The sequence below is a fragment of the Hungatella effluvii genome (assembly GCF_003201875.1).
GTDB lineage: Bacteria > Bacillota > Clostridia > Lachnospirales > Lachnospiraceae > Hungatella > Hungatella effluvii.
The window spans coordinates 679,305-768,078 of record NZ_QJKD01000001.1 but is presented as its reverse complement, the minus strand read 5'-3'; the positions used below and the strand labels follow the sequence as shown (position 1 = coordinate 768,078).

Sequence of the window (88,774 nt, the reverse complement as noted above, 5' to 3'; positions counted from 1 at the left end):
CATTCGTATAGGATTTGGTAATGTAAAAGGATTCTGAGTTTTTTGATCTGGATGTAGTAACCCGCATAAATAATCACCTCAACACCATTATAGCACATATCACTAAATATTACTATATTTTAAAGCAAAAAAGTTGACAAAAAAATAAGCCTGCAATAAGGCTTTGCAGCACTTTTTGATTGATTGATGTGTCAAACGCCCGGAAAGCGTTATGGTTTTCCGTATCCTCTTTTTTTGTATGGAGTCTGTTCCTTTACAGCATCTAAAAAATATGGTATACTAAAAAACGCAGGCTGATAATAATTACCCTGCAGCAGCCGTTTTATCATTGTTCAGAAGGAACGGCCTGCCACGGAGGTCCTTTATGAAAACCCATTCTTTTTTTAATCCATACAATCCCACGTAGAAAATAACAATTTCAGAATTACCATGCGTTTTGGCACTGTAGATCACAGGGCTTATTTTGCGTACCGTAAAACGGGCGCCGGGTTATGAAATTTGTGAAATCGATGAAAATGGAGCAGAAAGTATGAAAACAAAAAGAAATATCTATCTGATGTATGGGATTTCCCTCCTGCAGGGAATGGTGTTTTACGGACCGATCGCCACGCTCTACCGGCAGGCGGCGGGAGTTACCGTGTTTGAAATAACTTTAATTGAGAGCATATCGCTTGCCCTGTGCATCGCCCTGGAGATGCCGTGGGGCGTAGTGGCCGACAGGATCGGATATAAGAACACTCTGGTGATCAGTTCCCTGATCTATGTGGTATCCAAGGTGGTGTTCTGGAAGGCCGACGGTTTCGGCGGATTTCTTCTGGAACGGGTGATGCTGAGCGTTGTGATGGCGGGCATGTCGGGCTGTGACGTGAGCCTGCTGTACCTGTCATGCCGCGAGGGGGAGAGCCACCAGGTGTTCGGCGTGTATAACCTTTTAAATACCGCAGGCCTGCTGGCTGCGGCTCTGATCTTTTCTGTCGCTATCGGCGATGATTACCGGATGGCCGGATTTTTGACCGTACTGACGTATGCGGCCGCGGCGGTGCTGGCCTTCGGGCTAAAGGAAGTAAAGGAAAAAGAGGACAGAAAGCCGGTGAAAGGCCGGTTCCTGACGTGTTTGAAGGAAGTGGTGAGTGATAAACGCTTCCTGCTCCTTCTGGTGGGCATGGCATTTCTGGCGGAGACGAATCAGACCATCACAGTGTTTTTAAACCAGTTGAAATATGAGGCGTGCGGGATAGCTCCAGCTAATATGGGATATATCTATATCCTTGTAACCGTAAGCGGAATGGCCGGAGTCTGTTCAGCTGGATTTACGAGGAAAATTGGGATGAAACGGTTTGCCCTGCTTTTATTTGGCGCCGCCTCCGTCTCCTGTGTGATTCTGGCCCTGACCGGAAACGGTGTGCTTGCGGTGGGAGGCGTTGTGCTGCTTCGCCTGTCAGCCAGCCTTTTCGTGCCGCTTCAGACGGAGATACAGAACCGCCACGTAAAGGCGGCAGACCGCGCCACCGTTTTAAGCATTTACGCAGTTTTGTCGGAGGGAACGGGAATCGCCACCAATCTGCTGTTCGGCGCGGCGGCTCAGGCCGCCCTTCCGGCCGCTATGTTCTGCGGGGCAGGAATGTGCGCGCTTGGCGCCGTATTTTTCTTAATCTGGCATCGTGCTGCAAAATAAGGTGAAATATAAGATGCAAAATAAGATGCAGAATAAGATGGCCCGCCGGATGTTGCACACCGTCGGCCGGGATGATATACTGAGAGCATCTGGTATTGAACCAGGATGAATGAGCACTCCCGGAAACTCCCCTGCACCCCTCTTTGTGGCTGAGTTTCGGAGAGTACTCTGAAAATCAGGCGGAGGTGACCGACATGAAAAAGTATCCGGGAATTATCCTGGCAATGACAACGGCTGTGATGATCACATCCTGCTCGTCTGTCTTGAACGGAGGAGACACAAAGAGTACAGAGGAAGGCGCGGCCAGTGAGAGCGTGACGACGGAAGCGCAGACCGATGCGATAAAGATAGAGAATGAGACGGATCCCGAACCGTCCTCCGAAACGGAGACATCGCCCGAGGCGGAAACATCTGCTCCGTCTCAGGAGTCGGTGACCAGGGAGACAGAGGCTATGCCGGTCTACACCGTAACCGCGGTTCAGAAGACCATGTATGTGACTCAGCCCGTCCATGTACGGGCCAGCTATACGACGAAGTCCGACGTTCTCACCAGCTTTGGAACGGGCCAGAAGGTCAGTGTTACGGGCCAGTCCGCCAACGGCTGGATGCGTATCTCCTATAAGGGCGGGGACGCATATATATATAAGAAGTATTTAAGCAGCTCAAAGACCGAGAGCCAGACTAAGGAGGCGGCATCGGTGCCGTCACCTGAAAACACGCCCACGGGACAGAACGGCTCGAATTCCTCGAATACTCAGAACCCATCTGCGCCCTCCGGCCCTTCGGTGCCAGGCGGAAATGATAATATTCCGATCGTGGAGCCGTCGCCGCTGACGCCCTCCGCGGGAACGCAGAACACGAATTCCACGGCAGGGCCAGGCTCATCGACCGCACCGGGAAGCAGCAGTGGCGCCGGAACCGGGATGATTACGTCGATTGGCCCGGGAATGTGAGAGCGTGGGAAGATCAAAAAGAGGCGGTTACTCCAGGAGATGGAATACTCATGGAAGTAACCGCCTTTTTTGTTTCACAGGAAAGTTCATCCTATGAAACAAAAACCCTCCGGGGGATGCGCACTCCGCGCTTAGGAAATATGGCCGCTGAAGCGACCGCGCTCCGGCGCGAGAGTCCGGCGGGCCGGACTCTTTAGTTATACTCTGTTTACTCTGCCTGAATTTCCCTCTTAAAGAAATGGGCTCCGGCCAGTAGCAGAAGATAGCAGAGAGACAGAATCAGGATGTGGAAGCCGGTTTTGATAAACAGCGGAAGCGCCGCGAACGGATCGCAGACGGAGCTTGCCGCATAGTAGATTCCGATCGCCATCACCATCAGAAGGGCTGGTTTCACAATCATATCCCATGCATTCCAGGAGAAGGAGACCTGCTTTTTCAGGGAGAAGATGTGCATCAGGGCCAGAAGCAGCTCGCTGGCCAGCATACCGATCAGATACGCCATGATTCCGAATTTCGGGATGCCAAACAGCACGAAGGCCAGGCGGACGAATAGAGCCGTCACGTTCTGAATAAACGTGGTGGAGGTCTTTCCAAGGCCGTTTAAGATGCTTCCCATGGTGGTGACCAGATAGAGGAAGGGACAGAGCCATGCCAGGGTCATGATAAAGGAGCCGGCATTTTCATCCTTAAAGACACTGACGCCCAGATCGTTGCCAAACAGGGTGAAGATTCCGATGCACAGGATTCCCACGTACAGGCAGTAGCGCAGGGACATGGAGATGGTGCCTGCGATCCGCCGTTCGTTTCCTTCTGACTGGGCCTCGGCTACCGTGGGAAGCAGCAGGACGGCCAGCGAATTGAAGATCGTGGAGGGAAACAGGATAAATGGCAGAGCCATTCCCGTAAGGACACCGTAAATACTGAAGGCCTCGGAGCTTGATAAGCCGAAGCGGTTTAAGGAACCGGGAATCCAGATTGCCTCCGCGCTGGAAAGAATATTCAGGATGAGGCGGTTGCCCATGAGCGGCAGAGCCAGCGTCATGAGTGCGGGCGCGGTTCGGCGGAAGGAATCGGCTGCGGCCGAAAAACGGCGGCCGTCGGAATCCGTATTCTTTGCGTAGGTGCCATCCGGCAGTTTCGGCGGGAAAAACTGACAGGCCGCGACGGTATAGAGGGTGGAGGCGATCTCGCCGATCAGATGGCCGGCCACAGCCAGCTGGACGGTGATCTCGATCCCGGCTTCCAGCATTATATCCGCAATCAGAAACACGGCGCCGATGCGGACAGACTGTTCAATCACCTGAGCGAATGCCGGAACCCGGGTACGCTGCATACCATAATAGTAACCGTTGATGCAGGCATGGATGGCGGCGCAGGGTACGGAGACGGCTATGTAGGTGAGGAGCGGTGCGCAGCGCGGTTCCATCAGGATGCTGCCGGCCAGAAAATCCTGGAAACGGATGATGAGCCAGGCCAGGACAAAAGAGGTTGACATGGAAATGACGAGGCCGGTCCGGAAGATGGAACGGCCTTTCCTTACATTGGCGGCAACGGACTGGGAGATGGCCGTCTGGATGGACCCTGCGCACAGGGCAAAGCAGATGCCGAATACCGGATGGACCATGTTGTAGAGCCCCAGTCCTTCCGCACCGATGGTTCTGGAAAGAAAGATTCGGTAAAAGAACCCCAGCACGCGGGTAATGAGCCCTGTAGAAGTAAGGAGGAGAGTGCCCGTAAACAGGGCATATTTTCTTGGCGAAAGTTTTTGGGAAATCTTTAAAGAATCCTTCATGAAAACTCCATGATATGGGAATTATTATAATATATTTCTAATGAGTCCCCTTCATGACATTTTTCACTTAGCTTTCAGAAAGATGGAAGACCAAACTGTAACAAAAACGATAACTATTCCTATTGAAATTATAGGAAATCTGTGTATAATAGAAAATGTAGATGAAGCTTTTAACTTTAGGACTACAGAAAGGCGGAACTAACAATTATGAAACGATTTATTTATCTTGACAATGCAGCTACGACAAAGACACGGCCGGAGGTTGTGGACGCGATGCTGCCGTATTTTACGGAATTTTATGGCAATCCATCTTCCGTGTACGAGTTTTCCAACGAATCCAAGAAGGCGATCAACCGTTCCAGAGAGACGATTGCAGACGCCATTGGAGCAAAAACCAATGAGATTTACTTTACAGCGGGAGGCACCGAGTCCGATAACTGGGCACTGGCCGCGACGGCTGAGGCTTACCAGGCGAAGGGAAATCATATTATTACCAGTAAAATTGAACACCATGCGGTTCTTCACACATGCGAATATCTGGAGAAGCGCGGTTTCGAGGTGACTTATTTAGACGTAGATGAGAATGGTGTCATCAAAATTGATGAACTGAAGAAGGCAATCCGCCCCACCACTATCCTGATTTCCATTATGTTTGCCAACAACGAAATCGGAACGATCGAACCGGTGAAGGAGATCGGTGAGATCGCGAAAGAGCACGGAATTATCTTCCACACAGACGCGGTTCAGGCCTTCGGCCACGTTCCGATCAATGTAGATGAGTATCATATTGATATGATGAGCGCCAGCGGCCACAAGTTAAACGGCCCTAAGGGAATCGGATTTTTATATATCCGTACCGGAATCAAGACGCGTTCCTTTATGCATGGAGGCGCCCAGGAGCGGAAGCGCCGCGGCGGCACCGAGAACGTTCCGGGGATCGTTGGCTTTGGAAAGGCCGTAGAGATCGCCATGAACACATTGGAAGAACGCACGAGGAAAGAGTCTGAGCTGCGCGATTATTTGATGAAACGCGTGATGGCGGAGGTTCCCTATGTGAGAATCAACGGTCACAGAACCAGCCGGCTGTCCAACAATGTGAACTTTGCCTTCCAGTTTATCGAGGGAGAGTCCTTACTCATCATGCTGGATATGGATGGAATCTGCGGTTCCAGCGGTTCTGCCTGTACGTCGGGATCTTTGGACCCATCCCATGTGCTGCTGGCCATCGGCCTGCCTCATGAGATTGCTCACGGATCCTTAAGACTGACGCTGAATTCCGATAATACTATGGAAGAGATGGATTATGTGGTCGAATCCATCAAAAAAATCGTAGAGAAGCTGCGCAGCATGTCACCGTTATATGAGGACTTTGTAAAGCGGCAGAATCGGTAATAAGCTTACGTAAATTGTCGATATATTACTAAATATAGGAGAAAAATTAAAATGTATACAGAAAAAGTTATGGATCATTTCGAGCATCCAAGAAATGTAGGAGAAATAGAGAATGCCAGCGGCATGGGTACGGTAGGAAATGCGAAATGCGGCGATATCATGAGAATTTATCTCGATATTGATGAGAACGGAATCATCAACGATGTAAAGTTTAAGACATTTGGCTGCGGCGCAGCGGTGGCTACCAGCAGCATGGCAACCGAGATGGTGAAAGGCAAATCAATCCAGGAAGCGATGGAAGTAACGAACAAGGCGGTGTGTGAGGCGCTTGACGGACTGCCGCCAGTTAAGGTACACTGTTCCTTACTGGCAGAAGAAGCCATTCACGCGGCCTTATGGGATTACGCCCAGAAGAACGGAATCGAGATTCAGGGGCTGAAAAAACCGAAGTCAGATATCGGTGAGGAAGAAGTGGAAGAAGAATATTAAAGCCGGCGGTGAACCGGATGCCGGCAGAAGAAACGGAATGTGAAACGATGAATAAACCAAAAGTAGTAGTAGGAATGTCAGGCGGCGTGGATTCCTCCGTGGCAGCATGGCTGCTGAAGGAGCAGGGCTATGATGTCATCGGCGTCACGATGCAGATCTGGCAGGACGAAGAGAAAGAGGCCGTGGAGGAGAGCGGAGGCTGCTGCGGCTTAAGCGCGGTGGACGACGCCCGACGCGTGGCCTGGGATTTGGGGATTCCATATTATGTGATGAATTTCAAAGAGGAATTCAGAGAAAATGTAATAGACTATTTTGTGGATGAATACAGGAACGGCCGCACCCCAAATCCATGTATCGCCTGCAACCGGTATGTCAAATGGGAATCGCTGTTAAAACGGAGCCTGGATATTGGAGCGGACTATATTGCCACAGGCCACTATGCCAGAATCGAGCAGCTGGAAAACGGGCGGTACGCGCTGAGGATGTCCGTTACGGCGGCGAAAGACCAGACGTACGCGCTCTATAATCTGACGCAGTACCAGCTGGCTCATACGCTGATGCCGGTTGGCGCCTATTCCAAGGATCAGATCCGCGAAATCGCGGACCGGATCAATTTAAAGGTCGCCCATAAGCCGGACAGCCAGGAAATCTGTTTTATCCCCGATCACGATTATGCCAAATTTATTGAAGAAAACACGGGGAAAGAACTGCCGAGAGGCAACTTTGTGGACCTGGATGGCAATGTACTGGGACAGCATGAAGGAATCACCCACTACACGGTTGGCCAGCGGAAGGGATTAAACCTGTCCATGGGCCATCCCGTCTTTGTCACGGAAATCAGGCCGGAGACGAACGAAGTCGTCATTGGAAATTCGGATGATGTCTTTTCCGATACGCTCCGCTGTAACCGCCTGAACTGGATGGCGGTCGACGGACTTCACGGCGGTGAGATGCGGGTAAACGCAAAGATCCGCTATAGCCACAAAGGCGCCCCCTGCACCATCCGGGAAGTGGGCGAGGATTTGGTGGAATGCCGGTTTGATGAGCCTCAGAGGGCGATTACACCGGGGCAGGCCGTCGTGTTTTATACAGATACTTACGTTGCCGGAGGAGGTACGATACTGTGAATAAGAAGAGAAGAACCGGAATTTATATCGTTACCGCGCTTGTGTGCCTCCTGACACTGGCCGGATGCGGCAGGAAGTATGAACCGGTCGAGGTGCCGACACTGGAAGAGGCTTCTGGTGATATCACACTGGAAAATGGAGAAGAGACGGCAGCGGTTTCTATTGAGAATGAGACCGGGAATGGAAAAAACGAGACAGAGAAGCCGGGGGGACAGGCGGGGACAAGCGCCCACGAGGCCGCTGTGACTACGGAGACGGCTCCCGCTTTTACGGCGGTGGATGAAACCGTATACGTGACCGGCAGTCAGGTTAATATCAGAAAGAGCGCGGGAACGGGCGGTGCGGTGATCACCACGGTTTCCAGGGGAACGGCTTTAAAACGGACCGGATACAGCGACAGCTGGAGCCGTATCATCTATCAGGATCAGGAGTGTTACATATCCTCCAGCTTTGTGTCAAAGGAACAGCCGGCTCCGGAACCGGAGACAACGGCTCCTGCAGTCACAGGCTCCGGTTCCGGCAAGATCATTGCCATCGATCCGGGACATCAGGCGAAGGGCAATTCAGAAAAAGAACCGATAGGACCGGGTGCATCGGAGAAGAAGGCCAAGGTTGCCTCCGGAACGCAGGGAAATGCGACGGGGATCCCCGAATATAAGCTGACGCTTGCGGTCTCCTTAAAGCTCAAGGAAGAACTGCTTGGCCGGGGATATCAGGTTTATATGATCCGGGAAACGGATGACGTGAATATCAGCAACGCAGAGCGGGCCGAGATGGCCAACAAGAGCGGTGCGGATATTTTCGTGCGCGTTCATGCCAACTCTTTAAACGATACCAGTGTTCACGGCGCGCTGACCATGTGCCAGACATCGAAGAACCCCTATAATGGAAACTTATACAGCAAGAGTTCCGCTCTGTCCAAGGCCGTGGTAAAGGGCATCTGTGACACCACAGACTTTAAAAACCGCGGAGTCCAGGAGAACGATACCATGAGTGGAATCAACTGGTGCAAAACCCCGGTTACCATTGTGGAGATGGGATTTATGAGCAATGCAGAGGAAGATAAAAAGATGGCCACCGATGAGTATCGCGCGAAGATCGCAAAGGGAATCGCGGATGGGATTGATGCTTATTATGCGGCTGGAAATTAAAGATTTTGGGAAATGCTCTATAAGATGCAGACAGTTATACAAACAAAAAGAAACGGCAGGTGCCTGCCGTTTCTTTTTGTTTATAAATCATGTTTCAGTATACGTTTTTGTGCGAGCTCATAGACTTCGTCATCTTCACGGACACCGATTACAACAACCAGCATATGATCGCTGCAACGAATGAGCTGATATACGATACGCAGACCGGCACCACGGAGTTTGATTTTTAAAAAACCGGAAAGATTGTTGTTGTTTTTGTTTCCCAGAATTTTTCCATAGCCGCCTTCGCTTTCAGGTAATGGATTTTTGCAGGCTTTCTGAATTGCTTTCCGAATCAGTATTTTCTGGCTGCCATCCAGTTTGCGGAGGTCCTCAAGGGCTTCAGGAAGGTATTTGACACTCCAACTCATTCAAATTCAATGCTATCCGTATCTTCATAGTCGGGAGGAGTGAATCCCAATTCCTGATCCACTTGTTCCTGGGAGATAACAGTGGAAGGATTAAATTGGGACATCCGTTGTGCTGCAATGGCTAAGAGCCGTGCATCATTTGTTTCATCCAAAAGTCGGATATATTCTTCAGGAGAAAGGAGAACGCATTCAGGAACATTGTTTTTCATGACAACTTTGGCGCCATAACGTTTTACTTCTTCAAAGATTTTTCCAGCCAATCCACGGTTGAATTGGGAAATAGGAATTGTGTTTTCAAGTGCACTTCTGATATTCATAATCATCACCTCTTTTAAATAGTGTATACGATATCAGCATAAAAGTCAATAAATATACTGCTAAAACAACTGATATAAATAGTATATGCAGTTTTGCATATTTTATCAGCTAATACTGGAACTTTTTAAGGATTCCATGTAGGCCTTTGGGGTAACTCCGGTGTATTTTCCAAACACGCGGATGAAACTGTTTGCGCTGTTGAAACCGACCATCAGGCTTAATTCTGCGATTTTAATACCATGTTCTTTCTGGAGGAGTTCTTTGGCTTTTTCGATTCGGTAGCGGTTTAAGTAGTCTTTGAAGTTCTGACCGCTCAGCTGTTTGAACAGGATTCCGCAGTACTTGGGGGAGATGTTGAACTGGTCTGCCATGTCATTTAACATGATATCATCGGTGTAATTCGTGTGGATATAACGGATCATCTCATTTAGAAGCTTCTCATCGTTGTTTTCGCCCCGGCAGCTTACCGCGGTCAGAATGTCCTGAATTGCGTGTCTTAAGGTGGTGATGGTGACCGAATCACTCCAGTGTTCATACAGATACATAAAATTGATATCTTCTTTTAAAAGTGCTTCCGGTGATGTCTTCAGTTCCTGGAAGACACGGCCCAGTGTGCCGATCAGGACATAGACGAAGCTCTGAATCGACTCGATCGACAGCGTTTTGTCTACCAGGTTCGTGCGGATCAGCTGATCGAAGATCTGGAGCGCCTCCTCTTTGCCTTCTACGATACAGTGGACCATCCGGTTCTCCATGGAGAGCGGGTAGGAATATGTGACCGCGTCCACGGAACGGATCTGTTCAAAGGTCAGGATATTGGTATGGCCGTATACGTGCTTGTATTCCAGGATTCGCAGCGTCTCCTGATAGGCCAGCCAGATTCGGTTTAAGCCGTTTCTGGGATTGCTTAAGGCAATCCACTGATTGATCGTCTCATCCTCGGGCTTCTGTGTCAGATAGCGGAGGAGTTCGTAGAGCTGCAGGAGAATCTCGTCTGTGTTACCGCTTTTAACGATCATGGCGCACCGTGTGGAATCCAGGTCCACGAATGTCATGTCAGGCACGTTCATGGTAAACTCATGGACATACTGCTTTAAAATAACGATACAGCTGGGGGAGGAGCCTTCATTTACAGGCTGGAACTCCACTACCACCACGCTGTAATCCTCTTCCGGCTCTTCTCCGCATTCTGCCAGGCCTCCCGGCTGGGGGGCGAAGAGCAGACGGCGGTATTGCTGCTGAGAGGCGAGGCGTTCATTCTCGTCCATGGCCTCCATCAGTGTCTTGCTTAAGGATTTTATTTTTTCTGAATTCTGCCGTAAAATCTTAAATTCATCGATGGGTTTTCCAGCCTCAGGGGAATCCATGGAATCCTCCACGACTTCCCGGATTGGCTTATAGAGCGCCTCCACCAGCAGCGCGATTAAAAAGGTGAAAATGCAGGCTGCCGTGACCAGAATCAGAAGAAAGAATACAATCTGGCCGGAACCCAGCATGTAGCTGTCATAGACATAGGCAATTTCCCAGCCAATGGCAGGCAGGCTTGTAGGAAATACGTACTCCTTTCCAAGCTTGAAGAATTCCTGCTGTCCGATTCCGGAATCGGCTGCCTCCATACCCATATTCATTATATTTGAAAAAAGCTCATACATATCGGCTTCCCGATGGCTGACCGCCAGCAGCTGGTCGTCACTGTAAAGCAGAAACTGACCTGGCCTGGCAGAGCCTGTAAGCGTTTCGATCGGAATCGTGACAAAACACAGAAGGCTGGAAGAATATCGGTAATCCTTTACGATATAGTAAACGGATTTTAGACGGTCATTCTCATAATGAGGCAGGCTGAAGGGGCGGTTGGAAGCGGAAAAATGCTGTTCCATGGCCTCCATTTCTTCTTTTGTCAGCCCCTTTACATGCCTTAAAAATTTATCCCTGTCCACGGTCCCCGACTGGTCCAGGACCATGCCGTATGACTTTCCATCAAATTCCAGCGGACCTACCGTCGTCACAGCCAGCTCATAATTGAGCATGGAAGAGTCAGTGGTGATGATTCGCAGCTGCTTTAAGGCGGTGATGGAATTGAAATAGAAATCGTTGGCGGAGGATGAATTGACCCATTTCGTAATGCTCTTATCACGGCTGACGTCATTGACTGCCCGCGAGATCAGATTCATGGCGATGTTGGAATTGGCCTCCAGCGCTGCCGTGGAATTTGATAAGTTGTGGATATAGCTGCTTTTCTGCTGCAGGTGAAGGTAGCTGCCCGACAGCACCGCAAGCAGGACTATCACTATGGTACCGGTAGAAATCAGGATTTTATACAAACGGTTTTTATAGATACCAGATGAAAACATAACGTCAGACCATCTACTTTCGTTTAATCTCTAGTATGACCTGCACGAGATGCCTTGCTGGTTCGGTGAGGATGATTTTTCGAGAGCGCAGATGCAAAAACGCAGGCGTAGTGGGGCTACGCTGAGGCTTTTGTGTCTGTGCTCCCGGAAAATCAGACCAGCGAAACAGTAAGGTATTTCGTGCAGGTCATGCTAGGGCGTATTTCTCCACGGCGCTGAGACCCTGATGATGCTCAAATCCCAGCGGATGGCGGCGGTAGCCCCCGGTGCCTGCCGTCTTCAGTGTGAAGAAAGGATCATCGCTCTTTTCCAGATGATGTTTAAGCAGGGAACGGTACTTTTCCAGAATCGGGGAGTACTCCGGTTTACCTGCCAGGTTGGCTTTTTCATATCTGTCATTTCTCATGTCATAAAGCTCCTCGCTGTCCGGCTCCAGATAACAGATATACTTATAATCCTCGTCGCAGATCATGCGCCCGGGAACGGTATAATCGCGGAATTCATCATACCATTCCGCCACTGCGGCGGTTCGGTCGGAATGTGGTTTTACTCCCGTGATTTGAGGCATAAGGGATATTCCCTCCAGTCCGTCAGGACAGGGGAGTTCCGCATAGTCCAAAAGCGTGGGAACCAGATCCAGAAGAGAGGTTACGCCGCCGATTCTAGACTCTTTATCCCCATCCGGAAGCGCGAAAAAGAGAGGTACCCGGTTCGTCTCCTCGTAAAAAGCGCCGTACTTTGTCACAAGGTGGTGAGACGCCATCCCTTCACCGTGATCGGCCAGGAATACGACCATCGTCTGATCCGCGGCACCGCTTTTTGAAAGTGCTTCGAGAATCTGACCAATCTGTTTGTCCACCATGGACAGGTAGTAATAATAGGCGTAAAGATAGTGGCGGAAATCATCTTCCTTCCAGCCGCTGGCCTGGCGCTGCCTTCTGTGGGCGCAGCAGAGATACTGGATGAATTCCGGCCGGTTGGCAATATCGTCGAAATCAAAGTTTTCCGGCAGAGGAGGAAGCTCCCGCTCCAGAGGGAAATCACCGTACCCTTCGCTGTGTTCGCCGATGTAGGCGCAGATGTTGTGTGGATTCTGCAGGTCCGAGACCATGAGAAATGGCCCTTCCGGCCGGGAAGACAGGTACTGGACGGACTTTTCCGTTGTGTCGATGTCCAGATACGTCTCATAATCGAATTTTATGGCCGGATTCGTCCGCGGGACATGGATTTCCTCGGATTCGATGACCTTAAAGCCTCTCAATGCCCCATAATCATGAGTCTTGCCAAAATGCACACAATCATAACCGGCATGGGAAAACAGTTCTCCCAGCGTTGGAATATCGTCGGAGACCGCTGGAAAGCCTTGATCGGGCAGGTTGGAGAGCACGCCGGTCTGGTGGGGATAGCGCGAGGTCCAGAACGAGGCCCGGGCCGGCTGACAGAGCGGACAGGAAGTATAGGCATACTCCATGACGGCGCTTCTGGCCGCCAGACTGTCGAGATTCGGCGTGGAAGAATATGTATTGCCGTAGGCACTTAATGCCGTGGCGGAAAGTTGATCGCAGATGATGATTAAAATATTTTTTTGCTGCATTGTGTATACCCCCATTTGTTTACTTACTTAAAAGCATGTAATCCGAGTATAAGGGAATGAGCTGTAAAAATCAATCATATGGCGCGAATCGGGTGAATTGGTGATGAGTTGAAAAATGAATATAAAAAAGCAATCCTATTGCAGATGACCTGAAAAACAGTGATTTACTTTTCCGGATGAACGGGTTTAAAGTGGATTTCAGAAGCGGGAATGAGCTCTGTAAAACCAGAGCGTGTCAGAAAATTTATTCCTGCACTAATTGAATATGAGAGGGGAGTTACAAATGTTTAAGCAACAGGGCGGCAACAAAAATAAACAATCCTGCCTGCACTCAGTCAGAAAGAACTGGGATTTATATCTTCTTCTGCTCCCGGGTGTGCTGTGGTTCCTGGCGTTTGCCTACAAGCCTATGGCCGGTCTGGCGATTGCCTTTTACGATTACAACATCTTTAAAGGAATCTCGGGAAGCACCTTTGTGGGACTGGACAATTTCATTACCTTTTTAACAGGAAGAGATTTTCTGAGGGTTTTGAAAAATACACTGATGATCTCCTTCTGGCAGCTGGTCGTCTGTTTCCCGATACCGATTATCCTGGCGGTCGCAGTTACGGAGATGAAGAACAAGTTTGTCAGCAAGATGACGCAGATGACAACACTCCTTCCGCACTTCGTATCGGTCGTCGTTGTCTGTGGTATCGTGGTCAACTTCCTGTCTCCCAGTACCGGTATCGTCAACATGATTCTGGAAAAGCTGGGAATGGAGCCGGTCTACTTTATGGTACAGCCTCAGTATTTCAGAGGAATCTACACGATCATGACCCTGTGGCAGAACGCAGGCTTCAATGCGCTCGTCTTTATTGCGGCCATCATGGGAATCGATCCGCAGTTATATGAAGCGGCCACCGTGGACGGAGCCGGAAAATGGCAGAAGATCAAGAATATTACCGTTCCGGCGATTCTTCCGACGATTGTCACCATGTTGGTGTTAAATATCGGAAAGATGGTAAAAGTAGGATATGAGGCCATCCTCCTTCTGTATCAGCCATCTACATTTGCCAAAGCGGATATTATTGCTACCTATTCCTACCGCCTGGGATTTGAAAATGGGAACTACGGTCTCGCTACGGCGGTCGGTATGTTTGAGGCAATTGTCGCCCTGGTACTTGTCACGTTGGCCAACCGGTTAAGCCGTAAGCTTTCCGATACGGCACTTTGGTAAGGAGGCGCGAGATGAAAAATAAAAAAATCCATCAGGGACAGGTAATTGGAACAGGCGAAAAGGTATTTAATGCAGGCATGGCGATCCTTGGAATTGTAATCAGCCTGGTTGTGCTCTATCCGATCTATTACGTGCTGATCGCATCGCTCAGTCAGCCGTATTACGTGGAGAACGGCGATGTCATGTTTGCCATCAGGCATTTTACATTGGCAAGCTATAAGGAAGCCATCAAGAAGAGCGGCATCTGGCTGGCCTACGGAAACACTATTTTTTACACGGTTGCCGGCGTTGTGGTAAATATGCTCTTTACGACGACCATGGCCTACGCCCTCAGTAAAAAGAAGCTGGTCTTCCGCAAGTTCTTCACCTTATTTACCATATTCACCATGTGGTTTAACGCGGGAATTATCCCCATGTACTTAACCTTCAAGGATTTCAGCCTGTTAAATACCAGAACGGCCATTATCCTTGGGTTTGCGATCAACACATACAACTTGATTATTATGAAGAGTTTCTTCGAACAGCTTCCCGAGGCACTGGAGGAAGCGGCGTTTATCGATGGAGCCAACCATATTATTACATTTTTCAAGATTTATTTACCGCTCTCCAAGCCCGCGCTGGCTACGGTGGGACTGTTTTACGCGATCAACCGCTGGAACAGTTACTTCTGGGCCATGCAGCTGTTAAATGACGACAGGAAGGCGCCCCTTCAGGTATTGTTAAAGAAGATGATCGTAGACCGGGTGGCCAACGCTTCGGAGGCGGCAATCGTAACACAGAATTCATTAAGTTCTCCAACCACGGTAATTTATGCTATGATAATCATAGCCATTGTACCGATGCTGATCGTATTTCCGTTTGTACAGAAATACTTTAAGACCGGCGTCACCGTTGGAGGAGTGAAGGGTTAACTTATCATAGCAGTTACAACAAAAAGGAGGTATTTCAAAAATGAAAAAGAGAAGACTTATGGCGGCGGCAATGGCGGCAGTAATGCTTACCGGCACACTGGCGGGCTGTTCCGCAAAGAGCGAGACAAGCGGCACAGAGGCGGCAAAAGGGGAGTCTGGCGCCAGCCAGGCCCAGACAGAGGAAACGCTGGAAGACAGCCTCGTGAGCAAGGAACCAAAAGAATTTACCGTATTTTTAAATTTCAATAACATGCCGTTCGACTCGAACTGGCAGGTATGGCAGGAAGCTGCGAAGAGAACGAATATCAGTCTGAAGGGAACCATTTCCCTTTCCAATTCCAACGAAGAAGAGGCGTTTAACCTGATGATGAGCTCCGGCAATCTGGCCGATATCATCGGCTACGTAGACGCTTCCTCCCTGGAGAAGCTGGGACGCGACGGCGGAATGATTCCGTTAAACGATCTGATCAAGGAACATGCGCCGAATATCCAGAAGGTGCTGGACGAGGACGCCAGATTCCGCCAGACGGCATACTCTCTGGACGGCAATATCTACCAGATTCCGAAAAATCAGGAGCTCAAGGCTGCCGAGTTCTGGTGGATCAGACAGGACTGGCTGGATAAATTAAACTTAAAGGCGCCGACCACCGTCGATGAACTCCACGATGTGCTGTATGCGTTCCGCAACGAGGATCCCAACGGAAACGGATTAAAGGACGAGATTCCGCTGTTCGACCGCGCCGGCTGGAAGCAGCCGGATGAGTATCTGTATCTTTGGGATACCAGCCTTGAATTCTATCCGAGAGACGGAAAGATGAAATACGAACCGCTGGAAGAGAACTTCAAGACAGGCGTTTCCAACATGATCAAATGGTACCAGGAAGGACTGATTGATCCTGAAATCTTCACAAGAGGCGCTTCCTCCAGAGATACCCTGCTGGGCGGCGATCTCGGCGGCTGTACCCATGACTGGGTGAGTACGGCAAACTATAACTCCACGCTTCAGGAGACCATTCCAGGCTTCCAGATGGCAGCCATCGCACCGCCTGCGGATCAGAACGGTGTTGTAAAGGAACGTGTATCCAGATATCCGGGTGTGGGCTGGGGAATTTCCTCCCAGTGCAAGGATCCTGTAACCGTGATTAAATTTATGGATTACTTCTTCACAGAAGAAGGAAGCGACTTAATGAACTGGGGAATCGAGGGAGATACCTTTACAAGAGATGCGGATGGCAGCAAACACTTTACCGACACGGTACTTCAGTCCGAACTGACACCAATTGGATATCTTCGTTCCATCGGCGCCCAGTACCGGATCGGCATGTGCCAGGATGGAGACTACGAGTATGCGACCATGAAGGAAGACGGAATCGAGGCGAATAAGCTGTACAATGGCCATGATGAGTGGTTTGACGATTCTCTTCCGCCTTACCTGGATGGAAAAATGGCGTTAAAGTATACCTCTGATGATGAGACCGAGTATAAGAACATTATGGCAAGCATCAAGCCTTATGTCGATGAAAAGTTCCAGTCCTGGATTCTCGGTGTCAATGATTTCGATTCTGAGTATGATACCTTTATCAAAGAATTGAAGGCCAGAGGCATCGACCGCGCGCTGGAAATCAATCAGAAAGCATATGATACTTTCCTGGGAGAAGACCGTTAGATGAAAAAGAAAAACCTGTTATACATCTTCGCCGACCAATGGCGCGCCCAGGCCATTGGGGCGGCGGGAGAGGACCATGTGAGTACGCCTCATATGGACCGTTTTGCCGGGGAGAGCATAGCGTTTGACCACGCAGTCAGCACGTACCCGCTGTGCTCGCCCCACCGGGCGTCTCTGCTGACGGGAAAATATCCGTACTGCTGCGGAATGTGGACCAACTGTAAGATTGGCCTGGATGAGACCGTCATGTTAAAGCCGCAGGAGGTAACCATTTCCGATGTCCTTCATGAAAATGGTTACGAGACTGCCTATGTGGGCAAATACCATCTCGACGCGAGCGAGATGAACTTTCACGAGAATCCGGAATCCGGTGCGGTGAACTGGGATGCCTTCACTCCTCCGGGAGAACGGCGTCATCACTTTGATTACTGGTATTCCTACGGAGCGATGGATAAACATCTGTCGCCCCATTACTGGAAGGATGAACCGAAAAAGGAAGAGGGCGCCAAATGGTCTCCGGAGCATGAGACGGATATTGCGCTGGATTATCTGGACGGCCGGAATAAGGAAAAGCCATTCTGCCTGTTCCTTTCCTGGAATCCGCCCCATCCTCCCTATGATCTGCTTCCGGAAAAATATGCGGACCGTTACCGGGGAAAAGAACTTGTATTCCGTGGAAACGTCCCGGAAGAACTGAGAACCGATGAGGCGTTCCGGAAGAAGTTCGGAGAGTACTACGGAGCCATAGAAGGACTGGATGATAATTTTGGCCGGATCATGGAGTATCTGGACCGGGAAGGCCTGACAGAGGACACGATCGTAGTGCTGTCGGCCGATCACGGGGACTGTATGGGTTCTCATGGCCTGATGGGAAAGAACATCTGGTACGACGAGTCCATCAGGATTCCTCTCTATATCAGGGGGCCACAGGTTGTAAAGGGGCACAGCGACGCCCTGATCGCCAGCCAGGACCACATGCCAACACTTCTGGAACTGCTGGAGGTGGCCGTTCCAGATACGGTTCAGGGAAAAAGCTTTGCGTCCCTGGCCCGTGGGGCCTCCATGAAAGAGGAACCGGAACACGCTTTTCTCTGTATGATACCGGGCATGCCTGAACTGGTGGAAGAGTACCGGAAGCTGGGATTAAACAACAAGGCGTTCGGCTGGCGCGGAATCAGAACGAAGGATATCACCTATGTCGTTGATAACGGGACATCTCCGTCTGAAACGCAGAGACGGCTGTTTTACGATAATAAGAAAGATCCCCTGCAGTTAAATCCTGTCGAACTGGATCAGCAGGACGCCATAGCGGAAACTTATGACGCGGTAATAAGATCCTATTTAAGGAAAACGAGAGACCCGTTTCTTCTGTAAAAGAGGAGCGGTGAGAGAGGAGACAGAATATGGCGCAGACGATGAAACGAATCCGTCAGTATCCGGGAACGGATGCGGAGAAAAGAAAGAAGTACATGGACGCAGCCACGGAGATCGTCCGGTCCAACCTGCCGGAATTCACGGAATTTTTTGAGAGTTCCAACAGCGAGGGCGGCTTTTATCTGCTGACAGAAAACGTAGAATGGACAACCGGATTCTGGACCGGCGTGATCTGGCTGGCTTATGAATATACAGGGGAGGCCTGCTTTAAGGAGGCGGCGGAATCTCAGGTCGAAAGCTTCCTGAAACGAATCCGGGAGAAAATCGATGTAAATCACCATGATATGGGATTTCTCTACAGCCTTTCCTGTGTGGCAGCTTATAAGCTGACCGGCAGCAGCCATGCCAGAGAAGCAGCACTTTTAGCTGCGGATCATCTGGCCGGCCGCTACCGGGAGAATGGCCGCTTTATCCAGGCCTGGGGCAACGTCAACGAACCGTCGGAATACCGTCTGATCATTGACTGTCTGCTGAACCTGCCGCTGCTTTACTGGGCCAGCGAGGTTACCGGAAATCCCGATTACGCCAATAAAGCTGAAAACCATATCCGGACGGCGATGAAGTGTGTGATGAGACCGGACTGCTCCACCTACCACACGTATTTTATCAATACCGTGACCGGAAAACCGGACCACGGCGTTACCCATCAGGGAAACCGTGACGGCTCCGCCTGGGCCAGGGGCCAGGCTTGGGGAGTATACGGCATTGCCTTGAGCTATCGGTACTTAAAAATACCCGAATACCTGGATCTGTTCTGCCAGGTCACCGATTATTTTATCGCCCATCTGCCGGAAGATCTGGTTCCATACTGGGATTTTGATTTCGATACGGGAAGCACGGAACCACGTGATTCCTCGGCTTCCGCCATCGCCATCTGCGGAATTCTGGAGATGAGCAGCTATCTGGATAAAGCGAAAGCGGAGAAGTATTTAACAGCCGCAGACAAGATGCTCTGTGCCCTGATGGATCACTGTGCCAACACGGATAAGACCCGTTCCAACGGCCTTTTACTCCACGGAACGTACGCGCGCGATTCCGCGTACAATACGTGTATAAACAGGGGAGTGGACGAATGCAGCACCTGGGGCGACTACTTTTATATGGAGGCGCTGACCAGGAGAATGAAAGACTGGAAGCCTTACTGGTAGGGGCAGCTGCGCGGCTGAAGCATCGAAGCGTGAAAATGGCTCCGATATGCCGAATGGATTTTTATAGATTTGATACTGGAAGAGGGGGGACGGCAGCATGATGCTATTGTTTCCCCTTTTTTTATTCCCGCGGGCAACGAGTCAAATGAACACGCTGGCGCGTCCATTTGGCGACTGCCGCGAGGGTCAAAAACCCCGCCGCTCGCGGTGATGCAAATTCGTTGCCCCGTTGCTAGCGGCGTTTTTTTACTGGTGATGATCCTGTTAGAGGATGTTAAATTGCTTATATAATTGTTCCCGATAGGTAGTATCCCTGACGGCGCGTTTTAAATCGTCAGTACGTTTTTGATCTAAGAGAAGTTCGGTGAGAGCGGCCATTTTACGTTCGCCCTGTTCAATATTCTCCCTGTCTCTCTGCAGCAATGTCATATATTCCGCCTCCATTTCTTTACTCTGCTTAACTTTAAGGACTCTCTGATGTATCTTTTTAACCAGTGAACTTTTAGCCTGCTGGGCGAAGACGTCGGTGGTGTTTTCTATGTAGGTCAGAAATTCTTTCATCTCTTCGTCTATGTCGTCAATGGTCCCCTTTGTATTAAGAAACAGTTTTGTTGTCTCATCTCCCAGAAGCAGTCCGGGACTCTCGAGGCAGGTGTTCTGAAAGGTGTAGATGTGTCGGCCTTCTGTAAATGGATCAAAGGTACAGATGAAAATAATGTAGCTCCGTCGCAGGCTGGTATAGGGCTCGCCCTTAGAAATCGCATCCAGGTCGATATTTCCCTGGTAATAACGGCTGCGTTTGGGAAGCTGTCCGCGTTTTCCTCGCTGCATCTCACAATTATAGATGGTGCCGGCATCATCATTGACATAAATGTCAAGCCTCACGCCCTTACTGTCCAGCAGTAATTCGATGGTTTTCTGCTGTTCCGGAAGGACGATCTTTTTAATGGAGATGTTCAGGAGCTTCTCCAGTACAATGCGGCAGATCTCTTCATCGCTCATGACTCTGGAAAACAGGAAATCATCTTCCAGATTCAGGTACTCAATTCGTTTTTCCATTTGTACGTCTCCTTTTATTTTATCATAAACACAGAGATCATGAAAGACTAAACTATCAGTCTGTTCGCTGCGGAGTTTTTGACTGTAACAGTTCACTCCCCACCAGGGGCACCGCAGTCCAGTTCGGCCGGGCAGGCGTCCTCAGCCTTTCCAGTTCCAGTTTCGGGCATAAGAAGTTCTAAACGTGCAGAATTTTTCTAAAAACCAGGTAAAATTCCCAAACTCGCTGCGCTCAGACAAGTGGGAATTTCACCTGAACGAAAAATTTTGCGCGTTAAGAACTTCTAATACCCTGCAAAGTCACAGGAAAGGCTGAGGACGCCTGCCCGGCCGAACTGGACTGCGGTGCCCCTGATGGGGAGTGAACTGTTACTTTTGACTTACAAGTTCGCTTAAAGGGAGGAAGCGGGAAAAAAGCCGGTGTGGCCTGCGGAATTGGAGGTTTCACGGATTAGATTATTGTCCTTTAAATAGGTGATGATGCGGCTGGCGGCACGGGATGAGATCTGAAGTTTCTCACACAAAAGCCTGTTCAGCCATTTACCGCCCAGCATCATGTCGCTGTTCTTTCTGACGGAATACCAGGCAGAAATCTCGGTCAGAGCACGGTCTGTCCAGAATTCCGGGTTCTTTCGCTGGGGATCAATTTCAAAGAGGGTAAGCAGATCGCATTTGAAATGGCAGAATCGGGAAATATCCTGATAATGGGAGGTGTGATCATCGATGCAGAATAGGTGGATGTGCTTTCCTTTATAAGTGAGGCGGCTCATGATGGGAATCATATCGCTGTCGGAAGTGAGGAAGACGAAGGTATCGATTTCGGGAGAACGGTAGTAGATTTCAAGGGCATCCACGGAAAGTTCAATGTCGGAGGCGTTCTTCCGGTACTCTTCTTCCAGACCATTGCCATAGACGTTCTTAATCTGTACCCGCATTTCCTGGAGATGTTTTAAGGATACGCCTACCTGGTCATAATCGGCATAGGCCCGCAGGGTTCTGATCTTGTTAATGGAATAGATTCGCTCCATCAGCGAAAAGACGCAGTATTCAGGCGCTTCGGGATTGACACCGTATTCCTTCAGACTGTAATAGATGTTGTCAAAGTCGACAAAAATGCCTACATTTTCAGACGTAGAATTGCATTGCTCCATACATGTTTTCAACATAGCTTCGTTCATAGGGATTCTCCTTCAGATGTGGTATTAGACCGTTTAAGAAAACGGAAGATGAATAGATATGCCAGAATATGGCTGATAGAATTAGAATACCAGAGGACGGGGACAATTGCAAGGATATTCTTCAGGAAATCATAAAGCTAAGCGGTGAACCCTGACTCATGAAACATCCCATTCCCGCATACATTATCTTGAAAACCTGGACAGATAGCAAAGAGGAAAAGACATGCCGGATTATGGGATAGCGTTTGCCGGAGGGGGAACCAGAGGGGCGGCCCATGTGGGAGTCCTGCTGGCGCTGGAGGAGGAAGGACTGCTGCCGGACATCGCAGCCGGAACCAGCGCAGGCGGAATTGTGGCTGGAATCTATGGGGCGGGAGTGGACCTTGGGATGATGAAGGAAGTGGTGCAGTGGATGTCACGGCACGGAAAGAGATTTCTTGATCCGGACATTATCGGAATTATCAAACTTTTACCGCAGTTTTTTACCGGACAGGAGGTATCGCTTACAGGACTGCTTAAGGGAAACAGACTGATGCACTTTCTGTGTCAGCTGACAGAGGGGGCCGCTATCGAAGAGTTAACACGCAAGGTACTGATCCCGGCCGTAGACTTGAAAAGCGGAGATACCATTGCATTTACGAACCTGATGGAAGGCGGAATTACCGATGCCGCCCGGCGCCAGGAGAACGTGAGATGGGAGAGAAAAGGACAGCTCTGTGAAATTATGATGGCCAGCGCTTCCGTGCCTGCCGTTTTTCAGCCCCGGAGAATAAACGGTTACTGTATGGTAGACGGGGGAGTTACGAATAATCTTCCTGTTGACCTGCTGATGGCCGCCGGTGTGAAGCGGGTGCTCGCAGTGGACATCGGCGCAGACTATAAGACTCCCCATGATACGTCCATTCTGGAAATTGCCTCCCATTCTTTTTCTATTATGAGCAGAGAGTTAAAGGAATGCAGGTCCAGCGGAGAAATCTTTCTGCTGAAGCCAGAGCTAAAAACGGGGGCCGGCCTTCTGACCTTTGAATATATGGAAAGCTGTATGGAGGAAGGATACCACTATACGAAAAGGTGGATGAAGCTGATTAAACATGCACTGGAGAGCCGATAGATCATCCGTTATAAAAACAGTGCAACAGCACAGTAAACAAGTAAGAGCGCCATAACCAGATTGACAGCCTTTGTATGTCTGGAGAAAAAATTACAGAAGACAGCCCCGAACAATGCCCATACGAAGGAACCGGAGGCACCGATAAGCGACAACAGTACGGCGAATCCTGCCAGTGCTCCTATTGAGTGAAAGACAGGAAGAATATAGAGTGACATCGTGGTAATTGCATAAATATATATTTTAGGATTGACAAACTGCAGGATCATGCCCGAGAAGAAACCGGTTTCGTCTTTTCTGTCGGTATCTAAATCGGCAGTACTTCGAAAAACCTTCCATGCAAGATACAGCATATAGGCTCCTCCTGCAATCTGCATGACAAGCTTTACTTTGGGCAGCAGGGAGTAAAGCGCAGCACTGAAAATGGTACAGACAGCCATGACGACCGAGAAGCCTGCAAGGATGCCGAAATTAAAACGGAGGCTCCTTCGAAAACCGAGCCGTACGGCGTTGCTCATAGACAATAGATTATTAGCCCCAGGCGTATAAGCGGTAATGAAACAGTAAATCAGAAAATCATATAAACGGAACATATGAAACCTCCTTATTCTTTGAACATTCATTTTCTCTTTACAAATCGCGGAATGAACTATATAATAATATAAGATGAAAAATATATTGCACATGTACGATATAATAATATAATAAGTGCGATATAATGTCAATGGAAAGGAGGAGTTTTTATGGACCCAATGAACACGATTGTTGCTAAAAATATTAAACGGCTTCGTGAAGAGAATAAGCTTAGTATGGAAGAACTTTCTAAACTGAGCGGTGTGAGCAAGAGTATGCTTGCCCAGATTGAACGGGAGGAAGGTAATCCCACGCTGTCTACATTATGGAAGATTTCAAATGGCATGAAGGTTCCGTTTGACGCCCTTACCGTGCGCCCCGAACGTGCATATGAGATAGTCAGGACTTCAGAAGTACAGCCTCTTTTGGAAGATAGTGGAAAGGTTAAAAACTATTCCATTTTTCCGGATGATGAGAATCGCAGATTTGCAGTTTATTATCTGGAACTGGATGAAGACAGCTATTGGGAATCAGATCCGCATCTGAAGGGGACAACAGAGTTTATTACTGTATTTGAAGGAAGGATTGCCATTTATGTGGAGGGGCAGACTTTTTCGGTCGTAAAAGGAGAAAGCATACGGTTTCAGGCAGACAATCCGCATTCATACAGAAATACAGGGACTGAGAAAGCGGTTTTGCATATGATTCTTTATAATCCTTAAGCAGTTTGATCGCTGTGCGGGAAATAAATGGATAAAAACGGAGCAGACATGGATGCCTGCTCCGTTTGACTGTATTAATATTCTGCTGTTTTTGGGAAATAAACTGATATTTCCATTCCGTTTTATTTCCCGTTCTTTTTCTCCAGCTCCTGCATCTTCATGGCACGGACCTTTAATGGGAGGCCAAATAAGGTGATGAAGCCGTCGGCGTCGTGATGATCATATAAGTCGCCGGTAGTAAAGGACGCGAGAGACTCACTGTATAAGGAGTATGGGCTTGTGGTGCCGGCCTTAATAATGTTGCCCTTGTAAAGCTTGAATTTCACTTCGCCGGTTACGTACTGCTGCGTGGATTCCACGAAAGCCTGCACTGCCTCACGGAGAGGAGTGAACCATTTTCCTTCATATACGATCTGAGCAAATTTGTTGCCCATGTCTTTTTTGACTTCCATGGTGGCGCGGTCTAACACCAGCTCTTCCAGCTGCTGATGAGCTTCCATCAGGATTGTTCCGCCGGGAGTCTCATAGACGCCGCGGGACTTCATGCCTACTACACGGTTTTCTACGATATCAACGATGCCGATGCCGTGCTTGCCGCCCAGTTCATTTAATTTCCGGATGATATCGGAAACCTTCATTGCTTCGCCGTTTACGCTGACCGGTACCCCTTTTTCAAAGGTCATGGTAACGTATTCGCCTTCATTCGGAGCCTTCTCGGGAGAAACGCCGAGAACCAGTAAATGATCGTAATTCGGTTCATTGGCCGGGTCTTCCAGTTCCAGACCTTCATGGCTGATATGCCATAAGTTCCTGTCACGGCTGTAGCTGTTGTCTGCGGAGAACGGAAGGTCGATACCGTGCTGCCTGCAGTATTCAATCTCGTCTTCACGGGACTGCATGGTCCATACATCGGTCATACGCCATGGAGCGATAATCTTTAAATCAGGAGCCAGAGCCTTGATGCCCAGTTCGAAACGGATCTGGTCGTTTCCTTTTCCGGTAGCGCCGTGGCAGATGGCGGTAGCGCCTTCCTTGCGGGCGATTTCAACCAGCCTCTTGGCGATGGCCGGACGAGCCATGGAGGTGCCCAGTAAATATTTATTCTCATATATGGAATTGGCCTGAACGCATGGAACGATGTAGTTGTCGCAGAAATCATCAACTAAATCTTCTATGTATAATTTGGAAGCGCCGGATAATTTGGCTCTTTCCTCAAGGCCCTCCAGCTCGTTGCCCTGACCGCAGTCGATGCAGCAGCAGACAACTTCATAATCAAAATTTTCCTTTAACCACGGAATAATAGCAGTCGTGTCGAGTCCGCCTGAATAGGCTAAAATAACTTTCTCTTTCATATTAAGATTCCTCCTTGTTATGAGCACTTAGCGCCTGTCTTGTAGACGCTTACGTGCGATACATGTCACTGGCACTTAGCGAGGTATTTTCGAGCTTAGTGCAGTGACAAATATAGATCGTGAACATTTCCTGAAAGCCTTACGGATCTGTTTCCTGGCTTCCTGAACTTTCATAAATATACACCATTATTATGGAAAATGCAAGCATAAAATAAAAAATATCAAAAAAAACTTGCATAATATGCATTTACAATGTATAATTATGAACTATCATCACCGGAGAAAACAGATCATCGGGTGAGGCTGTATAAAAAAGAATGCAGAAAACAGAAAAAGGTACTTTTATTTCGAGAGGAAAGTTACTATAATCAAGGCAGGGCAAATCAGGGCAGGGTAATATAGAAAGCCGGCAAATCAATACGGTAATACCGATAAAAGAGGAGAATAATTATGATTAAAGCAGGAATCATGGGAGCAACCGGATACGCAGGCGGTGAGCTTGCAAGGCTGCTTTTGCAGAGAGACGATGTGGAAATTACATGGTATGGATCCAAAAGCTATGTGGACCAGAAATACGCGTCGGTATTTAAAAATATGGTGCAGTTTGTAGATGACGCGTGTATGGATGATAATATGGAAGCGCTGGCAGAACAGGCCGATGTCATTTTCACGGCCACGCCCCAGGGATTCTGTGCGTCTCTCATGAATGAAGCGGTATTATCAAAAGCTAAGGTGATTGATTTAAGCGCCGACTACCGGATCAAGGATGTGGCGGTGTATGAGAAATGGTATAATATAGAACATAAGACACCGGAATATATTCAGGAAGCGGTATACGGACTTCCGGAAATCAACAGGGAAAAGATCAAAGGCGCCCGTCTGATTGCCAATCCGGGCTGTTATCCCACCTGCTCCTTCCTGTCGGTCTATCCGCTGGTGAAGGAGGGACTGATCGATCCGAATACGGTGATTATCGATGCAAAGTCGGGAACCTCCGGCGCGGGGCGCGGGGCCAAGGTCGATAACCTGTACTGCGAGGTTAATGAGAGCATTAAGGCCTACGGTGTCGGCGTTCACCGCCACACGCCGGAGATCGAGGAACAGCTTTCGCTTGCGGCAGGAAAGCCTGTGACCATCAGCTTTACACCGCATCTCGTTCCCATGAACCGGGGCATTCTCGTGACGGCTTACGGGACGCTGCTTAAGAGCGTTACATATGAAGAGGTAAAGGCCATTTACGATAAATATTACGAGAACGAGTATTTCGTGAGAGTGCTCAGCCGCGACGAGGCGCCTCAGACGAAATGGGTGGAAGGAAGCAACTTTGTGGATGTGAACTTCAAGATTGATCCGAGAACAAACCGCGTGGTCATGATGGGAGCCATGGATAATCTGGTGAAGGGAGCCGCAGGACAGGCGATTCAGAATATGAACATCATGTTTGGCCTTCCGGAGAATCAGGGGCTTAAGCTGGTTCCCATGTTTCCGTAACGGTTGTGGGAGTACTCGCTGCGAATATGGGAGGAAAGAGTAAGGGAAGAGCGTATGACAATCAGGACAATGACGATAGACGACTACGACCAGGTCTGGCATTTATGGTCTGAAATCAAAGGCTTTGGAATCAGGACGTTAGATGACTCCAGAGAAGGCGTGGAGAAGTTTTTAAAGAGAAATCCATCTACCAGCGTGGTGGCGGAAGATGGCGGAATGGTGATTGGAGCGATCCTCTGCGGCCATGACGGGCGGAGAGGCTGTATGTACCATGTCTGTGTAGCTGAAAAATACAGAAAACACGGAATCGGCCATCAGATGGCGCTGGCGGCCATGGAGGCGCTGAAGGCGGAAGGAATCAACAAGGTGAGCCTGATTGCATTTAAATCCAATACAATCGGAAACAAATTCTGGAGAAAAGTCGGATGGACGTTCCGGGAAGACTTGAATTACTATGATTTCACATTGAATGAAGAAAATATTACCAGATTCATTGAGTAACAGGAGTGCTCATGAGACGTTGCCATTCACGGCCCCGCCTGCCCTGCACTGTCCGGTCTGGCCCTGCCGGCTGACGCGGCCTTTCCGGTTCCGGTTTCGGGGATAAGCACTTCTAAACGTGCAGAATTTTTCTAAAAACCAGGGGAAATCCCCAAACTCGCTGGCGCTCAAACAGGTGGGGATTTCCCCTGAACGAAAAACTCTGCGCGTTAAGAATTGCTAATCCCCTGCAAAGTCACCGGAAAGGCCGCGTCAGCCGGCAGGGCCAGACCGGACAGTGCAGGGCAGGCGGGGCCGTGAATGGCAACCATAAGATGAAGGAGAGGAGAATTTAAGGGATGAAGAAGATAGACGGCGGCGTAACTGCTGCAAAGGGATTTTCGGCCGCATCGACGGCTGCGGGAATCAAGTATAAAGACCGCATGGATATGGCAATGATATACAGTGAGAAGCCGTGTAAGGCGGCGGGAACATTTACGACGAACATCGTAAAGGCGGCGCCTGTAAAATGGGATCAGGAGGTCGTAGCCGGTTCTCCGTATGCGCAGGCCATCGTGGTAAATGCAGGAATCGCCAATGCGTGTACTGGAGCAGAAGGGTACGGGTACTGTATGGAGACGGCGAAGGCGGCCGCGGAGACTTTACAAATACCGGAAAATGCAGTTCTCGTGGCTTCTACCGGTGTGATCGGCATGCAGCTTCCCATGGATCGTATTACGGCTGGAATCAGAGCCATGGCTCCGAAGCTTTCCGACACCCTGGAGGGCGGAACCGCCGCATCGAAGGCGATTATGACCACCGATACGGTGAATAAAGAGGTGGCTGTGGAGTTTTCGGTGGGAGGAAAGACGGTGACCATCGGCGGTATGTGTAAAGGTTCCGGTATGATCCACCCGAATATGTGCACCATGCTGAGCTTTGTGACCACGGATCTGGCCATATCGAAGGAGCTTCTGACGGAAGCGCTCCGTGAGGATATCAAGGACACGTACAACATGATCTCCGTTGACGGAGATACCTCCACCAACGATACCGTGCTTCTGCTGGCCAACGGAATGGCGGAGAATCCGGAGATTACAGAGAAAAATGAAGACTATGAGGCATTTGTAAAGGCATTAAACATCATCAATGAGACGCTCGCCAAAAAGATGGCTGGCGACGGAGAAGGATGTACGGCCCTGTTCGAAGTGAAAATTGTGGGGGCGGAGACGAAGGAACAGGCGGTGACGCTGGCTAAATCGGTTATCACCTCCAGCCTGACAAAGGCCGCTATCTTTGGCCATGATGCAAACTGGGGCAGGATCCTCTGCGCCATGGGCTACTCCGGAGCCCAGTTCGACCCGGAGTCAGTAGATTTATATTTCGAGAGCGCGGCGGGAAAACTCCAGATTATTGAAAATGGAGTGGCACTTCCCTACAGCGAGGAGGAGGCCACAAAGATCCTCTCCGAACCGGAAGTGACAGCCACGGCCGATATCAAGATGGGACCGTGTTCGGCTACGGCGTGGGGCTGTGACCTGACCTTTGACTATGTGAAAATAAACGCGGATTACCGTTCCTGACAGAAAACGCAGTGCTGATATTTTGTGAGAAAAGAGAATGAACGATGGCTGTAAAAGATGATTACGTAATGCGGATGATAAAGGATATGGCGAGAGTTCTGGCCCGCCTTATTCTCGGAAAAGACGATATCAATTACGTTTTGCCGGAAGATGAGGAATTTACAGTAATTGACAATCTGTACAAGAAGCTGATCACCATGGCGGATGCAGGTCAGATCAACGAGGCGGAGAATATCCTGCTCGATGAACTGGAGGACAGGAGTTCCGAGTATTTCGAAATGGCGGCGTCATTTTATCTGCATTTAAATGAATACGATGATGAATTTCTCGATTCGCATCAGTATTCCAGGGAAGAGATTAATGAGGGAATCGAGCATTTGGGTAAAGAATTTGGAGTCGATTTGGGAGGAGCAGAAAAATGGATTTAGATCAAAGCATCATGCAGAAGGCGGAAGTCCTGATAGAGGCGCTTCCATATATTCAGCGTTTTAACAGGAAAATTATCGTCGTAAAATACGGCGGCAGCGCCATGGTGGATGAAGAACTGAAGAAGCATGTGATTCAGGACGTCGTTCTGTTAAAGCTGGTAGGTTTTAAACCGATTATCGTCCATGGCGGCGGCAAGGAAATCAGCAAATGGGTCGGCAAAGTGGGAATGGAGCCGCAGTTCATTAACGGTCTGCGTGTGACGGACGAACCGACCATGGAAATCGCCGAGATGGTGCTTAACCGGGTGAACAAGAGCCTGGTGCAGCTGGTGAATGAACTGGGCGTGAAGGCGGTCGGTATCAGCGGCAAGGACGGCATGATGCTGCAGTGTAAAAAGAGATACGCGGACGGCGAGGATATCGGTTATGTGGGCGATATCACCGGAGTGGATCCGCAGATTATCTATGACCTTCTGGAAAAGGATTTCCTTCCGATCATCTGTCCTGTGGGATTTGACGAAGAATTTAAGACGTACAATATCAATGCGGACGACGCGGCCTGCGCCATTGCGACGGCCATGAAGGCGGAGAAGCTGGCATTTTTAACGGATGTCGAAGGTGTTTACAGAGATTTTGAGGACAAAGAATCTCTAATTTCGGAAATGACTATTGATGAGGCGCTGAATTTTGTGAGCAGCGGAACACTCGGAGGAGGAATGCTTCCAAAGCTTCAGAACTGTATCGATGCCATGAAGCAGGGCGTTTCCAGAGTACATATTATGGATGGACGGATTCCGCACTGTCTTCTGCTGGAGATCTTTACAAATAAAGGTATTGGAACTGCGATTATCAATTCGGGAGATGAGAGGTATTACCATGCCGAATAAACAGGAATATATTCAAAAGGCGGAACAGGAATTTTATAAGACGTATAACCGGTATCCGGTCATTTTTGACCATGGGGACGGTGTGTCTCTTTACGATACGGAAGGGGAAGAATATCTCGATTTCGGAGCGGGCATCGCGGTTATGGGACTGGGATATAACGATAAACAGTACAATGAGGCGGTGAAGGCCCAGGTAGATAAGCTTCTGCACACCTCTAATTTATTTTATAATGTGCCTTCCATCGAAGCGGGAGAAAAGCTCCTGACGGCTTCCGGCATGGATAAGGTGTTCTTTACCAACAGCGGGACCGAAGCCATTGAGGGCGCTCTGAAAATTGCCAGAAGGTACGCCTACAATAAGGCGGCCGAAGAGAAGCGGGGAGAGGGCTGTGTCCACGAGATCATTGCCATGCGCCATTCCTTCCACGGAAGAAGCCTGGGGGCCTTGTCTGTCACAGGAAATGACCATTACCAGGAGCCGTTTAAGCCGCTGATCCCGGGGATCAAATTCGCTGATTTCAACGATCTGGACAGCGTGAAGGCGCTGATTCATGAGAATACGTGCGCGGTTATTATGGAGACCGTTCAGGGTGAGGGAGGCATTTATCCCGCGGAAGAGGAATTCTTAAAGGGAGTCCGTGCGCTGTGTGATGAACACGACATGCTGCTGATCCTCGACGAGATCCAGTGCGGTATGGGTCGTACCGGTTCCATGTTTGCATGGCAGCAGTACGGTGTGAAGCCGGATGTCATGACTGTGGCCAAGGCGCTTGGAAACGGCGTTCCGGTGGGCGCATTTCTGGCTTCCGGAAAAGCGGCTTCGGCTATGGTCCCGGGAGACCACGGCACCACCTATGGAGGAAATCCGCTGGTAACGGCGGCGGCCAGCGCGGTGTTAAGTATTTTCGAAGAACGCGGGATTGTAGATCACGTGAATTCAGTGGGCGGCTATCTGTGGGAGAAGCTGGAAGAACTGGCTGCACAGTTTGACTGCATTACCGGCCACCGAGGCAGGGGGCTGATGCAGGGGCTGGAGTTCCAAATGCCTGTCGGTCCCATCGTACAGAAGGCGCTTCTCGAAGAAAAACTGGTGTTAATCAGCGCGGGAAGCAATATTATTCGATTTGTACCGCCGCTTATTATAGAGAGAGAGCATGTGGATGAGATGGTCAGGCGGCTGACGGCTGTGTTGGAATAGAAGAAAATGAAACGTGATTGCCGGACACAAAAAATATGTGTTCGCCAATCACGTTTCATTTTTATGGTAAGCATCCATTCCACTGTTTTTGGTATTAAAATCTTATAAAGATGACTGTAAAAAGTGTGACTATATTCAAAAATACATAGATATAAATGTTAAAAGTATCTTTGTTACGTTGCATTTTTTGTAAAAACGGGTATACTTATTAAGTAGATATCGAATTTTTCATAGGAGGAACTTATGTACCGTGAGGCAATAGAAAGTCTTTATCAATGGAAAAAAAATAAATACCGGAAGCCGTTAGTGATCGAGGGGGCGCGCCAGGTTGGAAAAACATGGCTGATGAAAGAATTTGGAAAAGAGGCTTATCAGGATACCGTCTACATTAACTTTGACTCTAACTCCAGAATGGCGGCGTTATTTGCAGAAGATTTAAATACTGACCGTCTGATACTGGGGCTGGAACTTTATGCCGGAAGGAAGATAGAACCATCTAATACATTGCTTATCTTTGATGAAATACAGGAAGTTCCGAAGGCCCTCGCCAGCCTCAAATATTTCTGTGAAAACGCACCACAGTACCACATTATCTGCGCAGGCTCTTTGCTGGGAATAGCATTACACGGCGGAACATCATTTCCGGTAGGTAAAGTGGATTTTTTAAAACTGTATCCGCTGTCATTTAAAGAATTTTTAATGGCAGAGGGCAGCGGCCGTTTTGCCGAATTGCTGTCCTCTCATGATTTTTCTATGATTACAGCATTTAAGCAGACTTTTATCGATGCCCTGAAGTATTATTATTTTGTGGGCGGAATGCCTGAGGCCGTTTTACATTTTTCCGAAAATAAGGATTTTAGTGAGGTGAGAAGGGTGCAGCAGCTTATTCTGACTGCTTATGAACAGGACTTTTCCAAACACGCGCCCAATGAAATTGTGCCAAAAATCCGTATGATCTGGAACAGCATACCGTCTCAGCTGGCAAAGGAAAATAAAAAATTTGTTTATGGACTTGTCCGGGAAGGAGGGCGGGCAAAAGATTATGAAACTGCGATTATGTGGCTTTCTGACTGCGGCCTTATTCATAAAGTGAGCCGTGTCACAAAGCCCGGTCTTCCACTGAAGGCCTATGAGGATTTGAAGGCATTTAAGCTTTTTATGTTAGATGTAGGTCTGCTGGGCTGTATGACTGGCCTGGGGCAGAGAACCCTGCTTGACGGAAATGAGTTGTTTGCAGAGTTTAAAGGTGCTTTGACCGAACAGTATGTAATGCAGCAGCTTGCAGCGATTCCGAATTTGAATATTTACTACTATACAAATGATCGTGGTTCCTGTGAAATCGATTTTCTCGTCGATAATGGAGAAACCGTTGTGCCGTTGGAAGTGAAAGCAGAAGTTAATTTAAGGGCAAAGAGTCTGAAAACATACAGGGAGAAATTTTTGCCGGAACTGGCCCTGCGTGTGTCCATGGCAGATTACCGCGCAGAAGAAAGGCTGCTTAACCTCCCATTATTTGCGGTAGGAGAAATGGAAGGAGTAATCAGAGAGAACAGAAAGCATAAAGGCAAAGAAGCATAAAGATAAGGAAGGCTCAATGTAAGCCTTCCCTATGTAAAATCGCTTTTTCCACGCTCCAGTAAAAGTTCTCTTCACCAATCATATCATAGATATCAGAGCGTTTCAGCATCGCCATTGTGCTGCCTGGAACGCCGCATAAAAGAATGCGTTTTCCCTTTGCCTGTAAATCTGACAGGACGTGCATAAATGCAATCGCTCCTGAGATATCCATATAGGAAACGCCGCGCATGGACAGCAGCACTGTGTCATAGTCTTTCGTACAGGCATCTATTTCTTCGATTGCCTGAGTATTGGCAAAGATGACAGCGCCGGTCAGATAGGCGACGACTGCGTTGTCGTATTCCTTTGCAAGAGCCGCATCTGTGCTGCGGACCCGGTCCATATCCACCTTTTCATAATTTATCTCGATGTTTGCCAGCCGGCTGACGAGGAGAACCAATGCGGTGACGACGCCGATCAGGATTGCGGTTGTCAAGTCAAATACGATTGTGGCAGCCATGGTGATGATGTATTTGGCGGCGGCTCCCTTGAAATGATGGGAGAAAATATACCTGATTTCCTGCCAGTCGTTCATGCGAAAAGCGGTGACCATCAGCACGCCGGCGAGGGCGGACAGCGGGATTTTTGCCATCACGGGTCCGAGGATAAACATGAAGGCCAGGAGCCCCAGCGCATGGAAGATACCGGTAAGCCTTGTGCGGGCGCCGGATTTCCATGCGACGCTGGTACGAGCGATGGCCGCTGTGGCGGGGATTCCACCGAAAAATGGAAGGATGATATTGCCGATTCCCTGTGCTACCAGCTCCTGGTCACTGTTCAGCCTGACATTTGCCATTTTACCGGCACTGGCTCCGCACAAAAGACTTTCGATCATTCCCAGCATGGCGATACTGACGGCTGGTCCGATTAATCCGCTGAGATTTGCAGGCGTAATGGCAGCTAAATCTAACCGGGTGTCCAGAAAGAGTGTTTTCGGGATGGCGCCGACAGTCTGGATGTCAAGCTTCAGGCTTACGGACAGAATGGTCGCAAGAATAATGCTCAAAAAAGAGGCGGGAACCACCGCGTTCCATTTCTTAGGAAAGAAAACCATAAACAGGACAACGAAGAATCCCAGGCCCGCCGCCTGTATATTGACAGGGAAGCCCAGATGTCCATAGCTTAGGAGTTTCACGACGGCGCTGGAGCCCTCGGAGGTAACTCCAAAGAAGTTGTCGATCTGTCCCAGTGCGATGATGACGGCAATACCGGATGTAAAGCCAGTGATAACAGGTGCAGGAATGAAGCTTGTCAGCCTGCCGATATGAAAGATCCCGCACAGAACCAGCAGAATCCCGGCGATCAGTGTCGCAGTGAAAACGCCCTGCATTCCATACTGGGCGATTATGGAAATTAAAATGGCGGCCATGGCGCCCGTAGGACCGGATATCTGGTAATATCCGCCGGAAAGTGCGCCGATGACGAGACCTGCAATAATGGCGGTAACGAGGCCGGCCGCGGCTGTGGATCCGCTGCTTACGCCAAAGGCAAGCGCCAGAGGCAGTGCAACCGCCGCGACCGTAAGCCCGGCCATCAGATCTTTCATGCAGTCAGCGCCATTGTAGTTTTGAAATTCAGATTTTAGTTGTGATACGTAATTCTTAATCATTGTTATCGTGTCCCATTCTCTTTGTTTTGTAGTTTTCAGGCAGAGCTTCCTGAAACCGAGATGAGTATATCAGAAGAAGAACAGGAAATCAATGGAATAGGAACAGGGACTAAAAAAAATACAGGAATCGCATGATGCGATAAAGATTTCAGCAATCGCGGAACAGCGCCGGCCGGATCGATCGGGTATAATAAAGCTACCACGTGGGACACGAGAAAAGGAAGTGAGAGTGTTGGGACAGAAAGATATCCTTATGGAGTGCGCATTATATATCCGGTCGCATGCGAAGGAGCCGCTGTCGGTACAGGGGCTGGCAGAACAGTTCGGGTATTCGGCCTTCCATTTTTCCCGGATGTTCCGGGAGGAGATGGGGGTTACCCTGATGGACTACGTAAAACAGCAGCGCCTGTTCGGAGCGGCCAGGGAAATACGGGAAGGGCGAAAAATCCTGGATACCGCGCTGGATTACGGTTATGAGACGCACAGCGGCTTCACCAGGGCCTTTCGTGCACAATTTGGGTATTCTCCCGCACTCCTCCGTGCATTTCATGTCGGAGAGGCTTTAGAGAAAGGAGACTGGGAGAATATGGGACTTTATCTGAGAGAAACGCCGGTTCACGCACTGCCAAACGAAATTTATGCACTGCTTTTTGAGGTGCTGTACGAAGCCGGAACGGAGTATGAGAAAAAACATCTGGAGGCCGTTTACGAGCTGGCCGAACGGGTTTACGAAGGGAAAAAACGCCGTTCGGGGGACGACTATGTGACGCATCCCCTTAATACCGCACTGATTCTGGCGGATATGGGGGCCGATGAGGACACGGTCTGTGCCGGTCTGCTTCATGATATCTGGGAAATGGCAGATGAGCCGGAAACGTATCTGTCTGACCCGGCTGTCACACCGGCCATGAATGAGATTCTGAAGGAATACAGAGCATTTGATAAATACGTAAGCTGTGATGAGCGGGTGGTCTTAATCGCGCTGGCCGACCGGCTTCACAATATGAGAACCATTGATTTCGTCGATCCGGCCACATGGAAGGAGCGTGCGAAAATGACTCTGGAAGTATTCGGCCCCATGGCTGCGGAGTGCGGAAAGGTAAAATGCCGTATGGAGTTTGACGATCTGGCAGAAAGATATTTGAAAAAGTAGTGTTGTGATGCACACGGAGTCATGGTACCGGGCTGGCTGCCCGCGGGAATAAATCCATGGGGCAGTGCAGGACGGGAAAATTGAAGCAGGCAGAATGCCGGTGGCGCCAGAATCGAATCGTTCTATGGCTTCCCGGCATTCTGCTCTGCGTGTAGATACAAAAGCTAAGGCCTTGCTCTGTTCAGTTCCCTGTGGAGCCGCACCGCCATAAACACGGTGATTATGGCAGAGATAATATCTGCAGCCGGCTGGGCGTAGAGAATGCCGTTTATTCCCCAGAGGAATGGGAGAAGCAGTATGACAGGCACAAAGCAGATTCCCTGTCTGCAGGCACCGAGTATAAAGCCTTCTTTCGCTTTTCCCAGAGAGAGGAACAGGGAAGAATAGACGGTATAGAAACCGAAGAGCAGAAAAGAAATACCGTTTGCCGCCAGCGAACGCCGGCCGATCTCGATCATCTGCACATCGCCTTTCGTGAACTGGGAGACGACGGCCGTGGAACAGAGCGCCATCCCCAACCCGAAGACCGCGCAGAAGATGGTTGACCATATTATAGAAGTTTTGATCGCCTCATGGAGGCGGTCATATTTTTTCGCCCCATAGCTGTATCCGGCAATCGGCTGAAAGCCTTTCAGAAAGCCGAATACCATCAGGCTTCCCATGGAAATAATTCTCGTTACGGCTCCCATACCGGCAATCACGGAATCGCCGTATGGTCTTGCCTTTAAGTTGATCAGGGTGACAGAGAGGCTGGTCAGCAGCTGGAAAACCAGTGTAGGAATTCCGATTTTAAGGATTTCTGACATAATTTCTGATGAGAAGCAGCATTTTTTTATGCTGAAGCTGAAGACACTCTTTTTTCTGAACACATAGCAGAGATAAACTGCCGTGGAAACGATCTGGGAGATGGCTGTGGCAATTGCGGCGCCGGCGACTCCCAGGTGTAAGACGTAGATGAAAACAGGATCCAGAACCATATTTAACACAGCGCCTGTCAGAAGCGCACACATCGTGGTCTTTGCGGCCCCCTCGCTGGTTACGATATTGTTCATGGTGACATTGAAAATATTGAAGATGGACGAGACGACGTAAATGCCTGCGTAGATTTCCGCATAGGGAAGAATGCTTTCCGTAGCGCCCAGGAGCCGCAGGATCGGTCTTAGAAAGAGGATCGTGCAGATAATTATAGCTGCGCCGACGGAGATGCTGCTGAAAAGCGCCGTGCTGGCAACCCGGTCCGCAGTCTCCGTTTCCCCGTGACCAAGCAATCGGGAGATATAGGAGGCGGCACCATTTCCAAATAGCAGGCCCAGTCCCACGACAACCTGTCCCAGGGGAAATGCGACAGAGATCGCCCCCATCTGGCTGGTTCCCAGCCCTCCGACAAAGTAGGCGTCCACCAGATTGTAAAGCGCATTGATCATCATGCCGATCATAGTGGGAAGCCCCATTGCTAAAAGCGCTTTTGGTATTGGAGCGCTGCCTAGCAGTTCCATTTTACTGTTACGTTCATTCATGATTCATTCTCCCTTCTATTGACACAAAATGTAAAATATAGTACTATAAAGTATAGTAAATGCGGCCGTGAAGACATAGTACTATAATTTATAGTATATGTCAAGCGGAAATAAGGAGGACATGATGGCGACCATAGATCTGATCGTATTGGGAATTCTGAAGAAGGAATCCTTAAGTGCCTATGATATTCAGAAGCTGGTGGAATACCGCAATATCTCGCGGTGGGTGAAAATCAGTACGCCTTCCATCTATAAAAAAGTAATTCAGCTGGAAGAGAAGGGCTATATCCAGAGCAGCATGGTGAAAGAGGGGAAAATGGCGGAGAAGGCGGTCTATACCCTGACCGAAGCCGGAGAGCAGGAATTCGAAAAGCTTATGCTGGAGATCGCGTCCGGCCCGATCCATATATTTTTGGATTTCAATGCGGTAATCGTAAATTTAACCAGCCTGTCTCAGGAAAAACAGCAGGAATGCTTAAGCAGGATCGAGAGCAATGTGAAGATCCTGAAGGCGTATCTGGAAGAGAATATTGACCGAAAGGGAAATACACCGGGGATACCGGAAACGGGCATGGCTGTTTTGCAGCAGCAGTATATCCTGGCGGAGGCGATCGAAGCATGGATTACGTCTCTGAATGAGAGCATGGAAAAATAGCCTTTCACGAATTTCCTGATTATGGTATACTGGAAACACTTGGTGAAGCACACAGGAATGGAGGAAATTATGATAAAGGAAATGGTGACAGAAGAATTTCTGGCGGAATTATCATCGAAGAAACCGACTCCCGGCGGCGGCGGTGCGGCTGCGCTGGGCGGTGCAGCAGGGGTATCTTTGGGGCAGATGGTGATTAATCTGACTCTCGGCAAGAAAAAATATGCGGACGTGGAGGAGGAGATGAAGGAGCTTTTAGAGCAGCTGGAAACTCTGAAAGCAGAGTTTCTTCATCTGGCCGACGAGGATGCGCGGGTGTTCGCACCTCTGGCTGCAGCCTACGGTCTGCCAGGTACTACGGATGAGGAGAAAAAACGAAAGGCCGAAGTGCTGGAGGGCCATCTCCTGACGGCGAGTCTCGTTCCGCTTCACGTGATGGAAGATGCGCGGAAGGCTCTGGATATCATGGATATTCTGGCGGAAAAGGGGAGCCGGATGGCGGTCAGCGACGTGGGCGTGGGCGTGCAGTTTATCAGAACGGCCTTAACCGGCGCTGTCATGAACGTATGGATCAATACGAAATCCATGAAAGACAGGGAGAAGGCAGAGGAACTGAACCGGCATGCAGACGAGATGATGCGGTCCGGGACAGCAGCGGCAGATGCGGTCTATCATAAGGTGGAAAACGCGCTGCGCTGAGACGTGCCGCCAGAAAAGGAAGATACAGACTGACAGCGCGGGAATGAGAGGATTAAACGGATGATTACATTAAAAGGTGCAGAGGTTTCTGCAAAGATAAAGGAACAGACAGCGGAGATGCTGAAACAGTGCGGCGGCAGGATACCGAAGCTTGCCATCGTCCGTGTGGGTGAGAATCCGGACGATTTGTCGTATGAGCGGGGGGCGGTGAAGAAGATGGCGGCATTTGGCCTTTCCGCTGAAGTCTATGCCTATCCCGCGGACATTGGTGATGAGGCGTTTAAGGCGGAGTTCCAGAAGATCAACGGGGATCCGGAGGTCGATGGGATTCTCCTGCTCCGTCCGCTGCCGAAGCAGATCCACGAGAGAGAGATTGAGCGCATGATCGATCCGGAAAAGGATTTAGACGGAATATCACCGGAAAATATCGCAAAGGTGTTTGCCGGGGACAGCTCGGGGTATGCGCCATGTACCGCGGAGGCGGTGGTGGAGACATTAAAAGCCTTTGAGATTCCGATCAGCGGAAAGCGGGCGGTGATCGTGGGCCGCAGCATGGTCGTCGGGAAACCGCTGTCCATGCTTCTGTTGAAAGAAAATGCCACAGTTACCATCTGCCACACACGGACTGTGAATCTAAGAGAGACCTGCCGGAACGCCGAAATTCTGGTGGCGGCAGCGGGCCGGGCAAAGATGCTTGATAAAGAGAGCGTGGGAAAAGACGCGGTGGTGATCGATGTGGGCATCAATGTGGATGAGAACGGAAAACTCTGCGGAGATGTGGATTTCGAGACGCTGGAAGGAACCGCTTCCATGGCGACGCCGGTTCCGGGAGGCATCGGCGCGGTAACGACGGCCGTGCTTGCGAAGCATCTGGTGATGGCGGCAGCGAGAAAAGGGTGAATGAAAAATATAAAATGACCTTGCAGCAAGCTTGCTGAAATGTTATAATTTCTCCATAGCATATCGGGCAGCCAAAAAAGGATAGGGTGATTTTATGGTAGATAATGAATTACTGCTTGCGATATCGGGATTACTCGATGCAAAGCTTGAGCCACTACAAAATGACATTCAGAATATTAAACTTGACATAGAGAATGATATTAAACCACAGCTAAGGCTGTTGGCAGAAAACTATGTTCCTGCGGCTAAGCGTTATGAACGTGAAGCGGCAAAAATATCAGCTCTGGAGGCTGATGTAGAAATCATGAAGAAGGTGATTTCGAAACATAGTGAGAAGCTGCAGCAATTAGCATAGTAAGACAAGATAAAAGAAGGTAAGAGGGCTGCGCCACACGGCGCAGCCCTTACCTTCTTTTTATAATATGAATAGAACCGGTTTAAGAACTGATCGCCTGCTTTTTCACCTGCGCAATTGCCTTTGCCACTGGCGGCAGGCTGAGAATAACAACGGTTGCGATTGCTTCCGGTACGATGTAGGTGGCATTATATCCCAGCGTGTATAAAAATGGGTTCATACCTTCCGGTGCATAAGCGGCAAAGAATATGTAGCCGGAGAGCACATGGCAGATATAACGGCTGAAGATACCGAAGAGATAACCAATGATCAGACCATGCTTTTTCGAACTGAAAAGCCCGGCCAGTCCCAGTCCGGCGAAGGCCATCGGGTAGTCGAGAAGCACCTGAAGCGGAGCGAAGATATACGGTTCGATGAGAAACTGCAGGATTCCGTAGGCCATTCCGGTGATCAGGCCGGTTTTTGCTCCGTAGATGTAACCGATCAGGCAGATAAACATCATGGAAAATAAGGTGATGGAGCCGCCGAAGGGCAGGGACGCCACCTTGATGTAGGAAGTCACGACTGCGAGAGCCATGGCTGCGGAACAGGTAACAAGCTGTTTCGTCTGCATCTTCTGCGTCTTAAGGGATACTTTCCCCAGCTTATAGATGACAAATAACAGTGCGGCCAGCAAAATGATGAGCAGGCCATAGCCGGCGGGCTTCAGTAAATACTCTTCGCTGTCCGCCGCGTAGGTTAAGAAAAATGACATAAAAAAATCCTCCTTTGTTTACACACAGGAGGGGACTACTTTTGATGAAGTATGGATCATACTGCTTCCTTACGCCGGCATTGTCCGGTTCAAGTAGTGAGGGTCATGTAAAAAATTCCATTCTCAGCCAATTGGCTCCCCTAGCGTGTCTTTTTCTGTTTTATTTTTACGTGTGTGAGTATATCGCAAAATACGTAAAGTGTCAAGCAGAATGAAAGGGGACAAATCCTCCCCTCCATGGTACAATAGACAGGAGCATAAAAATTTGACAGAGGGAGTGGAGGAAATGAGCAGAATTCTAATTGTGGAAGATGATACTGAGATTGTAAAAAATCTGATCATCCTGTTGAGTGAAGAGGGATTTGCATCTTTTTCTGCGTCTGGACGGAAGGCCGCGCTGGAGGCGATCGAAAGGGAAACTTTTGATCTGGTATTGCTGGATGTTGCACTGCCGGATGGAAATGGATATTCTCTCTGTAATGTGATAAAACGAAAAGGGGATATTCCCGTAATTTTTCTGACAGCTATGGGTGATGAAGCGAGTATCGTGACTGGGTTTGATTTAGGGGCGGATGATTATGTGTCCAAGCCATTTAAGCCGCTGGAGCTGGTCTCGAGGATTAAAAATGCTCTTAGAAGGTATGGGAAGAGCCCGGCGGTATTTCAAATATCAGATTTGCGAGTGGATGCGGTAAAAGCTTCTGTCAGTAAAAGTGGAAAGGACATTCTGCTTTCTGCTTTGGAATACCGGCTGCTGCTGGTCTTTTTAAACCATCCCGGCCAGGTGCTGTCGCGGGGGCGGCTGCTTGAGGAACTATGGGACATTGCCGGGGATTATGTGAATGATAATACACTGACCGTTAATATCAAACGGCTTCGTGATAAGATAGAGACGGATGCATCAAATCCGGCTATCATAAAGACGGTTCGCGGGCTGGGCTACAGGTTGGGAGACTGATATGGGACTGCTGAGAAATCCGGAGGTAAAAGAAGTTTTTCGTTTCCAGTTCTTTTTTACGCTGGCTGCGGCGGCGGGAGCTGCATTGTTTCACCCAGTCTTTGCAGTGTATGTTCTTTTCGTAAGTATGGTCTGCGCTGTAAGGTACCTGGCATTTACAAAAAAGAGATACGATACTGTTTCGGAGTTAAATTACCAGCTGGACCGTATTCTGCATGGTGATTACCGTATGGATCTGATTCCGGATAAGGAGGGAGAACTGGCCCTCCTGACAAGTGAAATCTATAAGGTGACCCTGCGGTTGAAGGAGCAGGCGGATGCTCTGGAGCAGGAGGCCAGATATTTGAGCGATTCCCTGGCGGATATTTCACATCAAATCAGGACTCCTCTGACTTCGATGCGCATGATTGTACCAAGGCTGCAGCGGGAAGAACTGACTTCGGAGGAGAGACGGAAATACGTCGGGGAAGTCATTGGGCTGCTGTCACGGACGGAGTGGCTGGTCGCTTCTCTGTTAAAAATGGCCAGGCTGGAGTCAGGAACGGCTGTTGTTCAGAGTGAACGGATTTTCGCCGCAGAGGTGGTGGAAAAAGCATTAAGTCCGGTGGATATCCTGATAGATTTAAAAGAGATTACGTGCAAAGTGTCCATAAAGGAGAACACAGGATTTACAGGGGACTTATACTGGTCCGCAGAAGCGGTAGGAAACGTGATCAAGAACTGTGTGGAGCACATGCCTGAGAAGGGAAAGCTGGAAATCTATGGAGACGAAAATCCAGTCTATACGGAACTTGTGATTGCTGATTCAGGACCAGGCATTGCTTTGGAGGATATTCCCCATCTTTTTGAGCGTTTCTACAGGGGAAAAGATTCCGGAACGGATCATGTCGGAATCGGGCTTGCACTTTCACGTATGATTGTTCATCGGCAGAACGGCACGATTCAGGTGGAAAACCGCAGGGAGGGCGGAGCTAAATTTACAATTCGTTTCTATAAGGGGGCTGTCTGAACAGCTCCCTTTTCGATTGCCGGGAGATTCATTCAGTGACAAAATTGTAATGAAACAGTCACGGACGCGTCACCGGGTTCATGGTATACTATCGGAAAAAGTAAGGAGGAACGCTATGGAGATTTTAAGAATAGAGAAGCTATGCAAGGTGTATGGGAAAGACGAGAGCCGGGTAGATGCTTTGCAGAACCTGTCCTTATCTGTGCAGAAAGGGGAATTTGTCGCTATAGTTGGACAATCGGGTTCTGGGAAATCCACGCTTCTTCATTTAATTGGCGGTGTAGACCGGCCCTCATCCGGAGAAATTTACGTTGACGGAAAATCAGTTTATACAAAGAACCAGGAAGAACTGGCTATATTCAGGCGCAGACAGGTAGGGCTGATTTACCAGTTTTACAACTTGATCCCTGTCCTTAATGTTGTGGAAAATATGGTGCTCCCGCTGAAACTGGACGGGCAGAAGGTGAATGAGGAGAGGCTTGAGGAGTTGCTTGAGGTTCTGGGGCTGGAGGACAGAAAAAACCATCTGCCCAGGCAGCTTTCCGGAGGCCAGCAGCAGCGGGTGTCCATTGGACGCGCCTTAATTAATGCTCCCGCGCTGGTACTGGCAGACGAGCCTACTGGGAATCTGGACAGCAAAAACAGCCAGGAGATTACGGAACTGCTGAAGCATTCCAACCGGAAGTATGGACAGACGCTGATTCTCATTACCCACGATGAGAATATCGCTTTGCAGGCGGACAGGCTGATCCGCCTGGAAGACGGGAAAATTGCTTCGGATGAGAAAATCCGGTAAGGAGGTATGGTATGTGGAGAATATATTCGGTCCATTATATGAAGCATAATAAGGCAGCCGGTATTTTTATCATGGCGTCCGCACTCCTCGCTTCCATGCTGCTCTCGTTTCTCAGCGTATTCTTTTATAACCTGTGGATGGATCAGAAATACCAGCTTTTTCTGCAGACAGGATCGGTAGATGAGGCGGTTACTCCGCTGATTGTTGCGTATTTGTTTATTTTGATTATAGCGAGCACCTCTTTGATTCTGATGCTTCATAATGCATTTGAAGTCACGATGAATGCCAGGATGCATCAGTTGGGCATCCTGCAGAGCGTAGGCGCGACGCCGGCACAGATTAAATCGGTGCTGGTTAGTGAAGCCGTGGTACTGTCACTGGTTCCGCTGGCGGTGGGAACCCTGGCCGGTGTCGGGCTCAGTTATGGGGTATGGAAGTTTTTTTATGTAATAGGAGACAGTTTTAGAGAATATGACTTATGGTTTCGGTACCGGCCTGCTCTTTCGGCAGGAGCCATTGTATTTTCTTATCTTACTGTAAGGCTTTCCGCGTGGATTCCCGCCAGGAAGCTGAGCCTGATATCACCGCTGGAGGCAATACAATACGGTACAGAAGCACCAGTGGAGCGAATGCGTCAGTTCCGGATTTTCTCGGCATTATTTGGCTGCTGCGGCGAACTGGCGAGAAAATCCATTTATGCGAGAAGGAAGGCATTTCGCACGACAACGCTGTCTCTTGGTCTTTCTTTTTTTGCCTTTATCAGTTTCTTAAATCTTGAGACGATATCCGGAATATTTACAGAGGATACGTATTTTAATCAGTACCGCGACAAATGGGATTTTCTGTTAAGCATCGACGAGAGGGAGGGGGCTGACAGCGGTCTTACCGATGAAATTACAAAAATAGAAGGAGTAAAAAGCTGTCTGACCTACCGGAGGTTTAAGGCACAGGCAGCTCTTCCAGAGGAATTATTCAGCAGTCAACTAAAGGAGACAGGGATCGGGAATCTCAATGACCAGATTATAAAGAGTGACGACGGCAATTATCTGGTAGACATACCGGTCTATGTGCTGGATCATGAAAGCTTTGCAGAATATTACGGCAATACGGCGGACCCGGCATTGGCACAGCAGCAGGCAGTAGCGGTTAATTTAATCTGGGACAGCGTAAACAGCGGCTGGAGGAATAAAACATATATACCATTTCTAAAGGAGGATCACCCGGTCACACTGGAACTGAAGGATGGTTCAGGGGAAAACAGCGGGATTCCTGTGACCATCGCTTTGTTTACAGAGACACTTCCGGACTGGAAGGAGCAGCTGCAGCAGTATGCATTAACGCTGGTGATATCGGAACACGACTATGAAAAGTTGAAAAAACAATTTCCTGCCCGGTCCGTGTATTTCAACATAAAAACCGTATCGGAGCAGAAGCATGACGAAGTACTTTCCGATATCCGGACACTGCTTACCGGAAAAACGCATTATACGCTGGACAGCCGTCTGGAGGAAGAACGCACGGAACGTATCAAACGAGATGGCCTGCGGCTTTTTATGGGATTTCTGGCAGTTCTGTTTTCCAGTATTGGTTTATCCAATGTATTTTCCGTTGCGCTGGGGCAGATATACCAGAGAAAAAAGGAGTTTGCAAGATATATGTCAGTCGGTCTCTCCTATCGCGGCGTGAAAAAAATACTGCTGACAGAATCGCTTATTATAACATTGAATCCGCTGCTCTTCAGCCTTCTGGTCAATATTCCTCTGGTAATGATGGCTGTGAATGCCAGCGGAATCTCTCTGACAGACTATCTTAAGAAAGCTCCGGTTGTTCCTGTCTTAATGTTTACTGCATTCGTTATGTTTTTTGTCGGGCTGGCCTATACGGTTGGAGCCATGAAAATCTGTAAGGGAAATTTAATGGATCTTTTAAAGGATGATACAATGGTATAGTATGAATAGAAGTTCCAATTCTGCGCATGATAAAGGAAAGATTAGAAATGCATGACAGATTTGGAGGTTATTCTATGACAGGCTTTATCATAGCATTGATTTCAGGAGCGCTGATGAGCATCCAGGGAGTTTTAAATACAGGGGTCACGAAGCAGACAAGCATCTGGGTGTCAGCCGGGTGGGTGCAGCTGACAGCGTTTATCACCTGTATTGTCATCTGGTATTTTTCAGGGAGAGAAAATATTTCGGGAATCCTGCAGGTGGAACCGAAGTACATGCTTCTGGGCGGAATTATCGGCGCCTTTATCACATATACCGTAGTGCGCAGTATGGGCTCGCTGGGACCTGCGAAGGCGGCTCTCATCATCGTCATTTCTCAGATTATCGTGGCATACGGAATCGAACTGTTCGGTCTTTTCGGAGTGGAAAAGGTCGGATTTGAATGGAAGAAACTGCTTGGAGCTGTTGTCGCGGTGATTGGTATCATCATATTTAATTAGAAGGAACATGCAAAAAACGTTGGGTATCCGAAGTCAGGGGCGGAGCGGGGAACATGGAGATCCCGTTCCAGCCTGTGCCTCCGGATGACCGACGTTTTTTCGACTGGGTACTGGCTTTGCCGCGTAACAGTTCACTCCCCACCAGGGGCACCGCAGTCCGGTTCGGCCGGGCAGGCTTCCTCAGCCTTTCCAGTGACTTTGCAGGGTATTAGAAGTTCTTAACGCGCAAAATTTTTCGTTCAGGTGAAATTCCCACTTGTCTGAGCGCAGCGAGTTTGGGAATTTCTCCTGGTTTTTAGAAAAATTCTGCACGTTTAGAACTTCTTATGCCCGAAACTGGAACTGGAAAGGCTGAGGAAGCCTGCCCGGCCGAACCGGACTGCGGTGCCCCTGGTGGGGAGTGAACTGTTACTTTGCCGCAGATAAAGTGGAAATAGTGCTTGTATTTACTGGTATCTTTTTGTAGAATAGTAACATAGGCTGAAGATGGTATCCTTTCCCTGAGAAAAGAGGAGGGATATCATGAAATATAGATATCAGGCAGTAAAAATGGCTGTAATACTCATATGCGTGTTGGCTGCAGGCGTATGCTACAGTTGTGATGGAATGCAGGACGGATGGGAATCCGGGGAACTGCCGGTTATGAATGCCCCGGGTGATGCGGGGACGAGTCAGGCGGAAGATGCGACGGGGGATTCTGATCCTTATGGGAACGCGAAGGAATCAGAAGAGACGGAGATCCCGGTTTCAGAAGAGACGGCGGTTTCTGTCTGTTACGTACATATCTGCGGGGAAGTTGTGCTTCCGGGGGTTTATGAGATGGAAGAGGGAAGCAGGATTTTCCAGGTTGTGGAGCGCGCAGGCGGATTCACGGAGCGTGCGGCGGCGCAGTATCTGAATATGGCTCAGGTTGTCAGCGACGGCATGAAGATCGTGGTTCCGGATGGCGAATCGCTCGATGGGGCGGAACGCTACGGGATTGATTCCGAAGGCGGGAATCATGGTGCGGGCAGCGCAGGCGCCGGTGTGATCATGCCGGAGGGGAAGACCGCGGGCGGCAGTACGGCAAATGAAAAAGTGAAAGTGAATTTGAACACGGCCACCAGGGAAGAGCTGATGACCTTAAAGGGGATCGGAGAAGCAAAGGCCGACGATATCATCGCTTACCGGGAGAGCCATGGCGGGTTTCAGAAGATTGAGGATATCAAGAAGATATCCGGTATCAAGGATGCGGCATTTGAAAAGATCAAAGATGACATAACAGTGTGAGTGGAAGATAGAGGTGTGACATGGCACGTATTTTAGTAGTGGATGATGAGAAACTGATTGTGAAGGGAATCCGGTTCAGTCTGGAGCAGGACAACATGGAAGTGGACTGCGCCTATGACGGAGAGGAAGCCATTAATTTAGCGAAGCAGAAGGAGTATGATGTGGTGCTCCTCGATGTGATGCTGCCGAAGTTTGACGGTTATGAGGTCTGCCAGGCCATCCGGGAGTTCTCCGAGATGCCGATCATTATGCTGACGGCAAAGGGCAACGACATGGATAAGATTCTGGGGCTGGAGTACGGCGCCGATGACTATATAACGAAACCGTTTAATATTTTGGAGGTAAAGGCCAGAATCAAGGCGATTATGCGGAGAAATACGAAGAAAAGCAGACGGGAAAGCCGGGCCGAGTCCAATGTGGTGACTTCCGGTGATTTAAAGCTGGACCGCGACAGCCGCCGCGTCTTTATTGGTGAAAAAGAGATTAATTTAACAGCCAAGGAGTTCGATCTGCTGGAGCTTCTGGCCTGTAATCCGAACAAGGTCTACAGCCGGGAACAGCTGCTTACGTACGTGTGGGGTAACAAGGCCATGGATTCCGGCGATGTCAGAACCGTGGACGTCCATGTAAGGCGTCTCCGTGAGAAGATCGAGCCAAGCCCCAGCGATCCCAAATATGTTCATACGAAATGGGGCGTCGGTTACTATTTCCGCGCCCAGTAAAGAAGAGATGATGGAAGAAACGATGGAAGAGGAGGATATCTGCAGGTCTGACGCCGCAGATTCCGCCTTTTCTTTCATCCGCCGGGAGTATGCGGCGGCGAAATGTGAAGGATGAGAAGAGGTCGTAAAGATGGTATATACAATCAGAAACGTGAAAGCAGAGGACCTGGATCAGGTCACAGAGGTGGAAGCTTTATGTTTTCCTGCGGCAGAGGCCGCGACAGGAGAGTCTTTTCGGAAGCGGATCGAAACATTTCCGGAAAGCTTTCTTGTGGCAGAGGATGAGTGCGGGAGAATCATTGGTTTTATTAATGGCTGTGTAACAGATGAGAGAAGCATACGGGATGAGATGTTTGAGGACAGCGGACTCCACCGGGCGGACGGGATGTATCAGAGCATTTTCGGGCTGGACGTGATTCCGGAATACCGGAGGCAGGGCGTCGCGGCCGATCTGATGAATCACTTGATTCAAACGGCGAAGGCGCGGGGAAAAAAGGGCATGATCCTGACCTGCAAGGACCGTCTGATCCGCTACTATGAGAAATTCGGCTACCGCAGTCTGGGGATATCCGGGTCGGTACACGGCGGAGCCGTCTGGTATGATATGCTTCTGGAGTTTTAAAAACAGAGCCATATGTTACAGTTCACAGCCCTGTCGATCTTTGCTTCCCGGTCTGCCCCGGCTGGCTTATGCGTGGTTTCCAGTTCCAGTTTCGGGGATAAGCACTTCTAAACGTGCAGAATTTTTCTAAAAACCAGGGAAAATTCCCAAACTCGCTGCGCTCAGACAGGTGGGAATTTCCCCTGAACGAAAAATCCTGCGCGTTAAGAATTGCTAATCCCCTGCAAAGTCACTGGAAACCACGCATAAGCCAGCCGGGGCAGACCGGGAAGCAAAGATCGACAGGTCTGTGAACTGTAACGGCCATTTACCTTTGACATTTCAGGAAAGTTTGACAGTTGGAAAGGATAGGGGTTCAACGATGAAGAAGAGTCCACAGGGGGAGAGATGGAGACGTCTTGACAATACGGCGAAGATATTTCCGGTCATTGCCAATGAACATCTGAGTAATGTATACAGGATTTCGGCAACACTAAAGGAAGAGGTGGTTCCGGGAACGCTTCAGCGTGCGCTGGAGGAGATACTGCCTCAGTTCGAAGGCTTTGCGGTGAGGCTGAGACGCGGTTTTTTCTGGTACTATTTTGAATCGAATAAACGGATGCCGGTGATCGAGCGGGAAACCACGTATCCGTGCAAGTATATCGATCCGCGCACCAGCCCTTACTATCTGTTCCGGGTCAGCTACTATGAGAAACGGATCAATCTGGAGGTGTTTCATGCGGTAACGGATGGGCTGGGAGCGGTCAATTTTCTGAAGGCGCTGGTTTACCGGTACCTGGATTTGACCCGCGACGGCAGGACCGGTCATCCGGCTCCGCAGAAGATATCGTCCGATGTCTCCATGAACGTGGAGGACAGCTATGTGCGCAACTACAAAGAGGTTGCCCGCAGAAAATACAGTACTCGGAAAGCATTTCATATAAATGGAGATCCGCTTCCTCTCGATGAGGAGAGTGTATTGCATGGTTATGTAAACCTTGCGGAACTGAAAAAGGCCGGCAAGTCTTACGGTGTAAGCATTACGAAATTTCTTGCCGCTGCCCTGATCTGGGCGATTTATCTGGAGTATGAGGATGCGGGAATCGGAGACCGGTCCATCGGGATCAGCCTGCCCATCAATTTGCGTGCATTTTTCGATTCCGAGACCATGGCCAATTTCTTCGCGGTCACGCTGCTGGAGTTTCTGGCAGACGGGAAAAAGCATGAGTTTTCCGAGGTGGTGGAGGCGGTAAGCCGCCAGATGGATGAAAATATTACGAAGGAGAAGCTGGAAGAGACGATCTCCTACAATGTTTCCAATGAAAAGAAATGGTATTTGAGAATCGCCCCGCTTTTCATGAAATGGGGGGCGCTGAATGTGATTTTCCGCAGAAACGACAGGGCTTATACCATGACACTCTCTAATATCGGCCCAATCAAAGTGGAAAAAGGGTATGAGGAGGAGATCGAGCATTTCCATCTTATGATCGGTGTCTCAAAGCGTCAGCCCATGAAGTGCGCCGTGTGTGCGTACGGCGAACATGTGGTGGTGACATTTACCTCGGTCTTTCAGGATACGAGGCTTCAGGACCGCTTTTTCGGCTTTCTGAGGGAGCTGGGAGTCTCTGTGGAGACGGAGAGCAACGGTGTGCCGGATTCCCGGGATGATAAGGCGATGTATCCGCGGATTCAGTACGATCCGAAGAAGTGGAAGGAAGTGGTCAACTCTTTTTACATCATTCTGTTCGCTGTGGCGGCCATACTGGGTATCGTCAATTACGCCACGTATTCAGGGTCCATGTGGTCAGTGATAGCCATCGGCTGTATCGTCTATGTGGCGCTGACTCTGAGGTATTCGATTATGCGCCACGCGAATCTGGCTTCTAAAATTGTGCTGCAGACCATTGCGGCGGAGGTGCTTCTGGTTATGATCGACCATTCTACGGGATACGCGGGCTGGTCGGTGAACTATGGCATTCCGAGCACACTTCTGTTTGCGGACCTTGCGGTAGTATTTTTGATTATAGTAAACCGGTTAAACTGGCAGAGTTACTTTATGTACCAGATTGCGATCACCATTTTCAGCTTTATTCCCGTCATTTTATGGGCGGCCGGACTGGTGACACGCCCTCTGATGGCGCTCATAACCGTGGTGGTCACTGTCGCGATTCTGTTTGTCACCATCAAGTGGGGCGACAGAAGCGTGAAGACGGAGTTGAAAAGGAGATTTCATCTGTAAGACGGGGGAACCGGGTCAGGGATAAATGGAGTAAATGGCGGGGCGACAGCGGTTAGACGGCTGAAAAGAAAGGATAAAACAGATGAGAGATAAACGAGTGAGCGTCCGGGGAAATCTTGTGCGTGACATGATGCAGAACGTGATGGAGACATCCTTAAAGCAGCCGATTCAGAGCGGAGAGCTGAGAAAGAATCCGGTGGAGCCGGCATGGATCTGTCCTGCCGGTTATGAGTATGAAATCGTGGAGACGGAACAGTTTCCGATGGAGTATTTACGGCCGGAAGGGATCTTTACGGGGCGTGTGATACTGCAGCTGCATGGCGGCGGCTATATCGGTCCCATGAAGAATATATACCGGAAATTTGCGGTGCGGTACTCCAAGTTAAGCTTCGGCGGCGATGTGCTCACGATCGATTACCGGGTGGCTCCGGAGTATCCATACCCGGCTGCATTAGAGGATGCGGTTTACGCCTACAAATGGCTGATCCAGGAAAAGGAGTACGAACCGGATCATATCATCGTAGCGGGAGATTCCGCGGGTGGCGGACTCGCTTTGGCCCTGGTCATGTATCTGAGAGATAACAGGCTTCCTCTGCCGGGAGGAATTATCACCATGTCCCCCTGGGCCGATATGACCAACAGCGGCGCCAGCTACACGGATAATTACGAGACGGATCCACTCTTTGGTAATTCCACCGACAATATGCTGTTTCATTCTTCCTATATCGGAGATGCCGATCCGAAGAATCCGTATCTGTCGCCGTTATTCGGAGATTTTCAGGGATTTCCGCCGGTGCTCATGCAGGTGGGAAGCTATGAGGTCCTTTTAAGCGATACGCTGGGAGTTGCGGATAAACTGAAGCAGGCGGGCGTACGCCGCCGTTTATCCGTCTATGAGGGAATGTTCCATGTATTCCAGATGGGGATGGACTTAATTCCGGAGAGCCGGGAGGCCTGGAACGAGGTGGAGGAATTCTTAAGGATCACCTACGGAATCAGCCGGAAGCCGGACGGAAAAGTGGTAAAACGGGTGAAAACCCAGCGGAAGAAATCCGCGGCGCAGGTGGCGGGCAGAGTTCTGGAGGCGATGAAGAAAAACCTGCCGGATAGCCGGGCAGTCAAACAGTAAGAGGAAGATACATGAAGATAACGCTGGTCACAGTTGGAAAGATAAAAGAAAAATTTTACACCGCCGCGATCGAGGAGTACAGTAAGCGGCTGAGCCGGTACTGTAAACTGGAGATTATCCAGGTGGCGGATGAAAAGACCCCGGACAACGCCGGAGAAGCACTGGAAAATCAGATTAAGGAGAAGGAGGGGGACCGGATTCTGGCCAGTATCAGGGAGGGAGCTTACGTAATCGCCCTGGCGATCGAGGGAAAGATGCTGGATTCCGTGGAACTGTCAGAGAAAATCGCCTCGCTGGGCGTGTCGGGAACCAGCCAGATTGTGTTCGTCATCGGCGGCTCCCTGGGGCTCTCGAAGCGGGTCCTCGACCGGGCCGATTATCTGCTGAGTTTTTCCCGGATGACATTTCCGCACCAGCTGATGCGGGTGATTCTCCTGGAACAGATTTACAGAGGTTACCGGATTATGAACGGACAGGCGTATCATAAGTGACGGAGAGAGGGAGGATTGCTTGTAAGAAGATGTTCCCAATGGGGGATGTCTTCTTTTTTTGCCATAAATTACAAATATTGCATTTTGCATTTAAAAATCAATGAAGATAGCATATAATGACTGGATGTAAGAATGATTCAGAATCCGCACTTAACTCAAGCTGCAGGGAGGTTCTATTACCGGGATCTGCTGAATCGTCTATCGGGGCGGTGAAGGAACGTAAGCCGCTGGCGGAGGTATTATCTGTATTGGGCTTCTGAAAAACAAAGTTATCAGAAGTATAGGACGGTAGTTTATGGGGAATCCCAGGCCTCTTTATTGAAGTGGCCTGGGATTCTGTATGGCGGATTAGATACGCCGGACAACATAATCGAGAACCTGCACCCAGACTCCCTTATTCTGTTTCCACACCTCAGGAAACTCTGAAAACGGAACGGGGCACGGTGTTTTTCCGACTTCCAGTGTTACGCCGGGGACTGCGCCGCTTCTCGACTGCATCCAGTCTTTGAAGCCTCCTTTGCCGTCACTGGAGTCCATGCGGTAGCCGGTCATGACCGAGACAGCCTCAGCCAGCGTATTGGAGGCCATCTCCGCGCCATTACTGCTTGTGGTCCAGTAGATGACCTGGCCCTGGGAGTGGTAGCTGACTGTGATGGCCCACGGATACTGGTCAGCCAGTTTAGCCAGTGCCTGGCTCTCCGGTTCGGAGAAAGGAGCCGGACCCTTGTAGCTCGCAGAGGAAGGTTCCGTCAGCTTTGTGGCCAGTTCATCCCATCCATATGGAAAATTGTAATTTAAGTCTACGCCGCCGGCATTTGCTTTCCACTTTGTTAAGTACGTTTCGAAAGAATCCGCGGTTCTTTTCAGATTCCCATCCCGTGTATAGCAGTCTCTTATGACCTGTTTCAGCACATCGGAGCGTATGGCCTCGATTCCAAACTGGCTTAAGGATACGCCGTCGGGATTCGTCATGGGTACAAAATGAATGGCCACTTTTTTAAGCATATCGGCAATCGATTTATAATTATAGTGTCCCGTATCGTAAAAGGCCAGGGCATATTCCAACTGGCTCATCATCACCAGAGGCGTCATATACTCCCTGGCATGAATCGCTCCCTGCATAAGAATCTGTGACTTTGCCTCGGGATTGCCCAGGATAATATCATAGATATTCCTTCCATCCAGTGAAGTACCGATGATATTTACGGTGATTTTATCTCCGTACTTATTTTTGAGGGACTGGATATCGGCTTCCATCTGATCGTATGAGTACTTATCGGCCGGCTTTACAATGGGATTTGATACCTCCTGATCCAGAAAATCGTTGAAGCCTACGGATGCCTTGATACCAGGACCCACCGCATTGGCTTCTGAATAGGATGGCGCTCCGTAGCTGACCATTCCCCCATATCCGACACTTCCCATAACCAGTATACCGCTTAATACGGCACAAACTATTCGCTTCATATTTGTTCGTCTCCCCTCTTCCTGTACATTTATGCAGTGTATCCGGTTTATATTTCATATGTTTCTAATCTACTACAAATAATGATATCATTCAAATAAAGTTTTCTTACGTTTTTATGCCATTTTTCTAACTCTGCCGTACTTTTCCATATTTGAGATGATTTAGAGAAAGGAATGATACAATGACTTTCGTGAGAAATGCATCGATGAGCACCGGCAGGGAGGACATTTCTTCCCGGTGTCCGGCGGAAAGGGGTATTTAATGAGAAAGAACAGAATAAAAAGAGTGCTGCTGCAGATGACCCTTATTTTGGCGGCTGCAGCCAGCCTGTATGGGTGCGGCAGAGACGGGAAGGTCATATCCGATCCGGAAGGAGCCGCAGCAGGAACGCAGAAGAATCAGGCTTTGGGAAGGTATGCGGAGAGCGAAGTCCCTTTGCCGGCTGGAGTCACATATGATTCCGGACTCGGTTTTTTAGAAGGACCGGCTGGGAGACCGGTCCTGTTTGCCAGGAAAGAAAAGAATGGAATAGCAGAATTTACCGCATACCTGCTGTCTGAGGATCTGACCTGGGAGGAAAAGGAGTGTGGATGGTTAAATCAGCTTGGTCTTAAATATGAAAACAGCAGCATTGGTATTACCTTTGGAGAAGACCACAACATGTATGCGGTCTATTCGGAAGGGGAAGACCAGGAGGTTATCAGCAGACACCATGTTGTCGCGGCCGGGGATTGGGAATATGGACAGGAACTCGATCTCCCTGTTCTGCTTGAGACCAGCGAGTATGGGTATAAGTATTACCCGCGATCCATTACCGCATTGGAAAATGGCAACCTGATATTCTCATCTGGAAATAACATTTACCTATATGACGGGGCCGGACAGCAGAAGCTGGCAGAGCTGCCAGGTGATGGCAGCTCTTACTTCGCCAGCGGCAGCCAGTTTTATGTCATTGACGAGGCTTCCAAAAGTCTGATATTATATGACGGAGAAGACGGCAAAGAAAAGACCAGATATCCGCTGGACTTAAATCAATACTTTGGAACCCGGGCCCTTGTCAGAGAGAATGGTGATATAAGTCTGTTGTCAGTGGCTGGAATTCAGGTCCTGAAAAATGGTTCCGGAATCTGGGAGCAGATTATAGAGGGAAAGAGCAATACCATGGGTTCCCCGAAATATTATGCCGCAGGATTCGCGGCGGGCAGTCAGGAGGATTACTTTGTCTATTACAATTCCATGGATGAAACCAATAAGCTCTCCCATTACGTTTATTACCCGGATATGCCGGTAGAGCCGGAAAAAGAGCTTACCATATTTTCGCTGAGCGACAACAATACCATACGTCAGGCGGTCAGTGAGTATCAGATTGAGAATCCCAACGTGAAAATCGATTTTCAGCCTCTCCTGGAAGAAGGGTCAGCGGCAGTCGCTGACGATTATATCCGAATATTAAATGCCGAACTGCTTGCTGGAGAAGGACCAGATATTCTGATCTTAGACGGATTGTCAGAGGAATCTTACATCGAAAAAGGCGTTTTGGTTGATATTACAGACGAAATAGAGCGTTTGACTGCTTCCGGTGATTTTCTGGCCAATATTGCGGAGGAGAGCCGGGTGGATGGACGGATTTACTCTGTGCCGGTCAGAATCGGGCTTCCTATGACATTCGGCAGGAGAGAGGCGTTTAAGGAAGCGGGGCAGTTATCTTCGCTGGCTGATTTTGTTCAGGCTCATGAGACCGGGCAGGTATTCGGGACGGTTGACAGGGATGCGTTTCTTTCTTTTTACGCAGATGCATTTTTAAATGATATCGTAAAGGAAGGTGATGTGGTCGGGGAAACGGAATTAACGGAATTTCTCACCAATATGAAGCGGATCATAGATGGAAGCGAAGTCTCAGACGGAACGAGGGAAAAACGGCCGTCCAGCATATGGGGGCTCCTGGAAAAGGGTACCTATCTGTATTCAAGTGAAATCAATGGCTTTTATGAATTCGGGCAGGGAGCTTCCATTATCGAGCAGGCCCAGGGAGAACTGGAAGCGGACGTTATCCTGATCAATGAGACGTATGTACCGTATGGCACCATAGGAATTACGAAAGCCAGTAAGAATCAGGATCTGGCAATTGGATTTCTGCAGACAGTTCTGTCGGAAGACGTACAGCGCTCCGACTTTTACGATGGATTTGCAGTAAATCAGAATGCGCTGGAGTTTTTATGTACGGTGGAGAGAACGTCAGTGGATGCATACGGAGGAATTATCCCCGGTGCAGATGGAAGAACATACGATATGAAAATTGGCTGGCCCTCCGAGCCGCTTCGCCGCAGGATGACAGAGTTCTGCAAAACCGTGAAGCATTCCGCCGGCAGGAACTGGAAAGTGAAACAGATCCTGTTGGAATACTCAAAAGACTACTTTGACGGAACCGCATCCCTGGAGGACGCAGCAAAGAAACTGATGACGAAGATAACCTTATACCTTCAGGAATAAAACGCAGAAAGGAGAACGCGCTGTGAGGATACTACTGGTGGAAGATGATATGGAATTATGCCGGCTGATGGGTTTCTGGCTGGAGGAGAAAGGCTATTCGGCGGATATCTGCCAGGACAGCCAGGAAGCATTTTATTATCTGGGTATGCAGGCATACAATGTGGTGATTCTGGACCGGATGCTGCCTGGAATAGATGGAATACAGATTCTGCAGCGCATGAGACAGAAGGGGATTGCGACACCGGTTATTATGGTGACGGCTCTCGGCACCATAGAAGACAGAATCGGCGGTCTGGACGCGGGGGCAGATGATTATCTGGTTAAGCCGTTCGCACCGGAAGAGCTGTTTGCCAGAATCCGGGCGCTGGAACGGCGGCCGGTACGGATGGAGTTTGACCGGCAGCTGGCATGTGGGGATGTAACTATGAATCTGTCCAGCCGGGTGTTATGGAAAGAGGATAAAAAGGTGGAGCTCTCGAAAAAGGAGATGGATTTGCTGGAATTTTTAATCAGGAACAGGGGACAGATCCTTACGAGAGAATTGCTGCTGAACCGGGTATGGGGACTTGACAGCGCGGTGGAAGAGGGGAATCTGGATAATTATATTTATTTTCTCAGAAGAAGGCTGAAACAGGTGGGCAGCAGTGTGACTATTAAAACAGTCCGGTCTGTAGGATATTCTCTGGAAGAGCAGCCGGAGCAGTAGGGAAGAAGGGAGCGGCCATGGTAAAGCAGTTAAGGAGAAAACTGGTCGGCGCTTATGTGCTGGCTACCGGTCTTTTGCTGAGTCTTATTGTGACCGGTCTGCTTCTCTTGTCTTTAAAGCAGTACGAGACGAATAATATCAGCCAGTATCAGACTGTATTTGGCAATGTGGTGGATACGATCAGGGACAGTAATAAAATCTCCCATATGTGGCTGGCTCAAAGTGAAATCAGCGAGAATATGATGATCTCTGTGTCCAGTAATTCTGTTCCGCTGTCATTTAAAGGCGCCTGGAAGCCTCTGACCGACAGGGACAGGCTGTTTGAAAAGCTGAATCATTTTGCAGAGCAGGACGGATTTTTCGAAGAAATACCGGGAAGTAAGCCGGGAGAAGTGAGAAGTCCGGTTTATTCCATATATGGGGACCAGAGGGAACACTATTACGGCAGTATCTATCTGAAAAAAGCGTATGGAACGGAACAGAAGATACTGATCCTGAAAGCACTGACAGATGAAAAGGAGGTTTACCGGAATTCCGTACTGCTGTATTTCTCGGTAAATCTGATGGGGCTGGTGATTCTGTTTTTTATCTGCCGTACCTTTGTGAACCACAGTCTGAAGCCATTGGAGACTGGCCTTAAAAGACAGAGTGAATTTATCGCGGCGGCCTCTCACGAACTGCGGGCGCCGCTTACCGTAATACGTGCGGGGATTCATGCGGTTTCCATGGATGAGGGGAAGGCGAAGCAGTTTCTGCCCGGAATCGAGAAGGAAGGGGAACGGATGACGGTACTGATCGATGATCTGCTGCAGCTGGCTTCGGCGGACGCGGGAACCTGGACCATGCGCACGGAACCTCTGATGACGGATACATTTCTGATATCGAACTACGATGCCCTGGCAGAGCTGTGCAGGAAAAAGAATCAGCCGTTTGAATTAAGGATGCAGGAGGAAGAACTGCCGGCGGTCTGCGGGGACCGCCAGCGATTGATGCAGCTTATGACGATTCTTACGGATAACGCCTCCAGCTACTCACCGGAGGGCAGTACGATCGCCGTTATTGTCCGGTCGGACGCGAAGCACGTGTTCATCGAGGTGGAGGACCATGGCTGCGGCATTTCGGAGGAAGATAAAAAAAGAGTCTTTGACCGGTTCTACCGCGCGGATAAGTCCAGAAATGACAAATCGCATTATGGGCTGGGGCTGAGCATCGCCGCAGAGCTGGTTAAGCTGCATCACGGAAAACTGACGGTGAAGGACACGGATGGGGGCGGAAGTACGTTTGTGCTGCAGCTGCCTGTCTGGGATTCGCAGAGAGCTGGGGATGTGGGGAGTAGAAAAAAAGAAAAGGGGATCAGGTAAATGGACTTTGTATGTGAGAGCAGTCATTTTATTGCAGAGTATCATGAGAGCGAGAGGACCTGTGTAGAAGAGGTGCTGAATTTACTGGAAGAGCGATACTCCGATATAACAGAAAAGACAGGCAGAGAGTTGAAACAGAAAACGACAGTCAAGATATGCTCGGATCGGGCGGAATTGAATCTGGCCCTTGGAATCGAGGACGCCCCTGAATGGATAAGAGGGGGAATTGCGGCGGGGAAAACAGTCATAGCGTCGCCGCTGAATCCGCCGCCGGGATCGAATTACGAACAGGTGATAAACACTGTCGTTCACGAGTTTACACACGTTCTGATAAAAGAGATAAACCCACACATCCCCAGATGGCTCGACGAGGGAATTGCCTCCTACGAGGGGAAAGACAATCATGAAGCATGGATTCGAAATACGGTCTCGGAGGGGCTAAAGAACAACCGCGTGCCGGCACTGGCCGATCTGGACACCGGGGCTGACTTCCAGGAGTTTTTTCGGCGGGACGGGTATCAGTATTCGTACACAGTGGTGGAGTATGTGACTGCAAGATATGGATACGGAAAATTGATGGAATTGGTCAGACGGCCGGAAAAGCTTGAAGAGACATTTCAAATGACAGAAGAGGAATTTTATCGCTCATGGGCAGCGTATCTGGAAGAAAATTATGGGACGGATGCAGATGAAAGACAGGAATAGGCAAATAAAGCAGGAAGAGCAATACACCATACACGGTCCGCGAGGCTGTATATACATAGGGGCGGCAAGTATCGTTTTTGGAATCGCGATGGCTGCTTTCTGCCTGTATTCGAGAATGCGCGGGAATCCGACGGCCTCCATTGGGATTATGCTTCTCTTTCTGATCCTGTTTTCTGTGCCCGGAATCTACCTGATCGCCTATGGCTCCTGGTCTCTTACCGTCCATCCCGAGACGGTGGTGATCCGGCGGCTGTTTGGAACGGATCGAATCGTATCACTTAAGGATGTGACGAGAGTGAAGTGGAGAATATCCGGCTGTGTCTTTTACGGCGCAGAGGGGAAATTGTTTACTGTATACGAGATGCCGGCAGAGTGTGAGAGGCTCTTGTGGCGGCTGATCCAGAGAGGCGTGGAGGTGATTCCGCCCATCGGTGTATACCGGATACCTGACAGTACAGAAAGGCGGATCGTGCTGCGAATCTATGAGAAGCGTGTTTCCGTACTGAATGCAGTCGGTATGGTCTTTGGACTTCTGCTGATGCTTACCGTGGAATGGCTGGAGAGCCGGAGCCTCATAACCGCATTGGGCTGTATTTCCGCCCTGAGCTTTCTGGCGGCGGCCTGCAGATGGCAGGGAAGAGTGATTCTGGAGAATCGCAGGATACAGATCAGAGGAATCGTGAAAAAACGGCAGGAGTATTCCGTGCAGGAAATAGGAGAAGTGCGTCTGGATATGACTTCCCGCTCGGGGACGCTGGTAATTACCATCTTGGGACGGGACGGTATCCTGATTTGCAGAATCACAGAGAGGGCCAAAACCGCGGGTTACAGAAATCATGGCGTCTCCTTTATAAAGGAATGCAGGAGAAATGGAATCCGTATCACCGGTTATGAGAAGTTAGATGAGAATCTCTGGAGACTGATCTCCTCAGGTATCATAGACCAGGAGGAAATTCCCCTGTTTTGCAGCGAGGAATGCCGCAGACTGGATCTGGAGTGCAGAAAATACAGCCCGAAGCTCTCTGAAAAGGGCGTGGAGATGGCCCATGGAATGGTAATGCTGACCGATGGCTTCGCTGATGTAACCGGCAGTGAGAATGGCGGCAGTTCGATATCCTTCACTCCAGGGGAAGAGGAATTTCTGGCAGAAGCTGCATATGTGATGTGCTTTTTGAAAAATGACCGGATTCTGTATGCAAAGAAGGACGAACTGCTGTTTTATCTGCAGGATGTCGTAAAGAGTGTGACCGTGGAAACTCCGGAAGGAAAGAAGAAAATCTATCTGTTCGAGCCGGTCATGTACGCGGTCGTGAAATACGTGTCTCAGTACTGCGTCAGGCAGATGGAGAAGGGGGAGTTTGACGTCTCCGATCAGTATCTGGTGGTTGACTTGAAATAAGGAATGGCCGGCATGATGATTCGCATGCCGGCCATTCCTCTTCTTCTGTGAATTATTGAGGATCAGAAGCGTTTCCTTCTTCGGGCAGCCGGGTGATATAATCCATGAAGTCCTCCAGCGGCAGAGGGCGGCTGTAATAGTAGCCCTGGTAGATGGAGCAGCCAAGCTCCGATAAGACATCGCGCAGTTCCGCGGTTTCCACAAATTCGGCGACGGTACGGCAGTTTAAATTCCGGGCCATTTTGATGATTCCGGAGACAATTTCACGGGAGCGCTTATTGGTCATGAGCTGGGATACCAGATTGCCGTCTAATTTCACCTCATCGAAGGAGCCTTCCTGCAGCTGAATAAGGGAATTATGGCCCATTCCGAAGTCGTCCAAACTGAATTCCACGCCCTGGCTCCGCAAGTGCTCCATCTCGTTTTTCAAGTCATCCGATATTTCCATTGCCGCACGTTCCGTGATCTCGAAAACGGGGCGGATGTGATCGGCGGGATACTGCCGGATCAGAGTGAGAACCGTGTCAAAAAAACCATTGCTCTTGATCTGCTTGGAGGAAATATTGACGGACAGATAGACGTCTTTCTTTAAAAGTTCCTCCATGGTCTGGGCGTCCAGACAGGCGCGTTTAATCAGATAGTAGCCGAGTTCATCTAAAAAGCCATTTTCATAGGCCAGCCCTACCAGCACGGGCGGAGCGATAAATCCGGTGACCGGATGCTTCCAGCGCAGAAGAGCCTCCATTCCATGAAGCGTTCCGTCGTGAGATATCTGAGCCTGATAGTATAACTGAACCTGCCCCCGTTTTATGGCGTTCTGTAAATCCATGGCGAGATTTTTGGCGTAGTAATAACAGGGGTAATCGTGGCTTAAGAAGCTGGGCGGATTCCCGTGCTTCTCACCTGCGGCCATGTCTGCCTCCATCTGGTGGATCGCCTGTGTAAATTTGCCAGTCTCCAGCTTTTCACTGCGTTTGATAAACGGGATATAAATCAGCGCTCCAATCACAAGGTTGAACAGCTGCATCAAACTGCCTGCGATGGATCCGGTGGCTTTAAATCCGCTGAGCAGAACGGGAACGGTCCATTCCACGGATTGGGTCACCGCGGGTACCAGGCCGAGACTGATGGCCAGTGCGCTGGTGAGCGTCAGGACGACCGGGGTGATGATGAATGGAGCCGCCATCGTCAGGTTAAAGATGATCGGGAAACCGAAAACGGCGATTTCACTGATATTAAACAGCACAGAGGGAAGCGCCACATGGGCGATCTTCCTGTTATGGCTCTGCTTCGAGGCGATACAGAGCGCAAGGACGAAGCTTAAGGCGGTTCCGCAGCCTCCCAGGAATACGAAGGTGTCGAGAAACGTCTTGGAATAGATTTCCGTAGGGAGATTTCCGGCCGTCATCAGGGCCTGATTGATCCCCACGTTCTGCTCAAACAACTGTCTGGAGACGGCCTCCAGCGTATTGGTGCCGTGGATTCCCAGGAGCCAGAGAACGTGTGTGATAATCACATACAGTAGGATTCCAAACAAATTCCCGCTGATTCCGTCAAAGAGTTCCAGAAACAGGTAGGAACCGAAATTCGTGATATTGCTGTCACTCCACGTGATGCGGACGAAATATCCCGTAATTGTGAAAAGCAGAGTGATGGCAATGACAGGAATCAGACTCTGGATCGAAGTGTTAAACAGATAGTCGGCTCCCGTGGTGTGCAGTCTCTCGAACCGGCGTCCAAGCTTTAAGAGCCGCTGGAACAGGATACAGGACAGCAGGGTAATGCACATGGCGGTAAAGACCCATTCCGCGCTGAAGATATAGTCCGTCTGATCCTCAATTCCTCCGCAGAAGGCCAGATAGGAGCAGACAGAGACCACGGGATAGAGCAGCAGCTGGTCTGTCTCAGCCAGTTGTCCGTAGGAGATGCTGATGGTGATGGTAAGAACCAGGGCCAGGGAACCCAGACTGATCATATAAATGGTGTTTAAAAGCTCCGCAGCGGCTCCGTCAAGCCAGGAGGCGAGAAAGATCTGATAGCTGTCAATGGGAAAATTATAGAGAAGCAGAGAAAATGATCCCATGATCAGAAATGGGATAGCGAGTGTCAATCCATGGCGTATGGACCGTGCAAAGATCGAATTTTGAAACCGGGATATTATTTTACGAAAATTCATGGTAACTCCTTAGGCCGGAGGCTGCAATGGAATCCAGTTGCTGTAGCTGCTGTTTCCTACATTATACACGAATCAGTTTCAGAAGTCATTCCATAAATGCATCAGTTTGAAAAAAAAAGATTGGATGATGCAACTTTGATGCATGCCCCCTGTAGAATCAATACTGACACAATTCGACAAAAAACGGATGTACAGCATAGAGGAAAAGGGGTACGGAAATGAAGAAATTATGGATCTATATGGCGGTGCCCATGACACTTTTAAATGGATGCCAGATCCGCCCGGCACAGGCGGCGCCCACGGTGAATACCGTGGCGGAAAGGGAGACCGGCCAGGAACAAACAATACCGGTGGAGCAGAAAGTGCCGCGAAATCAGCAGGGGGCGGCCGCGAAAACCATAAAAGAAGCCGCGTTTCACGGCTCAACCGTCACGATTGCCAAATCGCAGAAAACAAGGGCCGCCGATATCACGGAGGAGGAAATCGAAGCGATGGTAAGGACGGCGGCCTCCGATTTGAAAACTGTCGTGAAAAATGGGCAGACCGTGGTACTGAAACCCAATCTGGTCCAGATGATTGTGGATTCCACGGGGGAACTGCTGGATCAGGAGGTCAACGGGATAACGGTGGACTGGCGTGTCACAAAGGCCGTGTTAAAAATGGTAAGGGAGTTAAATCCGGATGGAAAGGTCTATATCATGGAAGGATCGGCGACGGGGCCGACCAGAGAGGTGATGAAATATTTCCATTACACTCCGGATTATATGGAGGGAGTGGATGGGTTCCTCTGTCTGGAGGAAGACTGCGGGGCGTGGCAGGATTTTGACGCGCCGGAGGTGGTAAAGGCAGAGCTGCCGGACGGTCTGCTCCATAAAACGTATTATTTCAACCGGATTCTTTATGAGGCCGACGTGGTAATCAGCATTCCCACCTTAAAGACCTCTTCCGGTGTGGTGGTCACGGGCGGAATCAAAAATGTGAGCATCGGCACGCCGCCGGGGAATCTATACGGAGTGGCGCCCGATAACCCCAGCAAGACGGCCATGGTATCCCACAAGATCACGGACGGGGAGCTGGACCGGTGGATTTACGACTATTATATGGCCAGACCGGTGAATTACGTGATCGTGGATGGCCTTCAGGGCTTTCAGAGCGGACCGGTTCCCATGTCGCACGAGCGGAAAGAGACCGATAAAATGAATATGGGCGTCATCATGGGAGGAACGGATGCGGTGGCGGTCGATACCATCTGCTCCCTGGTAACCGGATGGGACCCTGAGAGCATCGGTTATTTAAATCTGCTGCGGGAGAATACGGAAGCGGGGGAACTGGAGGCGATCCGTGTAAAGGGAGCGTACGTCGATGAACTGAGAAAGAAATTTACAATCAGGAAACCGGAACTGGGCGGTATACAACTGGAAGCCGGAAATGGGCCGTCACTGGAGGCGGAGGCAGGAAGGAATGGGGACCAGTTGGAGATACAGTATAAGACTGCAGAAAATGCCTGTAAGGCGGAGATCTTCGTGGATGGGATATTTCAGTATTCCGGCGGGACGGTTGCTGATGGGGAAATTCAGCTGAATATCCCCGGACTGTCTGCCGGAACACATGAAGTGCAGATCGTCGTCTACGACCGTTTCCTGAATAAGACGGCGAAGACCATAGAAGTATAATACTGTGAGGACCATTATGCATCAGATCAGCTCATGAATCCGGCAAATCAGATCCAGGTCCTCTTTTTTCAGTTTCAAATTGGAATTCAGTACGGTTCCATCAGGAGCCGTCACCCGGATATCGATGACCGTTCCTTCGGTCAGAGCGCGTCCGCGGACCGCTTTCATGAAGGAGGGGAATTTCGGATGGCGTACCTTAAATGAGGTCCATTCTTCTTTTAACTGCATGAGTGCTGCAATGTTCATGAATAGGTGCTTCCTTTCTGACTGTATTGTGCTGCCCGTAAAATCGTATCACAGAAAAAAACTATGGTCAATACGTAAAACAGACTGAAATTCCAGACAGAACTTGTATTTTAATGGTTGATAGGTAATAATGAAAAGAAAAGGAATTGAAAAGAACTGGAATGAAAAAGAGCTGGATTTATAAGAATCGTCAGGAGGAAGTGAAATCGTGAAGAAGCCGGATTATGTAAAAGTCATCAAAATCGCCGTGGGCGCGGGCCTGGCTATCGTCCTGGCGGAGCGTATGGGGTTACGTTACAGCGCATCCGCCGGGGTGATCACACTTTTAAGCATTCAGGATACAAAGAAGGAGACGATCCGGGTGGTGGCACGCCGGCTGCTGTCATTTGTCATGGCACTGGCCATCTCCGCGGCAGGTTTTTCTTCCTTTGGGTACGGCCCCCTGGCGGTCTGCGTCTTTCTGCTGTTCTTTTCTGCGGCCTGTATGGCGTTTGGAATGCAGGAGGGGATCTCTGTGAATACGGTGCTGATGACTCATTTCCTGGCAGAGCGTTCCATGACGGGAGCCAATATCGCCAATGAACTGGGGCTTCTGGCCGTAGGCGCGGGAATCGGTGTGATTCTCAATCTCTATATTCCCGGAAAGGTACATTTAATCCGAACGAGCCAGCGTCGGATCGAGAGCCATATGAAGGAGATTCTGCGAAAGATGGCGGGACAGCTGACCACCGGAAAGGGCGGAGATGCCGGGCTGGCAGACGGTGAACCGACGCTTCGTTCCCTTCTGGAAGAGCTTGACGCAGAGCTGAAACAGGGGGAGAAGAGCGCGTATGAGGACATGGAGAATAAGCTTCTCACTGAGACGAGATACTACCTCCGGTATATGAACATGAGGCGGACACAGGCATTTGTCCTGGGACGGATCGAGGGGGAGTTAAAGCATCTGGGGGAACTGCCTTCCCAGGCGCAGCCGATTGCAGCGCTGATGGAGCGGATCAGCGGGGGCTTTCACGAGTATAACAACGCCGTAGGACTGCTTGAGGCTCTGGACGCGGTAAAGGAGGCTATGCGGGAGCAGCCCCTTCCGGAGCTTCGGGAAGAATTTGAAAATCGTGCGGTGCTGTTTCAGATTCTGCTGGAGCTGGAACAGTTCCTGGAAATAAAGAAGAAATTTGTGGAAGAACTGTCGGCAGAGGAAATAGGAAAATTTTGGAGAGAGACCGCGTGTTGACAGGCGGAGCAAACTTCTGTATACTCGACACAGTGTCTGTGTGCGAAAGCCGGCTTAAAGTTGTTTCTGCCGGAAACTTGAGGTTTTTTTCCCGAAGTCTTCAGAGTATACTGGAAAAGAAGCTGGGGCGTGCCGGAACATTCACCGCACTGGTTTTAAAATTGCGGCCGGGAGGTGGACAGCATGGAAAAAATGACGGATTTCTTTACAGCCAGGTTGATATCTATGATGATCATATGATTCATGAGGTTGAAGGGTGCCGGGAAGGCTATTTAAAGATGGCGGAGCTCGTGCCGGAAAAGACGAAGACACTTCTGGATCTGGGATGCGGAACCGGACTGGAGCTGGAGGCAATATGGACCAGAAACCCGGGGATTGCCGTCACAGGAATCGATCTGACGTCCGCGATGCTGGAACGGCTGAAGAAAAAGTATTCCGACCGGGATGTAACTCTGATCGAGGCGGACTACATGGCCTGCGAGCTGGGGACAGAGCGGTATGATGCCGCGGTTTCCTTTCAGACACTGCATCATTTTACCCATGAGGAGAAGCTGGGGCTGTATGAGAAATTATGGCGTGCCTTAAAGGCCGGCGGCTGCTATATCGAGTGTGACTACATGGCGGAAACGCAGGAGCAGGAGGACTATTTCTTTGCGGAGAAAAGGCGCCTGGAGGAAGAACTGAAGCTTGTTAAAGGGGAATATTACCATTTTGACATGCCGTGTACCATGGATAATCAGAAGCGTCTGTTAAGACAGGCTGGTTTTACTGAGGTGGAAGTGGTATGGAGACAGGAGAACACAACGATCCTGTATGCAAATAGATAGAGAGGGGGCCGTTTCTTTATGATGAAAGAGGTTAAGACTGCATAGCAACAGGCCTATGCAGTGAAAGATAATATGAGTAATTGTATAGCCTTTGCTATTCCTGACAGTAAAATATGTTTAGGAGGCAGCGATGCGCTATCGGAAAGCAACGGAGGTTCTGCCGGAAGAACTGGTGGAAGCAATCCAGAAATATATGGATGGGGGATACGTCTACATTCCCAGAAAAGAAGAGAATAAGAAGAAGTGGGGAGAAGAAACCTCCTTTCGGGGAGAGCTTAAGACCCGCAACGAAGAGATTTATCGTAGATATCTGGATGGATTCGGTGTGAAGACGCTGGCGGAGGAGTACTTCCTTTCGGAAAAGAGCATTCAGAGAATTATCTTATCAGAAAAAAATAAAGAAAAAAAACAGTAGAAATATAACAGAAAAATGGAAAGAACGATGTGCCGGATCATGGTGTATCGTTTTTTTTATTTCACAGGACTTCTGGTTCTGTATTCCTCCCGATCCCCCACCGTGTGATGTGCCGCGTCTTTCAGGCAGAACCGACGACGAGGTATGCCTTCGTCCGGAGCCGTGTTAGAGTGGTTTCTGGAGGGACTGTTATGAAGAACAATATTCAAAAAATAAGAAGAGAACGCTGGAAGCTTGTGCCGGAGGCCGTACCCACGGTGAGACGGAATTGCTCGAAATGTAAAGAAAAACGTGAATTTATAAATAGCATGAAATTCCGTGTAAACGCTAATGGAAAAAACGTGGATGTATGGCTGATCTACCGCTGTGAGAAATGCAGTACCACCTGGAATATGAGCATTTTTGAGCGGAGCCCGGTGAGTGCGATACCGGAAGAGGTGTACGCCGGCTTCCAGGCAAACGATCGCCTGCTGGCAGAGTCATACGGAAGACGAATGGATTTATTTGTAAAAAACAGAGCGGAAGCAGTGACACCGGAAGGCGGGTTCCGGATAGAGGCTGAGGCGGAATCTGAAACGGGAGCAGAGGAAGGCTTCCGGCGTATTGAACTGGAGGTTCCGTTTCCCATGGTATTGAGACTAGACAGCCTGCTGGCCGACCGGCTGGGAGTATCGAGAAGCATGGTGAAGCGCTGGTGCGGCCAGGGAGTCGTGGTGAAGCTGGACAGAGAGGAGAACGTGTGGAAATCGGAGGAGAAGCTCTGCCGGGAAAAGGTCAGGAACGGTCTGGTAATCGGAATCTGGCCTGTCCTGTCGGTCCCTGAGACAGGCACGATGCCGCAGGTCTGTCCTCCCGGTTTGACGCCTGTGAAATTAAAAGCCTGAAAGACGATCTGACCGTGGTGCTTGAATAAATAAGTTCAGACGGCGGGAAAATTGGCACACAAATATTACCGTATTATATCGGAAAAGCTTGACCGTAAAAGGTAAAAATGGTATAATGATGTAAATAAAACTGAGGAAGGAGATTGGCTATGATGAATCTGGAGAAGATGAAAAAACGAAAGAAAGAGTTGGGAATGACAAACCAGGAGCTGTCTGAACGGTCCGGCGTGCCGCTGGGAACCATTAATAAGATATTCAGCGGAGCTACCAAGTCGCCGCAGTACGATACGATACTCGCACTGGAGACGGTTCTGGGGATGACGTTTTACCGCGGCGAAGACGGACCGTATGTCAGCACCATGCGGGAAGAAGCTTTTCATTATACGGTTCACGGATCGTATACCCTGAAGGATTACTACGCGCTCCCGGATCATGTCAGGGTCGAGTTAATTGACGGCCAGTTTTACTATATGTCATCTCCCAGCCTCATTCACCAGAAGCTTGTCGGAGAACTGTACTTTCAGATCAAAGAGTACATCAGGAGAAAGGGGGGACCCTGCGATGTATTTCTTGCTCCATTTGATGTGTTTCTGGACTCAGATGACAGAACGGTGGTACAGCCTGACCTGATGATCATCTGCGATCAGACGCGCGTGGAAGCGAAAGGCGTAACCGGTGCTCCTGATTTTGTCCTGGAGATCATATCCGAGAGCACAGGGAAGAAAGACTATTCGACGAAACTGAATAAATACTGGTCGGCAGGCGTCCGTGAATACTGGATCGTTGATCCATTAAAGGGACGAATCCTGACGTACTGTTTTAACGGCGACAATCCGGATATAGGGATATATGGTCTGCACGATACAGTTCCAGTGGGCATTTATGGAGATTTGTCCATCGATTTTGGAGATTTTTCCTTCCTGGCATGATTGTTGTTAGAAGGCAGGAGATTTCCCACGGACGTGAGATCAGATATGTGTATTTGCGAAGAACTGCCGGATAAAAGGAATCAGACACTCCTCATTGACAGGAGGCGTTCTGATTCCTTTGTTCTTTTTAGGAAGAATGTTCCTTCTTTCGGAACTCAGAGGGGGTGAGGCCCGTGTAGTCTTTAAAAAGCTTGCAGAAATATTTGACGTTGGGGATCCCAACAGCTTCTGATATTTCGTACAGCTTCTGATTGGTGTTCAAAAGAAGCTGTTTCGATTTTTCAATCCGTACATTCTGAAGGTAGTTGATCAGATTCAGGCCGGTCTTCTTTTTGAACAGAGAGCTGAAGTAGCTGCTGTTCATGGAGATGAGGTCGGAGATCATACTCAAATCCAGATCCAGGTAATAGTTTTGTTCCATGTAGGCGATGGCCTGGTCTACCGGAGAGGAGGCCATGTGGGAGGCAGGGGCGGCTCCGTCTCTTTTCCGCTTCCAGTAATCCATCAGACGTGCATAGAGCGCATCCATCAGGGCATCAGGGGAATCGCACGCCGTCATGGCTTCGGAAACGGATAATTCGATCCGGTAGGCGCTCTCCGGTTCGAGGCCGTCTTTGGCGGCCTGAAGGGCAAAGGTATCTTTCAGCCTGTCGAGACAGTCACAGACGTAGCCGGGGGAAGAATTCTCTACGCTGAGGATGTGATGGATGAAGCTGTAGAAGTTCTGGCGCAGATCGAACTGGCTGTTCCCAATGAAGTAGTGGTACAGCGTTTCGATCATAGTTAAGGGAATCACAGGAGTTCGTGCCTCCGTGTTCCGCTGCCGTTTTGGGTAAAATGCCACGGCCTCCTGATGGAAGAGCCGGTGATGCAGCAGCATGCACGCTTGCTGATACATGGCAGGAAGCGATTCCCTGGAACTTTCCACGCGGCTGATGGAGAGGCAGATCCGCAGCCCATGTTTCTGGCCGTATACCCGGATTTCTTCCTCTATATTCTGCCATATCTTCTGGCTGTAACCGGAATCGAGGCGTGAAAAGTTGAAAAGCAGGCATTTATAGACGGACAGGATATCCGCCTGGTAAACGGCGGCATAGGGCTCAAACAGGGAGACGATCCACAGAAAATGGTTTTTATAGTCTATCGAGGACCCGTCTGAAGAAACAACAGGTGTGATCTTGATGCAGACAACCGCCATGTACTCCTCCGGAAATGCGATGGAGTAGTGGGAGAGGAAATGTCCGATCTCCCCGGCCGGGTAACGGCCGGACAGGATATTGCCCAGCAGCAGCTCCTGGAAACGGTTCAGCTTTTTTTCGTAGGTGTGGATCCGTTCCGTCAGTTCCAGGCGGAGTGACTGCTGTTCCTTCAGCTGTCCAATCACCCGGGTGAGCACTTCTTTTATCTCGCTCTTGGTGCTGGGCTTTAACAGATAGTCCTTGACTCCGTATTGAAGGGCCGTGCGGGCGTATTCAAAATCGCTGTAGCCGCTCAGGATGATAAACTGGCCTTCCGGCAGCAGTTTCTGACTCTCCCGGATAAATGTCAGGCCATCCATGAGCGGCATTTTAATATCGGTCATGATGATGTCAGGAGCATGCTCCCGGCAGAGACGCAGCCCCTCTTCTCCGTCACCGGCCTCGTAGATATGTTCAAAGTCCATCTCCAGCTTTCGCAGGGTGACGATCAGTCCTTTTCTTATGATATCTTCATCTTCAACAATCAAAAGTGTCATAACTTACTCCGTTCGTTAAGAAAATTTTCTTCCTGCTCCTTTGTTGGTATGGAGACGGGCAGGGAGATCGTGTTGCAGGCGCCGCCTAAGTCCGAGGAGGAAAAAGTAAAGGAATAGTGCCTTCCGTAAAGGAGGAAGAGCCGCAGGTTTACGTTGAGAATGCCGATGCTTTTACCGGATCGGGAGGATTCCCTCTCCTGCGGTTCAAGGGATATGGGTTCGACCTCCAGTGTTTCAGTGGACTTCTTCATGGCAGCTGTAAGCGTCTGCTGCTGTTCCCCGCTGATACCTGTTCCATTGTCCTCAATCTTAATAATAATGCTGGAATCTCCCCTGTAAATGGTCACCTTTATGATCAGCTCACTCAGCTTATTCTCAAATCCATGGACGAAGGAATTTTCAATAATGGGCTGAAGAATAAAATTGGGAATCTCAAAGCGGAGCAGATTGTCCGGCACCGACAGGAGCAGGGTAACCCGGTTGTTTAACAGTAAATTCTGGATATTGATATAGTCCCGGATGATCTGCAGCTCGTGCTCCAGCGTGCAGTGGTAGCTGGCCGGGGAGATGTTGTAGCGCATCAGATTCCCCAGGGCGGCGATGCTGTCGGAGAAATCATCCAGGTCATGGATGATGGCGATCATTTTAAAGGTATCCAGGATATTAAAGAGAAAATGAGGATTGATCTGGGCCTGGAGGGCGGAAAGCTCCGTCTCCTTCTGCAGCATCCTGGCTTTGTATACCCGGTTGATCAGCTCATTGATCTTGAATGACATATAGTTGATGTCTGTGGCCAGCTGATCGATCTCATCCTCCCCGTTTACCGGGATGGCGACGTGGAAATCGCCTTCCTGAATCTTATGTACGGCATCAATAATTGTGTTGATCTTCCGGATCAGCAGTGTGGACAGGAGGTAGGAGAGCAGCACGATGCCGATGGCTGCTGCTAAAATCACCAGGGTGAACGACTGCTGAGCCTTTAGAACCGGGCCGACGATCTCGGCATTGGGAACCGCGCACAGGATCCAGCTGTCCAGCGAACCGATCTGCTTGATGGAAATCAGATACTCTGTCTGCGCCAGGGAGACGAGGAACGGGCCTTCATCGCTGTCAGAGAGACAGTCTCCCTCCATAAGTCTCTGTTCCAGGGAAAGGCGGAAATCCTCGGTAACCTTTGCCGGGAGGTCGGAGATAATCTTTCCGTCGCTGTTTACCGCCGCCACAAAACCGGATTCCATGGCCGGTATGGTTTTCATATCCTCGAAAAATACGGATGGTTTGATGCAGACCTCCAGGAAATTACTGGAGGTCAGAAGAGGATAAAACAGGGAATAGACCATCTGGTCTTCCCCGCCGTAGCCGTAGCTGTAGCTGCGGTTTATGTGGCACGGCTCCAGGTAATAGCCCTTGTCAAAAATGGTATGCTCCATCTCCTGCATCCACGGCTCTGAGCGGTAGTCATCGTACTGATGAAGGTACTGGGTTTCCGGAATAGAGGGGTTATTTGTGAAAAAGTGGTAGTAGGATATTTCTGGACTGGAGGCTTCCAGCCAGGAGAGCAGAGGCGAAATATCGTTATTTAGAATCTCGATTAATTCGAGATCACCGTAAAATCTGGGGACGAAGAACTTATTGATGACCGTGTTTGTGGAGACTAAATAGGAGACATTTCTTATTTTTTCTATCTTGGAATTGATGGTGTTCAGTTCCTGATCCAGTCTCTGATCAATGGCGCTCACGGCGTTTTCCCGGACCGGCTTTACGATAGACTGATACAGCAGGACAAGGCAGAGTATGAGCGGGAATGAGACAAGGACAAGATAACAGAGAATCAGCTTCGATTTATAATGCATTTTTTTGATTATTCCCATTTGCAGGACCTCCGAAGTATGATTGTTACGTGAAAACAACTATATTTATTATACTATTTCCAAAAAACGTGTACTTCTTTTACAAAAACCATGTGATATACTATGAGCACTTGGTGAGGTATTCCACGAACCTAGTGCGAGTCATACCGGAACACTTAGCGAGGTATTTCACGAGCTTAGTGAGCAGGTGTACTATGAGCACCTGGTAAGGTATGCTGTATGGCAAACGGGAATGTTCCCAATATTCAATTATAAAGCGTTTTTTTAGTTTTGCAACGTGAAAAAACGTCAGATGGAGGAGGCTTGGTATGTGTCTATGAAAAAGTTACCGAAAAAAAAGAGGGTGGGAAAGAGGCAGTTTCAACTGCAGTTAATGGTGATTCCTGCCATGGTTTTCTTTTTTATTTTTTCCTATATCCCGGTCATGGGACTGGCAAATGCTTTTCTGGATTACTCGCTGACCGACGGATTCTTCGGCCACGCATTTGCCGGAATGAAGTATTTTAAGGAGCTGTTCTCCAGCGAGAGCTTCTATCTCGCCATGAAAAATACGTTGGGAATGAGTTTCCTGAAGTTCTTCTTTACGTTTACATCGCCGCTTCTGCTGGCGCTCATTATCAATGAGGTGCCGTTCAAGTGGCTGAAGAAGGCAACCCAGACGGGAAGCTACTTACCGCATTTCCTGTCCTACGTCATTGTAGCGACGCTCTGGATCGTGTTTCTGGACAGCAAGGGACTGATCAATGATATTCTGATGAGACTTCATATTACGGATATGCCCATCGAATTCCTGGCGGATTCCAAGTATTTCTGGTGGATCGGCGTGTGGATCGACTGCTGGCAGGAGAGCGGCTGGAATGCGATTATTTATCTGGCGGCTATCGCGGGCATCAACCAGGATATCTACGAAGCGGCGGCCGTGGACGGCGCCGGGCGTCTAAAACGGATCACACAGATCACGCTTCCGTCTATCGCATGGACGGCCGGAGTCCTTTTCGTTATGAACTGCGGAAACTTACTGAGCGGCGGACCGGTGGCTTCCAACTTCAACCAGTCGTATTTGCTGGGAAATGCCTTTAACTATTCGAAATCCTATGTAATCCAGAAATTCATTGTCGATGAAGGCTTAAACCAGCTGAGGTTTTCCTTTGCGGCGGCGGGGAATCTGATTCTGTCCGTACTTTCGGTGACGCTTCTTCTGACCGCCAACAAAATATCAAAAAAAGTATTTGGAAAGAGCGTCTTTTAACGGGAGGGTGACGATATGCTTCGAATGAAATTAGGAAGATCGAGAGAGGACAGAATCATTAATATCGTTACTGCTGTATTGTGTATTCTGGTTCTGATCGTGACCGTATATCCGGTTTATTACTGTCTGATCTATTCGTTTAATGACGGCAAGGATGCGGCGAAACAGGCGCTTTACTTCTGGCCGAGAAAATTCTCCCTGGAGAATTACAAGATCGTTTTCCAGAACAAGGCGATCTATCCGGCCTTTATTATGACGATGCTCAGAAGTATTGTGGGAACGGTACTGGCCGTTTTCTGTATGGCCATGGCGGCGTATGCTCTGTCCAAGGATAACTTAAAGGGGCGGAAGGTCTATATGATTATGGGCGTCATAACGCTGTATTTTTCAGCCGGAGTGGTGCAGTCCTATCTCCTTTACCGGGAGATGCGGCTTTTGGATTCCTTCTGGGTCTATATCCTGCCTAACATTTTTCAGTTTTACTATATCATCCTGTTTATATCATTTTTCAGGGAACTGCCGGCGGCGCTGGAGGAATCGGCGCAGATGGATGGAGCGGGATATTTTACGATCCTGTTTAAGATCATCATACCGCTGTCAACGCCGGTGATTGCCACGGTATCGCTGTTTGTGGGGGTCTGGCACTGGAACGACTGGTTTCACCCGGCGTTCTTTATCCAGAACGAGAGCCTGATGACACTGCCGGCCGTCCTGATGCGGGCCATGTCTCTGGCTGAGGCGCAGCAGACGCTGCAGAAGATGATCGCCGTGCCGTCGCAGAGCAGTACCACCATGGAGTCGGTCCGGTATGCGATGTTAATCGTGTCTATTCTTCCGGTAACGATTATTTATCCCTTCGTCCAGAAGTTCTTCTTAAAGGGAATGATGCTGGGAGCGGTGAAAGAATAAGCGTACCCATTCAGCAGTGCGGCAGTTTGTATCGAAAAGTGTGTTACAAGCTTGCTTGTATAAGCGCTTTTCAATACAAACTGTCATAGGGCGGAACGCCCGGGCTTCTTGTTTTCGTGCATTTCGAAAACAAGAAGATGCACGAAAGCAATGTAAATCAATAACCATACATAAAGGAGAGAAGGAATATGAGAAAGTTGAAACGTGTATTATCATGCATGGTGTGCTCTGCAATGGTAGCAGGTATGCTGGGAGGCTGCGGGGGCGGCCAGAGTACGGTTAAGGAGACCACAGCGGGGACTGCGGCAGCGGATACGACGGAAGCAGAACCGCAGACACAGGCGCCGGAGGCGGCTGCATCGAACTTCCAGTCTGAGATGGATTGGGAGAGAATCGGCTGGCAGGAGGATCCGGAAGATTTGGAATGGAAAGAAGACACCTCGCCCATAGAATTAGGGTATTACGCCAACTTCTCCTGGTTTTCGCTGGACTGGAACGATGCCACGGCAGAGCGTGTGACCGCGAAGACAGGCGTTGATTTAAACTTTATGAAACCCGTAGTTGACGACGGCCAGAAGCTGAACATGATGATCGCCGGCAATCAGCTGCCCGATATCCTGACTCTGGACAAAAATGACGCGGCCTTAAAGAAGATGGCCGAGGCGGGGATGCTGTGGTCGCTCGACGAGCTGATCGACCAGTATGCGCCGAAGATGCGTGAAATTCTTCCAAAGGAAATCTTAAGCAACTATCAGATGGCGGATGGGAAGACGTATCAGTTTACCACATGGATTCAGGGTGAAGCATGGCAGAAGGCCGCGAGAGAGTACGATCAGATCGTGGGAACGAACCAGCCAATTATTACGGTGAGAAAAGATTACTACGATGAGATTGGCCGTCCGGAGATCAGGAATATGACCGAATTCATCGCCGCTGTTAAGCAGATGAAGGAAAACCATCCGGATAAAATCGGTTTTTATCCCGCCGATGGAAGCATGTCCGCCGATGAGTTCGGAAAGAGCGCGAAGCTTTCCCACTATGGCATCCAGATGGGGCTGAGCACCGACTTCTCAGAGAAGGACGGGGGAATCCAGTGGGTGGTCCGCGACGACAAGTTCAAAGAACCGATGAAGTATTTAAATGAGATGTATCTGGAAGGAATTCTGACAAAAGATCCGTTCATTGACACCAAGGATGTAGGAAAGGCTAAGATTGAGCAGGGCGATGTGATTTCCTACTGCTGGACGATCTCCGACGGCGAGAAGGTGCCCGGAGACAACCCGGATACTACCTACGAGATTCTGCCTCCGTTTGAGACATACGGACAGATCAGAACGGGAGCCGGCTGGCTGGCGACCGTGATTCCGAAGACCTGCAAGGACCCTGAGAGAGCGATCCGTTTCCTGGAATATCTGGCATCTGTAGAAGGACACAGCGACGTATCATGGGGCATTGAAGGCGATACGTATCAGGACGCGGTAGCAGGCGCCCAGTGGCATATGATAGATGGAAAACCGGTTCTGCTGGAAGAGTATGTGAAGGATAAGAACGCGGACTGGGGCGGTGTTGCCTCCAGAAATGGACTGGGCGAGTATTGGATTGCCTGCAACGAGCTGTTGTGGAACCTGCCGTGGTGGAACGACCAGGATGAGAGAATGAACAAATTCAATGAACAGTTCGGAAAGTATGTGGAATTCCGTCCGGAACTGGATATTCAGGACCCGTCACCGGAATCTGAAGAGGGAATTATCAGACAGAAAGCGTTCAGCCTCCTGCAGCAGTATTCCGTAAAAATGATCTTTACCGAGGACTTTGAGTCCGTGTACCAGGAATTCATTCAGAAGATCGATGAGCTGGGGATGAATAAGGTGGAAGCTTATTGGACGGAAGAGTATAAGAATAAGACAAAATAAGAGGGATTATGACTGAGAAAAAGATTACCTGCGGCGGAATCAGACCACTCATTTACTGCATCAGCAGGGAAGAGGGAGATCCGTATCTGATCCATAATTACGACGGCGCGGTGGAGTTCCCGCCCGTTACCCGGTGCTTTATCCTGCCCTTCCATGGGCAGGGGAAGTACCGCTCCTATGAGGTGACATCGAAAGAGCCATTTCAGGTTCACATAAGTGCAGATGAAATGGAGGTGACCGTTTCAGCAGATATAGGGGATGCTATATCCCAGCTGGCATGGAAAGAATTTGACGGCCCGCCGCACTGTGATGTGATGGGGAATTCCATGGAGCTGGACTTCGAAAATGGGGATATCTTCCGGGATACGTATTACCATTTTTACTGGGAAACGCTTCTGCCCTCTGTGGTGGAACGGACGAGGGCGAAATCGTATTCCAACAGCGATGGTTACGTGGTGAGTACGCTTCAGAAGGGCGCCTATGCGGGAACGTACCCGGATGTGGACCATGAATTCCAGATCAAGGGACGCCTGGCCATGGCGGATGAACTGGATCTGGCTGTGGTAAGGCGCATGATGGAACTGCAGCTTAAGCTGATGGCGGAGGACCCGGAGCAGGCGTTCCGTGATCCGTGTGCCATTCAGCCGAACGGAGCCAGAGAGTACCATGTCAGGCGGAACAGCCTGGATAACTCGGAGAACGCGGAGATGTTTCTCGTGACCGGGAATATCGAAATCATTGAATCTGCATGCTTTTATTACGCCGCTGTTAAAGACGATGACTGGCTTCGCGGCCATATCGAGGGGCTGGAAAACTCCCTGTCCCTTGTGGAGAGCTGTATCGACCGACAGGGCCGGCTGTGGTCCGACGTTTATTACGAGGATCAGGTGATCAAGGACGGTCGGGAATGTATGGCCCAGGCGCTTGCGGCCAGATCATTTGAAATCATGGCCGGGCTGGAAGCGGTCTTAAAACGGGATAAACAGGAGGCGCATTACCGGGCCGTATCGGGCCTGCTGAAGGATGCCCTGGTGCAGGCGCTTCCCACCGGCTTCTGGGATGCGTCGAAGAAGCGGTTTATCGACTGGGTGGACAGAAATTCGGTGTCCCATGACCATATCCACCTTCTGGCAAATGAGCTTCCGGCGCTGTTTCATTATACGAATCCGGATCAGGAGCAGGGGGTGGACCGTCTGATGGAGGCGTGTTTTGAGGAGTTCCAGCGTTTCCCCAGCTTCGTTTCCGCCAGAATTTCAGATTATACAGAGTCGGAGATCGGTTCGGGAGGCCCGTATGACCTCTGTGCGGCCGCCAGATACTGGTGCTGGGATTTTGCCTACTGGAGAGAAAAGGGAAGAACTGATATTCTGGAACAACAGCTTTTGGCGGTCTGCCGTCAGGCCAGGATGGACGAATACCGGATGGGAGAACGGTATGACATGAATTACTTTTACTATCTCAGTGAGAAAAACTGGCACGGAGCGGCCCATTATTACGAGTATCCCTGCGTATTTATCTGGAATCTGATCGCCGGGTACGCGGGTGTGCGGTTTGCGCTTCAGGCTGATTTAGAGATAGAGCCGATGCTCGCCGGAGACGGAAGAGTGAGGCTGGAAAATCCGCAGTACGGCATTGAATATACGGTGGCGGGAAATACCATTTTCGTGAAAAATCTGCTTGCTCAAGAGCGGTCACTGCTGGTAAAATGGAAAAATGAGGAACGGCTGGTGAAGCTGGGAGAAAATGAGACCTGGTCCTATACGTGCGGCGTGAATTAATGGAAAACCAGAGCATTTTTTAATAAAAAGGGAAAGCTGTACAGATACCTGTACGGCTTTTCTGAAATAAGGAGATCACATGGTAAGAGATATAAAAAGATATGGAAATCCGGCCTGCAGGGAACGTGCCATTGTACAGGGGCCGAACTGCCGTTTCACCGTATTGACGTCCTCACTGATTCGTATGGAGTACAGCGAAAACGGTATCTTTGAGGACCGGGCCACGCAGATCGTGATGAACCGGGAATTTACGGTTCCGAAATATGAAGCCGCATGGAACGGCGGTTTCCTGACGATTACTACGGAGTTTTTGCAGCTGCGTTACCGGGGCGGGACGTTTGCTGAAGACGGATTAAGCATACGAACGATCGTTGATCCGAAGACGGGAGAAAGCCGCTTATGGCGCTGGGGAGACGAGAGCAAGGATCTGGGAGGAACTGCGCGCACGCTGGATGAGGTGGATGGCGCGATTCCTCTGGAGCACGGGATGATTTCCAGAGACGGCTGGACTGTGATTGATGACAGCGGTTCCATGGTCATTGGAGAGGACGGCTGGGTTACGCCGCGCGGAGGAGATGGGCTGGATTTCTACTTCTTCGGTTATGGCCGCCGCTATCAGGAATGTATCCGCGATTTTTACAGGCTGTGCGGGAATACGCCTCTGCTTCCGCGTTGGGCGCTTGGAAACTGGTGGAGCCGGTACCATAGATATACGGAAGAGGAGTATAAGAGGCTGATGGTGCGCTTTCAAAGAGAGCAGATCCCATTTTCCGTGGCAGTCATCGATATGGACTGGCATCTGGTCGATATTCCGCCGAAATATGGGAACGGATGGACCGGATATACCTGGAACCGGGAGCTGTTCCCCGATCCGCCGGAGTTTCTGGCGTGGCTCCATGAACAGGGGCTGAAGGTTACCTTGAATGTCCATCCGGCGGACGGGGTGCGCGCTCATGAGGAGGCGTATCCGCGAATGGCGGAGGCGCTGGGAATCGACCCGGCAGGCGGGACAGCGGTGGAGTTCGACGTGACGGACCGGGCGTTTCTGGAGGCGTACTTCGATGTGCTGCACCATCCGATGGAAGAGGACGGCGTCGATTTCTGGTGGGTGGACTGGCAGCAAGGGAAGAAAACCAGGATTCCCGGTCTGGATCCGCTCTGGATGCTGAACCATTACCACTATTTGGACAGCACACGGGCGGGCGGCGCGGGTCTTACATTTTCCCGGTATGCGGGAATTGGCAGCCATCGGTATCCCGTCGGATTTTCCGGGGACACCATCATAAGCTGGGAGAGTCTTCAGTTTCAGCCGTATTTTACGGCTGCGGCAAGCAACGTAGGATATGGATGGTGGAGTCATGACATCGGAGGACACATGATGGGGGCCAGGGATGATGAACTGGCGGCGCGCTGGGTGCAGCTCGGCGTATTTTCACCAATCAATCGGCTTCACAGCACCTCCAATCCGTTCAGCGGTAAGGAACCCTGGAATTTCAATAAGCGGGCCGAGATGATTATGGGAGACTTTTTGCGGCTCCGTCATGAACTGATCCCCTATCTCTATACCGCGAACCGCCGGGCCAGCTTCGAGGGGTGTCCTCTGGTTCGGCCGCTGTACTGGGAGGAGCCGGAACAGAAGGAGGCCTATGAGTTCCCGAATGAATATTATTTCGGTTCGGAACTGCTGGCTGTGCCCATTACGGAGCGGATGGAACCAGAGGCGGATATGGCGGGCGTGAAAGCCTGGATTCCGGCTGGAATCTGGTTTGATTATCAGAATTCCCGGATATATCAGGGCGGAAAACAGATGATGCTTTATCGCACCTTAGAGCAGATGCCGGTGCTTGCAAAGGCGGGAGCGATCATTCCCAGAAGCCTTGACAGGATGGGAGGCACAGGAAATCCGAACTGCATGGCAGTCGATATTTTCCCTGGTGCGGACGGCTGTTTCAACGTATGGGAAGACGACGGGAGAACAGAGACAGATGGGGAAAATGATGACAGGTGGGCAGCAACGCGGCTTTCTCTGGAGTGGAGCCCGCTTACCCGTTTCGTAATCGGCGGTGTCGAAGGCTATCGGAGCGCGGTTCCGGAAATGCGTTCGTGGAAGCTGAATTTCCGGAATGTGGAGTATGTGGTTCCGGTAGTGACCGTCGAAGGAGAGCGCATGGACGCGGTTGTCTCCTACGATGAGGTGAGAAAAAATCTGACTCTGGAGCTTCCGGGAATCCCTTCCGTAAAAACCATAGAAGTGCGATTTGGAAGCGATATGAAGATGGCCTCTATGGACCGGGCAGATCAGGCATTCGAGATTTTAAACAGGGCGCAGATTTCATATGATAAGAAGGAAGCGATATTAGAGGCGGTAAAGAAACAGAGTGGCGGCGCGCTTCTGACTATACAGAGCATAGAGGAAAATGCGGTACTGGTGGGGGCGCTGGCGGAAATACTGTTCAGCGATGAAAACTAAAATGCGTTTCCCCGCGCATACACATCAGACATTATGCCCGGCGCCCCCTTGACAGGGACGCCGGGCTGTAAGCGTTTGATACAGACACACAGCAGGCAGACTGAAAGGAGAAGAGAGATGGAAGGTATTTTGAAGATTGGTGAATTTGAGGTGATTTCGGAGGCGGCTGTATCCTGTACCGCTTCGGTGACAGAAAAGGGGGAAGGAAGGACAGTTACGGAGTTTCAGCTTCAGTCAGACCGTATTTCGGATATGGGAACTGCCGTTGAAATCCGTTATTCCTTTCCCATTCTCGACATTTGCGGACGGTGGCATCCGAACTGCCGTGCCGACCGGGCGCTGAAGGCGGATTGGGAGAGGCCGGTGGCGTCCATGACAGCCGTCTCGGCTCCTGTCGTCTGTTTCTTCAATTCCGAAAGCAGGAACAGGCATACGATCGCAGCTTCGGAGCTGTGCCAGGAAGTGAATATGAATGCCGGAGTGCATGAGGAAGACGGCCAGATGGCCGTTAAGATCCGGTTCGTTCTGAGCCCGCAGAAGCTGAGCGCGGGATATTCCTTCCGGCTGTGGGAGTCGCAGGAAGATGCTCCGTACTGGGATACGCTGGATCAGGTGAGGCAGTGGTGGGAGGAGGCAATGCCGCCTGTCATGGAGGTGCCGGACGCGGCCAGAGAGCCGGTGTACTCTTTCTGGTACTCCTGGCATCAGGATATCAACGCCGCTATTGTTGAGGAAGAGGCGGAGCGCGCTGCGGAAATGGGCTTTGATACGATTATCGTGGACGACGGCTGGCAGACCGGGGATAATAACCGTGGATACGCGTTCTGCGGGGACTGGGCACCCGAGCCTGGGAAATTTCCGGATTTTCCAGAGCATATACGGCGGGTCCACGCCATGGGGATCAAGTATATGCTGTGGTTTTCCGTGCCGTTTGTGGGAAAGAACACAGGCTGCTGGGACCGTTTCTCCGATAAACTGCTCTGCTACGACGAGCGGCAGCATGCCGGAGTTCTGGATCTGCGTTATCCGGAGGTACGGGAGTATTTGCTGGCAGTCTATTTAAAAGCTGTCCGGGAATGGGATTTAGATGGGCTGAAGCTGGATTTTATCGATGAGTTTTATATAAGAGAGGGCACTCCTGTGTGGAAGGATGGAATGGATTACGGGGATATCCAGGAGGCGCTGGACGTGTTTATGACCAGCGTGCGGGAGACCCTGCGGAAGGAAAACGAGAATCTGCTGATTGAATTCCGGCAGCGCTACATCGGACCCAACATGCGCAGGTATGGAAATATGTTCCGCGTCGCGGACTGCCCCTGTTCTCCGGTGACCAACCGGGTCGGCTGTGCGGATCTGCGGCTCCTTTGCGGACACAGCGCCGTCCATTCGGATATGCTGATGTGGAACCGTGGGGAGACCCCGGAGGCCGCAGCCATACAGGTTTTAAGCTGTCTGTTTGGTGTTCCCCAGATATCGGTCCGCCTGGCGGATCTGGAAGATGGGATTACGGAGATGCTCCGGTTCTGGCTGGATTTCATGAGACAGCACAGAGCACTGCTGCAGACGACTGTGATCCATGCGAAGGAGCCGGAAAACCTCTATCCGGAGGTGAGCGTGGAAAATGAAACGGAGGAGATTCTGGTTCACTATTCCGCGGGAAGAGTGATCCGTCCGGCTGGGAAGAAGGAAATCACTTACTTTGTCAACGCCCTGCACGCCCAGGAGCAAATACTGATTCTGGATCCGGAAAGGGCGGTGTCGGTTACCGTGAAAAACTGCCGCGGTGAAGTGACGGAGACCATGGAGTGGAACGGGGGAGAGAGCCTTGTAAGGCTGTCCATGCCCGCGTGCGGTCTGTGTGAGCTGCGCTGGAGATGAGCGCGGCGAGGTGCTGGTACTGCATTGTGTAATGCAGTACTAGAGAATTGGGATATAGAGATCAATCTGGGATTCCGGGTTGTCATATCCTGAAAAGCGCTGATCGTATACTTCAAAATCTTCCCGCGCATCCAGTTTCTCATTCGTTCCGAGAAACCAGGTGCCCCAGATATAAGAATAGCTGTCCTGAAGGAGGGAGAGGCTGCCGGTGTGTGTGAACACCGCGTAGCGCCCTCCTTTTATGATCTTTGGAACAAATGGCGCAGGGAGGCCGTCAAAGCTGCTCACCTCTACCGCTGCGACCTCTGAGAAGAGAACATCCCCATTCATGCTGTAGAGCGTGTTGCCCTGGCCGCAGGCTTCGCAGATGCCGAAGCCTCTCCCGCCGGGTATCTGGTGGGGAATCTGTTGAGACATTTCCATAAAGGCAGCCCAGAGGCCGGGCAGCACGTTATCGTTCAGCGTGGTGCTGCCGCGCAGACCGGCGGCCATGATATCGGGCAGTTCCACAATGACGGGATGGACCGTCAGGTTCTTCGTGATGTGGGCGAGGCGTTCGCCCTCCAGCTGCGGCTTGGATCCGATGAACAGATCGAGCCGGTTCTTCCGGTAGGAGACCGGGCTGGTGAGGTAAAGCGACTTAAAGGCGCGGCTGAAGCTTTCCGCAGACTCGAATCCGCAGTCTAAAGCGATATCGAGGATCCGCTTGTCCGTATAGAGCAGCTCCTTGGCGGCTTTGGCGATCCGCCGCTTCCGGATGTAACTGCCCACACTTTCACCCAGCAGGGCATTAAACTGCCGGGTAAAGTGGTAGTAGGAGTATCCGGCCGCGGCAGCCGCGTCTTCGACTTTGATGTCTTCGCCCAGATGATTTTCGATGTAGAGGATAGCGCGTTCCAGCGCTTTTAAATAGTCCATGGTCAGGCTCCTTTCTGCCAGGTCAGGCGGCACGAGTAGACAGCGTATGTTGGTACAATCTGGCTGAATTTTAAGGTTATGCGAATGGATTCGGGACGAAACGGAACATATCCGGAGCCGCGGGTTCACAGGAGATGGAGATCACTTCTTCCGAAGCGGGGAGCGGATCGCTCAGCCGGTACGTATGCCAGCCGTTTTCTGCCCGTCCACCCCAGCATAATTCTATTATACCATCCATCGGGTCGATGATCATGCTTTTTGTTGTGCCAAAGAAATCCTGATAGAAACGGCAGCACAGCCCGTTTGGATAGGGAGCCAGAAGCATGGATTTTAACTGGCTGACCGTGAGTGTTTCCGCGCTGTCTGCAATGCTCTTAATATAGTCATACCGCTTCAGGGAATGAACCATGGCCTCCGGTTCTAAGGATGCCAGTTCATGGATTACGGCATGGTTGGCGGCGTGGGTGTAGGAAAGCGGGGAGGTTTCATCCAGCTGACGGACCGCCATTCTGCCATCCAGTGTTTCTACCAGGGCGCCATTTCCGGAACGGTCCAGCAGAATCAGATTGAGATTGTAGGCGATGGGCATGCCCTTTAAAAAGAGGAGCGCCTCCCTGGTATCGCGGCAGTTTTCCAGAAGCGATCGGATAACCGCCCAGTACTGCAGGCCCTCCAATGCAGGCCGGCGCATACATTTGTCGGCGCCGACCGGAAATCCGCAGGAGCTCATGGTGACGGCCAGCCCCTGGTCATTGAAGCCATCCTCCCGTCCAAAGCTTAAGACACTGGTGCCCATATGCGTATATTTCCCTTCCACACTGGTTTTAATCAACTGGAAATCCTCCAGTTCGTCGTTGAATTCATAGTTGCGTGCAATAAGCGGGTGTCCGTTCGAGGATTTGGACGGCAGCAGGGCTAAGTGACTGCAGTTAGGCTTTAAATAGGTCATGGCATAATAGATGACAGATTCCAGAGGGACGTTCAGTTCGCCGGCGAAACCGGAAAGCTCCTCATTGAGTCCCGGGCACCAACGGGCAAACAGCGTTTCCGCCTGCCTGGCTTCGGCTTCACCGAAGTTTTCATATCCGGATGTATAGTAATTCTTCATCGGAGGAATGGAGGCTGCCATGCGTCCCAGCGCCTGTCCGATCTCATAACTGCTTCCTTTCAGTTCCAGCGTTCGTGTTGTGATTGATTTCATAAATGAATACCTCCTGTGTTGGATGATTGATGAGATGATCTTAACGTAAATAAGAAATATAATCTTGACATTTCCTGCGGGAATTACTGGAGTATGAGTATGCGGAAGCAGTCAGGTCTTTTGCGAATGTTGTGTTTATGATATACTATGAGCATCGTGCAATTCAGAACGTGTCAGAAAGGAAGGAATAAGCGTATGGCGGGAATTAAACTGGCGGAGCCGTGGCTGCCCGAAGTATATGAACTTGTGTCGGAGGAGACGGAGTTTCTTCATCAAAGCAGGGAAGAGGACGAGCGGATCCAGAATGCATATTTAAAGAATATGACTGCGCAGGAGGAAGATTTTTCCGGCCTGTGTTTTTCCAGAGTAAAGTTTGAAAACTGCAGTTTTGAGAGGTGTAATTTTGAAAAGGCGGAATTCAGCGATGTGATGTTTATCTCCTGTAACTTTTCCAACTGTCTGTTCCGCGACAGCTTTCTCAGACGGGTGTCATTTCAGCGGTCAAAGGGGACGGGGGCCAGGATGACAGAGAGCAGCTTAAAGGATGTGACGATCACGGACTGCAGTATGCAGTATTTGAATTTAGACGATTCGAAGCTGGAATCTTTCCGGGTGGAAGATGCCGATTTAGAAAATGGTAATTTCGCGCAGTGCAAGTGCAAAGGCGTTACGTTCAGTCAGGTCAGGCTTCAGAATGCCAGCTTTTTTAAGACTCCCCTTAAAGGAATGGACTTTACCACCTGCGATATCAAGGGGCTGGTGCTTTCCGATGAGTGTTCTGAGGTGCGGGGGGCGGTCATGGATTTATACCAGGCGGCGGAACTGGCGAAGCGGCTGGGGATAGTCATAAAGTGACATAATCCGTACGCGAAATGTAAAGAAAACGGCCGGTAAATTTGATAATATATGGAGTGACGGAGGTAATTATGAACAGCAGCAAAACATTCAATGACGTAATCCTGTATTTGGAAAAAATAATTCCTGATGGCTGTGAAATCGATTATCATGAAATATCCAGAATAGCCATGAGTCCGGCCGCGTTGTTTCAGCGTATTTTTAATTTTATCTCGGGGATCAGCATTTCTGATTATGTAAGAAAACGAAGACTGACACTGGCCGGATACGAGCTTAAAAATACGGATATTTCTGTTCTTGACGCAGCGGTAAAATATGGTTTTCAGTCTCATTCCTCTTTTTCCCGTGCCTTTAAGGAGCACCATGGGATTACGCCTTCACAGGCCAGAATGAAAAATGCCCGGCTAAATGATTATCTTCCGATCAATTTCTCAGATATGAGATTTGTAGGAGGAAAGCGTATTATGGCTGAAATGAAACGCATCATTTATAAGGAAACGCCCGGACGGCTCATGGTGGGCCTGCCCCGGGAAACCAGCTTTTCCGACGCCGGCTTTGTATGGCAGGAATTCTTTCAGGGAGATACGATTGAAAAACTGGACAGGCTGACGGACGTCAAATGCTGTGATGACATAGATGAAAATGACGGAATTGGACTTATGTACGACTTTAGCGACAGAATGAATTTTAAGATAGTGATAGGCGACTTTGTCCGGATGCAGACGGATATACCAGAGGGACTGTTTGTAAAACACATACCCAAAGGCCGGGCGGCTTATGTTCAGATTGAGGGCAGCAATGTGGCGGAAATCCTTGATTCCGCTTACTTGCTGATTACGGAAGCGATTGAGAAAACAGGCGGAACCATTGACTTTGACAACTTTTACTGGTGTGAGATTTATACCCATGAGCGTTATTCGGAACCGTTTGCGAGGGGAGAAAAAGTCGTGATTGATTATATGATGCCGGTGAAGGCAGATACTTGATAAAATTCGTCGTAAATAGGAAGAACGGGCGGCAATATGCAGCCCGCCCTTCCTATTTTTGACTTTTTTGTGTGTATACTGAGTCTGCGTCTCTTTCTCAAATCCTATTAATCTCAGTTTTTTAACTGCGAAAGTCTTTTAACTGCTCCAGTCTTTTAGCTGCTTCTTATAAGTCTCTGGCGGAGTCGTATTATAAGCCTGAAGCGAATAGAAGTAATCGAGAGCAGCCCGGCGGCAGGACTCCACATGCGTTTTCATAAGAGACTGGGCCTTATCAACGTCCTTTTCCAGCAGTGCATCGAGAATTTCCATATGTTCTTCTCTTGCATCATGGATCTGTACCCGGTTCTGCTTGCTGGCAATAATAACTCTCGTATTATCATCAAAAACTCTGTGCATCATATCAATAATGTAACGGTTTCCGCAGTATTCAATGATAAATAAATGCATGGCAGTGTCCAGACGGAAGCTGTTGGGAATATCCTCGAAGTCCTCCAGAAACTTTCCGCGGAACTGGATCAGTTCGCTCTCCGGCAGATAAGGGGCAGCCATACGGAGAGCAACCGGCTCGATCTCTATTCTGGTCTGAAAAATCTGCAGTACATCGCTCAGTAAAATATCTGATACGTAAATGCCCTTCTTAGGCATGATCTTTACAAATCCATCTGATTCCAGCCTGCTGATGGCTTCACGGACAGGAGTGCGGCTGAATCCCAGATCTTCGGCAAGGCGAGCCTCGTTAAGCAGCGTTCCCGGCTCGTAGGTACAGTCCAGTAACCTCTCCTTTATCGTTTCGTAAGCTTTATTTTTTAAATCCCGATTGTTTGCTGCCATGGTTTTACGCTCCTATTCTTTGGGTGCAAAGTATACAATAAGTATATTATACAACGGTTAAGAAAAAACAACAAGCATTATTTAAGAGGAATATTTTAAAAATTACCATTATTTTACAGGAGCTTTATAGTGGTTTATCTTCTATAATGAACGTATGAGATTGTTTTAAATGATAATATATCAAAGAACAAAAATGATAATATGTAAAAAATGCACAAAAATATTGCTTGTATATCTACTATTTGAGCATTGAAAACAAAATAATCTTGTTGTATACTACAGATATATATCAAGTATGCATTAATGCGCAGGCTATAAAACTATGGAAATGTAACTCGTTAAGATCAGAGAAGAGAAAGGGGGAAGCAGCTGAGAGATGGTTAAGAGAGCGGAAGAGTTGGTTACAGAACAAAAGCCCAGTCCTTTTAATGGCCCAGGGACAATTTCCTGCAAAGAGCTGTTGAAGGTGCCGGAGGAAATGTATGATAAGGGGCGTTTCTTCGGTCATACCACGGTAATGCCGGGATCAGGGATTGGTTATCACATCCACGAGAAGGAATCCGAGACCTATTACATTCTGAAGGGAACGGGCCGATTTAATGACAATGGAACAGTTCAGATTGTGAAGCCGGGTGATGTAACTTTTACCGGTGCAGGAGAAGGACACGGTCTGGATGCGGTGGGGGAAGAACCGCTGGAAGTGATTGCACTGATTCTGTTCCAGTAAAAACATGTGAACAAAATATTCCAATAAAGGAAAAGGGGAAGGAAGTACACACATATGAAAAAATTTACAGCAGTATTACTGGCAGCAGCAATGGCATTTTCTTTGACCGCATGCGGGGGAAACAGCGGCAGTACGACAACCACGGGTCCCGAAGGTCAGACAACAAAGGAAGAACAGGCAAAGCCGGAGACGGATACGACCGTACAGACTGAGGCACAGACAGATGCGGCCGGACAGCCGAAAGAAGGCGGCACACTAAAAATGGGGATGAGTGTAGAGTGTATGACGGCCGCCGCATGGCGTATCAGAAGCAATCAGGAGACTGTGACCTG

The 88,774-nt window shown here is 49.7% G+C and carries 77 protein-coding genes and 1 riboswitch (1 of these 78 running past the window's edge); of the genes, 57 read left to right on the top strand and 20 right to left on the bottom strand.

Translation table 11 applies throughout. The features are described from left to right. Positions 1–529 precede the first annotated feature (529 nt). On the top strand, positions 530–1,675 hold the full coding sequence (locus tag DFR60_RS03255; protein WP_110321594.1) for an MFS transporter: 1,146 nt from the start codon (positions 530–532) through the stop codon (positions 1,673–1,675). 194 nt (positions 1,676–1,869) lie between these two features. Then, a complete protein-coding gene (locus DFR60_RS03250; protein WP_110321593.1) occupies positions 1,870–2,628 on the top strand; it encodes an SH3 domain-containing protein in 759 nt (252 codons plus the stop codon). Between the two features lie 208 nt (positions 2,629–2,836). Here DFR60_RS03250 and DFR60_RS03245 read toward each other — a convergent pair whose 3' ends face one another. Continuing rightward, positions 2,837–4,420, bottom strand: a complete 1,584-nt coding sequence (locus tag DFR60_RS03245) for a putative polysaccharide biosynthesis protein (protein ID WP_110321592.1) — start codon at positions 4,418–4,420, stop codon at positions 2,837–2,839. 207 nt (positions 4,421–4,627) lie between these two features. Between DFR60_RS03245 and nifS the strand changes: the two genes are divergently transcribed. Genes nifS through DFR60_RS03225 form a run of 4 tightly spaced genes read left to right on the top strand, consistent with a single transcriptional unit; the run spans position 4,628 to position 8,579 of the window. Then, on the top strand, positions 4,628–5,812 hold the full coding sequence (gene nifS / locus DFR60_RS03240; RefSeq protein WP_110321591.1) for a cysteine desulfurase NifS: 1,185 nt from the start codon (positions 4,628–4,630) through the stop codon (positions 5,810–5,812). Positions 5,813–5,863: 51 nt separating this feature from the next. Next, positions 5,864–6,301, top strand: a complete 438-nt coding sequence (nifU, locus tag DFR60_RS03235) for a Fe-S cluster assembly scaffold protein NifU (RefSeq protein ID WP_002601175.1) — start codon at positions 5,864–5,866, stop codon at positions 6,299–6,301. A 47-nt stretch (positions 6,302–6,348) separates the two neighbouring features. Next, a complete protein-coding gene (mnmA, locus tag DFR60_RS03230) occupies positions 6,349–7,428 on the top strand; it encodes a tRNA 2-thiouridine(34) synthase MnmA (protein WP_110321627.1) in 1,080 nt (359 codons plus the stop codon). After that, positions 7,425–8,579 carry an N-acetylmuramoyl-L-alanine amidase family protein gene (locus DFR60_RS03225; RefSeq protein ID WP_110321590.1) on the top strand — a complete coding sequence of 385 codons (1,155 nt, stop codon included), beginning with the start codon at positions 7,425–7,427 and terminating at the stop codon, positions 8,577–8,579. The genes mnmA and DFR60_RS03225 overlap by 4 nt, the downstream gene beginning before the upstream one ends. Before the next feature lie 80 nt (positions 8,580–8,659). Here DFR60_RS03225 and DFR60_RS03220 read toward each other — a convergent pair whose 3' ends face one another. The 4 genes from DFR60_RS03220 to DFR60_RS03205 all read right to left on the bottom strand — a co-directional run bounded on the left by DFR60_RS03220 (position 8,660) and on the right by DFR60_RS03205 (position 13,252). Further along, the gene (locus DFR60_RS03220; protein WP_110321589.1) at positions 8,660–8,989 is read right to left on the bottom strand and encodes a type II toxin-antitoxin system RelE family toxin; all 330 of its coding nucleotides are present in this window, start codon (positions 8,987–8,989) and stop codon (positions 8,660–8,662) included. Further along, on the bottom strand, positions 8,986–9,306 hold the full coding sequence (locus DFR60_RS03215) for a type II toxin-antitoxin system Phd/YefM family antitoxin (protein ID WP_243004964.1): 321 nt from the start codon (positions 9,304–9,306) through the stop codon (positions 8,986–8,988). Before DFR60_RS03215 ends, DFR60_RS03220 begins: the two co-directional genes overlap by 4 nt. Positions 9,307–9,411: 105 nt before the next feature. Next, entirely contained in the window at positions 9,412–11,658 is a 2,247-nt protein-coding gene (locus tag DFR60_RS03210; RefSeq protein WP_110321587.1) for a helix-turn-helix transcriptional regulator, read from the bottom strand. Positions 11,659–11,845: 187 nt separating this feature from the next. After that, the gene (locus DFR60_RS03205) at positions 11,846–13,252 is read right to left on the bottom strand and encodes a sulfatase family protein (protein ID WP_110321586.1); all 1,407 of its coding nucleotides are present in this window, start codon (positions 13,250–13,252) and stop codon (positions 11,846–11,848) included. A gap of 283 nt (positions 13,253–13,535) precedes the next feature. On the opposite strand from DFR60_RS03205, the gene DFR60_RS03200 reads away from it, so the two are divergent. The 5 genes from DFR60_RS03200 to DFR60_RS03180 are packed head-to-tail and all read left to right on the top strand — an operon-like array spanning position 13,536 to position 19,630. Then, on the top strand, positions 13,536–14,471 hold the full coding sequence (locus DFR60_RS03200; RefSeq protein ID WP_110321585.1) for an ABC transporter permease: 936 nt from the start codon (positions 13,536–13,538) through the stop codon (positions 14,469–14,471). An 11-nt stretch (positions 14,472–14,482) separates the two neighbouring features. After that, entirely contained in the window at positions 14,483–15,382 is a 900-nt protein-coding gene (locus DFR60_RS03195; protein WP_110321584.1) for a carbohydrate ABC transporter permease, read from the top strand. 40 nt (positions 15,383–15,422) lie between these two features. Beyond that, on the top strand, positions 15,423–17,048 hold the full coding sequence (locus DFR60_RS03190) for an extracellular solute-binding protein (protein WP_110321583.1): 1,626 nt from the start codon (positions 15,423–15,425) through the stop codon (positions 17,046–17,048). After that, positions 17,049–18,422: a sulfatase family protein gene (locus DFR60_RS03185; protein WP_110321582.1), complete on the top strand. Its 1,374-nt coding sequence runs from the start codon at positions 17,049–17,051 to the stop codon at positions 18,420–18,422. It abuts the gene before it with no gap. A 29-nt stretch (positions 18,423–18,451) separates the two neighbouring features. Further along, the gene (locus DFR60_RS03180) at positions 18,452–19,630 is read left to right on the top strand and encodes a glycoside hydrolase family 88 protein (protein WP_110321581.1); all 1,179 of its coding nucleotides are present in this window, start codon (positions 18,452–18,454) and stop codon (positions 19,628–19,630) included. A gap of 264 nt (positions 19,631–19,894) precedes the next feature. Here DFR60_RS03180 and DFR60_RS03175 read toward each other — a convergent pair whose 3' ends face one another. Both DFR60_RS03175 and DFR60_RS03170 read right to left on the bottom strand, forming a co-directional pair. Then, on the bottom strand, positions 19,895–20,689 hold the full coding sequence (locus DFR60_RS03175; RefSeq protein WP_110321580.1) for an Rpn family recombination-promoting nuclease/putative transposase: 795 nt from the start codon (positions 20,687–20,689) through the stop codon (positions 19,895–19,897). Between the two features lie 392 nt (positions 20,690–21,081). Further along, positions 21,082–21,867: an NYN domain-containing protein gene (locus tag DFR60_RS03170; protein ID WP_025531749.1), complete on the bottom strand. Its 786-nt coding sequence runs from the start codon at positions 21,865–21,867 to the stop codon at positions 21,082–21,084. Between the two features lie 223 nt (positions 21,868–22,090). Between DFR60_RS03170 and DFR60_RS03165 the strand changes: the two genes are divergently transcribed. Then, the gene (locus DFR60_RS03165) at positions 22,091–22,978 is read left to right on the top strand and encodes a patatin-like phospholipase family protein (RefSeq protein WP_110321579.1); all 888 of its coding nucleotides are present in this window, start codon (positions 22,091–22,093) and stop codon (positions 22,976–22,978) included. 8 nt (positions 22,979–22,986) lie between these two features. On the opposite strand, the gene DFR60_RS03160 is transcribed toward DFR60_RS03165, so the two are convergent. Further along, positions 22,987–23,568, bottom strand: coding sequence for a LysE family transporter (locus tag DFR60_RS03160; RefSeq protein ID WP_110321578.1), 582 nt, complete (start codon positions 23,566–23,568; stop codon positions 22,987–22,989). A gap of 150 nt (positions 23,569–23,718) precedes the next feature. Between DFR60_RS03160 and DFR60_RS03155 the strand changes: the two genes are divergently transcribed. Further along, a complete protein-coding gene (locus DFR60_RS03155) occupies positions 23,719–24,270 on the top strand; it encodes a helix-turn-helix domain-containing protein (RefSeq protein WP_110321577.1) in 552 nt (183 codons plus the stop codon). Positions 24,271–24,392: 122 nt separating this feature from the next. Here DFR60_RS03155 and DFR60_RS03150 read toward each other — a convergent pair whose 3' ends face one another. Next, positions 24,393–25,622, bottom strand: coding sequence for an argininosuccinate synthase (locus tag DFR60_RS03150; protein ID WP_110321576.1), 1,230 nt, complete (start codon positions 25,620–25,622; stop codon positions 24,393–24,395). Between the two features lie 450 nt (positions 25,623–26,072). Here DFR60_RS03150 and argC point away from each other — a divergent pair, with 450 nt between their 5' ends. The 7 genes from argC to DFR60_RS03115 all read left to right on the top strand — a co-directional run bounded on the left by argC (position 26,073) and on the right by DFR60_RS03115 (position 33,267). Next, positions 26,073–27,113 (top strand): N-acetyl-gamma-glutamyl-phosphate reductase, encoded by a 1,041-nt coding sequence (argC, locus tag DFR60_RS03145; RefSeq protein WP_110321575.1) that lies wholly within the window; start codon positions 26,073–26,075, stop codon positions 27,111–27,113. Positions 27,114–27,167: 54 nt separating this feature from the next. Then, positions 27,168–27,614: a GNAT family N-acetyltransferase gene (locus tag DFR60_RS03140; protein ID WP_110321574.1), complete on the top strand. Its 447-nt coding sequence runs from the start codon at positions 27,168–27,170 to the stop codon at positions 27,612–27,614. 338 nt (positions 27,615–27,952) lie between these two features. Next, positions 27,953–29,176 carry a bifunctional glutamate N-acetyltransferase/amino-acid acetyltransferase ArgJ gene (gene argJ / locus DFR60_RS03135; RefSeq protein ID WP_110321573.1) on the top strand — a complete coding sequence of 408 codons (1,224 nt, stop codon included), beginning with the start codon at positions 27,953–27,955 and terminating at the stop codon, positions 29,174–29,176. Positions 29,177–29,220: 44 nt separating this feature from the next. Then, a complete protein-coding gene (locus DFR60_RS03130; protein ID WP_110321572.1) occupies positions 29,221–29,604 on the top strand; it encodes a DUF6483 family protein in 384 nt (127 codons plus the stop codon). Beyond that, positions 29,595–30,491, top strand: coding sequence for an acetylglutamate kinase (argB, locus tag DFR60_RS03125; RefSeq protein ID WP_002601157.1), 897 nt, complete (start codon positions 29,595–29,597; stop codon positions 30,489–30,491). The genes DFR60_RS03130 and argB overlap by 10 nt, the downstream gene beginning before the upstream one ends. Next, the gene (locus DFR60_RS03120) at positions 30,481–31,689 is read left to right on the top strand and encodes an aspartate aminotransferase family protein (protein ID WP_110321571.1); all 1,209 of its coding nucleotides are present in this window, start codon (positions 30,481–30,483) and stop codon (positions 31,687–31,689) included. Before argB ends, DFR60_RS03120 begins: the two co-directional genes overlap by 11 nt. Before the next feature lie 243 nt (positions 31,690–31,932). Then, positions 31,933–33,267, top strand: coding sequence for an ATP-binding protein (locus tag DFR60_RS03115; protein WP_110321570.1), 1,335 nt, complete (start codon positions 31,933–31,935; stop codon positions 33,265–33,267). A 13-nt stretch (positions 33,268–33,280) separates the two neighbouring features. Here DFR60_RS03115 and DFR60_RS03110 read toward each other — a convergent pair whose 3' ends face one another. After that, complete coding sequence (locus DFR60_RS03110; protein WP_110321569.1) at positions 33,281–34,915, bottom strand: SulP family inorganic anion transporter; 1,635 nt, start codon at positions 34,913–34,915, stop codon at positions 33,281–33,283. A gap of 232 nt (positions 34,916–35,147) precedes the next feature. Here DFR60_RS03110 and DFR60_RS03105 point away from each other — a divergent pair, with 232 nt between their 5' ends. Continuing rightward, positions 35,148–36,068, top strand: coding sequence for a helix-turn-helix domain-containing protein (locus DFR60_RS03105; RefSeq protein WP_110321568.1), 921 nt, complete (start codon positions 35,148–35,150; stop codon positions 36,066–36,068). Positions 36,069–36,232: 164 nt separating this feature from the next. Here the strand turns inward: DFR60_RS03105 and DFR60_RS03100 are convergent, their stop codons facing one another. Next, on the bottom strand, positions 36,233–37,585 hold the full coding sequence (locus DFR60_RS03100; protein WP_110321567.1) for an MATE family efflux transporter: 1,353 nt from the start codon (positions 37,583–37,585) through the stop codon (positions 36,233–36,235). Positions 37,586–37,709: 124 nt separating this feature from the next. Here DFR60_RS03100 and DFR60_RS03095 point away from each other — a divergent pair, with 124 nt between their 5' ends. The 4 genes from DFR60_RS03095 to DFR60_RS03080 all read left to right on the top strand — a co-directional run bounded on the left by DFR60_RS03095 (position 37,710) and on the right by DFR60_RS03080 (position 40,191). Then, complete coding sequence (locus DFR60_RS03095; RefSeq protein WP_110321566.1) at positions 37,710–38,240, top strand: PadR family transcriptional regulator; 531 nt, start codon at positions 37,710–37,712, stop codon at positions 38,238–38,240. 69 nt (positions 38,241–38,309) lie between these two features. Continuing rightward, positions 38,310–38,936 carry a cyclodeaminase/cyclohydrolase family protein gene (locus DFR60_RS03090; protein WP_110321565.1) on the top strand — a complete coding sequence of 209 codons (627 nt, stop codon included), beginning with the start codon at positions 38,310–38,312 and terminating at the stop codon, positions 38,934–38,936. Positions 38,937–38,996: 60 nt separating this feature from the next. Beyond that, positions 38,997–39,836 (top strand): bifunctional 5,10-methylenetetrahydrofolate dehydrogenase/5,10-methenyltetrahydrofolate cyclohydrolase, encoded by an 840-nt coding sequence (locus DFR60_RS03085; protein WP_110321564.1) that lies wholly within the window; start codon positions 38,997–38,999, stop codon positions 39,834–39,836. A gap of 94 nt (positions 39,837–39,930) precedes the next feature. Beyond that, positions 39,931–40,191, top strand: coding sequence for a hypothetical protein (locus tag DFR60_RS03080; protein WP_110321563.1), 261 nt, complete (start codon positions 39,931–39,933; stop codon positions 40,189–40,191). An 82-nt stretch (positions 40,192–40,273) separates the two neighbouring features. On the opposite strand, the gene thiT is transcribed toward DFR60_RS03080, so the two are convergent. Then, positions 40,274–40,945, bottom strand: a complete 672-nt coding sequence (thiT, locus tag DFR60_RS03075) for an energy-coupled thiamine transporter ThiT (RefSeq protein WP_110321562.1) — start codon at positions 40,943–40,945, stop codon at positions 40,274–40,276. A gap of 49 nt (positions 40,946–40,994) precedes the next feature. Beyond that, a riboswitch (TPP riboswitch) is annotated at positions 40,995–41,097 on the bottom strand. Positions 41,098–41,231: 134 nt separating this feature from the next. Between thiT and DFR60_RS03070 the strand changes: the two genes are divergently transcribed. From DFR60_RS03070 to rlmH, 11 genes are all read left to right on the top strand, one after another. Next, positions 41,232–41,903 (top strand): response regulator transcription factor, encoded by a 672-nt coding sequence (locus DFR60_RS03070; protein ID WP_110321626.1) that lies wholly within the window; start codon positions 41,232–41,234, stop codon positions 41,901–41,903. Between the two features lies 1 nt (position 41,904). Then, entirely contained in the window at positions 41,905–42,912 is a 1,008-nt protein-coding gene (locus DFR60_RS03065) for a sensor histidine kinase (RefSeq protein ID WP_110321561.1), read from the top strand. 115 nt (positions 42,913–43,027) lie between these two features. Further along, complete coding sequence (locus DFR60_RS03060; protein ID WP_110321560.1) at positions 43,028–43,708, top strand: ABC transporter ATP-binding protein; 681 nt, start codon at positions 43,028–43,030, stop codon at positions 43,706–43,708. Between the two features lie 11 nt (positions 43,709–43,719). After that, entirely contained in the window at positions 43,720–45,657 is a 1,938-nt protein-coding gene (locus DFR60_RS03055) for an ABC transporter permease (RefSeq protein ID WP_110321559.1), read from the top strand. A 74-nt stretch (positions 45,658–45,731) separates the two neighbouring features. Next, on the top strand, positions 45,732–46,157 hold the full coding sequence (locus DFR60_RS03050) for a DMT family transporter (protein ID WP_002601147.1): 426 nt from the start codon (positions 45,732–45,734) through the stop codon (positions 46,155–46,157). A gap of 522 nt (positions 46,158–46,679) precedes the next feature. Continuing rightward, positions 46,680–47,426: a helix-hairpin-helix domain-containing protein gene (locus tag DFR60_RS03045; protein ID WP_110321558.1), complete on the top strand. Its 747-nt coding sequence runs from the start codon at positions 46,680–46,682 to the stop codon at positions 47,424–47,426. Positions 47,427–47,446: 20 nt separating this feature from the next. Next, positions 47,447–48,148 (top strand): response regulator transcription factor, encoded by a 702-nt coding sequence (locus DFR60_RS03040; protein ID WP_002601145.1) that lies wholly within the window; start codon positions 47,447–47,449, stop codon positions 48,146–48,148. A 130-nt stretch (positions 48,149–48,278) separates the two neighbouring features. Further along, entirely contained in the window at positions 48,279–48,770 is a 492-nt protein-coding gene (locus tag DFR60_RS03035) for a GNAT family N-acetyltransferase (RefSeq protein ID WP_110321557.1), read from the top strand. A gap of 361 nt (positions 48,771–49,131) precedes the next feature. Then, complete coding sequence (locus tag DFR60_RS03030; RefSeq protein ID WP_002601143.1) at positions 49,132–50,988, top strand: DUF6320 domain-containing protein; 1,857 nt, start codon at positions 49,132–49,134, stop codon at positions 50,986–50,988. Positions 50,989–51,070: 82 nt separating this feature from the next. Then, complete coding sequence (locus DFR60_RS03025; protein WP_110321556.1) at positions 51,071–52,117, top strand: alpha/beta hydrolase; 1,047 nt, start codon at positions 51,071–51,073, stop codon at positions 52,115–52,117. An 11-nt stretch (positions 52,118–52,128) separates the two neighbouring features. Continuing rightward, positions 52,129–52,608: a 23S rRNA (pseudouridine(1915)-N(3))-methyltransferase RlmH gene (gene rlmH / locus DFR60_RS03020; RefSeq protein WP_110321555.1), complete on the top strand. Its 480-nt coding sequence runs from the start codon at positions 52,129–52,131 to the stop codon at positions 52,606–52,608. Between the two features lie 348 nt (positions 52,609–52,956). Here the strand turns inward: rlmH and DFR60_RS03015 are convergent, their stop codons facing one another. Next, positions 52,957–54,075 (bottom strand): M14 family metallopeptidase, encoded by a 1,119-nt coding sequence (locus DFR60_RS03015; protein WP_110321554.1) that lies wholly within the window; start codon positions 54,073–54,075, stop codon positions 52,957–52,959. 262 nt (positions 54,076–54,337) lie between these two features. On the opposite strand from DFR60_RS03015, the gene DFR60_RS03010 reads away from it, so the two are divergent. From DFR60_RS03010 to DFR60_RS02990, 5 genes are read left to right on the top strand one after another with little or no spacing between them, the layout of a single operon-like run. Next, positions 54,338–56,566 carry an ABC transporter substrate-binding protein gene (locus tag DFR60_RS03010; RefSeq protein ID WP_146218573.1) on the top strand — a complete coding sequence of 743 codons (2,229 nt, stop codon included), beginning with the start codon at positions 54,338–54,340 and terminating at the stop codon, positions 56,564–56,566. Between the two features lie 22 nt (positions 56,567–56,588). After that, a complete protein-coding gene (locus DFR60_RS03005) occupies positions 56,589–57,272 on the top strand; it encodes a response regulator transcription factor (RefSeq protein ID WP_110321552.1) in 684 nt (227 codons plus the stop codon). 17 nt (positions 57,273–57,289) lie between these two features. Beyond that, positions 57,290–58,633 (top strand): sensor histidine kinase, encoded by a 1,344-nt coding sequence (locus DFR60_RS03000; protein WP_110321551.1) that lies wholly within the window; start codon positions 57,290–57,292, stop codon positions 58,631–58,633. Further along, positions 58,634–59,338 (top strand): peptidase MA family metallohydrolase, encoded by a 705-nt coding sequence (locus DFR60_RS02995; protein WP_110321550.1) that lies wholly within the window; start codon positions 58,634–58,636, stop codon positions 59,336–59,338. After that, positions 59,322–60,737, top strand: a complete 1,416-nt coding sequence (locus tag DFR60_RS02990; protein WP_146218572.1) for a DUF6560 family protein — start codon at positions 59,322–59,324, stop codon at positions 60,735–60,737. The genes DFR60_RS02995 and DFR60_RS02990 overlap by 17 nt, the downstream gene beginning before the upstream one ends. A 52-nt stretch (positions 60,738–60,789) precedes the next feature. Here the strand turns inward: DFR60_RS02990 and DFR60_RS02985 are convergent, their stop codons facing one another. Beyond that, positions 60,790–62,913, bottom strand: a complete 2,124-nt coding sequence (locus DFR60_RS02985; protein ID WP_207659483.1) for a PTS sugar transporter subunit IIC/EAL domain-containing protein — start codon at positions 62,911–62,913, stop codon at positions 60,790–60,792. 218 nt (positions 62,914–63,131) lie between these two features. On the opposite strand from DFR60_RS02985, the gene DFR60_RS02980 reads away from it, so the two are divergent. Beyond that, positions 63,132–64,586, top strand: coding sequence for a DUF362 domain-containing protein (locus DFR60_RS02980; protein WP_110321548.1), 1,455 nt, complete (start codon positions 63,132–63,134; stop codon positions 64,584–64,586). A gap of 21 nt (positions 64,587–64,607) precedes the next feature. Here DFR60_RS02980 and DFR60_RS02975 read toward each other — a convergent pair whose 3' ends face one another. Next, a complete protein-coding gene (locus tag DFR60_RS02975; protein ID WP_110321547.1) occupies positions 64,608–64,832 on the bottom strand; it encodes a hypothetical protein in 225 nt (74 codons plus the stop codon). 208 nt (positions 64,833–65,040) lie between these two features. On the opposite strand from DFR60_RS02975, the gene DFR60_RS02970 reads away from it, so the two are divergent. The 5 genes from DFR60_RS02970 to DFR60_RS02950 all read left to right on the top strand — a co-directional run bounded on the left by DFR60_RS02970 (position 65,041) and on the right by DFR60_RS02950 (position 69,118). Next, the gene (locus DFR60_RS02970; RefSeq protein WP_110321546.1) at positions 65,041–66,063 is read left to right on the top strand and encodes an aromatic acid exporter family protein; all 1,023 of its coding nucleotides are present in this window, start codon (positions 65,041–65,043) and stop codon (positions 66,061–66,063) included. Then, on the top strand, positions 66,042–66,890 hold the full coding sequence (locus DFR60_RS02965; protein WP_341457902.1) for a class I SAM-dependent methyltransferase: 849 nt from the start codon (positions 66,042–66,044) through the stop codon (positions 66,888–66,890). Before DFR60_RS02970 ends, DFR60_RS02965 begins: the two co-directional genes overlap by 22 nt. A 130-nt stretch (positions 66,891–67,020) precedes the next feature. Continuing rightward, positions 67,021–67,305 (top strand): CD3324 family protein, encoded by a 285-nt coding sequence (locus DFR60_RS02960; protein WP_110321545.1) that lies wholly within the window; start codon positions 67,021–67,023, stop codon positions 67,303–67,305. A gap of 191 nt (positions 67,306–67,496) precedes the next feature. Beyond that, entirely contained in the window at positions 67,497–68,189 is a 693-nt protein-coding gene (locus tag DFR60_RS02955; protein WP_167437491.1) for a DUF1062 domain-containing protein, read from the top strand. Positions 68,190–68,338: 149 nt separating this feature from the next. Beyond that, positions 68,339–69,118 (top strand): Uma2 family endonuclease, encoded by a 780-nt coding sequence (locus DFR60_RS02950; RefSeq protein ID WP_110321543.1) that lies wholly within the window; start codon positions 68,339–68,341, stop codon positions 69,116–69,118. Positions 69,119–69,245: 127 nt separating this feature from the next. On the opposite strand, the gene DFR60_RS02945 is transcribed toward DFR60_RS02950, so the two are convergent. Further along, positions 69,246–70,853, bottom strand: coding sequence for a response regulator (locus DFR60_RS02945; RefSeq protein WP_110321542.1), 1,608 nt, complete (start codon positions 70,851–70,853; stop codon positions 69,246–69,248). Then, positions 70,850–72,724, bottom strand: a complete 1,875-nt coding sequence (locus tag DFR60_RS02940; protein ID WP_110321541.1) for a cache domain-containing sensor histidine kinase — start codon at positions 72,722–72,724, stop codon at positions 70,850–70,852. Before DFR60_RS02940 ends, DFR60_RS02945 begins: the two co-directional genes overlap by 4 nt. A 316-nt stretch (positions 72,725–73,040) precedes the next feature. Between DFR60_RS02940 and DFR60_RS02935 the strand changes: the two genes are divergently transcribed. The 6 genes from DFR60_RS02935 (at position 73,041) to DFR60_RS02910 (ending at position 82,921) form a co-directional block, all read left to right on the top strand. Next, positions 73,041–73,973 carry an ABC transporter permease subunit gene (locus tag DFR60_RS02935; protein ID WP_063828829.1) on the top strand — a complete coding sequence of 311 codons (933 nt, stop codon included), beginning with the start codon at positions 73,041–73,043 and terminating at the stop codon, positions 73,971–73,973. 15 nt (positions 73,974–73,988) lie between these two features. Continuing rightward, positions 73,989–74,882: a carbohydrate ABC transporter permease gene (locus DFR60_RS02930; protein ID WP_034535342.1), complete on the top strand. Its 894-nt coding sequence runs from the start codon at positions 73,989–73,991 to the stop codon at positions 74,880–74,882. A gap of 188 nt (positions 74,883–75,070) precedes the next feature. Further along, the gene (locus DFR60_RS02925) at positions 75,071–76,795 is read left to right on the top strand and encodes an extracellular solute-binding protein (RefSeq protein ID WP_110321539.1); all 1,725 of its coding nucleotides are present in this window, start codon (positions 75,071–75,073) and stop codon (positions 76,793–76,795) included. Positions 76,796–76,803: 8 nt separating this feature from the next. Further along, a complete protein-coding gene (locus DFR60_RS02920) occupies positions 76,804–78,573 on the top strand; it encodes a glucosidase family protein (protein WP_110321538.1) in 1,770 nt (589 codons plus the stop codon). Between the two features lie 79 nt (positions 78,574–78,652). After that, positions 78,653–81,043, top strand: a complete 2,391-nt coding sequence (locus DFR60_RS02915) for a glycoside hydrolase family 31 protein (RefSeq protein ID WP_110321537.1) — start codon at positions 78,653–78,655, stop codon at positions 81,041–81,043. 117 nt (positions 81,044–81,160) lie between these two features. Continuing rightward, positions 81,161–82,921 carry a glycoside hydrolase family 36 protein gene (locus DFR60_RS02910; RefSeq protein WP_110321536.1) on the top strand — a complete coding sequence of 587 codons (1,761 nt, stop codon included), beginning with the start codon at positions 81,161–81,163 and terminating at the stop codon, positions 82,919–82,921. A gap of 39 nt (positions 82,922–82,960) precedes the next feature. Here DFR60_RS02910 and DFR60_RS02905 read toward each other — a convergent pair whose 3' ends face one another. Continuing rightward, positions 82,961–83,839, bottom strand: coding sequence for an AraC family transcriptional regulator (locus tag DFR60_RS02905; RefSeq protein WP_110321535.1), 879 nt, complete (start codon positions 83,837–83,839; stop codon positions 82,961–82,963). 76 nt (positions 83,840–83,915) lie between these two features. Next, the gene (locus DFR60_RS02900; RefSeq protein WP_110321534.1) at positions 83,916–85,040 is read right to left on the bottom strand and encodes a C45 family autoproteolytic acyltransferase/hydrolase; all 1,125 of its coding nucleotides are present in this window, start codon (positions 85,038–85,040) and stop codon (positions 83,916–83,918) included. A gap of 195 nt (positions 85,041–85,235) precedes the next feature. On the opposite strand from DFR60_RS02900, the gene DFR60_RS02895 reads away from it, so the two are divergent. Together DFR60_RS02895 and DFR60_RS02890 are read left to right on the top strand one after the other, a co-directional pair. After that, positions 85,236–85,895, top strand: a complete 660-nt coding sequence (locus DFR60_RS02895; RefSeq protein WP_110321533.1) for a pentapeptide repeat-containing protein — start codon at positions 85,236–85,238, stop codon at positions 85,893–85,895. A gap of 71 nt (positions 85,896–85,966) precedes the next feature. Then, positions 85,967–86,881, top strand: coding sequence for an AraC family transcriptional regulator (locus tag DFR60_RS02890; protein ID WP_110321532.1), 915 nt, complete (start codon positions 85,967–85,969; stop codon positions 86,879–86,881). 138 nt (positions 86,882–87,019) lie between these two features. Here the strand turns inward: DFR60_RS02890 and DFR60_RS02885 are convergent, their stop codons facing one another. Beyond that, positions 87,020–87,715 (bottom strand): GntR family transcriptional regulator, encoded by a 696-nt coding sequence (locus DFR60_RS02885; protein ID WP_055659741.1) that lies wholly within the window; start codon positions 87,713–87,715, stop codon positions 87,020–87,022. Positions 87,716–88,091: 376 nt separating this feature from the next. Between DFR60_RS02885 and DFR60_RS02880 the strand changes: the two genes are divergently transcribed. Both DFR60_RS02880 and DFR60_RS02875 read left to right on the top strand, forming a co-directional pair. Continuing rightward, entirely contained in the window at positions 88,092–88,442 is a 351-nt protein-coding gene (locus DFR60_RS02880) for a cupin domain-containing protein (RefSeq protein WP_110321531.1), read from the top strand. A 54-nt stretch (positions 88,443–88,496) separates the two neighbouring features. Then, a protein-coding gene (locus DFR60_RS02875) for an ABC transporter substrate-binding protein (RefSeq protein WP_110321530.1) crosses the window boundary here: on the top strand, positions 88,497–88,774 show its 5' end (the start). 1,381 nt of this gene lie beyond the right edge of the window; only the first 278 of its 1,659 coding nucleotides appear in the window; its start codon is at positions 88,497–88,499; its stop codon lies off the right edge, out of view.

What these genes read in the sequence shown, in the direction of transcription:
- DFR60_RS02915 (WP_110321537.1), top strand. Translation starts at nt 78,653, where the DNA reads ATGGTAAGAGATATAAAAAGATATGGAAATCCGGCCTGCAGGGAACGT.
- DFR60_RS03045 (WP_110321558.1), top strand. Translation starts at nt 46,680, where the DNA reads ATGAAATATAGATATCAGGCAGTAAAAATGGCTGTAATACTCATATGC.
- DFR60_RS02880 (WP_110321531.1), top strand. Translation starts at nt 88,092, where the DNA reads ATGGTTAAGAGAGCGGAAGAGTTGGTTACAGAACAAAAGCCCAGTCCT.
- DFR60_RS02990 (WP_146218572.1), top strand. Translation starts at nt 59,322, where the DNA reads ATGAAAGACAGGAATAGGCAAATAAAGCAGGAAGAGCAATACACCATA.
- DFR60_RS02945 (WP_110321542.1), bottom strand. Translation starts at nt 70,853, where the DNA reads ATGACACTTTTGATTGTTGAAGATGAAGATATCATAAGAAAAGGACTG.
- DFR60_RS03110 (WP_110321569.1), bottom strand. Translation starts at nt 34,915, where the DNA reads ATGATTAAGAATTACGTATCACAACTAAAATCTGAATTTCAAAACTAC.
- DFR60_RS03015 (WP_110321554.1), bottom strand. Translation starts at nt 54,075, where the DNA reads ATGAAGCGAATAGTTTGTGCCGTATTAAGCGGTATACTGGTTATGGGA.
- DFR60_RS03035 (WP_110321557.1), top strand. Translation starts at nt 48,279, where the DNA reads ATGGTATATACAATCAGAAACGTGAAAGCAGAGGACCTGGATCAGGTC.
- rlmH (WP_110321555.1), top strand. Translation starts at nt 52,129, where the DNA reads ATGAAGATAACGCTGGTCACAGTTGGAAAGATAAAAGAAAAATTTTAC.
- DFR60_RS03155 (WP_110321577.1), top strand. Translation starts at nt 23,719, where the DNA reads ATGGACCCAATGAACACGATTGTTGCTAAAAATATTAAACGGCTTCGT.
- nifU (WP_002601175.1), top strand. Translation starts at nt 5,864, where the DNA reads ATGTATACAGAAAAAGTTATGGATCATTTCGAGCATCCAAGAAATGTA.
- argC (WP_110321575.1), top strand. Translation starts at nt 26,073, where the DNA reads ATGATTAAAGCAGGAATCATGGGAGCAACCGGATACGCAGGCGGTGAG.
- DFR60_RS03000 (WP_110321551.1), top strand. Translation starts at nt 57,290, where the DNA reads ATGGTAAAGCAGTTAAGGAGAAAACTGGTCGGCGCTTATGTGCTGGCT.
- DFR60_RS03220 (WP_110321589.1), bottom strand. Translation starts at nt 8,989, where the DNA reads ATGAGTTGGAGTGTCAAATACCTTCCTGAAGCCCTTGAGGACCTCCGC.
- nifS (WP_110321591.1), top strand. Translation starts at nt 4,628, where the DNA reads ATGAAACGATTTATTTATCTTGACAATGCAGCTACGACAAAGACACGG.
- DFR60_RS03245 (WP_110321592.1), bottom strand. Translation starts at nt 4,420, where the DNA reads ATGAAGGATTCTTTAAAGATTTCCCAAAAACTTTCGCCAAGAAAATAT.
- DFR60_RS02940 (WP_110321541.1), bottom strand. Translation starts at nt 72,724, where the DNA reads ATGGGAATAATCAAAAAAATGCATTATAAATCGAAGCTGATTCTCTGT.
- DFR60_RS03100 (WP_110321567.1), bottom strand. Translation starts at nt 37,585, where the DNA reads ATGAATGAACGTAACAGTAAAATGGAACTGCTAGGCAGCGCTCCAATA.
- DFR60_RS02895 (WP_110321533.1), top strand. Translation starts at nt 85,236, where the DNA reads ATGGCGGGAATTAAACTGGCGGAGCCGTGGCTGCCCGAAGTATATGAA.
- DFR60_RS03050 (WP_002601147.1), top strand. Translation starts at nt 45,732, where the DNA reads ATGACAGGCTTTATCATAGCATTGATTTCAGGAGCGCTGATGAGCATC.
- DFR60_RS03210 (WP_110321587.1), bottom strand. Translation starts at nt 11,658, where the DNA reads ATGTTTTCATCTGGTATCTATAAAAACCGTTTGTATAAAATCCTGATT.
- DFR60_RS02900 (WP_110321534.1), bottom strand. Translation starts at nt 85,040, where the DNA reads ATGAAATCAATCACAACACGAACGCTGGAACTGAAAGGAAGCAGTTAT.
- mnmA (WP_110321627.1), top strand. Translation starts at nt 6,349, where the DNA reads ATGAATAAACCAAAAGTAGTAGTAGGAATGTCAGGCGGCGTGGATTCC.
- DFR60_RS02905 (WP_110321535.1), bottom strand. Translation starts at nt 83,839, where the DNA reads ATGGACTATTTAAAAGCGCTGGAACGCGCTATCCTCTACATCGAAAAT.
- DFR60_RS03140 (WP_110321574.1), top strand. Translation starts at nt 27,168, where the DNA reads ATGACAATCAGGACAATGACGATAGACGACTACGACCAGGTCTGGCAT.
- DFR60_RS02930 (WP_034535342.1), top strand. Translation starts at nt 73,989, where the DNA reads ATGCTTCGAATGAAATTAGGAAGATCGAGAGAGGACAGAATCATTAAT.
- DFR60_RS03095 (WP_110321566.1), top strand. Translation starts at nt 37,710, where the DNA reads ATGGCGACCATAGATCTGATCGTATTGGGAATTCTGAAGAAGGAATCC.
- DFR60_RS03205 (WP_110321586.1), bottom strand. Translation starts at nt 13,252, where the DNA reads ATGCAGCAAAAAAATATTTTAATCATCATCTGCGATCAACTTTCCGCC.
- DFR60_RS03160 (WP_110321578.1), bottom strand. Translation starts at nt 23,568, where the DNA reads ATGTTCCGTTTATATGATTTTCTGATTTACTGTTTCATTACCGCTTAT.
- DFR60_RS02885 (WP_055659741.1), bottom strand. Translation starts at nt 87,715, where the DNA reads ATGGCAGCAAACAATCGGGATTTAAAAAATAAAGCTTACGAAACGATA.
- DFR60_RS02980 (WP_110321548.1), top strand. Translation starts at nt 63,132, where the DNA reads ATGAAGAAATTATGGATCTATATGGCGGTGCCCATGACACTTTTAAAT.
- DFR60_RS03200 (WP_110321585.1), top strand. Translation starts at nt 13,536, where the DNA reads ATGTTTAAGCAACAGGGCGGCAACAAAAATAAACAATCCTGCCTGCAC.
- DFR60_RS02975 (WP_110321547.1), bottom strand. Translation starts at nt 64,832, where the DNA reads ATGAACATTGCAGCACTCATGCAGTTAAAAGAAGAATGGACCTCATTT.
- DFR60_RS03115 (WP_110321570.1), top strand. Translation starts at nt 31,933, where the DNA reads ATGTACCGTGAGGCAATAGAAAGTCTTTATCAATGGAAAAAAAATAAA.
- DFR60_RS03180 (WP_110321581.1), top strand. Translation starts at nt 18,452, where the DNA reads ATGGCGCAGACGATGAAACGAATCCGTCAGTATCCGGGAACGGATGCG.
- DFR60_RS03085 (WP_110321564.1), top strand. Translation starts at nt 38,997, where the DNA reads ATGATTACATTAAAAGGTGCAGAGGTTTCTGCAAAGATAAAGGAACAG.
- DFR60_RS03150 (WP_110321576.1), bottom strand. Translation starts at nt 25,622, where the DNA reads ATGAAAGAGAAAGTTATTTTAGCCTATTCAGGCGGACTCGACACGACT.
- DFR60_RS03250 (WP_110321593.1), top strand. Translation starts at nt 1,870, where the DNA reads ATGAAAAAGTATCCGGGAATTATCCTGGCAATGACAACGGCTGTGATG.
- DFR60_RS03065 (WP_110321561.1), top strand. Translation starts at nt 41,905, where the DNA reads ATGGGACTGCTGAGAAATCCGGAGGTAAAAGAAGTTTTTCGTTTCCAG.
- DFR60_RS03070 (WP_110321626.1), top strand. Translation starts at nt 41,232, where the DNA reads ATGAGCAGAATTCTAATTGTGGAAGATGATACTGAGATTGTAAAAAAT.
- DFR60_RS02935 (WP_063828829.1), top strand. Translation starts at nt 73,041, where the DNA reads ATGAAAAAGTTACCGAAAAAAAAGAGGGTGGGAAAGAGGCAGTTTCAA.
- DFR60_RS02960 (WP_110321545.1), top strand. Translation starts at nt 67,021, where the DNA reads ATGCGCTATCGGAAAGCAACGGAGGTTCTGCCGGAAGAACTGGTGGAA.
- DFR60_RS03040 (WP_002601145.1), top strand. Translation starts at nt 47,447, where the DNA reads ATGGCACGTATTTTAGTAGTGGATGATGAGAAACTGATTGTGAAGGGA.
- DFR60_RS03120 (WP_110321571.1), top strand. Translation starts at nt 30,481, where the DNA reads ATGCCGAATAAACAGGAATATATTCAAAAGGCGGAACAGGAATTTTAT.
- DFR60_RS03215 (WP_243004964.1), bottom strand. Translation starts at nt 9,306, where the DNA reads ATGAATATCAGAAGTGCACTTGAAAACACAATTCCTATTTCCCAATTC.
- DFR60_RS02995 (WP_110321550.1), top strand. Translation starts at nt 58,634, where the DNA reads ATGGACTTTGTATGTGAGAGCAGTCATTTTATTGCAGAGTATCATGAG.
- DFR60_RS03255 (WP_110321594.1), top strand. Translation starts at nt 530, where the DNA reads ATGAAAACAAAAAGAAATATCTATCTGATGTATGGGATTTCCCTCCTG.
- DFR60_RS03025 (WP_110321556.1), top strand. Translation starts at nt 51,071, where the DNA reads ATGAGAGATAAACGAGTGAGCGTCCGGGGAAATCTTGTGCGTGACATG.
- DFR60_RS03080 (WP_110321563.1), top strand. Translation starts at nt 39,931, where the DNA reads ATGGTAGATAATGAATTACTGCTTGCGATATCGGGATTACTCGATGCA.
- DFR60_RS03060 (WP_110321560.1), top strand. Translation starts at nt 43,028, where the DNA reads ATGGAGATTTTAAGAATAGAGAAGCTATGCAAGGTGTATGGGAAAGAC.
- DFR60_RS02985 (WP_207659483.1), bottom strand. Translation starts at nt 62,913, where the DNA reads ATGAATTTTCGTAAAATAATATCCCGGTTTCAAAATTCGATCTTTGCA.
- DFR60_RS03030 (WP_002601143.1), top strand. Translation starts at nt 49,132, where the DNA reads ATGAAGAAGAGTCCACAGGGGGAGAGATGGAGACGTCTTGACAATACG.
- DFR60_RS03130 (WP_110321572.1), top strand. Translation starts at nt 29,221, where the DNA reads ATGGCTGTAAAAGATGATTACGTAATGCGGATGATAAAGGATATGGCG.
- thiT (WP_110321562.1), bottom strand. Translation starts at nt 40,945, where the DNA reads ATGTCATTTTTCTTAACCTACGCGGCGGACAGCGAAGAGTATTTACTG.
- argJ (WP_110321573.1), top strand. Translation starts at nt 27,953, where the DNA reads ATGAAGAAGATAGACGGCGGCGTAACTGCTGCAAAGGGATTTTCGGCC.
- DFR60_RS02925 (WP_110321539.1), top strand. Translation starts at nt 75,071, where the DNA reads ATGAGAAAGTTGAAACGTGTATTATCATGCATGGTGTGCTCTGCAATG.
- DFR60_RS02890 (WP_110321532.1), top strand. Translation starts at nt 85,967, where the DNA reads ATGAACAGCAGCAAAACATTCAATGACGTAATCCTGTATTTGGAAAAA.
- DFR60_RS03190 (WP_110321583.1), top strand. Translation starts at nt 15,423, where the DNA reads ATGAAAAAGAGAAGACTTATGGCGGCGGCAATGGCGGCAGTAATGCTT.
- DFR60_RS03090 (WP_110321565.1), top strand. Translation starts at nt 38,310, where the DNA reads ATGATAAAGGAAATGGTGACAGAAGAATTTCTGGCGGAATTATCATCG.
- DFR60_RS03055 (WP_110321559.1), top strand. Translation starts at nt 43,720, where the DNA reads ATGTGGAGAATATATTCGGTCCATTATATGAAGCATAATAAGGCAGCC.
- DFR60_RS02955 (WP_167437491.1), top strand. Translation starts at nt 67,497, where the DNA reads ATGAAGAACAATATTCAAAAAATAAGAAGAGAACGCTGGAAGCTTGTG.
- DFR60_RS03185 (WP_110321582.1), top strand. Translation starts at nt 17,049, where the DNA reads ATGAAAAAGAAAAACCTGTTATACATCTTCGCCGACCAATGGCGCGCC.
- DFR60_RS02920 (WP_110321538.1), top strand. Translation starts at nt 76,804, where the DNA reads ATGACTGAGAAAAAGATTACCTGCGGCGGAATCAGACCACTCATTTAC.
- DFR60_RS02950 (WP_110321543.1), top strand. Translation starts at nt 68,339, where the DNA reads ATGATGAATCTGGAGAAGATGAAAAAACGAAAGAAAGAGTTGGGAATG.
- DFR60_RS03165 (WP_110321579.1), top strand. Translation starts at nt 22,091, where the DNA reads ATGCCGGATTATGGGATAGCGTTTGCCGGAGGGGGAACCAGAGGGGCG.
- DFR60_RS03195 (WP_110321584.1), top strand. Translation starts at nt 14,483, where the DNA reads ATGAAAAATAAAAAAATCCATCAGGGACAGGTAATTGGAACAGGCGAA.
- DFR60_RS03010 (WP_146218573.1), top strand. Translation starts at nt 54,338, where the DNA reads ATGAGAAAGAACAGAATAAAAAGAGTGCTGCTGCAGATGACCCTTATT.
- argB (WP_002601157.1), top strand. Translation starts at nt 29,595, where the DNA reads ATGGATTTAGATCAAAGCATCATGCAGAAGGCGGAAGTCCTGATAGAG.
- DFR60_RS03175 (WP_110321580.1), bottom strand. Translation starts at nt 20,689, where the DNA reads ATGGAAAAACGAATTGAGTACCTGAATCTGGAAGATGATTTCCTGTTT.
- DFR60_RS03170 (WP_025531749.1), bottom strand. Translation starts at nt 21,867, where the DNA reads ATGAACGAAGCTATGTTGAAAACATGTATGGAGCAATGCAATTCTACG.
- DFR60_RS02910 (WP_110321536.1), top strand. Translation starts at nt 81,161, where the DNA reads ATGGAAGGTATTTTGAAGATTGGTGAATTTGAGGTGATTTCGGAGGCG.